Below are 115,343 nucleotides of genomic sequence, written 5' to 3'. Positions count from 1 at the left end.
AAATCTTTACGTTCGATCCGAATTCATATTTATCAAGCAAAAATGCAATTAGTATTTTAAATCACAACCATATTCATGATAAATTGGCTAAAATTACATAGAATCTTTGCAAAGCTAAGTTATAAACTAACTTAAATTTTGCTAGTCATTCTGATGACGGGGTGAAAAAGGCTGCTTCTACCAAATTGCGAATAAATCTACCTGAAACGAAGTGTCAGATGTTATTTTTCTCTCGCTGAAGGGAATTATAAGTACAGGTTTATTTAGTTGTTTTTTGGAGTAAATATAAATGTTGAAGAATACTCGGCTAAAGGCTAATTTGACAAAATTGTTCCCATCTCTTGGAGTTGTTTTAGGAACAGCAGTAATTTTGGGTGGAATGGAAACAACCCAGTTTTCGAGCAATTCCGATAGTGTTACCGATTTAATTACATTAAGTTCAAAACCTGTAAATGCAGCTTCGGATGTTGCTGCTATGGAAAAATCGGTGCATCAACAAATTAATAAATACCGTAGTAGCAAAGGTTTGCCACCGCTAAAAGTGAATCCTAGTGTAAGCGCGATCGCAAGACAACACAGCAAAAGTATGGCAGATAAGCAGGTTCCTTTTGGACATAATGGTTCAAATTCTCGCTATCAAAAGATTTCTAAGTTAATTCGCTGGCGTGGTGTAGCAGAAAACGTTGCTTACAATCAGGGTCATCGTAATCCAGGAAAATCTGCTGTTGACGGTTGGATTAAAAGTCCCGGTCATAATCGAAATATGGTAGGTAAATATCAGGTGACTGGTATTGGTGTTGCGAAAAATTCCAAAGGTGAATATTATTTCACGCAGCTTTTTGTTAGTCAGCGGTAATATTTTAGATATTTCGTCTGCGTATAAATTTACCTAGCGAATGTAATTCGCGGCTACACAGGCAAAGTCCACCTCCGTGGACTATTTCTTATAACCCGCGCAGGCGGGTTTTGCTTGTGTAGTTTAATACTCACAATTTTAATATCCGTTCCCGCAATTTTTCCACTACAGCTTTCTCTTCTTCAGATAAACTCTCATCAAATAGAAGCTGATATATCAACGGCAATCCTAAATCTAATTGTTCTAAAAGCTCCCCTTGAGCAAATACATCATCGGGTTTACCTTCAAAAATTAACTGCCCCTTATCCATCACAAATATCCAGTCAGCCCAACGAAAAACTAAATCTAAGTCATGGGTAGACATTAATAATGTTGTACCGTCTTGATGAATTTTATCCAGGGTTTTGATTAGCTGACGGGTATGTTTAATATCTAAATATGCCGTCGGCTCGTCTAATAATAAGAGTTTGGGTCGTAGTACCATCACATCTGCAATGGAAACTCGTTTTTTTTGTCCCAAGCTAAGATGATGTACTGGTCTTTGCGCTAATTCTTCTAAACTAAGTTCTGCTAATATTTCTTCTACTCTTACCTGAATTTCTTTAACAGGTAAATTCAAATTACATAAGCCATAGGAAATATCTTCTTCTATTGTCGAAGCAACTAACTGTTGTTCTGGATCTTGAAATATTAATCCGACTTCCTGACGTAAATTACTTAAATAATTGCGGTCGTAACGTAATGGTTTACCGTGCCAGCGGACAATTCCACTCGACGGCTTATATAAACCGTTTGCTAATAAAAATAATGTGGTTTTTCCACAACCATTCTGACCGATGAGCGCACATTTTTTACCTGATGGAATATTTAAAGTTAAACCGTTGAGTGAAGATTCTCTAGCGCCGGGATAAGTGTAGTGTACCTGTTCAAATTCAAGTAAATATTCCTGCATTCAGCCACCACTCTAAACTAATTAATATTACACAACCGATTACTGCTTCTAGAATGTAGCGTTTTGAAGGACGATAGCGACGAGGAGCATAAACTCGAAATTCTCCGCTCATTCCCCGTGATTCTAATCCTAATGAAAATTGACTGTATTTTTGCAAGGTTCGCTTTAAAAGCTGTCCGACTAATAATGCTAAACTTTTGATGCTGGTACGAAAATCACGGTACCCGAGACGAGATTTTTGAGCGATAGATAAATCAGTGGCTGTATTCCACAATATGAAAATAAACCGATACATTAATAATAATAATTCAATTAACAGCGTGGGAAACTTGAATCGGCGCAGAGTTTGCAATACTTCCGTAAACGGAACAGTTAGCATTAAAAAATATAGACAAGAAACAGAAGCAAAAGCTCTAGTAAAAATTGCCAGAGCTTGATAAAAACCACTACGACTAATATATATATAGTAAAATTCTAAATTTAAACCTTGCCAGGAATCACCTTGCACCTGGGAAATATCTGCAACAGAAACACCATTAATAACTAAAGCCGGTAAACTAGTCAGCCAAAAAAAACTAGCAACTGCCAATATTCTGATATAAATACCGGCTGGAATTTTCGCATAAACAACCGTCCAAATACCCATCCATAATGCAATTAAAATTTGTACTGGTGGATGGGTAGAAAGAGAAATCAGCAAAGTTGTTAAAGCAAAAACTAATTTATGTTCTGGTGGCAACCCTCGCAATCGATTAGTGTAAGCTAAAGTATCGAGTTTTAAGCTCATTCTTCACGTTTTTGCTTTTCACTACGTCCTTTATATAATCCAATTGCGTAACCAATTAATCCCGCACCCAAAGCAGCTTGAGAGGAAAATAATAAACTTTCAATTTCGCCGCTTGGTGGTTCAAATAGAGGTTGAAACCACGGTTCATAATCCGGTTTAACTTCAGTAATTGCTTCTTCAGCTTCCCCATCAGCACCACCATATTCACCACTTACAAATATTAATGGTGCAACTGCTAAAGCAACGACTATGGATATCAACAGCCAATTGTTCCATCCTTTATTAGACTGACTTGATTGTTTCATTTCCTTGAGGCTCCCGCTTAATTAAATTCAATAATTCTAATTCTTGTGGATTGTAAGATTGCAGCCAATTCCACACCAATACTGTCAGCAAACCTTCACTAATCGCCAAAGGAACTTGAGTTAAAGCAAAAATTCCCGCAAACTTGGCAAACGAAGCCATCACACCACCAACAGGTGCGGGGAAAGCCAAAGCCAATTGGATAGAAGTAATTATATATGTCAATAAATTTGCTAAAGCTGCCGCTAAAAATATCGCTAACCTTTGATTACCAGACAACTGCATCGTTAACCGATAAATCCAAAAAGCCGCAAATGGCCCGGCGATCGCCATCGAAAATGCATTAGCGCCCAATGTTGTCAAGCCGCCGTGTGCCAGTAATAAAGCCTGAAATAGCAGTACCAAAGTCCCCAAAACTGACATCGCCAAAGGACCAAATAATACCGCACCCAAACCCGTACCCGTAGGATGGGAACAGCTACCAGTTACCGAAGGAATTTTCAAAGCCGAAAGCACGAAAGCAAAAGCACCAGCTAAACCTAAAAGTAATTTAAGCTGTGGTTTTTCCTTGGTGATGCGAGTTAAGGATATTAAGCCTAAAACAAAAAACGGTAAAGAAACAGCCCACCAAAAAGCAGCCCAGCCAAATGGTAGAAAACCTTCCATTATATGCATTGCGTAAGCCGGTTTCGGTACACCAATTACCAAATATAAGCTTATTAGCGCTATTCCCAGTAAATTCAGCCGTTTGAGATTTTTTCGGATTCCCATAAAAGATTTAGTTGTGCTTTTTACTAGTTGAAAAGTATTAAAAACAATATTCTCTATTCGAGAGTCAATAACAGCAAAATTTGAACCAATAAATCATAATTGTTTACGCCTATTCGATAAAGCATAAACTGTAAAATTAGTTGCTATTGTCTGCTAGAAAGTTCCCTCGGTGAAGTTTAGCATGAAAAATTTTATTCATACTAGCACGGTAATTTAGTTTTCAATATTAACAAAGATACGTTTTATTGTACGGGTATATTTATAAATTTGATTAATCGATAATATTGGTTAAATGCTTAACATTGACATTAACAATAACGCTGACATTGACATTAACATTGTCATTATTGATTAAAAGCAATTCATCTAAATCAGTTATTTCGATATATAATCAGGCACTTTTTTATAGGATTATCATATAGAATAAGTTTTTCCAAATTAGTCAGCTTACAAACTAAACTAGAAATGGATTGTATTAAAAAAAATATATGAAAAGCAGAAAAAATAGTGTATAAATAGCAAATATTTAGTTTGAGATAAATTTCTATTATTTTTGATTAAGCGTAGGCTATAGTGCTAATTTATTTTCAATCTTGAATTAACCAATTGGTTTTGATGGGAGTCAGCCATCAGACGTAAGGGGGAAAGTCCGGTGTAAATCCAGCGCTGTCCCGCAACTGTAATAAGACAGAAGTCTTTAAGTCAGAATGCCCGCCAAATGTGATAAAAAACACAATAATCTGCGAGGTACGGATGAAAATTATTTTTAGTTGCCAATCGGGAATACAGTTCACAGTATTAATGATGACGGTATTGGGGATATTATCTGGGAACGATCGCGCTACAGCACAAGAAATAGAGCAAATATCAGAATTTTCCCAGTATCAAGGTACAGCAAAGGACTTAGAAATAATTCCAGAATTAATACCTGAAAATACTTCCACTACAAGTAATAACACGGAAGAAATTGCTCAAAATAATCCTGTACAAGAAGCAGAGAAAGAAGAACAAGAAGCAGATATTGAGCTTACAGTTATAGGAGAAATATTAGATCAACCAGTATTTGCACCGTTTCGTCGTGAAGGAAAGGTACGCGATGCGACTCGTCCAGTATACGTAATTAACCGCGAGGAAATTGAAGCCCAGGGTGCGCGTACTGTCAAAGAAGCGCTAAGATTTCTCCCCGGTATTTTACCCGACGGTACTGTGGGAACAGAAATTGGTGGTTTAAGCGGTCAGTTTATTCGCGGTTCTAATACTGGACAAGTATTGATATTAATTAATGGCAGACCAGTTAACAACCTTGGTAGTGGTGGTTTCGACCTTTCAGAAATTACTACAGATATAGTCGAAAGAGTTGAAGTTCTTCCTGGTGGAGGCTCTACCCTCTATGGTTCCGATGCGATTGGAGGGACAATCAATATTATTACTCGTCGTCCAACAAAAGATATTACTACCACCGCTCAGCTAAGATTCGGTAGCTACGATTTAAACGAACAAAGCATTCAAAATAGCGGTAAACAGGGTAATGTCTCTTGGTTGCTAGGCTACAATCGCACTCGCGCTAACAATAACTTTGATTATTCCATTCCCGAAGTTGACTTTGATGGAACTAGAGAAAACGCCGATGTACTCTACAATAATCTGAATTTACAGGTGAATACAGAATTAAATAAACGCCAAAATTTGAGTTTCAACGCGATTTATCTTGCAAAAGACCAGGGAGTTCCCGGTGGTGTAGCAATTCCGCAAATTTCTCAAGCTGCTTTCAACTCGCTTACCGATAATAATCGTAAGTACACCGACCAAGTTCTCACGGATTTAACATGGAATGCAAAATTAGGGAAAGCAGATGATTCCTTAGTCACAGCTAAAGTCTATCTAGACTTTCTCAATACCCGCTTCGACAACCGCACGGGAGACATCAGCAATCAACAACAGTTTGATAACAATCAGAAATCCTTGGGTTTTCAGGTACAGCATAATTGGCAAATTGCTAAAAATCATAATATTACTTATGGTTTTGACTATCGTAATGTCAGCGCTGAAAATGTGACTCGTAACCTCGCAGATGAAACAGAAACAGAGAATTACGATGATAGTATCGGACAGGGAGCCGTATTTGCCAAATATCTGGTCGATGTGACTCCTGAAGTGCGATTAAATTTAGGATTGCGTCAAGATTTCAATAGTTTGATAAATGGTTCCGTAACTTCTCCAGCAGTAGGTGCGCGTTGGAATTTTAGTGAAAAGACTACACTTAGAGCTAACTATATCCGTAATTTCCGAGTCCCTACCCTATTTAATTTATTTAGTAATTCTCCTTTTGCCCAAGGTAATCCAGACTTAAAACCAGAAAGAGGTAATAGTTTTGATGTAGGTATCGACCAACAATTAGGTGATATTGGTTTAATACGTTTTACTTTTTTCAATAACACCATTACCGATAATATTGCTTATGATAATGTCAATTTTACCTATGAAAATATTGGTAAAGTTCGCACAACTGGTGTAGAACTTGCCTTAAACTTGCAATTAGCAAAAAATTTCTACTTTTCTGGTAACTATACTGCAAATGACCCTAGAATACTTGAAAGTTCTAATCCTGCCGAAGTTGACCAAGAATTAAGATTTGCAGGTGCTGATAGTATTAACTTAGGATTTAATTATGAAAATCCCCAAGGTTGGTATGCAGGAATTTTGATGCATTCTTTAGGTAGTTATCCCACCAATAACACCAATACAGAATCTTTACCCGGTTACACAACCTTTGATTTTAAATTGCGAGTTCCTGTAAGTACAAATTTAGCCTTTAATGGTAGTGTAGAAAATATTTTTGACCAAAGATTTCAATTATTTCCCGGCTATCCCGATGCAGGTAGAATTGTACAAGTTGGGATGAATTATAAGTTTTAGGGAATTGGGGATTCCTAACTCATTAATATAAAACAAAACCATCCGTTGTTAAAATCCAAAATCACCATGAGTAACTATAATCCTTGGGTAACACCATTAAATAATCAAAGTACGGAAGATTTACTAACAGGAGGAAAAGTTGAATATGAGGATATTGATTGCAGTTGTGATGTTTTATCATCGTTACTTTACACTTTATTTCAACAAAATTGGCAGCAGGTAGAATTAGGGCACGTTGCTCAAGGTGGGGTTTTAGAATTAGGATTTAACAATCCACCTAAGATTTGTATTCTCTATGATGGTTATCTCACAGTAGTAACAGAAGGTTGGCATTTACACCTGTGTATTGATGATAATTTAGGTGGTCCGAATAACCAAACTCCTTTAGAATTAAGACGACAAAGAAGAGTTAGTCGTGCAGCGTTTTATCGACGTTTCAACAAAGATGGAAATCCCAGAAGTTGGGGAATTGAACTTTGGAATGGTGTGGGTGAGAATGTAATGACAATTTTCTTACCCAATCCTTTAGTAGATGGAGAAAATTTATTACCGGAAGGTAAACCAGACTTATCAAAATTAGCTCTTTATCAAGAATTAAGGGAAATTTATGTATTAGGTAAAAAACCAATGCCATTTACTCAAAATCCCTTAAAACGTGCTTATATTTCAGTTTGTACTTCTGGAAGATGTTTACCTTCACGTAATTGGCAACCAACTTTTGAATCCTTAAAAAATGCTGTGGAAAAAGCCGGTTTAGATATAGAAGTAAGAACATCTGGCTGTTTAGAAGTTTGTAAATTGGGACCAGTCGTATTTAATTCTGAGGACAGAACTTGGTACACTCGCGTTAATCCAGAAATTGCTGAGACGATTGTTGAAAAGCATTTAGTCCAAGGAAATAAAGTTACCGAACATCTTTATCCACCAGAATCGGTTTAAAGATACTCAAGGAAACATCCTATAAAATTAAAATTAACTTCTCTCTGCGTACCTTCGCGATAAACTCCGCGTGCCTTTGCGTTAAAAATATATATAATCCTTATCCTTAAACTATAGGATGCTCCTAATATGCAATTTTTCAGATTGAGCAGAATCAAATCAATATTCTTATTTTATCAAGTTGTGTGTGTTGCGGCTTTAGTAATTGCTTGTCAAAGCACTACACCCACTTTGACTACACAAACTCCTAACAAAAATTGCATTCAAAACTATAACCAAAATACAGATTACTTTCGCCAAAAAGCTAATATCAAATATGCCACAGGTTTTGCTGTAGAATATCAAAATAATTATAAAATTGTCACAGTAAAAAGCCCTTGGCAAGATGCAAAAACAAGCTTTAAATATGCTTTAGTTGAATGCGGTACGCCGGCACCACAAGAATTTAAGAACACTCAAGTAATTACAGTACCCATAAATACAGTTACATCTCTTTCGACTACTCATTTACCCCATTTAGCTTTCTTAGAAGTAGTAGATAAACTCGTCGGTGTCAGCGATACTAAAACAGTCAATACACCAGAAGTAATTGAGAAAATAAAAGCAGGGAAAATTGCAGAATTAGGCAATAATGTAAATGTAGAAAGATTGTTAGAACTCAATCCCGATTTAATTACAACTTATGGAACGGGAAACCCACAAACTGATAGTTATCCTAAATTATTAGAAGCAGGATTAAAAGTAGCTATCAATGCTGAATATATGGAAAACACACCATTAGGGCGTGCAGAATGGTTAAAGTTTACCTCTATGTTTTTTAATAAAGAAGATATTGCTGAAAAAGAATTTGGTGAAATAGCTAGGAAATATCAAGAAATTACGGCTAAAGCCAAAGCTATCAAAAAACGTCCCAAAGTATTTACAGGATTTAACTTTAAAGGAACTTGGTATGTACCAGGATGCAAAAGTTATGCAGCGCAATATTTAGCCGATGCTGGTGCAGAATTACTTTGTGCTGAAAATTCTTCTGGTAGTACACCTTCATCTTTTGAAGATGTTTTTGAACGTGCTGCTACAGCAGATTACTGGTTAAATGTTAGTCAAGCTTGGCAGAGTTTAAAAGATGTAATTACAGAAGATAATCGTTATAGTGATTTTCAAGCAGTAAAAAAAGGTAATGTTTTTAATAATAATGCTCGTTTAAATGAAAGTGGAGGTAACGATTATTGGGAGAGTGGAATAAGCAATCCCGATCTGGTTTTAACCGATTTAATTAAAATTTTTCATCCAGAGTTATTACCAAATCATCAGTTATTTTTTTATCAGAAACTGAGTTAATTTTGATTACAAGATTTAAATGCACGCAAACATTTTGTGTTAATATAAAATTTGACTTCGGTTCTAATGGGGAACAGCCATTAGAGGTAACGGGGAAAGTCCGGTGTGAATCCGGCGCTGTCCCGCAACTGTAAACAAGAAAAATCGTAACCTTGTAAGTCAGAATGCCCGCCGAAAAATCAACAAAAACATAGCTAAATCTACGAGGTATAGATGAAGGCACATACAATATTTGTTTGTACAACTTGTGCAAGCAAGTGGGAAAACGGTAAGCGTGTCGGTGAAAGTGGTGGTGAAAAGCTACTTAAACGCTTGAAAAATGATTATCATAATTGGGATTTAAACCAAGAATTTACTATTCAACCAGTCGAATGCATGAGCGCTTGCAATCGCTCTTGTGTAATTTCCTTCGCTTCACCTGGTAAAACTACGTATCTTTTTGGCGATATTTCCTCTGATTTAACTCCCGTAGAAGTTAAAGGTGTATTCGATTGTGCGGGTAAGTATTACGTACATCCAGAAGGTTCCTTACCTTGGGCTGAACGTCCCCAACCGCTGAAGAAAGGTATTTTAGCGAGGATTCCAGCAGTACAGGTTCCTGTAGAAAAGGAAAATCTTGAAATGGAATTGTGCAATTAAGGGTTTCAGAATTTAATTGCAGCAAAATCTTATCGTAATTAACTTGCAGTTGGACACCTGTTTGAACAACTGCTGGAATTAGTTTGCAAATATTTCGATTTCAAAGATTTGGGTTAATTCCTAGAAAAATTAAATCTCAAAGTTTCTTTCCTGCTAGGAGAGAAATTTTCCCAATCAAAACCCCTATTTCATATAGAACTCACCCACACTCATACACAGGGAAAAATGAAAATTAAAACTGCGACTTTAGGTTATCCCCGCATTGGTAAAAACCGGGAAGTCAAGAAAGCATTAGAAGCTTTTTGGAGTGGGAAAATAGCATCAGAATCGCTATTAGAAACAGTCAAAGAAGTCGAGGAAGCTAACTGGAAAACCCAACTAGATACAGGTATTGATAAAATTGCAGTTGGCGATACAACACTTTATGACCACATCCTTGATTGGACATTCCGTTTCGGTTTAATTCCCGAACGATTTCAGCAATTTTCTGGGTTAGAACGTTATTTTGCAATGGCTAGGGGTAAGGAAGAAATACCCGCGCTGGAAATGACAAAATGGTTTGATACCAACTATCACTATTTAGTTCCAGAAATATCTAATGAAGTTTTAACAGCAGATTGGAGTGATTTTATAGAAAGAGTTACTCGCTCTCAGAAAATCTTAGGAAAACGTGCAATTCCTATCGTTTTTGGTCCCTGTACTTTGCTACGTTTGAGTAAGTTAGAGGTGAATATTGGTAAAGCTATTTCTGTGTTAATTCCGCTTTATATTAACCTGCTTACCGAATTAAAATCTCTGGGTATTACCGAAGTACAAATTCACGAACCTGCGCTGGTACTAGGAGATGCAAATAATTGGAAGCAACATTATCAAACTGTATATAATTCCCTGTCTAATGTAGGAATACCGCTTAATTTAGTCACTTACTTTGATGACTTGGGTGAAAACTATAGCTGGGTAATGGATTTACCTGTAAACGCAATTAGTTTAGATTTGACTCGCGGACGTAATTTAGAGTTAATCAAAACCTATGGTTTCCCCAAAGATAAGCGTTTGGGAGTAGGAATAGTAGATGCAAGAAATATTTGGCAAATTCGTCCTGAAGAAGTTATTCCCAAGTTGGAAACTATCAAAGATATAGTCAGTGAATTTGAAATGCAGCCTTCTGCTTCCTTACAGTTCGTACCCTACGACGCAACACGAGAAAAACAACTTCCCGAACCTTTACGCAATGTATTGAGTTTTGCAGAACAAAAGCTACAAGAAGTAGTATTTTTAGCTCAGAAAATTACAGTTTGCGATTCTGAATGTAACCATGAATCTTTAACCAATATCAATCGAAATAACGACCAAGATCAGTCAAAATTTGATGCTAATAAGCTCACAGTTACTCGATACAAAAAAGACCAAAAATCAATTGAAACAGCCTGGGAAGAATTTCGCCGTTTTAGTCCGACAAATCAAAAAGTTCAGCAACAACTCAAATCACTAATAACCAAAGATTTTGAACGCAATTTATCCTATGATTTAAGACGTTCGTTACAAATTTCATTACCTGCTTTTCCCACAACTACTATTGGTTCCTTTCCCCAAACATCAGAAGTACGTAAACTGCGAGTTCGTTACAAACGAGGTGAAATCAGTCAGGAAGATTATCAAACAGCGATTAAGTCTCAAATTCTCGAATGTATCAAAACCCAAGAAGAAGCAGAGCTTGATGTTTTAGTACATGGAGAATTTGAACGCACGGACATGGTGGAATACTTTGGTCAACAGCTACAAGGTTTTGCTTTTACTCAAAATGGCTGGGTACAAAGTTATGGTAGTCGCTGCGTGCGTCCACCAATTATTTATGGGGATGTGATTCGCACCCAAGCAATGACAGTAGATGAATTTATCTATGCTCAATCTTTGACAGCAAAACCAGTCAAGGGAATGCTGACGGGACCAGTAACTATGGTAAATTGGTCATATACTAGAACAGATATTCCTCGTCAAGAACAAGCTTATCAAATTGCCTTAGCATTGCGGGATGAAGTTACAGATTTAGAAGCAGTTGGTGCAAAGATTATTCAAATAGATGAACCTGCATTACGTGAAGGTTTACCATTGAAACAAGAGCAATGGAATCAGTATTTATCTTGGGCTGTTGATTCCTTTAAATTGAGTGCAGGAATTGCTAAACCAGAAACACAAATTCATACCCATATGTGTTATTCCGAGTTCGGCGATATTATCTCCCATATTGAACGTTTAGATGCAGATGTTTTATCGATTGAAAATAGTCGTAGTAACAATGAAACCCTGTATGAATTAACGGATGGAGGCTATTCTAAACAAGTAGGAAATGGTGTTTATGATGTCCATAGCCCAGCCATTCCGACCAGTGAGCAAATGCTATCTCAATTACGCACAGGAATTGCTAATTTACCCGTTCAACAAATTTGGGTAAATCCTGATTGTGGATTAAAAACTCGTCGTTGGGAAGAGGTAATTCCAGCTTTAAAAAATATGGTTTCAGCAGCTAAAAAACTGCGGGAGGAAGCTAATCTTACCAAAGGAGACTAACTTAAATTGTCAAAAGAATTGAATTTAAGCAATTTTTTACTAATTGGTTATACAGCTTGGAAAGGTTTTTCCAAGCTAGGACGTGGGGCAGTTTTTTGTCATATCAAAAAAGTAGATTTACCCCGCGTTCCTTTTTCTACTATCCGTAGTAAATATCACTGTGCAGATGAAATAATCAGTACCCATTTTCTCATCCAAACAGACCTCAAAGCTTATTTACACGAGTGGATGGTAGCACCAGATACTATTTATCATATCTTGCAAACAGTTGATACTTATAAACCTCAACAAGATATGGTTCTCTTAGTTAAAGATGGTTCACAAATCGAAGTCAATCTTTTACAAAAACCTCTAATGACACCCTTAGAATGTTACCAACAGGTACGTCAGCGCTGGGATGAGTTTTCTATTTACATTTCGTAAAAAAAACAAAGTTCCTACATCGTCAAAAAACAAATAATGTGTTACACCTAATTAATTCAAGGAACATGATGAGAATTATTCTCGTCCACTGAATTTAGAATTGATTGATGATGCTAACCTCTGTATTTGTAGGAAAATCAAGTGATAAAGTTACTAACTAATTTACAAAGAAAACCTTTAGCTTTTATTTCTCTAGGTACATTATTAATGACTGGAAAAATAGCCGTAGCTAACGAAACCGCTAAGAAAGTACAACCAGTAGAACGTTCAGATGCTAACGTTACACCAGTTTCCGCAGAAAGCGAAAAGGCTTGTGTGAAACATCCAAAATTCGGGAAATTTTTCTGTGCTAAAGCAGAAGAATTATCTCATTTAAAAAAAGGTAATCCACAAATTGATGCTGCCGATGTAAATAATGAGAATGCGTTACTTGCTGTTACAGATGCAGAAAGTGATGCTGCTGTAGATATGTTTGGTTGTGATTGTGTTGCATCGATAAACTGTCTGCGTAAACTGCGAAATAGTTTACCGTAGGATTTATTTTACCGTCGTAACCTCTAACTAATTTCTGATTAATTATAAATATAGGGTGTAACTACCTCTAAGGTATAGAGTAAGTGGATTTAATTATATTTATTAATACTCTATGCCTTTTATGTAAATTTATTTTTGCTTATTCTCAAACGTAATTATCTTCTTAAAATTATATGAACCGTCGTAACTTTCTTACTTTATTTAGTGTAAGCTTATTTGTAAGTTGTTCGCCTATATTGTTTGCTGCAAGTTACGCAGCCAAACCCAAACTAAAATCAAAATATAGAAAATGGATTTCTGTAGGAACTGTAGAAGAGTTAGATAAAACTGGTCAAATCTTAAAAGAAGAATCGTCTTTGGGTGCAATTTTAGTAATTGGTACATCTAAAAGTAAAAACTTGGTTGCTGTTAATCCAACATGCACTCACCTTGGTTGTACCGTGGATTGGGAAGCAGAAGAAAATATCTTTTTATGTCCCTGTCATGCTTCAGAATTCACCACTGATGGTAAAGTCCAAAATGGACCAGCAGCAAAACCACTTTCAACTTATGAAGCCAGGATACTGTTAAATACAGTAATGGTAAGACCTGTTTGATGGTTCTCATAAATACAATTTGATTCAAATATTGCGAATGAATACGCAACAGCATCTACCAAACTATAATAGGAGTTTAATATTCAGATGACCCCAGACATCAACTCCCAAGATTGGCAACAAAATTTTATTTCCACCAACTTAATTGCTATTGGCTACAATGCTTGGCTTGGCTATTCTAACGGAGAACGTGGTATTGTTATTTGCAGTACGAATTCACCTCATTTAGGTGTTTCTGGGGAAACATTTAAAGCGCATTTTGTTCCCCGTCAAAATCTTGCACCTTTTCTCAATGCTTGGTTAGCAGCACCAGATACTGTACTCTTACAAAGACACTTCATGAACGGTCATATTCTGCAAGCTGTAGATAGCTATAATCCAGAAAAAGATGCTGTGTTTTTGTTGGAGTATAGAAATCAAGTTGCTTTTTGTTATTTAACTAATTTGCCAATTACACCACCGCAATGTTTCCAAACTGTCCGTAAACAATTAGTGGAATTTCAATCCACTTTTAACTCATTTCAAACAGAAAAAATAGGTTATAAATAACAAATATTTAACTTAGGATAGATTGATATTTTCTTACCCTTGAAATAACTGTATGTTTACACGTAGTTACAGAAATAACAAAAAAGATAAAAACAAATTAAAAAATAATAGAAGTTGGCAAGTCATTATTTTTCCTATTTTGATCGGTAGCTTAATATTCGTATTTTTATTAAATTTAGCTTTTGGTTCTGTCAATATTCCGATTCAACAAGTAATTATTATTCTGTTGGGAGGAGAATCAGAAAAAGCTACTTGGACTACTATTATTCTCAAATTTCGCTTACCAAAAGCTTTAACTGCTACTTTAGCTGGTGCTGCTTTGGGTGTAAGTGGTTTAGAAATGCAAACGCTTTTTAAAAACCCCCTTGCGGGACCATTTGTATTAGGAATTAGTTCCGGTGCTTCTTTAGGAGTAGCGTTAGTGGTACTGGCAACAAACACTACTGGTATGGGTGTATGGCTGATAAAATTGGGAATAATTGACGATTTAAGTTTAGTTATAGCAGCTTGTCTGGGTGCAGCATTAGTGTTAGGAATGGTCTTATTAATATCTCATCGCGTACCTGATTCGATGACGCTACTAATTTTGGGATTATTATTTGGTTATGCGACTAGCGCTATTGTGAGTATTTTGCTGCATTTTAGTGAAAATAATCAAATCCAATCATATTTACAGTGGACTTTTGGAAGTTTTGGCGGTGTCACTTGGCGACAAATGGTAATTTTAGCGCCTGTAATAATGTTAGGATTAACTATAGCTTTGCTATTATCAAAAGCTTTGAATGTAATGCTTTTAGGTGAATCTCAAGCTCAAACTTTGGGTTTAGCACTACAACAAACAAGATTCTGGATTATCACCAGCGCTTCAATTTTAGCAGGTGCAATTACTGCTTTTTGCGGTCCGATTGGATTTTTAGGTGTTATAGTTCCTCACCTGTGTCGCAATTTATTTAAAACTGTAAACCATAAAATATTGATTCCCGTTGTAGCCGTGATGGGTGCAATATTGGCTTTGATAGCAGATTTGGTATCCCAGTTACCGGGAAGCGAGGCTGTTTTACCTTTAAATTCCGTTACTGCTTTGATTGGTACTCCAGTTGTGATGTGGGTAATTTTGCATCGTCGTTCCCGTTTTTCTTGAGTATTAAAACATCCTACAAATTATTGAATTCTACTATTTCAGAAATGCAATCAGGAATTTTTTTGATTGGATTATCATATAAACCGATAAAATCCAAATTAGTCAGTTTACAAACAGATTCAGAAATTTCTTGTAATTGGTTATCTTCAAAAAATAAGTCTTCCAAATTAATCAGTTCAAAAAGCTCTTCTGGTAGCTCTTTTAATTTATTATCGCCTAAACTAAGCCATTCTAATTTTCTAAGTTGACATATATCTGCTGGAAGCTCTTGTATTTGATTAAAGTCCAAAGACAAGCACGTCAAATTTTTAAGTTTAAAGATAGCTGAAGGAATAGACGTAAATTCATTTCTATCTAAATGAAGTTGTTTTAAATTAATCAGTTCACCAAAACTTTTAGGAAGAGTTTCGATTTGATTAGAATCCATCTGTAAATCGTCTAAATTTTTCAGTTTGGATATTTCTGGTGAAATAATTTTCAAACGGTTCCATCTCAAATCTAACGAAGTTAAAGATTCTATCTCAAAAACTTCGATTGGTATTTCTGTTAAGCCGTGATTAATTAAGTCAAAACTAGTATCATGTGTTTCTTTTGCTTCTTTTACTCGTTTGTGAAACCAATCCCAGTCTATTTCAGAATAATTACTCATAAATTTCGACTTTATTTATCAATTAAAATTACTCATTTACAAATTAATTAACAGATGATTTGCTTAAATCAGTTACCTTAGAAACACAATCGGGTATTTCTGTGATTGGATTATCAAATAAAGTAAGTTTTTTTAAATTAGTCAGCTTACCAATAGAACTTGAAATTTCTTCTAATTGATTATCTTCCAAAAACAGATATTTTAAATTAGTAAGTTCAAAAAGTTCTTCTGGTAGCTCTGTTAAATTATTTCCTCTCAAATCAAGTGATTCTAAATTTTTGAGTTGAGATATATTTGCTGCAAGCTTATCTATCCGATTAAAGCTTAAAGATAAGCCAGTCAAAGTTGGAATTTCAAAAATAACTGAAGGAATAGATACTAAATCATTTTCTTCCAAATAAAGCTCGTATAGATTTGTCAGTTGAGTTAATTCTTGGGGAAGAGTTGTAATTTCGTTGTTGTCTAAAATCAAATAGCTTAAATTAGTTAATTGAGATATATCTGTTGGGATATTTGTAAAGCGATTGTAGCTTAAATCTAATTCACACAAAGAATCTATCTCAAAAACTTCTGTTGGTATTTCCTTTAAACCATAGTTACTTAAATTAAAACAACCCCAATATTCTTCTTTTGCTTGTTTTATTTGTTTTTGAATCTCATCCCAGTTGATTTTGTTGTAATTACGCATGATTGCTGGATCAAAATATAAAGTGATAGCTCCAAATTGCTGGAGACGTAGCAGTGCTACGTCTCTACAATAATTTCGCGTTTGCGACAAATCCCCGTAGTGAAAGCATCTTGCTCTTTACTACCAATTACCAATCCCCAATGCCCAATCCCCAATTCACTCATCAATCTCAGCCAATTCCATCCACCTTTCCGTAGATTTCTCAATCTCTTCCTTCAATTTCTCAACTTTATCAAAAAGCTCCTGCACTTTAGAATAATCTCCAGCACCTTTGGTTAGAGCCATTTCGGTTTCGGTTTTCTCATCTTCCAACTGAGCAATCTTTCCTTCTAACTGCTCGAATTCCTTCCTTTCCCAATTCGATAAACGACGCTTCTTTTTATTGTCTTCTTTTTTTACTTGAGTTTCTACTTTCTGCGCTGCTACCTTTGGCTTACTTTTCTCTAACTCTGCTTGCAACTGCTTTTCTTTCGCTTCTTCCGCTCTCTTAAAATCAAGATAAACTGAATAATTACCGGGGAATTCCCGAATCTTGGTATCTTCAAAAGCAAAAATTCTATCGATTGTTCTATCTAAAAAGTAGCGGTCGTGAGATACTACTATTACGCAACCTTTGAAGTCTTCTAAATAATCTTCTAATACTGCTAAAGTTTGTACGTCTAAATCGTTTGTTGGTTCGTCCAATATTAAAACATTCGGCGCACTCATCAAAACTCGTAATAAAAATAAACGCCGTTTTTCACCACCGGAAAGTTTATCAATCGGTGCATATTGTTGATTCGGGGGAAACAAAAACCTCTCCAACATTTGAGAGGCACTTATTCTAGTTCCATCGGCAGTTTCAATAAATTCTGCACCTTCTTGCTTGATATAATCAATCACCCGCTGCGAATCGTTGGAAGCACCAATCAATTCTTCCGAATGCTGATCGAAATAACCAATATAAACGGTAGTACCAATATCAACTTCACCAGTATCCGGTTGCTCTCTTCCGGTAATAATATTGATTAAAGTGGATTTCCCAGCACCGTTTTCACCAATAATTCCGACTCTATCTTCCGGACTAAATTCGTAGGTAAAATCTTTAAATAAAGTGCGGTTATCGTAAATTTTCGAGATATTATTAACTTCAATAACTTTCTTACCAATGCGACGACTAGCTGTAGAAATCTCAACTTTCCCTTGAGTTTGTTTAAACTCAGTTGCTCGCATTTCGCTAATTCGATCAATTCTCGCTTTTTGCTTGGTACTTCTTGCTTTTGGCCCTTTTTTTAACCATTCTAATTCTCGCCGCAATACTCCTTTAAATTTCTGCTGACTGCTCGCAGCAGATTCTTCGGCTTCGGCTTTCTTTTGCAAATAATAGGAATAGTTTCCGGAGTAAGTATAAAAATCACCTCGGTCAATTTCGATAATTCTATTTGTAACTTTATCCAAAAAATATCTATCGTGAGTTATTAATAATAAAGCGCCATTTCTACGATTCAAATAACTTTGCAGCCACTCCACAGAATCAGCATCTAAATGGTTTGTCGGCTCATCCATTAATAATAAATCTGGTTCGGATAACAAAGCAGTTGCTAAAGCAATCCGCTTGCGATAACCACCAGATAAAGTACCAATTATGGCATCAAAATCTGTAATTCCTAACTGAGAAAGAATAATTTTAGCGTTGGTTTCAACTTCCCAAGCACCAAGAATATCCATCCGAGAAGTTACTTCACCCAAACGCGATAATAATTGATTATCTTCAGGATTTTTAGCTAATTTATCGGAAATTTCTTCATATTCGCGCACCAAATTCATTTGCTCGCTACTGTCAGCAAATATCTGCTCTAAAACAGTGAGACTTTCATCTAAATCTGGCTGTTGCGGTAAATATATAACCTTTGCGCCGGGATTGACAATAATTTCACCACCATCAATTGGTTCCATCCCAGCAATCATTTTTAATAAAGTAGATTTACCAGAACCGTTAGTACCAATTAGCCCAACTTTTTCATCAGCATCCAAGCTAAAAGAAGCATCTTTAAGAATTTCCTTAATGCCAAAATCTTTTTTGACAGATTGTAATGTAATAACACCCATAGGATTTTAGATTTTAGGTTTTAGTTTTTTTAAATCAGGTGCTTTATATTCCAAGACACCATGTTATAAGATAGCTTAGGTATTAGAGTCAGTACACTTTTTTTCGTAGATAACAAATACTGAAAGCCGTAATGCAACAACAAATAGTGACGCATTACGGCTTCTCAATATTTAAGGCGCAATGAGATTATTGAAACCCGTATGCATTGTAATATTCAATGCCCAATGCCCGATTACCAAGATAATTTAATCAAATAAATCTAAAGGTAAATGTCCGTACATATGGTTCATTCCACCTTCGGAAGAAGACTGACAAGAAACTAAAACCCCACGATGATGCCCCATGTAGCCATCTATGTAGCACAAGCCATTTTTACCATTTAATTTAATGTAAACGGGACCTTCAATTGATGGTAAATTACTCGGAGGCTCGTATCCCAATGCTTTGGAATAGCTTTCCATTGCTTTTATTCCTTCTTCGGTGGTATCGGCAGAAATACCCAGAATTTGATAATCGCAAAGATTCGCAAGCAAAGTCAAAGCCCCACGGACTGAAATTTTATCTGATGGCTTCAGTTGGGCTGCAACATCAACGAAGTCATATTTACTCAATATTTTCTTGGCTTCTTCAACCGTAATTTGGGTTTGGGGTTTGCTTGTCATAGCCTAACTTGAATCAACTAGGGGTTTACTTGGTATGGCGTAGAGCTTCTACTCTACCAAAAATTTACAGTTACGATTGATCTTGTATGTTACTTAAATTAAACAAAAATGGCACGCCACCTTCAGACTCATTCCCCATGACTAAAACTCTTGGCATTTGAGCGCCTCCACTTTTCCAGGCTTCAATAGCTTCTTTTTGTAACACTAACTGTCCACCTTGAGCTTTCAAAGTTTCAGCTAACAGTTTTTGGGCTTCTGCTCTACCTCTAGCGCGGTTAATGTCCGCGAATGCTTCTTGCTCGGCTTCTGCTGCTACATAAACTGCTCTTTGCGAACGCTGCTCGGCAATTTGCTTGTCTTCAACTGCTTTGGCAAATTCGGGGGAGAAGGTTAAGTCAATGACGCTAGTATCTAAAACAATTACTCCATATTTTTCCAAACGTTCACTTAAAGCGTTATCAAAATCATTTTTCAACTCTTCTCTTTTGGTAATAGCTTCTTCTACCGTTCTTCTCGCTGCGGCAACTTTAAAAGATTCCTGAGTTTGCGGTGCAATAATTTTCGAGACGATATTTTGTAAACTTCCCTGCTTTCTTCTAATTTCCACAACTTCTACGGAATCTATCCGAAAGTTGATTGCAAATTTTGCCGTCAATTCTTGCAAATCTTTGGTAGAACTTTGGGCGGGAATTTCGTATTTCTGTACTGTCACATCGTATACATCGACATTAGAAATTAGTGGTGGTTTGAAATGAATACCTTCAAGTAAAGCACCATCTTGAGCTTTTCCTAATATACTCAAAACTCCGGCTTGACCGGGATTAATAATTACAAATGCATTCAGAGCAAAAATAAGCACTAATGACAATACAACCCCTGCGATTGCCGATTGCAATCCACCTAATTGTTGATTCTTCAATTTATTACTCCTTTTTATGTTAGTTATTCAGTTATCAGTTATCAATTACCAATTATCAATCCAGTATAATTATTGCCCAATTTATACTCTTAAAGTAAATGGTGAAAGTAATTATGAATCTATAAAGCGGTGGAGAAATTAAAAACTATTTCAAACTTCCCAGACTACAAATCATTGATAATTGATAATTGTTCATTGATTTCATGTTAAGATAAGTTCCTAGCATTTACCTAAAATTGTGGCTCAAGTACTTAAATCCAATCGGTTGCAAAAACAGCGTAGGGATTCAGCGCATCCGTTGAAACGCTTGCTTGACTACGGACATGATTATCGCCAAAAAATTCGGCTCGCGGTAGTTTGTTCTATTCTCAATAGGCTATTCGACTTGGCACCTCCGGTATTAATTGGCTTCGCCGTTGATGTTGTTGTCAAACAGGAAGATTCTATCATTGCCAGTTGGGGAATCACTGATATTTTTTGGCAATTTTTAATAATTTCTTTGCTAACGGTTGTGATTTGGGTATTGGAGTCGGTTTTTGAGTATGCTTTAGAAACACTATGGCGTAATTTGGCGCAAACTATTCAGCACGATTTGCGCTTGAATGCCTATAAACATTTACAAAATCTAGAATTAGCCTACTTTGAAGAACGCAGTACCGGCGGTTTGATGTCGATCTTGAGCGATGATATCAACCAACTGGAGCGCTTTCTGGATGTGGGAGCTAACGATATATTGCAAACTGCCACAACTATTATAATTCTTGGTGGTGCATTCTTTATTTTAGCTCCTAACGTGGCATGGATGACCATGTTACCGATTCCGTTTATTCTTTGGGGAACGTTTGCTTATCAAGATTTACTCGAACCGCGTTACGCCGACGTTCGCGAAAAGCTAAGTTTTCTTAACTCGCGTTTGTCTAATAATTTAGGCGGTATTACTACTATTAAAAGTTTTACTGCTGAAGAATATGAAAGCAAACGTTTAGAATCGGAAAGTGAAGCTTATCGCCGCAGTAATGGTAAAGCCATTAAACTTTCTGCTGCTTTTGTACCCTTAATTAGAATGTTAATTTTAATTGGGTTTACGGCGCTGTTATTATTTGGCGGAATGTCGGCAGTTAACGGTAATATGTCTGTAGGAACTTACAGCGTATTAGTCTTTTTAACTCAAAGATTACTTTGGCCTTTGACTAGATTAGGACAAACTTTCGATTTATATCAAAGGGCGATGGCTTCCACAAATCGCGTCATGAATTTGCTGGATACTCCTATTACGATTAATCCCGGAAATGTAGACTTACCGATTGAAAAAGTACGCGGCGAAATCAAGTTTAATAACGTTACTTTTGCCTATCACGATAGACAGCCAGTAATCAAAAATCTATCTTTAGAAATACCCGCAGGACAAACTATTGCCATTGTAGGTTCCACGGGTTCGGGTAAAAGCACTTTAGTTAAATTATTGCTGCGATTTTACGAAATCACTTCCGGAACAATTACCGTTGATAACATCGATCTACAAGATATAAACCTGCAAGATTTACGCCGCTGCATCGGTTTGGTAAGCCAAGACGTATTTTTGTTTCACGGTACCGTAGCCGAAAATATCTCTTATGGCAGCTTCAACGCCAACGACAAAGAAATCATCACAGCCGCCAAAGTCGCCGAAGCCCACGAATTTATCAATATGCTACCCCAAGGCTACGAAACAATAGTCGGCGAGCGCGGACAAAAATTATCCGGTGGGCAAAGACAAAGGATAGCCATTGCCAGAGCAATATTAAAAAATCCGCCCATCCTCATATTAGACGAAGCCACCTCAGCCGTAGATAACGAAACAGAAGCGGCGATCGCCCGCTCTTTAGAACGAATTACCGTAGATAGAACAACCATTGCGATCGCTCACCGTCTTTCTACAATTCGCAATTCCGACCGCATATATGTAGTAGAATACGGCGAAATCGTAGAATCCGGTACTCATGAAGAATTACTCGAACACAACGGAATTTACGCAAGTTTGTGGCGAGTACAATCCGGGTTGAAGTCAGTAATCAGTTAGCAGTTAACAGTGAGCAGTTTGTAGGTTGGGTTAGACACCAAAAGCAAATTAGATTTGTAACGAAATTTTATATATTCGTGTCGTAACCCAACATTGCTACTAACTGATAATGGTTCCTTCCGGACATTATATAACTTGATAGAAACACTATTAGTAGTTATAACAGTGTTATTAGCTAACATTAATTCTACTGATGAAGAATAATTCTCATCCAAAACCTTTTGGAATCATACTAGCATTTTCACTTACTTTTGGTAGTACTGTTTTTGCTGGCTTTATCGCTTCTATATTAATTTCTAAATCTTATTGGGGATATTATTTCAATCCTCCTGAATTGCCGCAAAAAGTTGAAGAATTTGAGAAAATTCGTTCAATTACTCCCGTTTCTAGCATAAAAAGAAATGATGGGAGCAGAATTTTTAAAATAGATACCTCAAGCTCATGCATAAAAGATATACAGTCAGGAATTGAAAATGTTGAGAGCAGCTGCGGTACGGGAAAATGCAACACAGAAAATTGCGTTCGCGAAGCGCTGTTGCAAGCAGATAGCACTCGTATTCTTCTAACTCTGTCTGAAAAAGGAAAGTTACAAAAAAAGACTTCTTATATTTCTCTAGATAAACTAAATTCTTTATATAATGATTTAGAAAAAACCGAACTTTTATACGAAGGAAAGCCGGGATATAACGGTGAATTTACATCGGATTCAGCCAGCGGAGATTTAGTATCTAAAGGTGATGGAAAGCGACTTGAAGGAATAGTAGTTGAAGCAGAAGATAAAAATCAGCAACCATATTTATTTATAGCAGCTAACGGCGGACAAGTTAGTAACGACCATTATCCATATTACGAATTTTTGTTTGAGATTCCCAAAAACAAATCAACTCCCAAATTAATCGCGAATAATCGCTTCTTTTATGAAATTGCCGGAGTTGAAGGAATTTTGGAATGGCATTTTATTTGGATGTTTTTTATTGTCACTGGTTTTATTTTAAGTATTCCAATCACATTTTTACTGATTCGGATGAAAGCGCATCTCAAACCGAAACAACTGCTGTTACCAGCAAGCAGCGAGCAGTTGCCAGTTAACAGCGAGCAGTCATCAGTTATCAGTGAGCAGTGAGCAGTTATCAGTGAGCAGTTGGAATCAATTGGTTTTGAACTGACTTGTTCGCTATTTTCGATAAGCCTTATAAACCGCCTTGGAATAAATTCCCAGGCTTATATATAAAGTCTGATTGCGGCAGACTGGGTAAAATTTTTAGCTTGTATATGAATGCAGGCATTGATTCCGAGGCGGGAATATGGGCTTAACGATAATGATGCATCTCGGTGAACTTTAACGTACTTTATATATCACCTTTGAAATTGATTGATGCGGCGAGTGCAAGGGCAAAACACAAGCAAGATGAGAATTAAGATTTAACTATTTACTGGTAACTGGTAACTGGTAACTGCTAACTGCTCACTGCTCACTGTTAACTGTTAACTGCTAACTGTGAGATGATTATACAAAGATGAAGTTGTTCACGAAGTGAGTCGTTAGACTAAAACTCCGTGGATTTATCCCGGAGATGTTCACGGAGTGAGTCGTTAGACTAAAACGAGTGGAAAGGTTTTAACCTTTCATGATACAATAACACTAACAGGAACGGTAATTAACCTGTATAAAAACCCAAATGCCTAGCGGCAATCTGTACCTTGACAATTGAAGATTGGTGGGTTCTATTCCATAGTTCTAGTTTTTTACCAGGAATAGGTAAAATCTTCATGGAAACTAGACGACACAGAATTTTTAACAAAACAAATTTTGGAACAATCCAACGCCACTTGGACACCGGCTGTGCCCGGTGTCGAGTGGCTCAACTACCGAGGGGCACTCGGAAAGTTAAAGCTTGAGGAGAGAACCACCTCTGGTTTAGATACTGCAAGGGATCTAAACTAAGTGGACTCGTTGAACCAAGAATCTCCGTGGATTTATCCCGGAGAGTGTCAAAAGACTGCGTATTCTACAGATATAATCATGTTTGGTACCACTCAACCCGATACACCCCAACCGAAATGGCTGCATCAGCTGGACAAATTTGTGAAAGCGCATCATCTTGAATTAGCGGCGCTAAGTTGGGCACTTTGGCAGCAAAATGGTGATAGTCAGGGTACTATCGGTATTGATTTGCAACCAAAACCGCATTTTGTATATTGCCCTGAAGAGGCAATTGAAAAGTTTAACGATAATGTTGATAATAAGCTTCAGGAAATTTTGGGTTTAGTTAAGAATCATAAACCTGAAGTGGAAGTTTTGATGATAGGTATTGGTAAAGAGCAAATTAAGTTAGTTTATTTTGAACCAGAAACTCCGCCACCCGTTTGTTTTGAACAAGTTGATCGAGATGTGGATGAATTAATGGATCTTTTGGAAGAGCGAATGGGTGAAGAAATAGTTATTGATTGATAGTTGATAAATTTAAACGCTTTAAACGCCCTCACTCTCGAAGGGTAGACGTAGATGTTGATAAATTTTTAAGCTGCCAATCGTCGATTCAATCGTTGCAGCTTGATTCACATAGCGAGCATTGTTGAGATTATTATGATGTCAAAAATCCGGTTTCTTTTCGCTAAAACATGATTTTTTAGTTGTGCAACTAGCAAGAAACCGGGTTTATTATGATTTATCGAGAATTTTGCAATATTTCAGTTAAGAGCAATCTCGCTCTCGTTTTCTTTAATATTCTTCTCCAACCGAAAAGAATTAAAAAATTGATTAGCGTCTCCAGCTTTATAATTAGAGATATCTAAAATATACAATCTTTGTCCTACTAAAAATAACCGACTTTTAGCAACTGCTTTTTGATCGTCGTTTTTATATTCTACTTCTATGCCGGGATATTTACCCAAGGTAATATCTTGCTGGTTAATAAATTTGACATCAGCACCTAAGAATTCATTCAAAAACTTCTGATAAACTTCACCGACTGTTAAGTTACTTAAGTCATTATGATAATCAACGTAACCAACTATATACGAGCTTTTTTTAGTATCTGTATGATAAATATTTATAGAGTAATCTTCACTTTTAGAATTTAAGTTAGTTATAGATTTGCTGGGTACAAAAATTGAAAAATTCCCTTCATCTGAATAAAACTGTTTCCATCCAGAAGTCGCGACTACAGAATTATCAACATTTGCTTGAGTAAACAGCGAGACAAATTCTGCTGGTGTTGTAAATAATTGCGGGAGAGAAAATGCATTTGCTGCATTAACCTTTGGAGCATATGCCATTACTCCTAATCCAAGCATTACAACATTTAGTGATAACTTATTCATTTTTCCGTCTCCTGTGATACTGGGGAAATGCTTGGGTACAAATCCTAATACAGCTAAAATCAATCCAAATCACTATGATTATTTAAACTGGCAGAATAATTTATTTTTACAGATAGGCATAATGTCGAATGTTTATGAAAAATTTCCGGTAAATTACCGATTAAGGTTTACCGATTGTCAATTTAACATCACAAATACGGTTTTAGTTAAAAGAAAACTAAATTGGAGAATAAAATTATACAAATGTTTATATACTACTAATAGTGTTTTTTCGTTTTAGAAAGATTATAATCCAACCAAAGCTGAAATAACAATATCAAACATATTATAAAAAATAAAAAATAAATTAGAAAATCTCCAGAAGTCAATTGGTAGTTAGTATTAGTAGTATCTTGGCTACATTTATTCGATGTCGATATATGGCGATTGCTTCCAGCCATATTTATATTTTGCTCTGTAACCTAGTACAAGTCGGCGTAAATAAGGCAACCATTAAAAATGGCTGAAAAGCTTAGAAAATCAAACTTCTTACTTCTTACTTCTTACTTCTTACTTCCGCGAAGCGGTACTAGTTAGATACATAGTCAGGTATGCTACTCGCATTTACTTCTGGACTATATACCACTGCTGCTAATGAAAGGATTGCAGATGTCAATATAACAGACTTCATATGATTTACTCCTAAAATAATTAAGGGATAATAAAACTTATAAATTTATGATTTTATACACTTATCAAGATATAAATTTGTAAAAATATAAGAATTATTTCGATTGTTTGAATACAACAATCATCCCTATTTATTTATCGGATACAAGAGCAAATTTTACGAAATATGTACGAAAGACTAATCAATAAAACCTTCTTCTCTTGCTCGAATATGAGTTATAACTCGAAGGTTCTTTCCTTGATTTTTTAGTTCATCAATATTTATATCTAAGACTTCTTGTAATTTATACCAATAGTGACGTACCATTCGCTCGGAAACACAAATATGTGCAGCAATTGCTTTATCTTGCAAACCTTCTTCAAATGCTAAATTAAGCAACCTTAACCACTCTGGTTTCAATTCTATTCCAGAATTAATTGCTTTGATATCTTTAGTATGAGTCAATCCCTGCAAAGCCCAATTAACTCTATTTAATGTTTCCTGAGTAGAAAGACATTTATCCGCAACTACAAAACCCGATGGATGTTTGTCAATTTCCGACTTGATTCGCACTAAAGTATTAATATAAGTACTTTGTACTAGTATATTAATTTGAGGATAATTAGTTAATAATTTTTTCAGAAGCTGCATTCCATTATTAATCTGGATTGCTCCCCCAATATTTTGTGCAACACAAATATCGGTAATAACTAACTCTGGCTTAATTTTTGCAATTAGATATAAAGCTTTTTCTACAGTTGTAGCAGCATAGATTTTAGCATCAGGATAACAATAACGTAATATCTTTACTGTTCCACTCAAAAATATTTCATAGCTATCAACTAATAGAATTTTAGGCGATACTTTTTGTTGTAAATGTTGAATCATAACTAACTTTCCCGCCATAATATAGTTTGTCTGCTGAAGTTTTGTACTAGATAGGCATTTGAATACTTATCTAGATTTAATTAGTAGTAACAATTGAGAAAAACCCTGAGTCTAGAATTCCGCAACGTCGCTGAAGCACTCTTTTTTTTAGATTTTAAGGTACTTCATTAATCAACTGAACTCCTAAACTCCAACATATGTTGCCTAAATTATCCCCCGATACTATGTTACTTTTCTCATTCCTCGTTTAAGCTCTGCTTATTTTACAATATTACTCCGTATTTTTGCTGTATATAGCTATATATGAAACATTTTACATCAAAATTCAGTAAAGCTCCGAAAAACTCCTTAACCATAAATACTCAAAAACGCGGGTAAAAGTTTGAACTTTCCCCCGCGTGGTAATTTATGCTTTATTCTTTTTGATCGAACAAGCTAACAAATGCTTAAATACTTAAAAACGATAGCCAAGCCCAACAGCGAAACCTGGATCGACATCATCATCTAAAGGAACGATTAAATCTCCGAAAACTACTACATTTGTAGCAAGTTCTGTTTCTGCGCCACCTCTAAGAAACGCAGTAGAATCACCTTCACCGAAAGCTAAACCACCACCAGCGTAAGCATTTGCCTTTTCACTGATAGGTAAATCGTAGGTAACTGATGGCGCGAATTGAGTAAAAGTCTCACCAGAAAAATCTGCTACATTCACACTACCTCGCACGGAGATAGGTAACTGACGAACATCATATCGTCCGTAAACTTCAAAGTTAGTTTGTCCACTTCCAGTTTGGAAACTACCACCAACGTAACTTCCTTCCAAACCTTTTTTAGTTTGAGCGCTTGCAGACAATGTAGATACGAAAGCCAAACCACAAGCAATTGCCGACACAGCAGAAACTTTTGCAGCAGACTTGAGAAACTGTTTCATATTATTGCCTAAGTATAATTTTTAGCTACAACCAGAATTTATTCGGATTTCAAAAGACAGCTTTTTTACTTTGAGTGTTTAGAATATTAACTCAGTAATTTTTCTGGTGTCGGTATGGAAAATAACTTATAGCCAAATTCCTTATGGCTATATAGCATTCAATTAGTTGTGTACTTAATTGCAGAATAGTCAAGCAATTACGCATCTTTAGTTGAAAGCTATTAATTCAAACAATAGGTTTTTGAGAAGAATTACCATAAGTTAATTCTTATCTAAGTAGTCTGCTCATTTGCATCCTAACCTAAAAAAATATCATGCCAATGTATTACATAGAACCTTCACTGTTTCTTTAAACACCGATTTACAATGTATTATATAGAACCTTCACTATTTCTTTAAACTCCGAATTACTCCGATTTACGTGTAAACTCTAAATAAAAAGGTAGAATATATTAAGCCAAAACAATTTTTTGCAAAATGTTCCCAACCGATTTTTTGACTGAAATGGCGCATAATCAAGAACTTTCTCGCGATCAAGAGGAAGTTTTTTTACTGCGAATGGGGAAAGGTAAGAGCTACGAAGAAATAGCCTCGGAATTGGGTACTTCTGCTGATGCTTGCCTCAAAAGGATGGGCCAAGTTTATAAGAAGTTCAATGTTAGCGGTAGTAGCAGAGGTAAAGAAAATCGACTCAGGATTTACTTAAGCAACGAATGGGAACAACGCAAAGTCAAGCTGTCACCGGAAAACAACTCCGAACAGTTGTCAGTAAATAATCAGCAAATAGAAATTACTGATTCTACTTCAGTAGAGAGCCGAAAACGTTCAATCGTGCAAAACTTACCCGCACGGGAATATAGTACTTTTATTGGACGCGATCGCGAAGTAGCCCGATTGATGGAACTCTTGGATTACAGGCATTCCGCTCATTTAATTAGCGTTGACGGAATTGGTGGGGTAGGTAAAACTACAATAGTAGTTGAAGTTGCCTACCGCTGTTTTATTTCTAATTCGCCTGCTTTTGAAGCCATAATCTTTACATCTGCCAAGCAAAATCATCTTACCTCGATTGGACTTTTACCGAGATTGATTTATCAGCGTACTTTACGCGATATATGCCGAGAAATCGCTCGGATTTTTGAGTTTTCCGAAATAAATAATTTACCTTTGCAAGAGCAAATTGCAGTTATTCGTCATAAACTTTCACAAATTAAAACTTTATTGATTGTTGATAACTTAGAAACCATTGAAGACAAACAAGAAGTTCTTTCCTTTCTTTACGACTTGCCACCAACGGTTAAAGTAATTCTTACTACCCGCGAACAAACATTATTCGTACCGATACGTCTTAATAGTTTGCCCAAAGAACATAGTTTACGGCTGATTCAACACGAAGCCAAAGAGAAAAACGTTAATTTAACCAATGCAGAATCGCAGCAAATTTACGAAGCAGTAAGCGGAGTACCGGCAGCAATGATTTATGCTATCGGACAGATGGCTGCTGGTTATTTACTCGAAGACGTACTGATATTAATTAAAAATCCTCAAGGTGATATTGCTCGTTTTTGCTTTACTACTTCAATAAATCCTTTGAGAGACTCGCCACCTTATTATTTATTAATAGCTCTAACTCTTTTCATCGGTTCAGTTACTAGGGAAACCATTACCAGCGTAGCTTTCGATAAACCAGATCCAATTGTCATATCTCAAGGATTAGTAAAGTTGCAACAACTTTCCTTGATTTATCGACAACAGGAACGTTATTGTTTAGCAGCCTTGACTCGCGAATATGCTTGGGCAGAATTATATACAAATCCACAATTCGCGCAGGAATTACGCCAGCGTTGGGTAAATTGGTATCTTAAATTTTCCGAATCATTTGAAGATAAAGATTGGAACGAATGGCATTTAAGCTATGAAAATTTAGAAGTTGAATGGGAAAATCTGCAAGCAGTATTAGAATGGTGTATTTCTGAAAATAGATATTCTGACGTAAAAACTTTGTGGTCGCGGATAAAAGGTTACGTTCATATCCGTGGATATTGGGATGAGCGTTTAGAATGGAATGCCTGGTTGATTGAAGCTGCAAAGCGAGCAGGGGATTGGGTTACAGCATTAGATTCGATGTGCGATCGCGCTTGGATTTTGGTCAGAATGCGGCAGGTAAAACAGTTGCAAGAAGCACAAATATTATTGCAAGAAGCATGGGAATTACGGCAGCATCACACTTTAAATTTTCAGTTAGAGTTGGCTGCAAACATGGTAATTTTGCACGTTCATCTTTCACAGTTGCAGCAAGCACAAGAATGGTTGACGCTAAAACAACAGCTTTTGGAACAAGCTAACCTCGATTCATCTGAATATCAGGAACAGCAAGTTCAGAATTTATATTATCAAGGACAGATATTTTATCGGGAAGGGGATTTAAGCCAAGCACAATTAACTTTTGAGCAAGCTTTAATCGAAGCACAAAAAATAGAATGGCAAAAAGCAACCGCAGCAATTAATAATTGGTTGGCAGATATTGCGCTGTTAAACGGTGATTTTCCCACTTGCCGAAAACTATTAGAATTTAGCTTGCCAATGGCACAAAGGCACAAAGATAAACGGGTAATTGCTTTTCATAAAGCAACATTCGCTAAACTTGAAAAAGCTTGTGGAAATGGTTTTCTTGCCCACCGTTTAGCAAAAGAAGCAGCGGAAAGCTTCGATAGTTTAAAAATGAGTGCAGAAGCCCAAGAAATGTATGATTTACTGGCGAATTAAAACAATTATCAGTTATCAGTTATCATTGGTTCATTGATAATTGATAATTGTCTATAAGCATTAGGAACAATCGGTAAATCGGCACAAGCAGCAGTCTGAATAGATGTATATTCCAAAACTCCGGCTCCGAATATATTTTCAAACAAAGCTGTGGTTTTGTTAGAAGCTTCTCCGTAAAATTGACGCATTTCTTCAGTTTCATTGACAGCGGAAAGATGATTTAAAGTGTAACCAAATAAGTAATTAGTGTCATGAATATATTGATGTAAATTTACCTGAATATGAGCGTGCCAAACTGCATCAATTTCTGAGGTAGGAACCAATGGCGTAGCAGGATAAACCGATTTGAGATATAAGAATAATTTGTAGCGATTAATTGCCACTTGCGTTTTTTCAAGAGTCCATCCTTTAGAAGACATAAGTTTATATGCAACCGTTTCTAGACTTAATTTATTCAACTTATCCCAAAATGCGACAATCTTCATTTTCCTAATTATTTATAAACTATATATGGCAGAAGGATTTATTTTCAAAAGTCATCCTCTTTTTATATATCAAGATATTCCAAGTGTTTTTACGAAAAATATAGTAGTTATTTTTACTTTTGTTGGAAAAAAATTAAATTCGGTTTTTAATATCATTTCAAAATAAATTGATTTCAGTAATTTGCATCAAAGCATAGTTAAAAATCTGAATACTTTTTGTACAAAAATTAAATCTTGTTAAAAAAAAGGGTAAATCTGTGGTTAGGGCTAAAAATTAGTCTTTTAGTAAACGGGATTTTTTCATAAAGCGGGCAGTGGCAGACTGATTAAGTAGTATACGGAATGCTTAAAAATCTGTTTTATCGCATCCCGAGAGCGTTAAAGCAATGAATATGTCATTTTTAACCACAATTTGCAGAAACTGTTGAAACAGTTGCAACCGCTGCAATTGTGCGTCAAAACGTTGATAGTGGAACCGCAAAAGCTGCGAAAAAATTTGTTAATTTCCTAACTCAACCAGAACAACAAAAAGTCTTTGTAAAATACGGTTTTCGACCTACAAATAATAATATTAACTTAAAATCTGTTCCTAACAGCCCTTGGAGTCAAAACATTCCCGGCTCACAAATTAATCCATCAGCGAAAACATTACCTGCACCAAATCAGAAAAGTATTGGAGAAATTCAAAGATTGTGGCAAAGAGTTAATTAAAATTAGTTAGAAACCTCACCCCCTTCCCCTCTACTTCCACCAGGAGAGGGGTGAAACGAGAGCGGTTTCTAACGCACTATTATCATACTGAACTTACTCCCTTCCCCTCTCCTTGATAAGGAGAGGGGTGCCCGTTAGGGCGGGGTGAGGTTCAAGAAGTAATATAAGTAGTCGTGCAAAATTAATTTTACATTCTGAAAACTTCAAGGAAGTGCGATTGCTTCGTTCCTCGCAATGACAATACACAATTAATTTTGCGTAGGTACTTATTACGCCTCTACATATGAGGGAACTCTCGATCGCAACAATTTCACAAAGGTATCGCTGACTGTATGGTCGTTGGTATCGGCAGCATATTGAATTAAACTTTCTCTTAATTGGAATGCTGCATCTGATTTGAGTAAGTTTGCTAATAAAAAATAAACTCCGCGAAAACGCGGGTCGCCGATGTGTTTTTCTAACCTTCCTTGGATTTCGTCGCTATCGCCAATAAAGTTTTGTACGAGGAAGAAATCCATAATTTTATCGTGACGAAAATACCATTCCTTCATTGATTCGCCGTTTTTACTTTTCCACTGACGGCTGATAACCATCTTATATTTTTCGTCTTCTAAACTAAGTAATTCTTGGTGATATTCTTCCGCATCCAAGGTTGTACCGTCATTGAGTCGCATATCGTATACCGATGACGAGAATTTTTTCAACGGAAATGAATGTCCCCATTCTTGTTTATATTCAGCAGCCATCAAATTATATTGCTGTTCCTGCAAGCGGAATAAATCTGGTTGTTTAGCTTGCGATAGCATTTGAGCTATCAAAGTTAAATCCATTGGGTTGGAAACTACCCGTTTTGTAGCAGTTAATTCTTCCGGTGTTTTGTGTTTATTATCAAAAGCTTGTTTGAGATATTTTTGACAAGCTTGTTCGTATTGTGCACCTTTTAGCGGAACATCTTCACCGTTTTGTAGTTGACGAGAAATTAAAAATTCTTCAACTTGTTGTTGCTCTAATGGTTTTAAATAAATTATCTTCGCTGTAGTCGGGGGTTCCCATTCCAATGGTTGAGTAGTCATAACGATGTTACCCCGGAAATAACTTTCCACAAACTGTTTAATTTGCGATCGCGTATCTGCTGTGATTTCATTTAATCCGTCGATACAAATATCAATCGCACCGCAATAAATCAAATTTTTCAGAAATCGCTCATCTTGTGCTTGTCCGTGTAATTTTGCTTGAATGGCTGCAATTACACCATTTTCGCATTTACTAGCGGGTAAATATACTACCGTTGTTTGAGAGGTTTTTGCTAGATGTCGGAGAAACATGGATTTTCCTAAGCCGGAATCCCCGATTAACACAGTTTGTCCTTTGATATTTGGTAATGCTGCGGTGATTGTTAGGGTTTGTTTGGAATTGGGATTATTGACAACCCTTGATGATGAAAAGTAGGATTTTTCCTCAAAATTATCTAATTTCGCATCTGCGAGTAAAGAAGGTTGGAATGGTTGAAATAGTTTGCGACGGAGGAAGGGAACCCAGGTGAGGAGAAAGCCGACGTAACCCATCCCGAAAATTTTTCTTACCCAAGGATTCCAGAAGAATATGGCTTGGATTTGGGGAGATTTGGGGTAAGCGAAGATGAGTAAAAGCCAAAAAGCAGCGTGAATTAAAATGATATTTCTGAAATTGAAAAACCACCTCCAACCTTTGAGTTGAATGATTACCGACTCAATGGAATCGGCTTCGTTGTATCCAGCTTGTTTGAGATTATTGTAATGGGTTTGCAGTAAAACGATGTCTTGGGGTTGCCAATCAACGAGTTTGGTAACTTGAACGATTCTATAAGCTAAGTCTTTGCGTAATCTTAAGTCTTGGCTTGGTTGCCAGATTTTAGCAAAGAGTTGTAAGGTTTTTTTGGCTTCCTTGTAGGTGAGTTTGGTGGGGATTTTTTTGTTTTCGTAATGTCCTAACCATTTTAGTAGAATTTTGACTTCTTCAGTTCCACCAGCGAGGAAATAGGTTTGGAAGCGCCATTTATTTAAAATTTGTTCTCCTGGGTAGTAGAAGTTGTTTAACACCAACAGAACTTGATTTAAATTTAGCCGATCAATTTTTGCTAATGTGCTAACTACACTACGGCGAATAGTTGAGTCAACCTTTTCATCTTTGACGATAGCGAGAATATCTTGAACGTAGGGCTTAGCAGTATCCCCTAAATTCCCTAATGCATAGGCTGCACTACTGCGAACATCTGAATTAATGTTTTCATCTTTGAGGAAAGCAACAATATCTGTAACATAGGTTTTGGCAGAATCCCCTAAATTCCCTAATGCATAGGCTGCGCTATCGCGAACATATGAGTTAACCTTTTCATCTTTGACGATAGCAGCAATATCTTTAACGTAGGGTTTAGCAGCATCCCCTAAATTCCCTAATGCATAGGCTGCACCACCGCGAAGATTTGAGTCAACTTTTTCATCTTTGACCATAGCAGCAATATCTTGGACATAAGGTTTAGCAGCATCCCCTAAATTTCTTAATGCATAAGCTGCACCACTGCGTTCATCTGGGTGAACTTTGTCATCTTTAAAGAAGGCGAGAATATCTTGAACGTAGGGCTTACCAGCATCCCCTAAATTCCCTAACACTACTGCTGCATTCTCGCGAAGTCTTGAATTATTTTTTTCATTCTTAAGTAAAGCTGCAATATCTTTAACATGAGGTTGTACTAGATGACCTAAATTTCCTAAAGCTTCTACTGCACTACGGTATTCAAATAGATCAACCTTTTCATCTTTGAAGAAAGCGAGAATATCTTCAGCGTAGGGCTTAGCAGCATCCCCTAAATTTCCTAATGCTTCTACTGCACTACTGCGAACATTTGAGTCAACTTTTTCATCTTTGACGATAGCAGCAATATCTTCAACGTAGGGTTTAGCAGCATCCCCTAAATTTCCTAATGCTTCTACTGCACTACTGCGAAAATATGGATGAATGTTTTCATTTTTGATAATAGCAAGAATATCTTGAATGTAAGGTTTAGCAGCATCCCCTAAATTCCCTAATACTCTTACTGCATTAGCGCGAACAGTTAAATGAACCTTTTCATCTCTGACGATAGCAGCAATATTTTCAACGTAGGCTTTAGGAGCATCCCCTAAATTTACTAATGCTTTAACTGCATTTGATTTAATGTTTTCATTGTTCAATAGATTAATGGCTTTATTAGCTATCCTCTCAGCTTGTCGCTGATTTATATTTTTGAGTTTGTATTCTTCTTCTCCTAACTTTCCAAAAGCAAATTTTATAACTTCTGGATAAGCATCGTCTAAGGCAGCGACAATTCCGTTAATATGCCAGTCTTTTGGCTCCGGCTTGGGTTTTTCCTTAGCATTTACCCAAGGTAAAGACAGTTGAAGAACAAATAAAAATGTAAAAGTAAAAACTAGAAAAAACGAAAGCTTTCTTCTAACGCTACTAGATTTAAACATTGTTGGGAATAGAGGAAACTTGAGATTGAAAATATTGCGGACAATCATCTCTTTAATACAAGGAAGTTAGATAATTTCAGGTTGGATTTGCTAGTAAAAGGCTATACATTTATATAAAAATATGAATTTTGTATAGTGCAACACTTTACACAAGCTTGCCCGTGATTTACTTCAGTATTAATTCCGTTAATTCCAGAAAGTAAGGCACAATACGGAAAATACTAATTAATTATGGTGCGTTAATTTATATGTGAACCTGGAAATTTATTCCTAAGCGTTATTACGGGCAATACTAATAATGGTGCGTCACGGCAATATTTAATTCTCAACCTCTCCCCCAAAGTTATTTAAGCCGTGACAGCACCCTACAAAAGATTTTTATAATACATCAAAAACCTCACCCTGTCCTAACGGACATCCCTCTCCTTAGTAAGGAGAGGGTGCATAGGGTGAGGTCACATTTAAACCACCACGGGAGTTTTAGCAATTTTTTTAACAGGCTTTGCAACCATCTTCATTCCTGCTGGTGTCGCCACAGTTAAACCGCGACGCGCTGGCTTTACCGCACGTTTATCAATTCTTGATACTTCATATCGCGATAAAATTGTTGCTAATACCAGCTTCATTTCATACATTGCAAACGCTAAACCAATACAGCGACGATTTCCACCACCAAAAGGGAAAAACTCGTAAGGGCTAAACTGTCTTTCTAAAAATCTTTCTGGTTTAAACTGCTTTGATTGCGGATAAACTTCTTCTCGGTGGTGCGCTAAATAAATACTGGGAATTATCCAAGTACCTTTCGGTAAGTTATAGCCACCAATTTCAATCGGATTTACTGCAATTCGAGGAAAAGCACTGGGAACAATCGGATAGATACGCAAAGTTTCTTGACAAACTGCTGTTAAATAAGGCAGCTTAGCAACTAAACCGGGTTCTGGATTATCGCCTAAATCATTTAATTCATTAAGTAATTTTTCGCGTACTTCCGGTAAAGAATCGACCCAGTAAAAAGCCCATGTCAAAGCAGAAGCAGTTGTTTCATGTCCCGCAAATAACAACGTCATTAATTCATCGCGCAATTCTTCATTAGACATTTCTCCACCATCTTCATAGCGTGCAGACATCATTAAACTCAAGATATCTTGACGATTTTGGTTTGATTCAGCGCGACGTTGCTCAATCAAATCGTAAATCAAATCATCAATCTGCTTCCGTAAGTGTAAAACTTTACCCCAGGGACTCCAACTACCCCAATCCTTTTGTAAAAACCTAAAAAACAAACTCGCAGACAATAAAGGGGAACTTACAAAATCGAGTAGCGAAGAAATTTTGAAACGAAGCTCATCCAAACGCTTTCCTTCATCCAAACCAAAAACCGCGCTTAAAATTACGCTCAAAGTAACTTCCTGCATCGACTCGCGGATATTGAAAGGCTTACCCGTCTGCCATTCATCACTTACCTGCTGGGCAATTTCACAAATAGTCATACCATAAGCCCGCATTCTATCGCCATGAAAAGGAGGAGCCAACAACTTACGCTGACGCGAATGGCGATCGCCATCTAGTAAAATCAAAGAATTATCCCCAACCAGAAACTTGATAATCCGGTTTCCCCTACCAGCTTCGAGTGAGTTAGCATCGGCAGTAAAAATCTGTTCCATCGCTTCGGGATGGCTAAAGTAAACCGTATTAGTACCATCTTTCTGAGAAAGACTAAAGCTCACGCCATAAGTTTGAGCAAAATCCTCCAGATACTTCAAAGGTTGAAATATAAACTTGATCCGTCGTAGAAGTATGGGCATTTCCGGGCTTGGAGGCAGATTGTAACTCGATGTCATGATTATTTGGGATTTTCAGATACATCCTTATATTGTGGCGAAAAAATTCGCAATCAATTATCAATTAGTAGCGATAATTGCCCGCGATAACGCCCGCAGCCTGGGGCTACAGAAACAAAGCCCACCTGCGTGGGCTAATAACATACATATAACTTATTTGGAAAAAGTCAAAAAAAAGCCCCCCTTGAAAAGGGAGGTTGGGGGGATCTTAACCGTTGAAATACTTAATGTATCGTTCCGGTTGCTTAATTTACAGCGCATTACATACTTGTCAACAAAAGTCAATACTATTTTCAGCAATCATACTATTTAAAAAAGATATAAAATAATCATCACTTTTGCGTAAAATCTCTTAGGAATAGAGCGATAAATCGCGGGCTGTAGAATCTTTATACCTATCAAAACAAAGCTTAAGAGCGGGAAATTATATTCTCCGTCGGGCTAGGTTAAAACCTAACTACTTGATTCTACATTCCCGATAACATATTGGGAACTTGATATTAAATAACTTGTTCACATAGTTCTATAAGTTAAAAGTTTATACGGCAAGCAAATAACTGCATCCTATTTTTAAGTCATTAATATTACCGAGCTAAGATAAAAGTTTCACAAAAGAATCTCGTTTTACGATCAAAATTAAATATTTATTCGTATCCTCAAGCACTAGTAAAAGCTTTAAAAAAACACTATTAGATTCACTGATGTCCGATTGAAAAAAAAATGTAAAAACATATCAAAATTATTTGCAAAAAGCAAGCATAAAACACTGATTTATATACGGATCGGGCAACTTTGTAAACTGTACTAAGGGCTGCCATATGGGTTTTTCTTGAATGTACGGTAGTCGTATATTCCCCAGCTACGAAGTATAAAAGATGAAAAATTGGGAGTTAGTTATTCAGAGTTATCTACCGATGGAAGTTCATTAAATATGAGTGAAATATGGCTACTAAAATCAACAAGCTCGATGATAGTAATCTTCAAAGCCAGAATTCCTTCTCGTCGGGATCAAAAAACGCTCTACCTCAGTCTCCTACGAACAATTTAGATGTTTCGGCGGCTACCTATTTAGGTGGGAAAGAAGATGATTCTACCAATGCGGTAGATATTTCCCTTGATGGTAAATTCGTCATCGTAGGAGGTTCTTTAAAAAATGCCAACCTTGGAGGAAAAGAAACTGAACTCCTCGGTGGTGGTGACGGAACGATTGTCCGTTATAATTCTCAAACCAATCAAGTTATTGCTACCACTCGTTTACCAAGAAAAGTACTGGATTTAGAAGTCTCGAAAAATGGGGACATCGCTGTCGCTTACGAAGGTGGAATCGCCGTATTAAATGCCGATGCGACAGAAGTTAAATGGAGTAAATCTCTAAGTGACGTTGCTCGTATTGCTATTTCCGATAGTGGCAAAGTCGGAGTTGTACGCGATCGCAAAGGTGATGATAGAGCTTATCTGTTTGATAGTAACGGAGAAGAACTTCAAAAGTGGAGTACAAACAGCAGCAGGCGTAATTTTCTCGATATAGCAGTTACCGACCAAAATGGAGGAATGGTTATTGCGACGGGATTCGAGCAAAAAACCGGGATTTTGCAGGTTGCCTTTACTGAAGCATTGTCCTATAAAGGAGAAAGTCTCTGGAAAAACTATGACTTCGATGATAAAGACATCTACAAAGAAAACTTGATGGCCGATACGCGGGGGCAGCGTGTAGCGATCGGACGCGACGGACAGCTATATTCTTCGTACTTCGTCAATGGTGGTACTGGCTTCTCTATTTTCTATAGAGATCCTTTCGATTTATCAGAGAAAGTTACCGCCGATAGAAAGATAGAAACAGACCAATATACTAAACCGACTAATGTAGGTTCGGTTAAAATGACTTGGTACGGTCGCTATGACCTCGAAACTGGTGATTTAGTCAAAGGTCAATCTTTATTAAGCCGATTTAACAGTGGTAAAGGTAACTCTGTTGATGTAAGTTCAATTACAGCCACAGAAGACGGTACTGTAATTTTAGGTGGAAGTTCGGCATATAAAATTGCTAATCGAGACGAACAGACTATTGAAGGAAAACCTGTAAGCGAATATACTGGCTTTGAAGGGTATATTGCAGTTATCAGTCCAGACTTAACAAAAAGACTTGCATGGACTCCAATTACAGATAGTGATGGAGCAGTAGCCGCAGTTCGTAATGGTACAACCGCAGTAGTTACAACTACTGATTTAAAAAAAAGCCAAATTACTCACAACGCTATCCAAAATAGTGCGGGTGGTAAAAAAGACGGTTATCTAATTGTGATTGGTGGTTCGGATGCACCTCCTGGAACAGCACCAGCAACACCACCAGACAATCCTCCTACAGAAGAACCTCCTGTAAACACTGGTGGAGGTGATACTCCTACAGAAGAACCTCCTGTAAATCCTGGTGGAGGTGATACTCCTACCCAACAAAACGATACTTTAGCGATCGACTCACTTGAATCCTATGGTGGAAGTCAAGACAATCCTAAAAATGGAACTGTTGAGACATCCTCCAACGAAGTCAACTTGAGCGGAAACCGTTGGCAGAGACTTGAAATTAACTCAACCATCACCAAGAATACTGTTCTACGTTTTGAGTTCGCGGGTAACGGTAAAGGTGAAATTCAAGGTATTGGTTTCGATAACGATAATGCGATTAGTCAACAGGATGGTGAACGTTTCTTCCAACTAGATGGTAGCCAAAACTGGGGGAATAAAAATCTCACTAAATTCATTGTTGGTAAATCGGGTGACAAAGATATTTATGAAATCCCAGTTGGTGAATTCTTCATTGGGGCTTTTGACTTCCTAACAATTGGTAACGATGACGATCAATCTAACCCCGACGCTGAAAGTACATTCAGCAATATTAAGATATTTGAAGGTACTTCTGCTCCTGTTGACACACCTAAAGAGGCTCCAAATTCACTTAATATTTCCATTAAGGGAGTCACCCAAAGTGAAGAAGTTCTATCCTACGGTGGTGCAAGTCAAAACCCAAGCATAATTTCAACTGTTAGCAACGATAATGAATTGCAGTTAGAAGGAAACGGTTGGAAACGCTTGGATATTACCGGCTATGAAATCACTGAGGATACATTACTCAAATTTGACTTTGCGGGTAATGGTGAAGCTGAAGTTCAGGGTATTGGCTTCGACAATGATAATGTAATTGGTGGTAACGACGTAAAAAGCTTTTTCCAAGTTGATGGTAGCCAAAGCTGGGGTATCGAAGACTTAGACGATTATATTGTTGGTTCTGACAACGGCTTCACACAATATTCCATTGCTGTAGGGGATTTCTTTACTGGTAAATTTGACTTCTTAACTATCGGTAATGATGATGATATAGCAAATCCAACAGCAGTAGGACAATACCAGAATATTGAACTTGTTGGTTAATTGAGGAAGGGTTTAGATACTAATACCATTTCTTTATAAAGATGCGCTTAATTTAGCCCGTGCAGACGGTGAATCACCCCCGTGCGCGGGTTAAGAGCGTTGAGGGGAGTGTGAACCCGGAGGGGCTTCGTTTTAATAGCCCCAGCCTTCTAGGCTGCGGGTGAGAAGGGCGCAAACTCATACTTTATTTAAAACTTCAGATTCAGCTTTATCTAATTGTTGACAGCTAGATAAAACTAAAGTGATACCAAGTTGCTCCCATCAAACCTGAGAACGCTTTTAAAAGTAATGACTTGTTCATTTATGGCAATACAAAAGGTTCAAGGTTAAAAGTTATTTTTCTAATTCTCTATCCCTTTTGAATAACCTTTCAGATTTTGGATTAGATTTCAAGATACAAAATCCCTGCATCCGTCTTGGAAAGTTTTGGGGGGAGAGAATCTACACCCCAACGCCAGTTCCTCTACTTGGGGAAACCCCAAGATCGGACTGGCTCAACTTTCCGCAAAATCCAAAATCCAAAATCGTTAAGCTTTTCTTGAGTAGTATTCCACTACTAGCAGTTCGTTAACGCTTAGAGCCACCCATTCGCGTTCGCAAAGACCGTTTACTTTACCAACCATTGTGTTTTTATCAAACTCTAAATGGCTGGGAAGGTTTGCTAAACCGGGATATTGCAAATTGGTTTCTACCAATTGGCGAGAAGCTTCTTTATTTTTAACTCCAATGACATCTCCGGGACGACACTGATAGCTAGCGATGTTAACTTCGCGACCGTTTACTTGAACGTGTCCGTGATTAACTAATTGACGTGCTGCGGGAATAGTTGGAGCCATTCCCAAACGGAAAATGGTGTTATCCAAGCGCATTTCAAGAAACTGTAGGAGTATCTGTCCGGTAGAGCCAGTTACTCGTCTTGCTTTACGGATATAACGCACCATTTGCTTTTCAGTTAAACCGTAATTAAACTTGAGCTTTTGCTTTTCCTCCAAACGGACAGCATACTCAGAGCGCTTTTTACGGTTTTGACCGTGCTGTCCGGGGGGATAAGCACGTCTAGCGGTTTTACGGCTTAATCCTGGTAATTCACCCAGGCGGCGTGTAATTCTTAATCTAGGTCCTCTATATCGGGACATTATCGCTCCCTTAATTCAATCATCAATAAATTTTACTCACAGACATAACATTATAGAGGCGATCGGGAAGAATATGGAATGGGGGAGGGGAAGATGGGGAGATGGGGAGAGTGGGAAGAGGGGGGAGAGGGGGAAGAGGGGAGAGAGTTTCTAATCCAAAATCTAAAATCCAATGTCCAATTCCCCATGCCCTATGCCCAGAAAATGAGATAGCATTACACAAAGGTGTTTGGAGAATTTCCATGCTATTTCGAGGTTTCGGCAAGGTTAAAGGTTTCGGTTCTGTAGATTGTGAAACAAAAATGTTTTCTCGGCAGCGCTTCGATTTTAGATTATTAAAATTAACAGCTAAATCAACAGCTAAATTAACGGCACCAGTGTTAGCTATGGCTGGTATTTTAGGCATGGCTTTACCTAGTAATGCCATAAAGAATCCTTTTAGAAGAAATCAAAATGAGTATCGCGTATGTGCTGCGCGTCTTTTAAGTGTAGGTATTCAGGCAGAAGCTGCAAGTAATGCTTGTGCTGCTGCACTTCGACCTGAAGAAGTATCTTCATGTGTAGGTCAAATTCAGCGGAGAACTCAAATCCCCGCCACTGATTCTCTTGCTTTTTGCGGACAAGCACGTCGTCCAAATGATTTAGCTACTTGTGTTGTTGGCATCGGTACCACAAGTCAGGAAACAGTTAATCCAGCTATTTTAAGTTACTGCAATCGCAGCTTATTACCAGTTAAGTTTGGTCAATGTGTTGTAGGTTTGCGTTCTGAAATCGATTTTTCACCCACACAGGCAATGGAAAGTTGTATCAGCGCTAGTGACAGAATCAGTAATGTTGTACCTTTATCAACACCCGGAGTTCCTCCATTACCTCCTTCTGATGGATTTAGCCCTACTTTTGAAACAACTCCGCTTCCTCCGGCTCCATAAGGTGATGGGGTGATGGGGTGATGGGGGGACAAGGAGACAAGGGGACAAGGAGACAAGGGGACAAGGGAAAATCATTTCCTAACTCCTAACTCCTAACTCCTAACTCCTAACTATACTATCTACAATTCCCTATGCCCCATCCCCCATGCCCAATTCCCAAAAAACAGGTCGGGTTTGCACCGCGAGTAAACCCAACCTTGATTGTTTATTTAATATTCAATTGTATTTTTAAACGTATTTTTGCTAGGATTGAAAAATTGGCAGTTAGAGGCAGTCGTTTTCATGACTGCTGATTTATTATTCTTCTTTTTTACCAAAAACCATCTGGAGAGCCATTGGCGCTCCGCCTACTTGATGGTATTTGTCTGCCCAAGCACGGATGACTTGATCGAGTTCTTCTAAAGCTTCATCTATACGTTCGGGTGGAATATCCATTTCTTCCAAAACTCGCATTGTGTTCTGCTGTCTTTCTGACCACTCCCTCATCATGCGGAAAAATCTGGCGGTATCTTCCACCATAATGTAGGTGCGCTCTTCGTCACTTGCTGTCGCATAATATGGACGAGTAAGAGCGTAGAAAGGCATTCCCCAAGGTGAATCAATCCGAGTTACGGTGGTTGAGTAAAGTAAGCGGCGCTTGATATGCTCCGCTAAAGCTTCGCTCAAAGGCATTTGATGTCTTTCGGGTAAGTCTTCTTGAGAACGTTTATGAAGAAATTCAATTAACTCCAAAAATTCAAAAGAGGTAATCAACTGGGCATCGGGCAAATTGGACGGTAGTTTTTGTTCAATCTGTCTTTTTTCCTCAGATGTCAAACTGGTGCCCGGAATGCGCGATCGCCCCGGTTGCCAAGGATATTTTTCCATCCATACATAAGGAAACTGAATCAAATAACGCGGCTCCTGAGAACCAAGCATTTTCAGCAGTCTTCCTTCAGTCAGCGCTTGTCTGACTTCTTCTACAATGGCTTTCACCCGCTTCGGCTCTAAGTGATGCAAGTGACCAGTCATTCGCAGGTTTTGTCCCTGCTCCAAATAGGTCATATAAATCGCACACTTAGCCGCCGTCGCGGCAGCATCTAAAAATGCCCCGTGCCTGTGCCCGCTAGTTCGCATGGCACTGAAAGCCAAATAAAGCATGATCTGATCCATCGCGCTGGGGTCGAGACGTTTGATCAGATCAGTATCGTTATGCATATTACAAACTGTTGAATAGCAGGTTTACAAAATCAAGAATTACAGGAAAGTAAGTAGTATACACCCGAGCGCAGGTTATGTGTTTACTTTAATTTATCTATTATGCAATAACTAAGGGTCTTAGTGGTAAAGATAAACAAAAATTTACCCGTATTTTTACAGAAGAAAGCAAAAACTTACATTGTTATAAAAATTGCCCCCACCTTTTTGCCCGTATTTTCACCAACTTATATTGGCAAGCAATTCAAGTCTGTCACCTCAAAACTGCCAATCTAAAAAGGTTTCGATTGACACGCGATTTCTCCCATCACAACCAGAATTAGCAAGCGTGTCCTTTTTACATCCCCGCAAAGATGTATGTTAACAGCTCTTAACTGCGGATGTGGCTTACTGTATACCAGTAATTAGTTAACAGTTATCAGTTAGGAGTTATGAGTCAGGAGTTAGGAGTTAATAATTTTTATATTGTCTCCCCATCTCCCCATTTCCCCATCAACGAGAAGCCTTCACCCGCTGCTGCTGCAATTTCTCGATGCTGAAGGCTGCGGCTCCGAAGGTAACTAGTAAAACTCCGATAACCTGCGTGAATGGTAAAGATTCTTGAATTATGATTCCGGCGAAAATGACTGTTAAGACTGGCACGGTGGAACTGATGAGTCCGGCTCTTGTAGCTCCGAGTTTACGGATTCCAAAGTTATTTAGCAAGTACCCGCAAAGGGTTAGTACTCCTAAAATGAAAGTGCTTAAAATCAGTTCTAAAAAGTTCACTGAATTTATTTCTAAGCTCCAACCGGTCGGTAAAGGCAGTACTATGGTGATAAAGCATAAGGTGATGAAGCACAAAAATAGCATTGTGGCGAAGTTAATCAAAGTAAAAGAAACCGGATGCAGTCTAGCGGCGCAAATACGGGTCAATATCACGTAAAATGCAAAGCTTATTCCGGCTAAAATTCCTGTGATACTTCCAAATGAAACGTTACCTGTATCGCTTGAGGCTCCACCCAATACTAAAACTATTCCTAAAACAATCATCGCGTAAGCAAAAGCGCGAAATTTAGTGGGAATGTCGCGAAACATAAGCCATGACAATAGTCCGCTCACAATTGGGTACACGAACAAAAGGGCGATCGCCATTCCGGTGACAACTTGGGCGATCGACAAGTAAAGCATTACTTGAGATAAAAATAAAAAGCATCCACTGATAACTGATAGCATCAGTACTCTTCTAGCTGTAACGGTTGTAGGATTAGTACTTCCTTTAACTGAATCGATTAAATTTTGTAAATCATGCCAAACTCTAGGGTGCAGGATGGGTGCTAAAACTAACATCATGGGCACAACAACCAGCATTCTCAGCATTAAAACGAATAGACAATTTCCTAAAGTTGGCGATATTAGTTGATCTTGATCGAATACGCCATTGAATATTGCTTTAATTGCAACGTTGTAAATAGATGTAGCAACTGCCGACAATGCAATCAGTAATAATCCCTTTGGGCGCTGCCTAAACCCTTCTATTTGTCTAGATAGTGGTTGTGATGGTGTGGCGGGTTCTGTGGTGGCTTCTGGCACAGCTTGAGGTGATGTTTCGGGTAGTGAAACATTAGCTCCTCGAACGGTAGAAGTTGCTGTTGTAGTATCCGCAGCAGCAGAAATTATATTTTCCCGCTCATCCAATAAACTTGTGGGGAATTGCTCTTGCTGTGAAGGTTCTTCTTGAATTACGTTTGAATCTTCTACATAATCAACTTCTTCTAACTGTTCGTTTTTAAAGTTAGTTTGAGCATCTTCGGTGGTGGTAGCTTCCAATTCTCGTTTGAGACGATTTACCAATTCTTGTAAAATCGCTTCCCCTTGTTCCTGCTGCAACGATATTCGAGACAATTGCTGGGAAATACTACTTTGATAATTTTCTAAATCTTGTTGCAGCGTGTTAAAAGCATTATTAAAAGCATTACTGACAGATTCGGATTCTTGATTTTGAGTAGTGGTGTATGTTCCGGATTGAAGAGTTGTGTTTCCCGTTGGGCGATCGACCAGTTTTTCCAATGAAGCTTGTAACTGCACCGAAATGTGATTTCCCAAAACTTGGGCTAATTGACGCATTAACACCTGTAACTCGTCAATTTGTCTTCCTCCTTGCAGATGCTCTCTTTCTTCTTGCAGACGTTTGATATCGTCAGCCAAACGGATTTTTTCACCTTGTAGGCGCTTGACATCATCCTGCAAGGATTTGAGCAAATTCCGCTGGATAATTTGTAATTCCTCAGTGACAGCCCGCAAAGCAGATTCGGCTGAACCGTATGGCTCGCCTGCTCTACGTGACTTTTCTGGTCCGTTATCAAATCGTCCCATTCCTTATCCTCTGCCCCTTGTTTGACCAATGTGGCTTGCTATTGACTTACTTGGCGGCCTTGATTGTTACTAGTTACGATCGTATTTTCTCAGTAATCGCTCTATGCGTTTAAATCAACTAATATAAAGTAATATTAAAGCTCTTTAAAAAAATATCATCAATAAATGAATTTCTAAAATTTGTTTTTACTATCGAAGGTATTATTTTTAGCATTTTAAAATATTAAGTAAAGTTGAGAGGTTCTTAGTTTTACCAGAATTAACCAGTAGATAAGTAAAAATACAAATAGTCTTAATGTGTTTTTTGTATCACGCCTTAGCTTGTAAAATTGTTATTTTACGTATAGAGAAGACTTGACAAACACAGAGAAATAAATATTATATGCAATTTACCGGACTCGAGCATGAAATGTTTGGGAACAATAAAGTTACTGTTTTGCCGGAAATAGGTAGACTTAATTTCATACTTTAAACATTACCTTAATACTTAATTAAACGCACTGAAATTCATGATATATCTTACACTCAGAATATCAAAAATCCGCATTAAAATCATAGATTGCTAACAATAGTAATGCTGAAACACCTATCTACTTAGCGTGTTGAAATTATATAAATATATTTAGACAACTACTGAAGGATAAATTAAAGTAATAACGTATTAGTTTTTGTCATCCCGCAATGGGAATAAAGTTATTCGAGATAGATATAGAGTTTTGCAATCCCTGATGGGGGATGGGGGCTAGGCTGTTGACTTTGATAGAATTTCTCGGTTTTTTATTCATACAACTTTTATCTCGGTAACAACCATCATCTTTCTCCCTCACCCCGCCCTGACGGGTACCCCTCTCCTTGTTAAGGAGAGGAGAAGGGGGTGAGGTGATATTTTTGCGATAAACTCAATCGGCAAGCGCTATGTTTTGTCATTCAGTTGGGGAAGAGAGTGGAAATAATGGGGGGTATGGTAATTTTTAACAAGTCGCTCAAACCTCACCCCGCCCTGACGGGCACCCCTCTCCTTGTTAAGGAGAAGGGAAGGGGGTGAGGTGATATTTTGTGATTCAGTTGGGAAAGAGGAGATAAGCTCATTTTTCAACCAATCCCCGAAACCTCACCCCGCCCTGACGGGCACCCCTCTCCTTGTTAAGGAGAAGGGAAGAAATTTGTGATTCAATCCTAAAAGAATCCATCATTTCCTTGGCAACACCAAGAAATTCATCATAATCATCCACATCTGCCGAATAATTGACTATATAAACTTAGTCATTTTGTAAAATCCACCTTTGCAGATGCTTTAATTCATTTTCTTTCTCGCCACTTGTAAATACAATTTCATATCCTGTCTTTAATCCCAAAGTAACTTTATTCTCACTAATAATTTGGGCTGGAGAATATTCTGTATTGATTTCTCGAATAAATTCCTGTTGCGATTCCGCTAATGTCCCAGAATATTCGCGGATACTTATTTTAACTCGTTCTTGAAACTGCTCATTTTGATTTGGTACAATAAATTCCACTATTTCTCCACGAATGGGAGCTAGTTTTCGGAGTTGCCATTTTTGAGGGGATTCTGGATATTTAATTTGTATTGCTAATTCTTGATTTTTGTATTCTGCAAATTCTATCTTTTCGGGAGTATAAAATACCCCTCTCCAAACCTCTCCCCCACGCTTGAGAGAGGCTTAAAAAACCCCCATTCCCTCATAGGGAAGGGGGGTAGGGGGGCTCGCGGTTTGCGTGTAATTTGAAACCATAGAAATGTTTTCCGGAGATGTCTAATCATTAATTGAGAGAATTGAACCTAGCAACTATAATTTTTCATTTTGTAGTGCAAGTATCTTGCTCTTTTGATATCTATAGCGAGCTTTCCGGCTCGCAGTACTTGCGGATTTTCGGATTTCCCATGCAACCTGCTATGGTTAGACTTTTGACATAGTTTAATTTAATGCAGATTCTCCCAACTGAGGGATAAATAAATCAAATTTAACGTTTAAGTTTGAATAAGCAGTCAATCGCTAGCTTCATAACAGAAGATAGTGTTTTTTAATTAATTGGTATTACGATATTGAATTTAGAACAACAAATAATGAGACTTAATTTAACGTTATTTTTGGTAACTGTATCATTTGTAGCTGTAGGGGCGATAATGCTATTTCTCCAACCCTACATTGATTTTCATTAATTGGAACCAGTAAAATGAAGTTAAGTTAAATAAATCGGCACAGATAAAACTAACTATATAACGTGCAGTTAAAAGCTCGAAATTGCTGGGATTGCAACCGAATGCCTCGTCGCAATGACAAAACACAACTATATTTGTTTACGGCTATCTACTTATTAAATGTAAATTGAATTTATGAATTATTTAATTGCTGTATTATCCGATCGTTTTCAAGTTGAAGCCGCTTACACTGCCCTTGAAAAAGAAAATTTTCCCAAAGAACAAATCAGCATTCTCGGACAAGGTTACAAAAGTGCTGATGAATTTGGATTCATTCAACCGAACAAACAAGCTGGAAAACAATCGAAAAAACTTCTGTACTGGGTTATTCCTTTTGGATTTGCGGCTGGCTACGCTTTTAATATACTTTCGGGAATCGAAATTTTTAGTTGGGCTGGTGCGATCGGCAATCATGTTATTGGAGGCATTTTAGGAGCGGCTTCTGGAGGCTTGGGTGCTGTTTTAGTTGGTGGTGCTGTCGGTTGGACTGTTGGTAGCGGTGATGCGCTAGCTTATCGCAATCGTTTAAATGCTGGTAAGTATATCATTGTGTTTAAAGGAACTGAAGCTCAGGTAAGAGAAGCAACAAGAATAATTCGTCAGTACGAGCCGGAGAATATTCAAGGTTATACGGAGCCGGTTAGCGCTTAATAGCTGCAATCTTAAATCATGCAATTGTCGAACAAAACAACCAAAATTTTAATGGCAATTATTGCCACAATCTTAATAGTATCGGCTCTCAAAGCGACTCAATCTATTTCTGTACCTCTGGCGTTTGCATTTTTTATTGTTATTTTAGTGCATCCACTCCAACATTGGCTCCAACGGCGTTTACCTCGTTGGTTAAGTCTAATTTTAGTTTTATTGTTTCTCTTAGCAATACTAGGCTTGGCGGTGGGAATATTATCAATAACTGCCGAGATTATCGAACCGAAAATTCCTGAATATCTCAATCAATTGCAACAAATAGTGGAAACAGCGCAATCGTGGGCAAAGTCTCGTGGTTTGCCAATTCCACAATCTATTTCTGATTCTAATGGTTCATTACCTCAATTGAGGCAGCAAGCAATTGGCGGCATTAAATCGTTTATATCCTTACTTAGTTCGTTTGTTTTGGTAGTATCGATGCTCGTATTGCTGCTTTTAGAAGTCAGTCAATACCGCAAGAAGGTGCAAAGAGCTTTTCCTCGAATCGGCGATCGCCTTATTCATGCTGTGGGAAATACTAGCGAAAAGTTGCGGCGTTATCTTATTGTGATGACTTTGACAAGTTTTTTGACGGGACTTTTAACGGGTATTTGGTGTTTTGTTTTAGGAGTAGATTTAGCCTTGGTTTGGGGATTAATCGGATTTATCCTTAATTTTATTCCTACATTGGGTTCGATTATTGCTGTCATTCCACCCACGGTTATTGCTTTTATATTTCAAGGAGCCGGTAGAGGTATTGCTACTTTAATTGGGTTGGCTGTTATCCAAACTATTATGGGCAACTTTGTAGATCCACGGGTACAAGGAAAAAGTTTACAACTATCACCTTTTGTTGCTTTATTTTCTATTATATTTTGGGGATGGGTTTGGGGAATTCCTGGTGCTATATTAGGTGTGCCGATGACAATATCAATTATCTTACTTTGCGAGGAATTTGAAACTACTCGCCCAATTGCGATTGTTTTAAGTGAGGTAGAAGACTAATAGAAATAACTTTCTAGAGATTTATATGATTAACGATACACCTTTAAATTCCCAACAATTAAATCAAAAAACTACAGAAGAGTTAAAACAAGAGTTATTGCAGCTGACTCAAGACAAAGATAGTCAACCACTCAAGCAAAAAGTAGACTTTTATCAAGAGTGTTTAGCGCCTATTTTTAACGAGTTAAGTCAGCGCAATCCCTATCCCCAAGCAGAAGAGCAAATACCGCTGATTCTTGGTGTATGGAAACCAATTTGGTCTACAATACCTTTTCAAGATACTTTACCAGGACGCTTATCGGAGCAATCTTATCAAATTTTTCACGATCGTGGTTTATATGCCAATATTGCTCGCTATGCACCAGGAAATAAACTTAAGCTTGGCTGGCTACAAAAGTTAGCATCGGTATTTCTAGCTTTGGATTTAATCATAGTGCAGAAGTATCAAGTAGAAAAAGGTGAATGGTTGATTGAAAATATTGGTATCAAACAAGCGTTAAGATGGCAACGATTTCCTTTAACCATAAACAAAGCAGATAGCTGGTTTACCAAAATAGTGCAATCTCGTTTTCAAAAAGCTGTGGAATTGAAAAACTTGGATAGTAGCACTGCTAAGAAATATAAAACGGCTTTGGGTGCTACTCCCCAATTCGAGCATTTATATATAGATAATGATTTTCGCTTGGTAAAAACTAGACGAGAAGCAAAACAAAGAGCTTCTTACACTATTGCGGTAAGAGTTAAATGACATTTAATCAAGTTGAATCAAAAACTGCTGTTTCTAAATGGCTATACAATTACTTTCTAAACCTTTTTATTTATCCTAGTATTTGGGTGGCTGGGGGAATTGCGTCTTTAGGAATTTTTTCGCAGAAAGTGCTGGAATTAGAAAATAATTGGCAACCAATCGCTCTCATTTTTGTAACTGCTTTAATTCCTTATAATTTAGACCGAATTTTCGACTCCTACGTGCAGAAAATTCCCGAAGCTAAAGCGCAGTTATTTTTCCGAAAACCCTATATCTTTGTTTTATTATTATCAGCAATTATTGCTACTGCTTTACTACTTTACGATGCACCTTCAAAAGTTCGTTATGTTAGCTGTGCGGGTATTGTTCCTTTACTCTACGGAACACCTTTATTTCCCTGGAGAAGCAAATCGGAATGGCAATGGTACCGATTGAAAGATATTCCCGGTTCAAAAGCCTGGATTGTTGGTAGCATCTTAACCTATGCTGTGATTGCTTTGCCTTTAGCTTATGCGGGAGCTAAATTTGATCTAGCAGCAATATTAACAACTTTGTTTATGTTTATATTTATTGTTTCTAATTCCCATGTTTTTGATATTCGGGATATAGAATCTGACCAAAAAAAAGGTGTGGTGACATTACCTATTATGGTCGGAATTAAGGGAACAAAAATATTTTTAATAACTATGAATTTATTGATGTTACTGATAATAATTGGTGCATGGATAACAAATACTATAACTTATCATCCTGAAATGATTTTAGCTACGGCAGTTAATATCAGCTATATCTGGGCGGTTAATGCAGAAACACCCCGTTCAATTTACAGTATTTGGATTGAAGGATGTTTATTCGTACCCATTTTAGCAAACCGGGCTATTAAAATCATCTTTTAATTTGTACAGATATCTTGTTCTTCTAAAACAATAGTTGTCTCTGCACCTATTCGCCCAAAATCTGGTTCCAAACCCATACTCATTTCAACAGTATAAATCCAAATACCAGCTTCTCTTTCAAGGTTTTTAACTTCACCCGTACCACCAATAAAGTCAACTTTTTGTTGCTGATGAAATTTGGGTTGTTCGAGACAATTAACACTCATAAATTTATCTACTAATTTGTAATTACTTTTTATTAGACTGCTTATAATCATGTTATTCGCTGATGAAATCTATTAGTTCTATCCAAAGTTATAGTTAATGTTTTTTGAATTTAATTTTTGTTAATAGTTCGTGATAAAATTTGTCCTTTTATGAATAAAGATAAATCTGTATAAAGTTAGATGAAATTAAAGATAATTTTCCCATCTATGGAACACCCGCAAAATTATCCAAGTAATTAATGCTCCTGCTAAACCTAATTGCCATAAACCACAGCCAACAGCAATACCAAGAGCCGCTGACACCCAGATGGTAGCAGCAGAAGTTAAATTTTTAACTTCCGATTGACGTAAAATAGTTCCTCCACCGATAAAACCAACACCGCTAATAATTCCGGAAATAACCCGTCCTAAAATATCTAAATTTTGCTGTGCTGCGCCGATTTCAATCGGGATGAGTACCAGTAAAGCAGAAGCAAAACAAACTAAAATATTAGTTCTAAGCCCTGCTGGCTTTTTTTTAGTTTCTCGTTCTAAGCCGATAATAGTGCCGATAATGAGGGCAATACCCAAACGGAAAGTAAGTCCCTGCCAGCCGATGGGAGCAAAAGTTGATATTTGTGCCAAGGTAAATCCATCCATTAAACATTTTCTTAACATACTTCCCAACCTACATTCATAGATTGTCACGCCACACTATCGCACTTACTATGTCTAAAGATAGATATTTATTTTGACACCTTCAAATTTAAACACATATCTTATTTCAATAATTGCTTTTATCCGTAACTCGTAACCATTAGTATCAATTATTTCAATAAAATTAGATTTAATTTCTAACTGAAGAACGATGTAAATCGAGCCAAAGTAAGTAATATTAGTAAATATTGTGAATGTTAAAGAATGTTGAGTTGAAGTATATTTATCTTCAGAGTTGTACCTATCTGTACTGAAAAATAAAAACGGTGTCATTAAGATTGTAATATCTTATTAGTTAATTTTGCATCTTCTTTCGCCAGCATTCTTCTCATTGGTCATATTATTATGTCGTTTAGTTGTAAATAGAAATGCGATCGCAACGTTTAATCTTACAAAAAGTCTTACCTTTATCGTTAATGATGCTTGTGGTTCCTTTGACATCCTGTCAAGTAGAGAAAGAACAAGCAGCTCGCTTACCTGAAGTCAATATAGAACCCGGAAGATTACCAGAATATGATATTGAAGGACCTGATGTGAAGGTTGGAGTAACCAAGCGCACAGTTACTGTACCCAAAGTAATTGTAGTGCAAGAACAAGAAACCGTTGAAGTTCCTTATATCGATGTCAATCTACCTGGAGCAGAGCGGAAAGAACGTACTATTACCACAGAAATTGAAGCTCCCTCTGCTGGTTACAATTTAGAAATTCAAGATGTATATGCAGTAAATAATGAGCTATGGGTGGTTTCTCAACTTGAAGAAGAAAATCCCAATGCACCAAAGACAACAGTACGAGTGTCCGATCGCATTGTTATCAATGCTCCAGATATACCCGTAAGGCAATATATTATTGGCAACCGTCCTAATGGTAGCTTTAACGAACAGTACACATTTATCAACAATCGCGAAGATATTACCTCTCAACTAGCAAGCGGAAAGCAACTGTATAGTAAATAGTAACAGGCTGCTGGTTAGGATATTATGTGTAGAGACGTTGCAGTACAACGTCTCCGTAATTTTTTATGAAGAAAACAACAACCAAAATCCACCCAGGTAGAAAATTAAAATCAGAAAGCTTTCAAAGCCAATGTTTCCAATACCGCGCTTTTCCCGTCGCAGTAAACCCAACAGTAGAATACCAGTTAACAAAATAGTCAAAGAGATGATGAAAATCTGACGTTGGGAGATGGTGTGGTAAATTGAACCATCACGATAGGCAAAATCTGAAAAAGCTAAAAACAAAACATCAAAAGTATTACCACCAATAATGTCGCTAACTGCCAGCGTCAACGCTCCACTTCGCACCGCTGCAACTGAAGTAATTAGTTCCGGTAACGAAGTTGAAATAGCTGTGAACAGGCTACCCACAATAGTTTGAGACAAACCAGAACGGCTGGCGATCGCCACTCCCGATTCTGCGACAACATAACCCGCAGTTGCTAAGAGTACAGCGAACAGACAAAAACGCATCCACAAAAAACCATTACCAGAATCACTATTAGCCCCCTCTTCTTCTGGTTCATCAAAGCGACTCTCAGCAGTCCGTTTTGCTGCCCACATTGGTGCGGTTTTAGCTTGAGAAACCAAGCGCATTCCAAAAATATAGGCTGCGATAAGCAAGAATGAAGCTGGATGAATTCCCCAAATATCAATGGGAGTGCTACTCATTGCTAAGAAAGGCAGAGATAATAAAGTAATTAGTAAACTCCCCTGCATTAGATTTGCAGGTGAAGCGGCAGCGTGTTCTAAATTAGCCTGACGATAAAATAAATCTGCAATTGATAAAAATACAGTTTGAGCGGCGATTCCTCCCACGGCGTTGCTAACTGCTAATTCGGGATGTCCCCCCCAAGCAGCAGTCACGGAAGCTACAATCCCTGGTAAAGAGGTGCTACCACCTAAGAATATAGCGCCAAAAACTGCTTCACCCCATCCGGTTTTATCGGCTAATCTATCTGCCACCTTTGTCAAACGGGTACCAACAATACCAATGACAAAAGCTGCTACGGCAAATAAACCAATATTGATTGTTAATGATTCAACCATAGTATTTTAGCTATTCGCCATTTCACTAATAATAAAAAACTAGTCTCAGTAGTAAGATTTAGAAATGTTTGATTGAACTTATTAGCTTTTTTGGAGAACAGCATTAAGCGCATTAATTAAAATATAAATAAAGTTAGTTATCAAACCCAGTAGCTGGAAACGAATACACATCTAAGCAAACCAAGTTTCCGGAAGGTTAAAGGATTTTTCAAATGGTTCTAGTCATAATTAAACTGTATTTAGCTTATAGCAAATATCTTCGGATCTTATTAAATAAAATACTTAATGCCTAAGAGGTATTTTCGGATAATTATATTACTACTTAAGAAATAAGTTTGAGATAATTTGTACTTTCTTAAACTGAAGTTAAATCAAAATTAAACCCAAATTAAAGTCATAATAACTATCTGTTGATTTGTCAAAGTTTTAGAATCAAACAATATTTGTTTTATAGGGTGTATTCGCAGTTATCGTAACGCACCCTATAATATCTATCTAATTTTTTTACAAGTAATCAAGTGAAGTTGAAATGATTTCTACTTACGTCTCAAATTCTCTACTCGAACATAATTTAGCTGTCTGATTTTTGTTCGTGATATTCAGAAATCTGTTCGTATATCTCAGATGGAAATTGTAAATCTTTGTATACATTACAGGAATCCGGGTCATCGGGATTGGGACAAATAGGAAAGTCTTGGTGAGACTGCCATTCTAAAACGCGCTCCCTTTGAGGTGGATTATAGTCTTTACCTTGCACCTGTAAATACATAGAGCGGGCATCTTCTTCGCTGAAATCTTTATCTTTTCTTAGATAACTAATTAGATCGGATTCGCTCAAAAAGTGACGCGCTACCATTGCAAATACTAATCTTCCGTAATGACCTATATCTTTACCGTTATCAAGAGCGGAAAGCAGATGTGCCATCATATAGCTTTTTTGTAATTCTTTGACTGACATATATTTGCTCCTTTGATTAATTACAAGGGAATGTTATTTGATTCTTCGAGGTAAGTATTACTCTCTTCCTACGCTTATGATTACTTACAAAAAAACCGCAGAGGCGCAGAGAAGGCAGAGCAAAGAAATAAAGAGAGAGGTAATTTTAAAGCGCGTTGGGAGTAACTTGCTCATCGAATTCAATTTGACTGCTGGCTTTCTTGTTGCCATATTTGCCAGTAAGCTTGAATGCGATTGCTAAAAACTTCTGGTGATTCAACATAAATTCTTTTCCCTAAAGATTTAGCGGCTGATTGTAACTGCTTGCGACGGCGATTTATCAATGAATTAATCACTTCTAATTCTGCTTTGTTTTTCAACATTTCTTGCTGATTATTAACAAACTGATGCAGCACGGCTAAATCGTGGTCATCTCCCAAATATTCAGCTAATTTATGAGTTTGGCTAGCCCATTCTTTAATTAAATCCGACCAAACCGGACGTAAAATTCGCAGGTGATACCAAAGATATTTAACCCGTTTGCGCCAATCATGGAGTTGTTCTACTGTGGGTTGATCTTCTTCTAATATACTTTGACAAGCTTGATAACCGCGTTGATAAACTCGCTGCAAACCATTATTTAATACTGATTCACCATTGCTTGATTCAAGCGACCAATTAGGAATTCGCTCTTGAGCATTTTTTATATCCGCAAGCACTTCTAAAGCTGTATTCTCTGCCTCTAAAACTCGTTTACAAGTGCTTTGATGATGCTCTACCAAAATCTGTTTTAAATCAACGAATCCTTCTGGCTTAATAAAATCTGCAAAATGTTTTTCTAATTGATTAAAAGTTTCCAATAATACTTGAGCATCTCGCACTTCAGACAAACCACGTCCGGCATCTCGAAAGCATTCGTTTTCTCGTTTATAGACTTTTTTTCCTAGTTCATCTCTAACTAATCTTACAACTGCCCGTATTTTTTTGATTCGTTTGCGTACATCGTGAATGGTTTCAGTGCGTTCGTTTATATCCGCCTCAGTCGGTGGTGAATCATTGTTATCGCTTTTAATTTCTTCGGTTAACTGTTCGATTGCTTTATCAGTTTGTTCCCAAGCAATTCGTTTGATTTCTGCACCGATTGATTCTTTGTTCTTAAGTCGATATGCCATGAGTAAAAAATTTGATTGTTGTATTCAAAAAGCAAAGTTTTCTCCAGATAACAGAACTGAAGAAAACCTGTATTGTAATTGTAATTGTAATTGTATAAGCTTTGACTCGAATAATTATAAAGCTTTATTTTCTAATCCGATATCGAAAGTAATTTCATGAACGCCTGGAATTTCTTTAATTTCTTCTACAACATGACGAGCGACTTCTTTATTTTCAACTCTTCCTGAAAGCTTAACTGCACCATTGGTAACGCTGACAATAAGGTTGTCATTGGTATAAGGTTCGATGCTTTCTAAGATAGTTTCATCGCTTACAGGAGGTTGATTCTCAGCATTTCTTGCACTATCACTATACTCAATGCCGCTATAATGACCGCCTCCTGGTGTTAACTTTAGGTCTTCTTCCATCGATTGCTGTGGTTCGTGGATAGCGCTATCTCTAGCTCCTAAAGCTGCTAGGTTGGGTGTTGCCAATGCCGGTAGATTATTAAATGAATAAGTAAATATTACAATACTTAAGAGTGCTATAGTTGACGCGAATGAATACTTGCGCTGAAGTAAGCTGAAACTAACTACAATTGTGACCGTCAGAAATAATATAGTTAATAAATTTAATAAACTCACAGATGAATATCCTCAATATTGCTTCAATTCTGATTAGCCTTTAATACTTAATGGCTTATAGGGTTGAAGTCTTTAGACAACTCAAATATAAAAATAAAACATAGCTAATTCTTCGTTCGATGGATATAAAGGCGCTAGTTTTTTGTATAACTAAAGGCATAAATTAGCTATAAGTGTCAAAATTGCCGAAAAAAGAATAATTTATTGTTAGTTATTAAAAAATAAAGAAATTAAATTATATAAATCTAACTATTGACAGATAACAAATTTGTCCTAATCTCTCAACTGAAGGATGTAGCATTCAATTTATCAAAACTACAATAATAATTAGCACAATTGGGCAGTAATTTAGATTACTTTACATTAGATTACATTACATTTTTTACAGAAATGCTTTTAATGAGAAAGAGTAATGCCCATTTGTCTATCAACAGAGATAAAACAATTGCTTTCAATTAGCAAAAGAGTTTGAAAGAAAGGAGTAAAGAATATGACAATTCAACTACACAATAAAACTCAAAACTTAATTTACAATTCAAAAAACGTTGATTCCCAACTGCAACAAAGCAATCACAAAAGTTTCCCCGGTTCAGGTTTATTGCGATTGCTAGGAGTTGGATTATTTATAGGTATTCTCGGCTTTAGTGGTGTTGCACAAGCAATTGACAGAGGAAGTTCTGGAGCTGCGGTAAGACGAATACAAAACAGGTTAGCTAATCAAAGTTACTACAACGGTCCGGTGACTGGATATTACGGGAGTTTAACCGAACGAGCAGTGAGAAGATTTCAATCTGCACAAAACCTGAAAGTAGACGGAATTGCCGGACCTAGCACTATTAGTGAATTGCAAGAAGATAATAACGTTAGAGTTTATCCGGGTGTATTAGAACGTGGCGATCGCGGTCAGGATGTAATTGACTTACAAGCTCAATTAACAACCGGGGATTATTATGATGGTCCGGTAACAGGATACTATGGTAAAGCTACAGAACAAGCCGTAAGAAGACTTCAAGCAAGCCAAGATTTAAAAGTAGATGGAATTGTTGGACCTAGAACCTGGAGTGTCGTGGTTAGTAGGTCTGTAAACCCAGACCCATTAATTAATTAGCAATAGTTTGGTTTGTAGTAAGGATTCAAGTCCTTGCTACAAATGATTTAAGATAGTTGAATAAAGTGTTTTTGATTAATTTTGATAAATTAAAACTTGCTTTTTACATTTTACCTTTAGGGGCTATTAGTATTTCTAGTTGTACTTCTGGCAAAGAAATTATATATCCATTCACACCGAATGAATCAATAACACCATTAGCTAGTCAAGTTACACAAACGGTTGAAATCCCCAAACCATAAAATGTTAATTACAATAAATATTACAACGACCGCTTCAAATTTTCAGTACTTTATCCTGCGGAATTTCTAGATAAACAAGGTGCGCCTGCAAATAATGACGGTCGCACGTTTATATCTGATAATAGTAGCATCGTCATGAAAGTTTTTGGTCGTTACAATACTTTCAATTTCCTTTATTCTGATAAGAGAGTTATTAAAAAACTTTATCGTCGGGAGTCAAACCAACCTAACAGAGATTTCGTCTACAAACGGTTGGGAAACGATTATTTTGTAGTTTCTTACTCTAATAAATTCACTAACCTGTTTTATTACAAGAAAGTTTTACTTGTCAATAATAGAATTTTAACTCTAATTCTTCGTTACGATAAATCACTTAAACCTGAATTGGATTCGATTGTAGAAAAAATTTCTCGCTCTTTTTGCGGCTATGAACGAACATGATAGCGAGAATTATAGATGTATTTCAACAGTTAATATATAAAGTTTTTGTCGTTATTACCATTTAAAACAGAACAATGAATAAATTTTCTATTTTTAGCAGCTTATTTTTAGTCGCTGCTGGTATTTCTAACTATACTTCTGCTCAAGTCAAAGCGTCACCAATACCAGTAACTACTAAAGTTGCACAAGCGGTTGAAATTCCCAAACCAGTAAATGCTAATTACGAAAGATATTACAACGATCGCTTTAATTTTTCAATACTTTACCCTGACGGACTTTTAAACAAACAAGATGCACCGCAAAATAATGACGGACGCACCTTTGTTTCTCCAGTTCAAAACATTGTGATGAAAGTTTTTGGTCGTTACAATGTCCAAGATGAAAATCTCAAAAATCTTTATCGTCAGCAGTTAAACCAGCCAAATAAGGAAGTTACCTACAAAACGTTAGAAGATGATTTTTTTGTAGTTTCTGGCTACGAAAATAATCAAGTTTTTTATAACAAAGTCATGTTTAAAAATAATAGAATATTGAGCTTGAACATAGACTATAATAAATCACTGCAACCCGAATTTGATGCGATTGTGGCAGAAATTTCTAACTCGTTTCGTGGCTATGAGCGAGTTAAAAATGGTCGCTATGTTGAGTTTGGTGAGTCTCCCTTCAACGGTTTACCTAAATATGTAGATTTACAAAGTATTCAACGGACAGATACTAATACTTATAACTATAAAATTGTCACTGGATTAAACCCTAGCACTAGCATCTCAACTGCTCAAGTAAATTGCAATCAATTAACCAGGATTCGCTTTTTAGAACCGGAGAAAGTAGTGGAAACAAGTCCTACACAAACAGGACCATATTCCTATTATGACGCTAATCAAATTGTTTGCCAGCAACAACAAAATGCTGCTAATCCAGAGCCAAATCCAAATCCAGATAAACAATATCAAATTAAAGTTTTCTTTCCCGTCACTCCCGAAAGTAATGATGATTTTACAGCGGTACAACCAGTCACCAGAACAACCGATAATTTAGGAGTTGCACGCTTTGCTCTCAACCAACTTATCGCAGGTCCAACAAAGCGCGAACAGCAAAAAGGTTTAATTGACGTAATTGATTTAACCGGCGAATCAACCTGCGGACAAGATTTCCGAATTACGATTAATAGAGGAGTTGCGCTATTAAAATTTTGTCGCGATGTTCCCACCGCAGGAGTTGGAGATGATGCTCGGATAGAAACTGCTATAAATAAAACTTTGAAACAATTTCCTACGATTGATCGAGTTGCAATTTTGAATAAAAACGGTAATTGCTTCAAGGATGCAAGTGGTGAAAATTTGTGTTTAAATTAGTACTCGACCAACCCAATATTGTCAGGTGGGGTTCGGGAATAGAGAATAGTAGAAAGAAAATTATCCAGGCTTTATTTTCTTGATGAAGTATTAGATTTTGCTTTTTCAAATGCACATTTGTTTTGATTCTAGCTCCTCTAGTTTTAAATATAATTTAAGAATTTATCCATAGCACCCTTTTTTCTTAGGGTTATAAAATTTGCAAGCGCAAGTGGGAGAAAGTATATGAATTGGTCGATTTTTGTAGGTGTTTTAGTAGGAGCTATTATTGCTCTAGGTTTAGCTTACTTAATTGCTAGTTTCGTCGTAGGGCAAGAAGTTGCTCAAAGAAACTTGCAAGGTATTTTTCCTATTGGCATTCTCGCGGGGGTATCAATACCGTTTCTGTTTTATTTTTTGTCAAATATAGAATATTTATGGTTTACGTTAGCAGTTCTAGCACTTATCTTCGTGCTAGGTAGCATTGTTAACTGGTTTTGGCGCAAACGTCAGACAGGTTTGCTATTGTTAAATGTCGGACAAACTCGTAGTCACTGGTTAACATTGGGGGCTGGGGTAATTTTTACTTCGTTAGCAATGGGACAAACCTACATATTAATTACTCGGACAACTGAGACTTTTGCTGAAGACAATAATTTATTGTTATCTCAGATAGTTTTTAATTGGGCTTTAGCTATCTTTTTTATAGTAAACGGACTCTCTAAGTTAGAGTTACGAGAAAAAGCTATTTGTTTTATGAGCGCAATTATAAAATGGGATGAGATTAAATCTTATAAATGGGAAGGTAAACAAGGGAATATTCTCACAACTTGGCATAAAAAGCAATTTCTGGGATTTCCTAATCATCAAAGTTTTCCTATTCCTGCTCATAAAAAAGCTGCTGTTGAAAGTATTTTAAATGAATTTCTGTCTTAAGGAAGTTGCAGACAGTTAATCTATTCTTATTTTATTATTTTTTAAACTTAGATAAAGTGAGACAGCAAGAAATATTACCCTATCTCGCCCCAGATGGTAAAACTCAGGTAGGAGTAAAATATCGCGATCGCCTACAAGTTTAATATGTTGGAACACCTACTAGTCGAGATGAGAGTTCTGCATCTCCTAAATCTGCGGCTATACTGAGCAAGAAGGCTAGGAACCAGTCTGGAAGAGAAATACATCAAGCTCGTTGGTACATTTTCTGAATTTAGTGTTGCGACCTCGCGCACTTACAGTCCTTTATGCCTAAGAAATCAGGTTTCTGACACGCTCTGCAAGATGATAATTGTACTTTACTTTTATAGTATTGCAACGTGCTATAGATAGACCTTTAACATCGGTTAATATTTTCATACTCTCTCAATTGAGGGATAAATAAATAAATTTTAAAGTTTAACTTTAAACAAGCAGTTAACAACTGCTTTTATAAAAATGGATAGTGTTCTTCTGATTAAGTATTAGCTTTAAATCAAAAATCGAAGATAGGAGAGATAAAAAATGTCAATTCCCATTCCAAAAACTCCTGCTGGCTACAGCTGGGGTAATGCTGATGCTCCAATTCAAGTAGAAATGTTTATGGATTTAGAATGTCCTTTTTCTAAAGATGCGTGGTTAAAGGTACTGAAAGTAGCAAATACTTATGGCAAAGAGCAGTTCAGACTGACTATTGAGCCAATGAGTTTAAGCAATCACCGTCAAAGTTGGGATGTAACAAAAGCAGCATTAGTAGTAGCAGGAGAGGACACCAATCAATTTATAAATTTTGCCAGTTACTTATTTAACCATCAACACGAATATAGTAATGGCACTTTTAAAGATAAAACTCTTTCTGATTTGCATAATCTTTTAGCTGAATATGCTGCTGATTGTGCTAACTGGCAGGATAAAGCAGATTTTTTACAAAGGTTGGAAAGCGAAGAAATATATGAGAAAGCCCGAATACCAGCACGTCTAGCAATCATGCGCGGTGTGTGGTCAACTCCTACATTTTTTATCAATGGTTTTCCTACTGAAGAATTGTCTTCTAAATCAATTATGGAAGATTGGCAAGCTGTAATTAATCCACTTTTAAATTAGTTTTATAGAGGCTATTCGATATAATCCGTGCATTAACTATTCTTGTCAAACAAATAAAGAGAAAAAACATCATGAAACTTAGTTTTCTTTTTTGGGTAACTTTATCGTTTGTAATTGTAGGAGCAGCAGTACTGTTTATCCAACCTTATATTGACTTTCATTAATTTGAAATTTATTGACGAAATGTTGTAATTTATTTAGTGTAAATTTGAATTATGAATTATTTAGTTGCAGTATTATCCAATCGTTTTCAAGTAGAAGCTGCCTATACTGCTCTTGAAAAAGAAAACTTACCAAAAGAACAAATAAGTATTCTTGGACAAGGTTATCAAAGCGCAGATGACTTTGGATTGATTCAACCAAATAAACAAGCTGCTAAGCAATCAAAACGATTTTTTTATTGGGTTATTGCCTTTGGTTTTGTAGCTGGCTACGCCTTTAATTTACTTACGGGAATTGAAATCTTTAGTTGGGCTGGTAGTATCGGCAATCACATCATTGGAGGTATTTTAGGAGCCGTTTCTGGAGCCTTGGGCGCAATCTTACTTGGAGGTGCTGTCGGTTGGACTGTAGATAGCGGTGATGCGCTGCCTTACCGCAACCGTCTGAATGCTGGTAAGTATTTGATTGCGTTTAAGGGAAATGATGCTCAGATAAGAGAAGCTACACGAGTGTTACGTCAATTTGAGCCAGAGAATATTCAAAGCTATAAAGAGCCAGTTAGTGTGTAAGTATAGCCATTTAAATCAAAATTCAGCAAAAACGAATAATTTATGCCCCCCCACACAACAAATTTAATGGAGATTATGTGATGACTAAAGTAGCAATTAACGGCTTAGGTAGAATTGGCAGAGCCGTGTTAAAAACTATTCTCGATACTCCTGAATTGGAATTAGTTGCAGTTAATTTAGAAACACATCTCAAAGCTGGTGCGAAAAAAGTCATTCTCTCTGCACCAGCAAAAAGCGAAGGAATCGAATTTGTTGTCCCTGGTGTAAGCGATAAGTCAAATCATCAAAATAATCCTCTTATTTCCTGCGCCAGTTGCACCACTAACTGTATTGCTCCAGTTGTAGAAATTATTAATCGTAGAATTGGCGTGAAAAAAGCAATTATGACCACCATTCATGCTTATACCGCCACTCAAGGATTAATTGACAAACCCAGCAAAAAATTTAGAAGAGGGCGATCTGCTGCTGTTAACTTAGTTCCTACTAGTACTGGAGCAGCGATCGCAACTACTAAAGTATTACCCCAATTAGCAAACAAGTTTGATGGGGTAGCTGTGAGAACACCAGTTCCCATTGGTTCGATTAGTGATATTGTCTTAGTGGTTAATAAAGAAACTAATGTCGAAGAAATTAACCAAATATTTCGTGAAGAAGCTAATACTGAACGATATCGAGAAATATTGGGATGTTCTGAAGACCAAATTGTCTCCTCAGATATTATCGGTGATTCTCATGCATCTTTGGTCGATTTAACTATGACTCAAGTAGTTGATGGAGATTTGATTAAGGTGATGAGTTGGTATGACAACGAGTGGGGTTATGCAAATCAGATGATTAGAGAAGTAGTGCAACAACTTCCATTGTGGAAGCAATCAATGCAAACTGCTGGCTAACTTTAACTAAAAATAGGGACGATTTTAATTGACATCTATTTTTCCATTGTGAATATCTTGTTCTTCTAAAAGAATAGTCGTCTCTGCACCTATTCTCCCAAAATCTGGTTCCAAACCCATGCTCATTTCCACAGTATAAATCCAGCTACCAGCTTCTCTTTGCAGATTTTTTATTTTCCCCGTACCACCAAGAAAGCTAACTTTTTCTTGCAGATAAAATTTGGGTTTCTCAAGACAATTAATACTCATAAAAATCCTTGTTAATAATTAATACTGTTTTGGCTTTGGGTTCAAAAACAACCAGCTAATAAACTAATAAAGTAAATGTATATTTTCTAATACCATTTCTTTATAAAGATGCGCCGAATTCAGCCCACGCAGGTGGGCTTTGTTTGGGTAGCCCCACTCTTCCAGAGTGAGGGCGATTAAGCGCAGCCTCATACAGAATTGGTATAAGGTAAAGAATTATTTGTGTTTTTCCGCGAAACAGCCAACACATTTGTCCACTTTTTTTTCTCTTCTAATTTCAATTGCCTATGATTATATTATTCAGTCATGATTTTTATTGTTTCTACCCTAAGTTGTATTTTAACTATTGATAAATTTATATTTTTTCAAATAGTTGAGTTATTTATTTTGATTTTTTCTCTAAAAATAAATATTTATCAAATTTATCAAAAAATCAGCAATATTTTAATAATCGAATTAGTTATTAAATTATGCTTGCACAATTGCATTTTATTTAAAAATAAATAAAAATATTGCTATTATTTGAGCTATAGAAAAATGATTTACTACTTTAGTTAGATGAAAATAAACATAAAAATGTCATAATTGTTTACTGAATGAATCATAAAATTCACAAGTATGAGTTATAACAAGATAAACCTACTTCTAAAAAACATAAAAAACATAATTAATAAGCTGGTATCTGCTTTATTAATACTAAGTATGATTACTGTCTTATTTGCTTTTAGTTCGCAAACTGCTACAGCTGAGCAACTTCAGTCAGAGCAACTCGAATCTATTAAAGAAGTAACTCCAGAAATAATAGAAGACAAGAATTCGATTCCATCTCGATTAGAACTGAATAATTTCGTAACTTCAGTAGTAAAAAAAGTCGAACCTGCTGTTGTGCAAATAAATGTTTCTCGTGATTTGGATGGTGTATTTTTGCCTTCTTTGTTTAGAAGAGCGCCAATAAATTCCCAGGTACCGATGTTGCGCGGTGTTGGTTCTGGCTTTGTCATTAATAGTAAGGGTTTGATTTTAACTAATGCTCATGTAGTTAATTTAGCTGATAAAGTAACTGTTACTTTTCAAGATGGTCGCCTCCTCGATGGCGAGGTATTGGGTAAAGATCCCGTTACCGACATTGCTGTAATCAAAGTGCAATCAGAAGAAAATTTGCCTGCTGTAACTGTTGGCGATTCAGATTTAGTCGAACAAGGACAATGGGCAATTGCGATTGGTAATCCTCTTGGCTTACAAGAAACTGTTACCGTTGGTGTCATCAGTGCTACACATCGTTTCAGTGGCGATATCGGTATTCCTGATAAAAGAATAGGCTTTTTACAAACCGATACGGCAATTAATCCAGGTAACTCTGGCGGTCCTTTACTAAATGCCTTGGGAGAAGTTATCGCCGTTAATAGTGCAATTATCGGTGGGACTCAAGGACTGGGTTTTGCAATTCCCATCAATACCGCACAAAAAATAGCCCAGCAGTTAATAGCCAACGGAAAAGTAGAACATCCCTATATCGGTATCGAGATGGTTTCCTTAACTCCACAAATCAAACAAAGGTTCAACCAAATCTCCAATCGCAAGTTAAACATTAACAGCAATAGCGGTATTCTAATTACGAGTATTGCCCGTAATTCTCCCGCACTCGCTGCTAGACTACAGGTGGGTGATGTCATCAAAGCCGTTAACGGTCAGTCTGTTAGCCGATCTGAGACGCTGCAAAAATTACTTGATGAGAATGGAATCAATCATCAATTGAAATTAGAAGTAGAACGTCAGAATGCCGCTATGGAAGTAAAGGTTAAACCTGAATCTTTACCTGCTCAAGCTTAATCATTGAAGACTGTACCTCAGATATTAGATACTATCTTTACGTACCTAGCGAAATTTGAGAGTGGAAATAAATAGTTTTGAAGATCTAAGGGAAGATGAACCAAACAGCGAAAAGGAGCAAGGAGTAGAAATTGCTCCTGAAACACAAACCCAGTTTTGAGTTCGAGTTTGCTCGAATATTTATCCAAAAGATTGACCAATTTACCTTTATTGAAGAGATAGGAAAACAAATATGAAACTGCAAGGAAAAGTAGCATTAATTACAGGTGGAGGTTCAGGAATCGGCGAAGCCTCTGCCAAGTTAATGGCACATGAGGGTGCAAAAGTTGCAGTAATAGGGCGAACCAAAGAAAAGCTTGATAACACGGTTGCTGATATCTGTCAACAAGGAGACGAAGGATTGTCCATAAGTGCTGATATTTCACAACCCGAAGAGATGCAGCAGGTGATGCAGAAGATTATTGACCAGTGGGGTAGGCTTGACGTTGTGTTTGCCCATGCTGGAATTAATGGAGTCTGGGCACCCCTAGAGGAGCTAGAGCCAGAGGATTGGCAAAAAACAATAGATATCAATCTGACTGGAACATTTTTAACAGTTAAATACGCCATCCCCTATTTAAAGAAGCAAGGCGGGTCGATTATCATTACCTCATCCGTAAATGGGACTCGTATGTTTAGCAATACTGGGGCAACAGCTTATATGTGTTCCAAAGCAGCGCAGATTGCTTTTATGAAAGCAATTGCCCTAGAACTCGGTCCTTGTGGAATTAGAGTCAATGCTATTTGCCCAGGGAAAGTCTCTACCGATATCAATCAAACTACCGAAGCTCGCGACATAGAAAACTTAGGTAAGCAGGTGGAGTTTCCCGAAGGGAAGATTCCTCTCACTGATGGTAAAGCAGGAACACCAGAAGAGGTTGCACAGTTAGTCCTGTTCTTAGCATCTGATGCGTCTCGCTTTATTAGTGGTACTGAAATTTGGATTGATGGCGCAGAATCCCTTATTAAAGCTTAGGTTTTAATGATTACAAAGCTTGATTTTCTAAACCAATATCGAAAGTAATTTCATGAAGCTTACTTTGGTTATTCTACTTTAGTGGAAGCTGTTGAATCGGAATACAAATTAAGAGAAGTTTTTGGGGATTTTCTTATCTGAGAGTGCGAGTATTGCTTTTATTTATACTAAGTAAGTCGGCAACAATAAATCTAACTATGTAACAGTTGGGTAAATTGGCTTTAAAGCCTTACCCCTACTGCCTACTCCCTACTCCCTTACCATAATTACAATTTTCAACGCTGACCTACTTATTTCATCAAATAGGCAATACAAATCATACAGATAAGAGACGTTGTAATGCAACGTCTCTACAAGATTTATATCTAAATCAAACTTTGGTTTCTTGGCGAAAATTATTGCTTAGCTGTTCGGTAAAATCTGTTGGTTGAGGAATGTCTTCTCCAAACTCGCGCTGTCGTTGCAATGTGTTAGCAAGGTCGGTAGCTGAGATAATGCCTTGTAAGTTGCCATTGTTAGTGACGAGCAAGCGTTGCGATCGCGCATTCCTCATTTTTTCTACTACTTGTGTCATTTTGTCACCAAGCTCGACGGTAATTCCCATTCCGACAGGAAGCATAATGTTTTTAACGGTGCGTCGATTCCATTCGTCTCGCGGAATCTGCTTCACCTGATTTAGAGTCACCAAGCCGATAGGGCGGTCGTTTTCCATAACTGGAAATGACTGATAGCTGCGGTTGAAAAAGTATCCATCCATCAGTTCTTGCAGAGTCAAACTCGCGGGTACTGTTTCTGGATTGAGTGTTGCTACCTCGCGTACCCGCAATCCTTCTAACATTGAGCGAACGACTAAATCTTGATAGCTGGATTCTGCGGCATTGTTTAAAAACCATCCAATTACAATTAACCAAAGTCCACCGATAAAATCAGGAACGGGGCTAAACAATTGTAAGAATCCCCAAGTAATTAGTCCAAATCCTAATAAACGACCACCAATAGAGGCTATGCGAGTGGCTTTTTTGATATTATTGGTAAATTTCCAAAGCGTGGCGCGAAATAAGCGCCCTCCATCAAGGGGGAACCCAGGGAGCAGATTAAAAACGGCTAAGACAATATTAATCCAAGCCAAATAAGCCGCAATGCCAGTCACCACAACGCTCCAGCCCGCACCTTGACCAACATACGAAATCAACCCAAACAAACCAGCAAGTCCCAGACTTGTTAACGGTCCGACACCTGCAATTTGAAACTCATCGCCAGGGGTTTCAGCATCCATTCGAGTCCGCGATACACCCCCAAAGGCAAACAGCGTAATCCCTTCAACCGGAATTCCCTTTGTCTTTGCAACTAATGAGTGAGACAACTCATGTAATACTAATGAAACGAAGAATAGTATAGTTCCAGTTATACCCATGACCAGATAGGTACTTCCAGAAAGACCGGGATAATTAAGCGGAAATAGATTTACTGTCAACGTCCATAGAATTAAAAAGAAGATTAACAGCCAAGATAAATCAACGCGAATCTCGAACCCAAAAAGGGAACCTAATCGAAAACCTTGCATAAAATTTAGACCTTTTGTAATTTTCGTTCTTAAGTTAAGTAACTTCTTTTAATTGATTTACTATCGTTCTTCAGAAGGTTCTCCTTCATAAGCTTGAGTCCCTGATTGAGGATAATCATCATCACTGGGACTAAAATTTCTGACTATTCCTTCCTAGAATCGTTGAAATCTTTGTTGTAGTTGTTGAAAAATATTCATTGATTCTCCTTTCTATCTAATTTATCTAACTCTTCATCAAATTAATTAGTATTCTTAGCGAAATTGCCTAATTTATCTGAATAAGCTAGGGCAGTTTCAATCTAATCACATTTAATCTGAATACAACCGTGGTTGTTCGGCAACTTTCAACTTTAATAACTAATCAAGCTCTCAATTGCAATTACCAAACTACTAATCACTCATAACCTATCTATTTTGAAAAACAGTTACATCTATCGATGAATAGATTCTTTGTAGAGAAAAACTATTGAAGCAGCTATGTCTTAGGTTAGATGTTCGCTGCGGGGCTGCTATAACTTAGCTTTCAAGGTTGTATGCTTAAACTTGCATTCTTACAACGTGCTGTAGTTAGACCTTTAATATAGGTTAATATTTTCGTGTTCTCTAACTGACGGATGAATAAATAAATTTTCACGTTTAAGTTTAAGGTATTGCCACTTTAATCGGGTTGGCTGTTATCCAAACTATTATGGGCAACTTCGTAGATCCACGGGTACAAGGAAAAAGTTTGCAATTATCGCCTTTTATTGCTTTAGTTTCTATCGTATTTTGGGGATGGGTTTGGGGAATTCCTGGTGCGATATTAGGTGTCCCGATGACAATATCAATTATCTTATTTTGCCAGGAATTTGAAGCAACTCGCGGAGTTGCTATAGTTTTATGTGAGATAAAAAATTAAATCAAATACACAAGTCTTTTTGTCCAATTATTAAAAACTCCACCGCTCTGAGCTTTTCTGTTGGCAATTGGATGGGGATTTAAACTCCAACAAGACGGCTTACACGCCAATTGCGTGGGGTATTTAACCCGCTCGTAGCAAAAGCTAAAAGCTGGATGATGATACTGCATCTTTAAAATATAAAATAATAGTTTTTTCTCTTGAAGATTTCTTTTCCTAGCTCATCTCTAAATTATTTTTACTTCTTTCTATAGACAAATATAATTTCATAATCTACCTAGCGATAAAGGTTTTATTAAGACAGCATCACATAACATCGGTAAGAGAAAGGTTGGGAGATTAAATTCAGCTTAGATTAATTGTACGTAATAAATAAGGAGAACTAACATGACTATTACCCCAGATAAAATTCCTGCTCAGTCTCAAGATAGGCAGCCTGCATTAGAATCTGAAATGAACCCCAAACCGCAGTACGATCGCGAAAGCTATAGAGGTAGCGATAAATTAAAGGGTAAAGTCGCTTTAATTACTGGTGGTGACAGCGGTATCGGTCGTTCTGTAGCGGTGCTATACGCTAAAGAAGGTGCAGATGTGGCGATTGTTTATCTTAACGAAGACCAAGATGCCCAAAAAACTAAAGAGTTAGTGGAAGCAGAAGGACGAAAGTGTTTGTTATTGCCCGGAGATATTAGCAACGAAAAGTTTTGCTCTGAGGTAGTACAAAAAACAGTAGAACAGTTGGGCAAACTGGATATTCTGGTTAATAACGCTGCTGAGCAGTACATGGAAAACCCCGAAACTTTAGAAGATATCGATTCGGCACGTTTGGGCAGTATTTTTAGTACCAACATCTTCTCGATGTTTTATTTGTGCAAAGCTGCAATTCCCCACCTCAAAGAAGGTAGCTCGATTATTAATACTACTTCGATAAATGCTTACAAAGGTAATGCTCCTTTACTCAGTTACTCTACAACTAAGGGTGCAATACTTGCCTTTACTCGTTCCTTGTCTCAATCGTTATTGAAAAAAGGCATCCGCGTTAATGGAGTAGCTCCCGGCCCGATTTGGACTCCTTTTATCCCCGATGCTTTCCCCGCCGAACAAGTCGAAGGCTTTGGCAAACAAGTTCCGATGCAGCGCCCAGGGCAACCAGTTGAAGTTGCTACCAGTTTTGTTTTCCTAGCATCAGATGACTCCTCTTACTTTGCCGGACAGGTATTACATCCCAATGGTGGTGTAGTAGTCGGAGCATAGTATTCCAACATTAATTTTGCTAGGTTGGTAGTAGCGCTTCAGCGCCTCATAATCCGGAATTCGGAGGCGCTGAAGCGCTACTACGAACCCGTCAAAAAATGGTTAAAACTGCTTGTTGTGCAATCTGCAAACCTTCTTGAACTGGTATTACATAAGCGTGCAACCCAGAATCATCACTAGTAATTTTTCCTTCACAATCGATGGTTTGTTGATTTCGTTCCGAATCAAGCATCAATCCACACCACTTAAGCTGAGAACAAATGCGATCGCGCACGAAAAGTGTGTTTTCCCCAATTCCACCACCAAATACAATTGCTTTAGCTCCACCCAATACGGCTAAATAAGCTCCAATATATTTAAGAATGCGGTAACAAAAAACCTCCATTGCCAGACGTACTCGCTTATCGGTGTCGAAATGCTTCATCAACACCCGCGTATCGTGAGAGATTCCAGAAACACCTAAAAGCCCCGATTTATTGTTAAGTAATTCTTCTATTTCACCTACTTCAACACCTTCTTTTGTGGCAAGATAATTGATCAGTGCGGGATCGATATCGCCAGAACGTTTCCCCATCATCAACCCTTCCAACGGTGTAAAACCCATTGATGTGTCGATTGATTTTCCGGCTTTAATTGCTGTTGCCGAACATCCACTTTCTAAATGTAGGGTAATAATATCAACTTTTTCTTTGGGAGTATTAGTTATCTGCGCGTATCTGGTTGCCATGTATTGATGTGAGATGCCATGAAAGCCGTAGCGCCGTATTTGATAGCGTTCGGACAGTTCAAACGGAATTCCGTAAAGATGGGCAAAGTCCGGAATATCCCGGTGAAATACGGTATCAAACACGGCCACCATCGGTACTTTGTTACCAAGTAGTTTATGGGTGGCTCGAATTACATCTACGGCGTTTGCATTATGTAGCGGTGCAAGTTCTTCAAGGGCTTCGATCTCTGCAATTACTTCATCATTGATTAATATCGGAGCAGTGAAGCGGTTGGCTCCATGCACTATTCGATGTCCGACTACATCAAATTTATTAAATTTATTACTTATTTCTTGTTTGTTAAGCCATTTTAATGCTTGTTGGGTTGCCGTACTATAATCATTGGCGGTTATTTGCTGCTTATGAATTACTTTTTTGTCTTGCAACTGTGATAAAACGGCATCCCCTCCGATATGTTCGATTGAACAGCTGATTACTTGGTGTAACTGTTGCAAGTCAGGCTTTTCAGAATCAGCCCGGATTAATTCAAATTTGAGAGAAGCGCTACCCGCATTAAATACTAAGACATTCATTTTAAGATTTTCTAAATCATTTTTGATATTTTTCGCTTTTTTAAAGTTACTACTTTTTTATTCAAAACAGGAATTTTTTCAATAACCAAACGGAAGTTCTATATTTCTGATATCTTGCACCATTCTCATTTAGCCCAAATTCCCACCTTAAAATCAATTTTAAGGCTGATATACCGGCGTAGGTTAAAACACACTAAAAGCTTTGTCAGTCGTCTTTAAACGACTTCGTTTGTGAGCCTTGGAATTTTATTCCAAGGTGGTATTGAAAATGGTGTAAGATGTGAAATATTTCAGATATTAAGTTAGCAGTTGTTAGAAGTTAATAATTTTTAATTTTTAACCTTTAACCTTTGACCTTTTTTAAAACAACTTTTATCTCTTCTAATAATTTCCCAAGAGTATAAGGCTTGGATAAAAATGCTTCTACGTTAATATCATTTGCTGCTAAAAGCTGACGATTGGATTCAATACCGCTCATCGCAATAATTTTGACATCAGGATTCATTCTTTGCAGCACTTTAATAACTTCCAAACCATTTATAGACGGCATATGTATATCTATTAATACTAAATTAATTTCATCTTTGTATTTAACGTAAAGTGAAAAAGCCTCATAACCATCATTAGCAGTAAGTATTCTGTAATTATGTGTAAGCAGAGAATTTTCGGTCATTTCTCGAATATATTTTTCGTCATCTACAACCAGAATTAATTCCCCCTTACCTTCACTCATCCCAGAGTCAGAAGTTTGTTTTACTTCTTGGTTGGGGCTGGCAGGTAAATATACTTCAAACTGACTACCTTTACCTACTTGACTAGAAACCTCGACAAAACCACCGTGGCTTTTGACGATGCCAATTGTCGTAGAAAGTCCCAATCCCGTGCCTTTTCCTACTTCCTTGGTGGTGAAAAACGGTTCAAAAATTTGGTTTAATATTTCTTGCGGCATACCACATCCAGTATCGGTAATCCTTATTGCTACATAATCACCTACTTTTGCCTCGGAATTCATGCTGCTATAGGTTTCATCTATGACTCTATTTTCGGCTGTAATACTTAGAGTACCTCCTTCGGGCATGGCATCGCGAGCGTTAATACATAAATTCATCAATATTTGATGTATTTGGGTTGGTTGTGCTTTAACCGTCCAAAGTCGCGTTGGTATATTAGTACTAAATTCAATTAATTTGGGAAATGTGCTTTTGACAATTAGCTGAATTTCCTTTATCAGGTGTCGTAATTGTATGGGAATGCGATCGCCTTTTGCTCCCCTGGCAAAAGATGTAATTTGCTTCACAAGTTCGGCTCCGCGCTTGGAGTTATCTTCAAGCATTTTGAGAATAAGCCGATTTTTTTCATCAAGATGGGGAAGTTTGCGTGGCAGTAGTTGAGAGCCTGTGAGAATCGGAGTTAGGATATTATTCAAATCGTGAGCAATACCGGAGGCTAGGATACCGAGGCTTTCCAGCCGTTGCGCTCGATAATATTGTGCTTCAAGTAGTTTTTTCTCGGTAATGTCAGTATTAACTATTAAAATTGATTTTGGGTTATCTTGTTCGTCACGCATCAAAATCCAACGACTAAAAACAACTATCTCTTTACCGCTTTTTGTGACTTGCTGCAATTCACCTTGCCAATAATTACCATCCAAGACATTAGCAAAGGCTAATTCCAATTGAGGCGAATCGTTTTTATTTAAATCTTGAAAATTCTGGTTAATAACTTCTTTTTCAAGCCATTCATACAAACTTTCTGCTCCTTGATTCCAAAACAATATCTGGTTTTCCAAATTACAAACCATAATTGCATCTGTTGTAATATCAAGTAAAGCGGCTTGCTGTTTAATTTTCTCTTCTGACTGCTTGCGTTCGGTAATATCGCGAATCATTAACCGCTTTCCTACCAGATTACCGTTCTTATCGTGGATGCTGGTCATGGTAATTGTAGCGTTTATTGGCGTGGCTTTTCTGGGTTTTATATAACATTCCCAATCTTCCACCCGCTCCAATAAGTTCACTTGAGTACGAAAGCTTTTACGATCGGGCTTAGCAATAAAAACAAATATGGGTTTACCTATAAGATATTTTCGGGATACACTAAACAAGTTGCTAGCCTTGAGGTTTGCTTCTTGAATTTTTCCATTGGCATCAGTTACCAAATATGCATCCGGAGCGAATTCAAATAAATTCTCATAACGCTGTTGCTGTAACTTCGCATTTTCATTAGCAACAAATAATTCTTCGTTTTGCTGACGCAATTCCTCTTCAAAAACATTTTGTTCTTCAAGACTTGTGCTTAATTCTTGGTTGACTTTAAGAAGTTCTGCGGTTCCTTGTGCAACTTGTTTTTCTAATTCAATCGAAACTTGACGGTATGCTTGCTGGCTTTGTTGACGTTGATTAATTTCACTTCTTAATTGATGAGTTACCTGGATTAACCGAGATGTTTTTTCTTCTAATTTTTGTTCCGCCTCAGTACTGTAAATGTCTTTTTTTTTTACATTACTACTGGCTTGCAAGCAACTAGTTTGAGTTACAATTCCGACTAATTCCTCCGCATCCCCAATTACTACCAATTGCTGTAAATTTCTGCGCTGCATTTCCCCAAAAGCATTAAGAAGCGAGTCGGCTGCACGAACGGAAAATAACTCCTTATTCATCACCGTTTTCGCCTGAATATTGGCTAAATCGAGTTTCAAGGCTTGAAGTAGCTCTACATCTCGCTTTACAATTATTCCAACGGGAAAAACTTTTTTCCCTGTTCCCACTACTTCTTTTTGTGCAATTACAACACTAGCAATGTTCTCCAAAGCCATAATCTGAGCAATACTGAGTAATTCGGCATTAGGGGATACATAATTTACCTCAGTTTGCATCGCTTCAGAGACGGTTTTCATTCTTAATAAATCGTGATATTGCGAACTTTGAAGAATACTTACAGGTATCATTAGTTTTATTTATTAAAGATAAATATTTAATACATCACCCTTTCACCGTTAATTAAATAATTTTCTCCTGGTTAATTGTTGTTTATAGTTAGGGATTATAAATCTTTATTAAGTTGAGCGAAAAATAATATACAAATGTTTAATTTTTAAGTTCATCAATATAGCAGCACTTTAGATGATTAAGATATGATTAAGCTATTGTTGGCAAAGTGTTGATGTATTTAGTTTCTGTTACAACCGCTACTTTTACAACAAAAAACCCAACAGGAAAAGTTCCATGTTGAGCATTGGACAATTAATTAGTTATTTTTGAAAATCGCTTTAACTTTCAATCGTAAGAAGTCCCACACCTACCCGTCAGGGAGGTGTCGGGATGAATTACGAACCGGGTTTAGATTGCCCTTCGATGTATTTCCGCAAAGTTGAAACAGTCACACCGCCGCACGAGGCAACGAAGTACGAACCGCTCCAAAATACTTCTTTCCAGTAAATTTCGGCTAAGTATTCTGAGAACTCTTGACGCAATTTCCTAGAAGACACTGACTTCAAATTATTGACTAATTTGCTCAGTTCAACATCGGGATGATATTGAAAAAGGCAATGTATATGGTCTTCTTCCCCATTGAAGTCTACAAGCTTGCAATCCCACTTTTCTAATAGTTCTTCAATAATAACGTGAAGCCTGTCTAACATCTCCCCCGTAAAGGCTTTGCGTCTATATTTTGTAACCAATACTAGATGCACTTTCAAGTCGCTGACTGAACGACCTTTAGAAACAAAATCAGTTTTCATAATAATTCCGGAATATTCATAAATATTAGTGTATACTTAAATAGTAACACTGATTGATAAACAAGGTGGTGATCTTCCAAGTGCGGACAAGCTATCAATACCGATTGAAACCGAATAAAGAACAGCGAGAAATTATTGATGGGACGCTTGAGAAATTGCGCTATCAATATAACTATCAGCTTGCTCAACGTTTTGATTGGTACGAACAGAATCGTTGTTCTATTGATAGATGCCCGCTTGTTTGTCATCTTCCTGAGTTGTCCGATAAACCTAGTCGTTTTAGTCAGCAAGCCTCGTTAAAACAGCTTAAAAGAGATCGCCCTTGGTACAAAGAAATACACAGTCAAGTATTACAAGAAGTACCTAAAAAGGTTGAAATTGCATTTGATAGATGGCTGAAAGGTGATAGTAATGGCAAAAAATCCGGCAGACCTAGATTCCAGGGTGCGGGAAGGTATAGGACGTTCACTTATCCACAATTTAAGCAACATCATCTTGTTGGAGATAAAATTACGTTGTCGAAGATTGGCGATGTAAAGGTAATCGTTCATCGTCCTATACCTGACGGTTTCGTTATAAAAACTGTATCCGTTACAAAAAAAGCGAACGGTTATTATGTAACTTTAAGCCTTGATAACAAGGAAGTTCCAACTATTAAACTTGATTTTAATGCTGACAATATTGTCGGTATTGATGTTGGACTTATAGATTTTTATGTTGCTTCTGACAATAGTCGAATTGCTGCACCAAAATATTTACGTAAAGCTGAAAGAAAATTAAAGTCAGCACAACGTAAAGTATCGCGCCGTAAAAAGGGTTCTAATCGTCGTAAAAAGGCAATCAATAAATTAGGTATTAGGCATAAAAAAGTAGCTGATACCCGTAAAGACTTCCACTTCAAAACAGCAAAGAACTTATTATCTAAATATGATGTAGTTGTTGTTGAGAAGTTGAACGTAAAAGGACTTGCTAGAACACGATTAGCTTTTGCGATTCATGATGTTGGCTGGAGTCAGTTTATTAATATCCTCGAATTCAAAGCCGTTAGCGGAGCGAGGCGTTAGCCTTAAATGCTGGACTTCGAGTAATAGCTATAAACCCAAACGGCACAAGCCAAGAATGTTCTAGTTGTGGTCATAAAGTCAAAAAGCCGTTGTCGCAAAGAATGCATAATTGTCCGGTATGCCATACCAGTTTATGCAGGGATCTAAATGCGGCTATAAATATCAGGAATCGTGGGACGCACGACCTGTCTAAACAAGCTCAGTTAATGTCGTCAAAGACGAGTCATTGAGAAGCCTACACCCGGCTCTGTACTCAGATGGGTGTGGGTACGTCACCGGTGTGCTATTGATTCCGGTAAAACAGCCGGTTGATCGTCTATTGACAATAGGAATTTGATCAAGTTAGTTTGCTCGCTTGTGCTGTAACCTGCTTTTTGATCGACCCAATATTTATGTCCGCTACCGTCTACGTTTGACCGTTGCAAATCTGGATTGGCTCGATTTGCTGCAACTACAGCTTTCCGCAGATTCCGGTCAAGTAGTACCCTTAAACTAGCTTCTGGATTGGGTGTAATTCCCCGCATCATTCCAGACATTCCCAACTCATCCCCTACAGCAATAGTAAAACGTCCGCTTTCATCTTGTTTGATAGACTCAGCACTCGCAGCGACACCACCATCATGAAGATAAGGAGCGCTTAGATATAGTCCGATTAAATTCTGAACTTTGTAACCGCCATCCGGGTCGCTCAGGGCATAGGAAAGCTCAATATCTTCCTGTGGGGTGATGTCAGTTGGTACTGATAATACAGGTGGGTTAGGAGGTAAGGGTACGGGTAAATTAGGAGGATAAGTATCTGGTGGTACAAACTCCTGGGCAAATTTACGTGAAGCTGGCGCTCGTTGCGGTTGAGTGGCAATTTGTTTGACTGGAATTACTTCATGGTTAGTAAAGTAACGCCCGCTATGACATTGGGCACAATTAGCCTTTTGGAAAATAGCAGCACCTCGTTTCAAGGTATCGATATCGGCAGCTTCATGGGGAGGTGGCGCTAAAGTGTTTTGAAATGCAGACATTCCATTCAACTGTGCTGCAACGGGTAAACCTGGAGTATTTGCCATTAACCCGTCTTGCATAAACAGTGTACCTTTGGGATATTCTGGCATCTTAATCACACTATTTATACCGGGTTCCCCTGGGGTGGGATCTACTCGATCAAAAAATTCTGACGGCTTTACATTCTCTGGTAGTCGAAATTTTCGATTAGATGCATTTTGCAGTATTGTGCCTAAATAAACTTCTTTCTCGATTCCTAAGACCGATTCACTTGCATCTGCTGTGGTGGTTGGGTCTGCATTTAACCCAAATACAGCATTATTCAATGTAGTTAATCCGTGGAACCAACCGATGGAAGCAACACCACTCCAAGCATAAGGAAAAGTTTCATGAGTGTAAGAAGTAGGAATTTGGGCTGAGTTATTCTTCAAATCTCCATTAGAAACAAAGTTGCCGGGTGGCCATGAAAGAATTGCAGCATCAACTTCATCTTCCATAATTTTTTGGTCGGGAAGTTTTGCTATTTCCCCTTTTTTATTAATAAAAGTATGCTCGCCAGGTGGAATTTCGGTTGGATTCACATCTGTCTGACGAAAGAGTGCAGCAGAATTACTAGCCATTGCAATTAACGGACCTAAATTAATGTTTGTGTTAATTGCACCTTCTAAAACACGTCCGGTTTCTTCACTCACTGTTGCATGACACAAAGCACAGGTAACTCCCACCCGAACTTTACCTTTATCGAGGTGAGTCATTAATCCCAAGGGAAATAGAGAACCACCAGGTACATCTAAACCAGTATTCACAACTGTACCGGCTTTGAAAGTACGTTTACCAACGGTAATATCTTCGTCTATTGCGACTTGTAAATTAGTAGTTGGTTTTCCTTTCAAACCTAAGACTGCTTTAGTAATACTACCTAAATTAATTGGACCATCGAGAATACCGATCGCATCTGTAAATAAGTACTCATTACCAAAGGTTTCTCGATAGAAAGCATCTCGACCTAAATCAATCAATTCTTCCGTAACTTGAACCGCTCCATTATCCGGAGAAAGCTTGGACTGTCCGGTTTCGGTTTGCAAGAGTTTTTCCGCTTCTGATTTAGAAACGGCATAACCCAACAGATCGTAATCACCAATTCCACGTGGTGGAGATTGTGTTAAAGGTGTGTAAGTATTATTAATATTCGGTGGTCTTCCTGGCAAGGTTAATTCTAATTGAAAACCTAAAAAGCCAACAAACACCAGCAAAGAGCTTAAAATAACTATGGCACGTAATCGCATGGTTTCCTCGGTATTATTTGTTTGTACTGAAGTAATCCCAGTTGATAATTCCTCCAAAAGTCTCTACTCGAAGATCATCTATTTTTTCACGCTTAAAACTTACTTGATGTTGATACTAATTAATTTCTAAACGTTTCTTTTATACCTAATTGCAGAGATTTTATTAATTCATCTTGCTAGCGCTGGTAGTACCTTTTCGCCAAATACTTCAATAAATAACTCTTGTTCTCGGCTGACATTATGCAGAATAATTTCCTCAAACCCCAAATCAATATATTCCTGTAGCCAGTTGACAAATTGCTGAGTGTCTGATGAAATGCGAACAAAATCGTATAATTCCTGTGGTTGAACAAAAGCTCCGGCAGCATCAAACTGCTGAGGAGTTCGCAATTCTGACATTAAAATGTTCTGAAAAATATTATTGCGCCATTGCTGATGAGCTTTTTGTAAAGCGCTTTCTCGATCGCGATCGTAACAAAGCTGCACTTTTAAAATCATCGGTTTGCCTTCTCCACCACCGCTCCGAAAGGCATCAACTACTTCTTTTAATTTAGGAAGTGGGTGAGAAATCGTAATCAATCCATCTGCCCAACTACCAAGCCATCTTGCAGTTTCAGCGGTGATAGCGGCTCCAAAAATTAAAGGAAGCGTTTGGGGGCGAGTATAAAGTTTTGCTTCTTCCACGCAAACTAAACCGTGATGAGTTACTGTTTCTCCCGCCCACAGAGCGCGGATAACATCCACACACTCTTTCAGACGGGCGTTACGTTGAGATTTGCACGGCCAGTGTTCCCCGGTAATCGCTTCGTTCAGAGCTTGACCGCTACCTACAGTTAACCAAAAGCGATTGGGAAACATCTCTGCTAAAGTTGCCGCAGCTTGAGCGATAATTGCTGGATGATATCTTTGACCGGGAGCGCAAACCACGCGATAGGAAAGATTTGGAGTAGCTTGCATCGCTGCACCCAACCACGACCAGGCAAAACCACTTTGTCCTTGTTGTTCGCTCCAAGGATGGAAATGGTCGGAAGACAAAGCCAGGGTAAAACCAGCTTGTTCTGCCATTTGCACCCACTCAAGTAGTTCACTGGGCTTAAATTGTTCGTGGGAAACGTGATATCCAATATTAGCCATGATTTGAAAAACTCTAAACGTAGAGGAAGCAACGAAAAGTTTGCACGGGGGTTTCCAGGCTACGAACTGGCTGATAATGTGAGCGGAACGCTTTCTCGCTGAGTAATTTGGTTAGATAGAGGAAACAAGTAGGGAATTATTATCCCTATTTATTAAGTTTTAAACTGCTGCTCTTTGTGGCACTAGCTCCACTTTCATCCAGCCCGGTTGCCTTTTGTCAAACGCTTTATATGCATCAATTACAGACATTAGCGGTCCGATTTTAGTTAAGACTTGTTCGGGGTCTACGGTTCCATTGCGAACCATATCTACCAAGGTGGGAATATACTTGCGGTGATTGCAGTTACCCATATTGATAGTCAAGTTTTTATTCATTGCCATGCCGATAGGGAAGAACTTGTGGCTTGGTGGATAAACGCCAATAATTGAGAGTGTACCGGCTTTAGCTAATGCTTGAACTCCCCATTCTAAAGCTTGAGAAGGAGCATTCCCCGGATGCCAATTCCCGTCTTGAGGATTAGTTTCGGGGGCAATTTGCTTTAACTGCTGCTGAAACTGTTGCGCCTGTTGCTGTGCTTTTTTGGCAGCAGGTCCGCTATCGGGAGCATTAGCATCAACACCAACAGCATCAATAACTCTATCTACACCAATTCCCCTAGTAAGTTGGCGAATCATCTCAATCGGATCTTCGGCATTATAATCGATGACTTCTGCACCTAATCCGCGAGCCATTTCCAAACGTGAAGGAATTGTATCTACTGCAATTACACGCCCCGCACCGAATAATTGAGCGCTGGCGATCGCAAACATTCCCACAGGACCGCAGCCAAATACAGCAACTGTATCTCCCGGTTGGATTTCGGCAATGTCAGCGCCAAAATAGCCAGTGGGGAAAATGTCAGAAATCAAAATAGCTTGGTCGTCCGTAACCTCATGCGGTAACTTTACCAGCCCCACATTCGCGTAAGGAATCCTGGCATATTCCGCTTGTAATCCATTAAACGGACCCGTGCTTTCAGGACCACCAAAAAAAGCTGTTCCGGCATCGCTTCCATTAGGGTTAGCGTTATCGCACTGAGCATGATAGCCGCTACGACAGTAAGAACAGGAACCGCAAGCGATAGTAGAAGGAATAACAACGCGATCGCCTATTTTGAGATTCCGCACATTAGCACCAATCTCTTCCACAATCCCAATCCCTTCATGTCCGAGAATCGTTCCGGGTTTCATTCCGGTGAACGTTCCCCGAATCATATGCAAATCGGTACCGCAAATTGCGCTGGAAGTGATACGGATAATTGCATCCGTTGGATCTTGTATTTTCGGCTCTGGAACATCATCGAGTCTGATATCTCCAATTCCGTGAAAAACAACTGCTTTCATGGTTAATTCTCCTAATTTAGGCGTTTATATTCAATTTATTGTCTCTATAGAAATTGATAAAGTCTCGCTGTCCTCAATACTTCATCAACTCGAAGTAAACCTCGGTCTTAAGGATGCGAAACTTTTATCAGCGATTCATCCCACAATCGGCTTTTAAGTTAGCTGAGCTAACTGTTATTGAACTGCTCCGGTTTTTTCCTCGCTGGGAACAATAAAGCCAAAGTAAGCACCTGCAACTGCTATCAGCGCATGGAGCCAGACATCATTTCCGAAAATAGGAATTATGCCGAATAATATATTAGCAAACGGAATTAAGCCCATAATCGCAAGTACACCATAAATTACAGCTAAACTGCGAGAATACAGACGCGACAACACAAAATTGCCATTAATACCAACTCCCCAAGCACCGAAGACCAGGTGTACGATATTATGCAAAATATTGATGGGAAACAAGCCCATTAGGTAGCCGTATCCCGTATCAATAATTAACTCTGGCGATATCGTTGCAGGTTTGGTCACGAAAAAAGGGATAAATCCCAAGATTCCAATACTTAAAAAAACGATACCCATAATTAAAGCAAAGTTACGAGTTTTCATAATTTGACTCCTTGATTTTTGATTTTAAAGTGCGTATCAGCAATTAACTGCATTAATTCCAAGACTATTCACTTTAAATCGATTTTTACTTCACCTAAAGGAAGAAACTATCTTGTATACCCTTAGACATATTCAGAACCAATAAAAATCTTGAAATTACCTATAGATAGATTTTTTAATGATTTTTTATTTATATAAATTTTAAAATAAATAAATAAATAAATAAATAAATAAAATAAATACGATTCGCAACACCTGCTATATTTTTTTAGGTAATTTAACTCATATTAAAAGTATTAAATATATAACGTACTATTAATTATTGCCCTTCTTCTTGACTGTCCTGCGGAGTTTGATTTTGCTGTTTGTTTTTGCTCAACTTGCTATACAAAAGACTCAAAGGAACAGCCGTAACACCATGAACTAAGACCGAACCAGCAACACAAAGACTAACAACATACCAGATTTCATCAATACCTGTTTTATGAACGGCAAAATTAGCGTAGTAAATCGCTGCAACACCAATAGGACCAAACCAGCCCATAAATAAAGCATCTTTTAAGCCATTAGTCTGAGGTATAAAGCGATTTAATAACAATAAAGCAGGTAGGCGACGAAAAGCTAAAATCGCAAGTACCAAGAACAAACCATTCCATCCCAAAGCCAACCATTCGCTCCAAGGAATCACCAAACCAAACAAGGTAAAACTAAAAACAGTGATGATTAAATCTAAGGCTTCAGTCACATTTTCTTCGTCAATGCGATCGCCTTCGTTTACTACTAGGTCATAACCAACTCCGGCCATAAACACTGCTAAAATACCATCGCTGCCAATTAGCTTAACCCCGCCGAGTACAATAAAAGCAAGAGCTATGACATAAGCAAAAAATGACTGTCTATCAATTAATTTTTTTCGTTGCGCCAAATTAAGAAGTTTTCCAGCAAGATAGCCAGACAGTAAACCAAAAACAATTGCCGCTCCCACATCCCATAACCAGATAACAGAAAACCAATGAGTTACGCCCTAGTATAGAATTTCATAGACAAGAATATACATTTATCTACAAAAGCCGACAAGAAGAAGATGGCTAATAATGACTATCGATTAAAAAGTCATTTTAGTTCGAGAATAGAAAATTAACATAAAGATAATTTAAAAATCCATGTGATTGTGCCATAATTTTAATGGCTGATTTAGTTACTAATAGCCTTTTTTAATTTCGAATGGTGAAGCGTGAGTAATTGTGTTGTTAACTTCGATTAAAACAAAGCTAAAACTGACATCAGAGCAAAAAATACTGATGTCAAAACACGCAGGCATTTCTCGGTTTACATACAACTGGGGACTAGCAACATGGGAAGCTTTGTATAAGGAAGGTCTCAAACCAAACCATTTAGTATTGAAAAAGTTTTTTAACAATAATGTAAAACCAGTTTTAAGCTGGATAAAAGAAAAAGGCATATGTCAAAAAGTTACAGAATTTGCATTTGATAATTTAGGTAAAGCATTCAAAAACTTTTTCGCCAAACGTGGAGATTATCCCAGATTTAAGAAAAAAAGTTTTAACGATAGTTTTTCAATCAACGCAGGAAGTAAACCGATTCCAATTGGTGGAACTAGAATTAAGTTACCGACAATTGGTTGGGTGTCAATCCATGAAGCTTTACCGCATACTACAACTAAAAAGATAACTATATCTAGAAAGGCAGGGGAATGGTATATTTCCTGTTCTTATGAAATAGAAGCACAACCGACTGATAAAAAACATCCATACGTTGGTGTGGATTTAGGCATTAACGTCTTAGCAACTCTTTCCTATGGAATTGTTTTTCTCAACCCAAAAGCTTTAAAGAAAGCTAAAAAAAAATTATCTAAATTACAACGTCAATTAACTCTGAAGGTAAAAGGTAGCAATGGTTATAAAAAACAAAAGCTAAGAATATCTAAACTACATCGACGTGTTACTAATATTCGTCTAGATGCAACCCATAAAGCTACAACTTTTATCTGCAAAAACCACGCGGTAGTAGCTTTGGAGGATTTAAATATTAGTGGAATGTTGAAAAATCATAAGCTAGCTGGTGCAATTAGCGATGCTAATTTCTATGAATTCAAGAGACAGATTGAATACAAAACACTTAGATATGGTGGAACAGTTGTTCTTGTAGACAGGTTTTATCCATCTACTAAAAAATGTTCAAATTGTGGAGAAATTAAAGAAATTAGTTTGTCCGAGCGTCTGTATGTCTGTGAAAAATGTCATCATACCCAAGACAGAGATATCAATGCCGCTAAAAATTTAGAAAATTATGCACGGTTGGCTGAACCGTGTCTGGACGTTGAGGGATAACCGCTCCCATGCTCCCGTTGAAACGTCAAGTAATCTCTAGATTTGTCTAGATTTTATATAGCAGTTATGGCTTCTTGCGGAGATTGCATTAATAGTAAAAGCGGCAAAAATACAAATGGGTAAGCTAAGCCATCATTTATTCCAGATTCGGCAGATAGCAGATTGCGAACGCGAGACGGTAGTTTGTCTTCAGCAAAATTACCCGTGACGATAGTAGCAGCTAACACTGGGTCAGTGGGTGTAATTACTGCACCAATTAGAATGGCTACCCAAAAATCAATATTCAAAATCCAATAGATGAGTGCGCTACTAACAAACCACATCGCTAACATCAAAGGTCCAAGCATAATTGCCAGACTTCTTAAGCGACGAAACGGATAAGCAGAACGCAACCGTAGAGCCGTTGAAATCAGTTGAATGGAAATCGTAAGACGTGCTATTTCTTCAACAATAATGTCCTGGGTTCCCCAACTTTCTACATCAAAAATGTTGAGAACAAAGGGTCCAAAAATCACACCTAGTAAGACCGATAAAATTGGTGCCGAAAGATAAAGACGCTCTTTGATAAAGCGAGACACTAAACCATAACTATAAATCAAACCACCTAATGCGAGTAAGGCGATATTAAAGTGTGTTGGGTCTAGATTGGAAAAAGTACCAGGCATTTGATGGTAAAGATAAACTCTAAGTTCTGAATATCTAGAGACTTATGCTATTTTGCTATTTAATCCAGCTATTGTAACGCTATCTCAAGTTTCGCTTCGTATCAATCAATTTATTATTAATCATCCCTTTGATGTACAACCCGATAATTTTATTTTCAACCTACAGATAGAGTTATCTTCTCTTTTAAAAAACAAATATAAAGTGAGAGATTATTAATATTTTATCTTTAGGAGTATTATTCATATACGCCATAATTCTTATTTACTGTAGTACTTACGCTGCATAAACCCGGTTTCGATGCAAAATCTTTGTTTTAGCACCAGATATTTATGGATATTACGGGAATAAGCTTCAAATGCGTAAGTTGTAATAGATATATATAATTCGTTAAACGCAATAAACAAATACGAATAAATCACATTAGGAACAATTTCATTATGCAATTAAAGCCAATTGATCAACAGGTAGTTTGTATTGTCGGAGCTTCTAGCGGTATCGGCAGACAAGCAGCTCTTGATTTTGCTTCCCGAGGAGCGAAGGTAGTAGTTTCAGCGCGGAATGAACTAGGACTGAAATCTTTGGTAAACGAAATCGAATCGAATGGGGGTGAAGCCAAAGCAATTACTGCCGATGTAGCAAATTTTGAGCAGGTAAAGGCGATCGCCGATTTTACCGTTGAGCAATTCGGACGAATTGATACTTGGGTTCATGCGGCTGCAACTGGTGTGTTGGCAACCTTTGAAGAAATTACTATAGAAGAATTTCGGCGGGTGATGGACGTTACTTTTATGGGACAGGTTTATGCCGTAAAAGCAGCATTACCCTATCTCAAACAGCAAGGAGGAGCTTTGATTCATATTTCCTCAATGGAAGGCAAACGTGCTTTACCACTGCAAAGCCCTTACTCTGCCGCCAAACACGCTCTGCAAGGTTTTCTAGAATCTCTGCGAGTGGAGTTGCAACACGAGGGTATCCCTATTAGCGTTACCAGCATCTTACCAGCAGTAATCAACACTCCTTTTTACAATCACGTTCTTACCAAGTTAGGAGTAAAACCTACTGGAATACCGCCCTATTACTCTCCCCAGTTGGTAGCTGATGCCATTCTTTACGTGGCAGAAAATCCAACTCGTGAATATATTGTGGGAGATGTGGGACGAATTTTAGATGTATTAGAGCGGCTTTCACCGGAATTGGTAGATACAATATTGGCGACGATTGGTTTTTCCGGACAAAAAACGAATCAGCCGAAATCCGCAGACGCGCCGAACAATCTATATGCGCCGATGGAAGGTTACACCCAGGTTAAGGGAGACTTTAACGAGCTAGAGATACCCAGTATTTCCGATTGGCTGGAAATGAATCCGGCGCTAAAGTGGGGAGCATTAGCTGCTGTAGGAGCAATCGCTGCAATAGCTTTCAAAGGTAACAATCAGAGGCAATTATGAGTCGAGAAGAATTAGTTTTACCAAGTAGTGGAAGCAGCCCACAAGCAACCTTTAACAGTGGTTCGCTTTTCTTTATCGGCAACGCCACCGTACTGCTGCACTACGCCGGATTTACAATTTTGACCGACCCGAACTTTTTGCATCAGGGACAACACGTACATTTAGGTTATGGAATAAGTTCCGCACGCCGAACTAATCCGGCAATGGAAATTGAGGAATTGCCTGCCTTAGATATGGTTGTGCTGTCTCATATGCATGAAGACCATTTTGACCGGATAGCAGAGGCAAAACTAGATAAAAATGTACCTATTATCACTACGCATCAAGCTGCCGATAATCTCAAAAGTAAAGGATTTACCGCCACTCAAGGTTTAAATAGTTGGGAAACATTAACTGTTATTAAAGATGATGCCAAAGTACGGATTACAGCGATGCCGGGAAGGCATGGTCCGGGAATACTCAGCGCATTGCTACCGTCGGTAAACGGAAATATGTTAGAGTTTCACTCAACAGTAGATAAGCCAGTGTTTCGCCTCTATATTAGCGGGGATACGTTAATGTATGAAGACATCAAAGAAATACCTCAAAAATATCCCGATATTGACTTAGGTTTACTTCACTTGGGAGGAACAAAAATCTTCGGAATTCTCTTAACTATGGATGCGAAACAGGGAGTGCAGGCAATTGAGATGATTGCACCACATTTAAGTATCCCGATTCACTACAACGATTACACCGTGATGAAGTCATCTCTTGAAGAGTTTATGCAAGCCGTTACAGAAGCCGGATTGGATCAACGGGTAAAGTATCTTAAACACGGCGATACTTATACATTTGATGTGCTTCAGAAATAGTATTCATGGAAAAAAACAATCTCTTAATTCTAACTCCCAAAAGCAAGACATTTCGCCTACATCCGAAGCATCTGAAAAACCCATATTCGTTATCCAAAAGCACGATGCCAGAAACCTGCACTACGATTTTCGTCTAGAAGTTGCAGGGGTTCTCAAATCTTGGGTAGTGCCCAAAGGACCTTCGATTAATCCTCAAGAGAAACGATTAGCGATCGCCACTGAAGATCATTTTCTTGATTACGCTAATTTTGAAGGTGTGATCTCAGAAGGATACGGAGCAGGCACTGTGTTAGTCTGGGATACCGGGTTTTATCGCAATCTTCAAGAACAAGACGGCAAAGAAGTTCCAATGGAAGAAGCTATACGCTAAACACGCTCGCAAAGCTGAAAAACGCTTTACAAGCGTGGATGTATAGCCAGGTTAAGCGAAAGCTACGTTGATTAGGTCATGACACTTTTAGGTGCTTTCCAGCTTAAAACTCTGTCGCCAACTGTTAAACAAGTGATTTAGCTGTCGTAAGAGTGCAGTTGGCTTAAAAAGCCTTTTCAACATTGCCGAGGAAAACTTTACCCGTGAAAACGGAGGACTCCGCATGTCTAACTTTGTATTTGTTGTTGATTCAAACAAAAAACCTTTAAATGCACTGCATCCAGGACAAGCCAGACGATTATTAAAGCAAGGTAAAGCTAGCGTTTTTAGACGTTATCCTTTTACTATTATTCTACCGCAGGATAGCGTTGAGCCATCCGCCGATTACCAACTTAAGATTGATCCAGGTAGTAAAACAACTGGAATAGCGTTAGTAAAAGAAGATAAAGTTGTTTGGGGGGCACAATTAACCCATCGCGGTCAATCTATCAAAGCCGATCTAGAATCTAGAAGCGCTGTTAGGCGTAACCGCAGAAACCGCAAAACACGTTATCGTAAAGCACGATTCCAAAACAGAAGACGTAAAGAAGGCTGGCTTCCGCCTAGCTTGCAAAGCAGGGTTGAGAACATCATGACTTTAGTTAATAGGATAATGCGTTATGCACCTGTAACAGGTTTGTCTCAAGAGCTAGTAAGGTTTGACACGCAGGCTTTACAAAACCCAGAAGTTACAGGAAAAGAATATCAGCAAGGGGAACTTTTTGGTTATGAGGTAAGAGAATATTTACTTGAAAAATGGCAAAGAAAATGCGCTTATTGTGGTGCTACCGATACAAGATTAGAAGTAGAACATATACGCCCAAAATCAAAAGGCGGCAGTAACCGAGTATCTAATCTTGCTATAGCTTGTCATGATTGTAACCAACAAAAAGGTAGCACTGATATTGAAGAATTCTTAAAAGGTAAACCGACTATTTTATCTAAGATATTAAAGCAAGCAAAGAAACCTCTTGAAGATGCTGCTGCTGTTAATAGTACTCGCAACGAGTTATTAAAAAGACTCAAACAAACCGGGCTGCCTGTAGAAACAGGTACTGGAGGATTAACGAAGTACAACAGAAGTAGATTGAATCTACCTAAAACTCACTGGCTTGACGCAGCCTGCGTTGGCGTTATTGACGATCTACAAATATTAACTACTAAACCTTTACTTATTGCCGCTAAAGGATGGGGCAGCCGCAAAATGTGTATAACAGACCGCTATGGTTTCCCTAGTAAGCACAGGTCAAATAGCAAAACGCACTATGGCTTCCAAACAGGTGACATAGTAAAAGCTACTTTACCAAAAGGGAAGTTTGCTGGGGTTTATGTTGGTAGACTTACTACTAGAAAAACTGGGGTTTTTGATATGCGTTTAGGTGACAACACTAAAATTAGTCCTGTAAGGCATAAATACTGCGTGGCTATTCATCGCAACGATGGTTATAGTTACAGCTTTTAACAGCAATGCTTCAGATATTTACAGGATTTTGCTGATTAGAGGCGTACCGATCGCCAAAGGTCATATTAAAATTTGGCTTTCAGGTAAAAAATTAAAAGGCGGTTATGCTCTGACTCGCATTAAGCAGGGGAAAAACCAAAGCTGGTTATTAATCAAAATGGATGACGAGCTAGCAGATGCTCGTCGCAATCGTGTAAGCACCGAACCAGAATCTGTACTCAGCGGAAAAACCCTCTCGGAGATTAAAGCGCAAGGTTAAGCGAAGGAAACAATAATTTTTAAGATTTTTGGTTAAATTTGTTCAATATTATTATAGGCAACTTTGCGATCGCGATCGCCTAATTTCAAACGAGCTTTCCGATCTCCTATATCGAAAGTTAGATTTAGTGAATCTAACTTTAGACCGATATTCGCGAAATCTGAAGTCCATTAAGCTAAAAAAGTTCTTAGCTAGAATATAGTCATAAATTTATTAATTTTGGAGATTAACAATGAATTCGTCTCAAAACAAATCTTCTAAGGTAGCTAAAAAAAATAGTTTAGAGCAACATTCCTCTAGTTATTCGGACAACCACGCAGCAAATCGCGTTCCTATTATTAAAAGCTCGGGAGATTGGGAGCAACCAGATTTTGAGGAAATTGATGCTTGTATGGAGGTAACTGCGTATATTTACCATTGGCAATAAAAGAAAAAATCACAAGTGCCTTCAAACTTGATATAGCACTTTTACTTGATGCACGTTAGTGGAGCGTGGCTGGAGGGCATAAAAACTCAGTATACCCGCCAAGCTTTTTCTGTTTTCTACTCCCTACTCCCTACCCCCCTACCCCCCTCCCTACCTCAGTCAGCAACTCAGGTCTCAAGACACTGAGCTTCAGGCATAGTTCTGAAACTCTTAGCTGACCAGATTAAGGATTAAATTCCTACGTTTAGAGCAAGTGCTAAAAATCATACCTTGAGATGCGTAGCCAGTTTCAAGCACTATAACTGGAAAATTAAACAGGTGTAACGCCAGTTTTGCCAGTGTTTTCCTTTTGAAGCCGACTCTAAACATTATCGAGGCTAACATTACTTAATTGCGGACTAACCATCCAAAAAAAAAGAAAAATGCCAACGGTGGTTAAAACCACTCGCGGCGTTTTTCCACGAGCGCTTTAAAAAGCGTGAGTTTCCAAACTACCGGGATTTTCTTATGAACAATTTCATTAATCAAACCTAATTTTTATATATGCTTGTACGTATTCTTGGGGCTTCTGCTGGTGGGGGATTGCCCCAATGGAACTGTGCCTGTTCTAAATGTCAAGCTGCACGATCTGGTGTTATTCCTAGCCTTACTCAGTCATCGATTGCCGTTAAAGCTGGAGGAAAGTGGTTTTTAGTCAATGCTTCTCCTGATGTGCGCCAGCAGCTTGAAAGATTAAGAAATGGCTGCGAAGATAATATTCGTTCTAATCCGATTGCAGGGGTAATACTAACCGATGCTGAAATTGACCATACTAACGGATTAATGATTTTACGAGAATCAAAACAGCCGTTAGAACTTTATGGTACTGCAACGGTAAAGCAGGCTCTTTCTGAAGGCTTCCCGGTGTTGCGTACACTCACAAATTACTGTGGTGTTAATTGGACTGTACTCGAAACTGACGCTAGCCTGACCTTAATAAATGAGCAATCAAGTCAACTAAAGGTTGAGGTATTTCCCCTATCCAAGAAACCACCTAAGTATATGGCACAAAGTAATGATGATATCTGGGCTATAGGACTTACGTTTCGAGATGTTGCAACTGGTGGTGTTTTTACCTATGCTCCGGTATTATCAGAACTAACGGATAGTCTCAGAGAACGTTTTGAAGCCAGCGATTGTATCTTAGTAGATGGTACATTCTGGTACAATGACGAGTTGCAGCGGCTGGGCATTTCTAAGCGCACGGCTCAAGCAATGGGACATATGCCACTGGGGGGTAGTGATGGAAGTTTACAACAGCTTAAAACGTTGAAGCGTCCTCGTAAAATTTTGATTCACATTAACAATACAAACCCAATTCATCAACCAGACTCAGAAGAACGGATGAGCGTCGAAGCAGCCGGTTTAGAAGTAGGTTATGACGGGCTGACCATCGAATTATAAGCAAGGAACATTCAATGCAGCAAGTGCAAACGCAGACACAATCTGAGCAAAATCCGCTCTCAAAATTACTAACACCACAAGAACTAGAGGCAGCACTAAGAAGCCAACATCGCCGCTATCATCATCTCCATCCTTTCCATCAGCGCATGAATGCTGGCGAACTAACTCCAGAAGAGGTACGGCGTTGGGTGGCGAATCGCTTTTATTACCAAAAAAGTATTCCCCTTAAAGACGCAGCCATCTTATCAAACTGTCCGGAAGTGGAAGTGCGGCGAGAGTGGATTGGGCGAATTATCGACCATGACGGTCAAACCCCTGGTTCGGGGGGCATTGAGGCTTGGTTAAGGCTGGGGGAAGCTGTAGGATTATCCCGTTCCCAACTGAAGAGCGAAGATTACGTGCTGCCAGGTGTCCGCTATGCAGTAGATGCTTACGTTAACTTTTGCCGCACGCGAGCTTGGATTGAATCGGTTGCTGCTTCGCTGACAGAATTGTTTGGTCCTGATGCAATTCGCGATCGCCTTTTAGCATTAGAGCAGCATTACCCTTGGATCGATCCTGCCGGATTTGAGTATTTTCGAGTACGTTTACAGCAAGCTCCCAGAGATGCTAGTTATGCTTTAAATTTAGTTTTAGACCGCTGTCAGACCGTTGAAACGCAGCAGCGAGCCGTTGAGGCTTTAGTTTTCAAATGCGATTTATTATGGAGTCAGTTAGAGGCAATTGAAGGCGGTGATACGCGAGCGGGGAGTAAATAATGAGTAGCATCGGGGCTTATAACCGTCCGCGAATGGCGCGAGGGGTACGACTATTTTGGGACGAGGTAAGGCAGCAGCATTTACTGTTGTTTCCCGAAGGGCTTCTAGTATTAAATGCGACTGCTTTTGCAGTACTCGAACTGTGTGACGGACGGCGAACGGTAAGCGAAATGGTGACAATTTTGGCAGCCCAACATTCTAGTGCCAAAGTAGAGAAGGATGTGTATTATCTGTTGTCCCGAATTGCAGAGCGAGGTCTACTAGAGCATAGTAATGAATAACATACCTCCTAGACCTTTAAGTTTAGTGGCAGAACTTTCCTACCGTTGTCCGCTTCGCTGTCCTTACTGTTCCAACCCCTTGGATTGGGCTGATAAATCCAGTCAGGAACTTAGTACCGAAGATTGGCTGCGAGTGATTCGGCAATCAAGGCAGTTGGGGGTGGTGCAGCTGGGATTGTCTGGCGGCGAACCGTTGTTGCGACCGGATTTGGAAGTTTTGATTGAAGAAGCTGCTAGTTTGGGGCTTTACACTACTTTGGTCACGGCAGCAACGTTACTTACTTCCAAACGAGCAGAAAAACTGCGTCAGGTGGGATTAGACCATATACAAATTAGTATTCAAGATAGTCGTGCCGCCGAATCAGATAGCATTGCTGGAATCAAGTGTTTTGAGCAAAAACTGGCGGCAGCGCGTCTGGTAAAAAATTTGGGATTTCCTTTAACGCTCAATTTTGTTCTCCACCGTCACAACTTAAATCGAATTGAGGAGATGCTGCAACTAGCCGAAAATTTAGCAGCAGACAGGGTAGAATTGGCTAACACCCAATACTATGGCTGGGCATTACAAAATCGGGCGGCACTTCTACCCACCCTCTCTCAGTTGCAGCAAGCCGAACCAGCAGTAAAAGCAGCTCGGGAACGAGGTAAAATTCCGATGGGTATTATTTATGTTATTCCTGATTATTATGCCGAATATCCTAAACCCTGTATGGGAGGGTGGGGACAGCGCACAATCGTAATAACTCCTCAAGGTGAAGCATTGCCCTGCCAAGTAGCAAGCGTTATCCCCGATTTAGAGTTTAACAACGTCATAAACCATTCTCTCGAATGGATTTGGTATGAGTCGCCAGCCTTCAACCGCTTTCGGGGCACTGACTGGCTGCCCGAACTGTGTCAGAGTTGCGATCGCGTTGAGATTGATTGGGGAGGCTGTCGCTGTCAGGCTTTCCTTCTCACTCAAGATGCTGCCGCTACCGACCCCGTTTGTCACCTGTCTCCCCACCACGAGCAGGTTGTCGCGTCTCTAAATGCCGTAGGGAAAGAGCCATTGCCGTTTATTTATCGTTCAATTTACAACTAGAAAAAAACTAGAGAAATATGAAACGCGCCTTTATATTTAGCTTAATTTTAGGATGCCTGTCGTTGCCAGTTGTAACTGCGTCTGCACAGAAGCAACCGGGGGAGCCAAAGCCAACCGATGTAGAAATCAACGCCCACGTCTACGAGCCAGTTCAGCTAAAGGTAAGTGATGATTTAATTAAGCAACTTAAGCTTCCCGATGGCTTTAAAATTCAGAAGTTTGCTGAGGGATTGGGTAAGCCTCGGATAATGACGGTTGCTCCCGATGGCACCGTTTACGTGACTCGTCGCGATCCTGGCGACGTAATCATGCTCCGCGACACAAACGGTGATGGTACCGCTGATATCAAACAGATTGTAGCTAAAAAACCAAAGCTTCATGGCATTGCCTTGCGCGGTAACACCATGTATCTGACAACTATCCGCGAAATTTACACCGCCGACCGCTTGCCCGATGGTAGATTAGGCAGACTACGGCAAATTATCTCCGATCTGCCCGACGCTGGACAACACCCCAACCGCACCATCGCCTTCGGACCCGATGGTATGCTTTATATTACCGTTGGCAGTACGTGCAACGCCTGCACCGAAAACGACACCAACGCAACTATTCTACGTGCAAGTCCTGACGGCAGGAATCGCCAGATTTTTGCAAGTGGGCTACGCAACACCATCGGCTTTGGTTGGCATCCAGTAACGCGACAAATGTACGGTATGGATCACGGCATTGATTGGCTGGGTGACAACGAGCAGAAAGAGGAATTGAATCGCATCGAGGCGGGTAAACGCTACGGGTGGCCCTATATTTATGCTGATGGTAAATACAACCCTCAAGACGAGCCGCCCAATGGCATCACTATGGCTCAGTGGGCAAAAATGAGCCAGGAACCCGTAGCACTGTATACCGCTCACAGTGCGCCAATGCAGATGGCTTTTTACACCGCCAACCAGTTTCCTGCTGAATACAAAAATGATGCATTCGTAGCCATGCGCGGTTCTTGGAATCGTAAACCCCCAAGCGGACACGAAATTGTGCGTATCCGCTTTGACAAAAGTGGCAATCCCACCGCAATCGAGCCTTTCCTAACCGGCTTTCTCGTAAAAATGAACAAAGAAGACTACGGACGTTTCGCTCGTCCTGTAGGGGTAAGTGTCGCCAAAGATGGCTCGCTGCTAATCGGCGATAATATGAATGGCGTTATTTACCGGATTTCCTATGCTAAATAGGTTAAAAAGTTTGAATGAATAGCTTCTGTAGAGACGTTGGACTGCAACGTCTCCCCATATTTTGATGAGTATTCAGAATCAGCGAAAAACTACAAACCCGCGTTAGTACGAACACTTCCTGTTGTGGGTGAATTATAAATTTCCCAATCTCGGACACCTTGATTGCTTAAAATCGATTGAGCCGCATTAATTTCTGTTGAGGTTCCTTCAACCAGCACTACGTAATATCCTTCGGAAAGTCTGTCGTTATAATAGTTTGCCCGTTCTTCAGGTACTCCCCAACCAATTAAAGCACCAAGTAAACCACCGCTAGCCGCACCAATACCACCACCGATCAAAGTATTTGCAAGTATTACACCTATTTCCGCAACGGGGCCAACACCAGGAATTGCTAAGACACCCAAACTAGGAATCAAACCAATTATTCCGCCGGTAACTCCTCCAGCTGTTGCTCCAGCTTTAGCTCCCCCGGCTGCTTGTTCGCCTTTTGATTTTTCGTAATCCGTACCGCTTACCTGGCTGTCACCTTCAGCGTTTTTGACAACTACAGAAATTTTGTCCATATTGAAGCCAGAATCTCTCAATTCGTGGAGCGCTCTCTCTGCTTCTGGACGAGAAGCAAAAGTACCAACTGCACGTTGCATACCACCTGTATACATAATTATCTCCTTTTAAATTAGAAATTAATTTTTTGTCTGAATCAACCTTGATTCAGACTTGGATTTTTTTCAATTAACCTTTTGGTAGACTTTTTGAATAAATTTTTCGTACCATTTCCCTGTCTACAGATAGATAGTAAGAATTATTCTGACTGGTTTCTAGAAGCTGGATAATCCTCAAAAAGTAGTTCTACGAATGAGTTCCCAACTTCTAAGCTGGGAACAAGACGATGAGAGCGAACGAAGAAACTATCTCCGTGCAGTAGCTATTGCTGGTTCGTAATCAATAGCTTCGCTGCGCTTGCGAGCTACATAACCCAAAAGGACACCATAGATAACTTTAGAAGTAATATCGGCAACTGTGTAAATAATCTGCCTAGTAACAACACCCCAACCATCAAACCAAAACGCCGGAATAACGTAAGCTATCGGATAAAGCGACCAAGTTATAAACAAATACGTGCGAATAAACCGCATCATTCCTGGAAGATTGTCGGGGCTTTTTGGTAGATTGTCAGCTTCTTTAGAAATTAATCTCCAAACTACAAACAAAACATAGATATAAAATACGGTACTAATCGCACCCCAAATCCAGAAGGGAATTGGATCTGTTACTTCATAAAATTGTCCGATATATCCCGTCCAAATCATCAAAAGTCCGCCAATCGCGAATTTTGTTGCGTAAGATATACCGCTTTTGCGCGTTAAGCCCAATACAACTACCAGTTGTATCAGCAGCACTGGTACGTCAATAGACCAGTTTATATAGCGGAAACCGTTGGAGAAAGCATCATTAACAGGTCGCCACAAGCCATCGGTAAAGGTAAATGCCTCTTGCCAATCTTGTGCCAGTCGCCAAAGTTCCAGAAAAGCTGATACCATAACAACCGCAGATAATGCAGAAGAAAGTCGATAGCGAGGAGCAATATTGCCCATCGTTGTTAGAAAATAAACTAACCCTGCTGCTTGTGCTGCATACCCCAGCGTTAAAAAGCCCTGAACAATCGAGTGTTGCATGGGCGTGTAGGTTAATAAGTTTTCAAAATTTAAGCCTGTAGATATATTGTCAATATTAAGCGCTCCCACATCTGGAGTTTGAGACATAGCTGGGGATAAATTGCCCAGTATTGCGACAAATAATGTAACTAAGAAAAATGGAATGAGATTTTTGATCAACCGCACGAATAAATTATCCTCCTAATGATTAATACTTGAGTATAAGGGGCAATTTGTGGTTACTGAAATTAAATTCAGTTTGGAAAAAAATCCAAAAAGGAGATAAATAATGATTGTTAAGTTTGCTTCAGAAGTAAGTTCTAACAGTTGAAAATAAATAGAGAGACATTTTCATAAAAAACTAATTCGAACTTAGTTTTTCAGAACCAGCTTTGAGTTTAACTTTATCTCCTTTTTGGCGCATAATCACCACAATTAACAGCCTCTTCACTTAAAACCACCGCAGGTTGTACGGCACAAGGAAGCTGTTGATTATTGTCAAAAAACTGACATTTACGACAAGGAATGGAAGAAAAATGTTTGAGATCAATAAGTTTGGTATATAAATTTTTCTGATGCTTAATTTGTTTAAAAAAGATAAACGCCAAAGTTACGACGAAAGCCACGGGAATAAAGGCTAATCCAACTTGGATAGTTGTGACTTCACTCGAAGGAGGAATACTAGGCGATATTTCGCGGGAGCTTGGTTGAGCTATGATTTCTGTTTCAGGTGCCATTGTGATTTGAATCGATAGAAAACGGTGAATGTAGTTTATGAAATGTTAATTCATTTATCTCTCGATAAATTTAATGTTTTAATGATTTTTGGAGGATGGACATCATACTAGCTGTTTAATTCAATAAATATCTAAATGCTTCTCAAAAAATCTTTATTAAAACCGAATTTTTTATTCTAAAGTTCGCATAGTTAAAAATAAAACTACAATCTATTTACAGCAAATTACAACAAAATATCATGTAGATATAAGTTAGTTAATGAAAAACTTTACTTAATTAAAGTAATATCTCTAAAAGTAGGAATGATACACCTATCTGTGGTTAGGGATTAAAAGTTGATGCGATATATGTCTTCAGATAGTTATTTTATCGTATGTATGTAGATATGCAACTTTCTTGAAGTAAATAGCTGTAGTAATCTTATGTAAATTAGATGAGTTATAAGATTTTATAATGATAAGAAATCCGGTTTTTGCAAAATACCGGGTTTCTTAAATTATTTATTCTGTCGTATTAAGCAGATGTTCTCAAAACGCCAGTTAGTTGAAGTAAGAGTTCTCCAAGTAAAAAAAGGCCCAATTGTCATTGCGAATTGAGCGTTCACCGCTAGGTGCGGCTCAGCGAAATGAAGCAACCGCAAGATATTGGGATTGCTACCCTTCGGGAACACCTTCGGTGAACGCTTCCCTCGCAATGACGGATTTTGGATCATTTATTTTGTGGAGTTCTCTAAGTAAACTACGGCGAATCCGACAAAGAAAACTCCCGCTAAAACAGTTACCTAAAAGGTAAATTTAGATGGTTGCAGTTCTTTTGGTAACATTATCTGATTGAGGTACAGCGTTAATCCTATAACTATGGGGATATGTACCTTATCCTTTAAACAAAACTTGCTCAAATTCCCTAAACTCTAAACAATTTTCTTCACAATCAACCTCTTTACCATCCACCACAACTTGCTGTAATTCAAACCCGTGGAGGTGAAGCTGTATTTTTTCATATGCAAAAGGATAATTCCCTTGTTGCTGACGTGTTAATTTCAAGTTTTTTTCATCCCACTGGAGATAGAATTTGTCTAAACGCCAGTCTCCGTAACCATCCCCCGCATCGCTATAAATTTCACTTTCGCTAGTTGTTTCTTGTGGTGGATAAAGATGGAGAATTAACTTATTTTCGGCTTCTAGAGGCAAAATACTACCCGCTTTTACCAACAAAGGTATTGTTTCTAAAGGTGCATCAATTTTAACTTCTTGTCCTCCTGCTAATGAGGTATCATTCCAAAAGTCATACCATCTTCCTTTGGGTAGAATTACAGTGCGATCGCGTTTTCCTTCTCGAACAATTGGACATACTAGCAGTGCTTCACCCAATAAAAAAGCATCTTCTATATTCCAAAGCCTGCTATCTTCCGAATCTGTCCAAAATAAAGGACGAATTGGAGGATGTCCGGTTTGAGTAGCCTGCCAAGCTAAGGTGTAAAAATACGGTATTAGTTGATAGCGCAGTCTCAGGTATTTACTAACAATATTTAGGGTTGCTTCGCCAAATCCCCAAGGAGTACGCGGCTTGACATTATTAGCAGAATGAGTACGGAAAAACGGTACAAAACAAGCCATTTGGAACCAGCGCAGGTAAAGTTCCGCACTGGGATTACCCTTGAATCCACCGATATCGGGTCCGCTGTAAGGTATTCCCGACAGTCCCAAATTAAGTAAAGTAGGAATGGTTTGTTGCAATCCAGCCCAAGAGGTTTCCACATCTCCCGTCCACGTCCAGGCATAACGTTGCAATCCCGCCCATCCCGATCGCGAAACAATAAATGGACGTTTTTCAGGTTGATATTCGCATAGTGCTTCATAACCTGCTTGTGCTTGAAGTAACCCGTAAACGTTATGAGCTTCTCGGTGGTCGCCACCTCTACCTTCCATTGAATGTTGTGTGGAATAAGCAGGTAAAGTAGAGTCACCCCAAAGGGTAAATACTCCCGGTTCGTTCATATCGTGCCAGAAACCGGCAATACCTAAATCGAGCAGATATTCATACTGACGACTCCACCAATGGCGGGCTTGAGGATCTGTAAAATCGGGAAAAGCACACATCCCTCCCCATACTGGTGCTAAAATTGGTTGACCGTTAGGTTGCTTGCAAAATACACCTTGGGCGCGTCCTTCTTCAAATAATTTGTTGTTGTTTTCGCTTTTCACTCCTGGATTAATAATCGTAATTAATCGAATATCTTTTGCCGCCATTTCTTGGGTAAATTCACGCAATTTTGGGAAACGGTCGGGGTCAATAGTAAAGGCACGAAAATCATCCATGCAGTCAATATCAAGATGCATGGCACTTACAGGCAAATTATGCTGCTCAAACCCTTTTGCTACTTGTCGTAATACTTCTTCTTTCTCATACCCCCAGCGAGACTGGTGATAACCAAAAGCCCATCGTGGTGGTAGGGGGGGACATCCGGTTAATTGGGTGTAGCGTTGCATCATTTGAGGAAGCGAACCCGTTGTAAAGTAATATCGCAGTGCGCCGTCTTCAAAGTCTGCAACGGCAAAATCTTTGAAACTAAAATTAGCCCGAAAAGTGTTTTCGTAAAAAATCAGATAGCTACCCTCTTCGTGCAGCCCTAAGTATAGAGGAATACAAAGATACAGCGGATCGGTACCGGAAGTGTATATACCACCTGCATCAAAGTTCCACATTCGATAGGTTCTGGGTTTGTCAGTTGTATGTGGTAAGGTGCGAAGATTTAAGGGAGCGGCTCTTTCTCCTAAACCGTAAATGCATTCCTCGGCACGCAGTTTTGCTTGATGTACCCAACCATGATTTGTCAGGTTAGCTTTAACTTTGCGTTGGGGTGGTAATTCTTCCCGTAGCGTTAGCCCCTTCGCATCTTGAAATTTAAGGCTACCATCTGAAGCAATAATTATTTGTAAAGCATTAGTAGAAATCAACCAATTGTCATCTGTTGATTGAAAATCAACTTCAACTTTTTGCCAATTACGATTGGAGATTGCATAATCAACCGGAAGTAACCCTGGTTTCCAATTAATTCTAACTAAATCGTCACTTAAAAAACAAATTTCTAATTCAACTTCTTCTGGGAAATAAAATCGTCCCCCATTTGCTGTTTGTTCGGCACGAATAATATTAGCTGGCGGTTTGGTAGCTTTTAAAAATTTGACATTATCAAATTGACGTTCTAACTTATCCCTTTTGATAGGATAAAACAGCGAACCAAGAAACCGTTTTAATTTAATTAAACGTAGGTTTAGAGATGCTTGTTTAAGGATATTCATAAGCTTTACTAATACTAATTACCACATTTCCCAATCTAAACTTGAAACCCTCGAAGGATAAACAGTATCGGCAATCAACACGGGCTTTTCTTTGTACTTTAATTCCATTTCTTTCTTTAACCCTGCATCCCAAGTTAACTTATAATCTCTTTCAAACTCCGCCATTCTAAATGGGCGCATAATTCCCGTTACAGCTACTGTTTGATTGTCGTTTACAGCCATTGCTGGAGTAGGATTAAAAACTAATAAATCTTCTTCACCAAGTAAATCGTCTTCATCCAAGGTGAACATCTTAGAATTTTTAATATTTTCTATTTCTCCTGTCAATGCTAATCTTCTGTTGTAATATTTACTTGGGTTTGCAGCAATATCATTTACTTCTGGTGCTAAAGCGATATGTTGAGCAACAATAGTAGTTGCTTCTTTGTAGTCTTCGTAAACTTTATCTTGCAATCTTAAAGAAAATTCTTTTTCTAGTTTAGGTATATCTAACTTACGAACCGTACCCGTTACTTGAACTTCTGTGTCTTTATTCGTTGGAAGGTCAAATACTTTACCCGATGCATTCACAATAATAACTGGTTTGCTTTTAATAAAAAACTTTCTCTTTCTGACAGCAAAGGAAGTAGGGCCAAGTTTTTCAATAGATTTGCTTCTAATGGTGACAAATTTGCCAACCAAATCATCTTTTTCTCTGGAAATTTCAGATATTGACATCATTCCTGGAGTTGCAGCAGGTTCCCGCGTGAAAATAAAATAAAGCCCAAATAAAAATCCAAAAAAAGCAATAGTGAAAATTATTTTTGGACTCCAATTGAACCGATTTTGCGTTTGATTAGCCATTATTCTCTCTTATAATAGTTGGTAGATAAATTAAACAGTTAAAAGGCTGAGATTACTTCGATCTCAGCCTTTGTTTAAAAAACAAATTAATATTAGTCGGAAATTGCAGAAGGATATACACTATCAGCTACAAATACAGGTTTAGTTTTGTACTCAGCTTCTATTTTCTGTTTAAGCTGTAAATCCCAACCCAAATCGTAATCACGTTCAAATTCTGCTAGCACAAAGGGACGAAGTACTCCAGTAATCGCAACGACTTCATCATCTTTGACAGCTACTTTTGGTTTAGGATTAAGAACTAATAAATCTGTAGCCCCAAATAACTTTTCTTCATCTAGCGTGAAGGTGTTGGCATCTTGAATATCTTCCACTTCACCCGTTACTGCAAGTCGCTTGTTGTAGAATTGTGCAGGATTCTGAGTAATTTCACCTGGATCGGGTGCTAATGCCATAGACTGACCAATAATTGCAGGTTTGTTTTCATAATCTACATAATACTGTCTGTCTAATGTCAAATTATATTCGCGTTCTACATCTGCAATTACGAAATTACGAACTACACCCGTGACCTGGATTTCTGTATCGTCATCTTCTGGCAAAACAAAAGGTTCCCCGGAAGCGTTAATAACCAAAATAGGTTCACTACCAAAGAATTTTTCATCCTCAACCGTAAAGGAAGTGGGACCAACTTTACTTTTAGGTTCGCTTCTTACGGTTACAGTTTTACCATCTAATGCGGCGGTATTATCAGCAACTTCTTCTGTAGTAACGTTTCCTGCACCAGGAACATTTGCTTGATCGTTACTGCAAGCGGGAAGTACCAAAGCCATTATACTTAAAGCTATTGCACCCTGAAATCTAAAAAATTTATTCATAAATCCACCCTTCTTTTTACTGAAATAAAAGTTATCTTTTTCGTTACGAACTCGATCCATTTTTGTCCTCACTTTAAAAATTGACTGCACCCTTCTTGATAACTAGTTCAGAAAAACTTGTCCATCTTCCTGAATTCTTAAAACACCTTGGTTATCATCAAATTTGGTTTCTTCATCCAAAGTAACTGTTAACATACCGTCTTCTTCGGTAGACATCGGCATTACTCGTAACAGTCCTTTATCTTCTCTTACCATAGTAATGGTTACAGGTATAGGAATATCTTGCAAAGTGACTTCTTCTCCACCTTCTAAATATCGAACTTGAGTATGCGTAACAGCTTGATAGGAAATGCGAGCATTAGTATCGTTTTTCAACATCACGCTGACTTTACCCATCATTGGCTTGATAGTCGCAATAGCGTTAGCGCGGTTCTCCGGAAGCGGAGGCTGTACTGGCTTTACGCTTGTAACTGGAGCTACTACATTAATAGATTGGTCAACAGCTTGTCCGGTTTTATTCCAACGTTCAGTAGCAGCATTAGGAGGACAACCTGCTGCTACTAATATCTTATTATTGTAAGGTTCTTCGTAGTAAATTTTAGGACAAGGATTGCGTTTGGGATTTGGACGTTTAGGAACTGCAAATGCAGCTAAGGGAAGGAACGGAATTAAAACTGCAAAGCCGCTCAAAAGTCTTTTTAAGGTTGTAATATTTTTTATTTGCTTTAACATAGACACCTCTTTAATTCTCAAATAAATTAATTAATATGGCAGACGCACTCATATTTTGGTTATTTTTTAGTTAGGATTTATTTATCAATAGACAAAAGAATATTTAATAAAATCAAGAAAATTCTTAACTTAATTTAGCCATTTATTAATATATACCAATATAAACTTTTACTTTAATAAAATCTTCTAGCTGAGGCATTACTTATTATTATTATTAGAATCTATCTTTAGAAAGAATACTAAATATCTAGAGAGATAGGTTAATAAATTTTATTAGTTTTTTTAATCGCTTTTTTTGATAAATTATCTGTCATCCAAAATAAAACTAGATAAAAAAGAATATAAGTAAAATTTTTAATTAGAAAGCTAAAAGTAAAGCACTATAAATCATTGCACCTAATCCAAAAGCCCAAAAACGGCTTTCTCGTTTTTCGGGAAGTTCTTCTTTTAATACGTTAAGAACTATTCCACCTGCTAAAAAAGCAAAAATAACAGCGATAGCTGTTTCTCCGACTTGAGTACCGCTACCTATTACCCATCCGACAATAACTGCTGCTGCTAGTATCCAGCGTCCGATATAGTCATAAATATGCTTATGATTTTCTCTTAAACCAAAGTCGTTGACAATAAAATGCAGTGCCATTGCTAAACTATATAGCAATAAATTTTCCACGTCTGGCTCTTCTCGATGCATCAGCAAGTAGCCAATCAAAGCATTGTAAACTGCAAAAGATGCAATGTGTACCCAAAATACTCCTTGGGCTGTAATGTCTCCTTTTCCCGCCTTCTCCTGACTTTCGCGAGATTCACTAGCCATTTTTTCTAAACCGTAAAATATGGTTAATCCTAATAATGCTAATAGGTAGACATGATGTTCTAAATAAGAAATTAATCCTTCTTGCGCTTCTTCTAAAACCGCTTGATGTTCGCTCAATTCTGGTAAGATATGTACAAAAACATAAGCAACCGAGACTCCACCCGCACCGCTTAACCAGCGACTGCGAGGAACGTTAATAAAACGCAGTTTACCACTAAATAAATGGGTTAGCGCTAACGCCACGGCAATAGCTGCGGTTGAAATAAAATTGAAGGATGTAGATGAGAATGATGCAAACATCAATGAATTATCAAGTTTGATAAAGATTATATAAGTTTCAATTAATCGGCGATTTATCTGATTTTAGTTTAAATTTATTGTAATTTTGATATTTGAGAACGTATCGCTATATACATATAGTTTTATAAGTACGAATCCTGCTAAAGATGAGCGAAGTTGATAAGGGTATTTTAGTAATAAAAGTAGATAGAAGTCTAATTGTATATTACAAGCGAAACCTGTGTAGAGACGGCTTATACACTGCAATGTCTCAAAATAGAAATTAATATTTGGATTCAGCAACGCCAAAATATTTTATCTTGCTTTATTTTTCGTAAGGATAAACGGTTTGTAGTCTCTATTGAATTCAACCAAAAACCCCTATATTTTAAGTTTTAATCTTTTGGTAAAAGGTAGTTTTTTTTACTATCTATTTTTTAATTTAATTTATTAACTTTCAGTATAATTTATAACCAAAAAATAATTATTTTCAGATCGGATTGATAACCGCGATACTGAGTCAGAATAATTGCCTAGATAAATTAAAACTTTTTAAAGTCTTCATTTATAATTTTGAATTACTTTATATAAAAAAAATATCAAAAATCCCTTAATTAGCTAGTCTTGACGGTAAAGAAAGGATATGCAAAGATTCTTTAAATAATAAAACACTTACAACAAATACGGGTATATAAAGAAACCATTAAACTTAGGTTCGCGTCTCAAGAGACTATCAACTATGTAATCGCCCATGAGTCGAAAAACTATTATTGGCATTGCTTTTACCACTATTGTGTTAGCTAGCGGCATGACCACAAAGCCCGTACCCGGTCATACGTCTACGAGCGAGCCGACTGTAAAGGAGCCGTTGTTAATTCCGTCACGTCCAGTTAAGCTATCTAGTACTGTAAAAACTACCGATCTAGAGAAGTCCATATTTGACAAAATAAATCAATATCGAGCTAACAAAAAATTGCCAAAGTTGAAGCTAGATAGCAAAATTTCCCAGCAAGCGAGGATTCACAGCCAGAATATGGCTAAACACCAAGTGCCGTTTAGTCATAATGGGTTTGCGAAAAGAGTTGATGGTACTTTTATTCGCTATAACAGTGCATCTGAAAACGTTGCTTTCAACTTTGGCTATGAAGATCCGGTTGCCGAAGCTGTAAAAGGTTGGATTGAAAGTCCCGGACATTTGAAGAATATTAAGGGAAAGTATAATTTAACTGGGGTTGGTGTTGCCGTAAATAGCGAGGACGAATATTTTCTGACACAAATTTTTATTCTTGATTGATCGGTTTGATTTATTATTTTTTTTAGCAATAAAGTAGTGTTTGACGGAATTTTCGCATACCACAAACACTACATTGATTTTTAAGGATTCATGGAATTACAAGATTTTCAGGTTTGCGATCGCGATTTTGATGATTCGACTCTCTCGGAATATCTCAACTGTGAAGCGATTGCTGTAGATACCGAAACTATGGGATTATTACCTTTACGCGACCGTTTATGCTTGGTGCAGATAGCGGATGATAAAGGTAAGGTGACGGTTGTACGGATTCATAGGGGACAAACTGAAGCCCCCAATATGAAAAAACTTTTTGAAGCAGATAATGTTGTCAAAATATTTCACTTTGCTCGTTTTGACTTAGCAACGTTACGTCATTATCTGGGAATCATGGTAAATCCGGTTTTCTGTACCAAGATTGCCAGTAAATTAGTTCGTACCTACACTCCCAGGCATGGGCTTAAAGAGTTGGTGATGCAGTTGGAAGAAGTAGAGCTTGATAAAAGCGCTCAATCTTCCGACTGGGGTAACGCTGAAAATTTATCCGACGCTCAACTAAGTTATGCTGCTAACGATGTGCGTTATTTGGTAAATATTCGGCGAAAATTGATAGAGATGCTCGAACGTGAGGAGAGATTGGAATTAGCCCAAGATTGTTTTAAATGCTTACCGACAATAGTGCAGTTGGATTTGTTGCAGTTTCAAGGTTTGTTTGAGCATTAAGGTTTGTAGTAAGGACTTAAGTCCTTACTACGAACTATTAAATCGAAAATCCAAGCGGAGACTTACTTGTCCATATTTGCTGCTTGGTCTTTCATTCTATCGACGACGTTGTAGTCATCTTTACCAGCAGGAGTTCTTGATTCTACAATACCTTCAGTAGGACCGCCGATTGCTTTCCATGCAGCAAGTCCACCTTTTAGCTCGGATACATTTTCAAAACCTTTACTTCTCAAGGCTTGTGCAGCTTGGGTTGTATCATTATCGCTAGCGCCGTAAACGTAGATATCGCGGCTTTTAGCTAAACTTTCCGCTGCTGCATCACCTAAACCATCCATCGACATTGATACAGCGCCCATGATGTGACCATCATTGTAGGTTGGGCGATCGCGCACGTCGAGAATGGTAAATGCAGGCTCACCCCACTCCAAACGAGACTTTAGGGTGTGAGCGTCGGACTTCTTCTCAGTTACAGGAGGTTGATCTGGAATGATATTTTCAAGTGGATTAGCCATGTGTTCTTCTCTCTTTTAAATTTACGGAGGGCAGTAAAAGCGTTAAAGGTAAATAACAGATAAACGGCAAGACGAGGACGATGTAACTGCTTGCGAAACTATTGAATCGTTAAGAAGATAGCTCACTTCACAACTAAAAATATTTACGTGTATTATTTAAGCGTGATTTGCTATAAATTTACCCGTATCAACAGTAGCTCTGATACCGCTAGCCCTTGACACTTTTACAAGTATTTTATTCACTGATTAAAATTTAGCGCTTAATACTATAAATATTGCTCCTTCTATAGAAGTAATATTTAATTATTTCCTAAAATATTTCTCTGACGATAGGATGAGAAAGAAAATATTTATTAAGACTCTTTGATTTATCGACGATATTGGTCATAATAATTATGAAATTATTTCTAAAAATTAGAAACCCGGTTTTTCAGAAAAACCGGGATTTTAGAATTGGTTCAAAAATCCAATGCGGGTTTTAACTTAATTAAGCTAGAACAAAATCTACATCACTAGTACCAGCAGTTGTAGACTGCCCGGATTGCAACTTATCACCATTTACTTCAACAGCAAAAGGTGTTGGATCTAAACTAAGATTGTAATCAGTTTTGTCATTCGTATATCCAACACTCGCAACCATCTTACGGCCACCGTCGGTATACTTGAAGGCCATCATCTGATTTTTCTGTTGCTTGTTGTCGTAAGCCCAAATCACCATATACTGTTCGCCTTGATATTCAAAAATCTTCGGCGGGCGATTGGGAACGTAACGCCCAGCGTCACCAAAGCTTGAATCTAAAAAGCCTTGAACAGAACTTTCCTCAACAGAAGCAAAAGCAACCTCATCTTCTGCGGGAGCTTCAGCATCAGGTTCGCTTTCTGGTGGTGCTTCTTCTTTTCCACGATTCTTGAAGTAGTCTACAGCTTTCTTGGTTCCAATTGCACCAGCCGCAGCAACACCCGCACCGATCAACAAATTACGAAGAGTATTCTTAGCCATGATTTATTTCAAAGAATAAACATCGAGGTATCATCCTATCACTAAGAGAGACTTATTCGAGATTGTTCATTTTTTTTATATAATTTGAGAATAATACGGGTAAAACTTTGATTAAGGTAAGATTATTTTTACCAATTACCAAGTAAAACACTTACACAAATTAAACCATTTCAGATTTCTCGTTTACCTATCATCTTTTACACTTAATCATGAACATCTATCAACATAAATTAATTATTTCCTTGGCAGGCGTTGTTATCTTGGTTACAACAGGCTGTAATACAACCGAAACAAATACTGACGGAGGAACAACCGAGACTCAGAGCAAAATTGCAGTTGCCAATCTTCAGCCAACAGAAGGAAACAAAGTTAGCGGTAAAGTTACTTTTACACCAGAAGAATCTGGAGTAGAAGTAGTTGCCGATATTACAGGTTTAACACCGGGTAAACACGGGTTTCACGTCCACGAGAAAGGAGATTGCAGCGCCCCCGATGCCTCATCAGCAGGCGGTCATTACGCACCTAACGGTAGTCCCCACGGTGCCCCCGAAGCACCCGCGAACCAGCGCCACGTCGGCGACTTCGGCAACATCACCGCCGATGCTTCCGGCAATGCAAAATACAGCCGTGTTGACAATGTAGCCACTCTTGATGGCGCTAATTCCGTTGTAGGTAAAGCCGTTATCGTTCATGCAGGAGAAGACGATTTGAAATCCCAACCCAGTGGGGATGCTGGTAATCGCGTTGCTTGCGGCGTGATTGAGATGTCGTAGAAAATGAAGCTATACAGATAACTGATGTAGAGACGTTGCATTGCAACGTCTCCCAGCATTTATGGTTGTATCGATAATCCCGTGAAATAATTTGAAACAAAATATTCCAGACAATCCGCATATAAAAAATTTTGGATTTTATCGATAATTTGCTCAAACGAAATATTCCAGACAACCCACATCTAAGAGAGACGTAGCACTGCTACGTCTCTACATTTATTAGGGGTTCCTTTTGTAAAACAAATGTACTATTATATTTTGTAAGATTAAATTGTGAATGGCTAGCGGACATAATTGCACTCTGCGTGTTTAGTCTATCGCCATTTATGGGAAATCTAGTAGCAGTAGTTAAAATATTTACGTATAAATGTCATGGCAGAGAATCAACAGCCAGGAAAATATGATGCTGTCTTGGGGGGACAATCTCCACCTCCGATTCATGGCGCGGTGTTGGGTGGAATTGAGGGGGTAAAGCGGAGATTGTCGAATCCGGTAGTTGACGTGAAGTTGGCAGCGCTTACCGATGCTCTTAACTATCAAGAAGCTGGTTTGGAGTTGGTAATTCAAGCATTGCGGTGGAAACCGAAAAAAATACAGCGTCATGCTTATAAGTTATTGCGACGAAGAGAAGAAACGCAAGTTAAACAAGCTTTAGAACACTATCAGCCTTGGGATTTATTCGAGCGATTGCAGGGGTATCTTGGTTATAAAGGGCAGCACGCGGGAAGATTTGCGAATCGTTTGTCTGTAGATTACAATCCCGAAGTTGGAATTGAAGACCCTGCGAATACAGCTTATGCTTTACGATGGGATTACGATGGCGATCGCCCTTCCATAGCAGAACAAATTACAAGCATTTCGCAAGATTCCCAAGCCGGTAAATTAGAAGCTTTGATTATTGGTTTATGGAGTGATGATACGGGAATTGATACTAACACAATTGTCAATGGGCTTGTTGATGCGAAAGATAAATTAACCAACTTAAAAGCCATCTTTATCGGTGACATTCATTACCACGAAAGCGAAATATCTTGGATTGCACAAAGTGATATAAGTCCGATTTTAAGAGCTTATCCTCAATTAGAAGTATTGCAAATACGTGGTGGAGAGCGGTTACAATTTAATGCACCAGTGCGACACAATAATTTACAGGCATTAATTATAGAAACTGGGGGATTGAGTAGAGATACAGTTGCTCAAATTTGTAACATGAATCTTCCAGCATTAGAGCATTTAGAATTATGGTTTGATGCCGATGAATACGGTGGAAATTGTTCGATAATAAATTTAAAGCCGATTTTAGTAGATTTAGTATTTCCTGATTTGAATTATTTGGGATTGCGTAACAGTCAATTTACGGATGATATTGCGGAAGCTGTAGTTAATTCGGATTTGATTGAAACTATTAGCGTACTCGATTTATCGTTGGGGAATTTGAGCGATAAAGGTGCGGAACTTTTACTTAATTGTTTAGCGGTAAATGAGCTTGATATTCTTAATGTTTCTGAAGCTCGTTTATCAGATGAAATGATTGGTAAATTGTCTAAACTTGATTGTCAATTGTTAGCAGAAAACCAGGATACAGATGATTATTACGATGATGAACGTCGTTATTGTGCTGTGACTGAATGAAAAACGTTTTGGGATGTTGGTTTATAAGCCCAAACCACCTTGGGTTGCAAACCCAAGGCTAATAGCGAAAGTCCTATAAATAGGACTGAAAAATTAAAATATAGCAGTCCATTTTAATGGACTTCTGCTATTAGCTTGCGGTTTGAAACCGCAAGTGGGTGTGAATCCAGACGCAGAATTTTTGTTAAATAAAATATCAAAAATGAATAACAATCAAAATCAACCAAGAAGGTTCGATGTAGTTTTAGGTGGTAAAAATCCGGCTCCGGTAACGGGTGCTGTGTTGGGGGGAATTGAAGGGGTAAAGCGACGGTTTACATACCCTGAATCTTTGTGGAAATGGTTTTGGTAAAAAGATGATTGAGCAACTATCACAATTAAATTGTCAAGTTATTGCACATCCTGGTTATAGATATTATTCAGTTTGGGAATAAATCATAACAGCCGGGGAATAGAATTCCCCGTCTAATAGCAAAAGTCCATTTTAATGGACTGATTAATTTTAATTTAATAGTCCTATTTATAGGACTTCTGCTATTAGCTTGCGGTTTGCAACCGTAAGCGGGTGTGAATCCAAACGCAAAATATAAGTTTTAAAAACATCAGTTAATAAAAACAGATTTCCGGGAATCCTAATATAATCACACAAACAAAATCATCATGTCAAAACAACCAAGAGAATTCGACGCAGTTTTAGATGGAAACAACCCGGCTCCGATAACTGGTGCTGTGTTGGGAGGAATTGAAGGAGTTAAGCGACGGTTGGAAAGTGAAATTGTAGATGTACGAGTTAAAGCGCTTTCCGATGGTTTGATTTATGGGGAAGCGGGTTTAGATTTAGTTATTGAAGCGTTGGAAGATGATTCATTACAGGTAAAAAGTTTTGCTACGAAGTTGTTGAAGGAATTGGGAGGTGAAAAGGGAAAACAAGCGCTGTTGGAATTCGATCCTTATTTGTATTTTACGAAGTTGGAAGATTGGGAGGTTGAAGAGTTTAATCCTGAAGTTGGAATTATAAATCCAGAGAATAAAGCTTATGTTGTGAATTTGGAGAAACTACAGCTTTTAATACAAGATGATAGAGTCAATGAAGTTGAAGCTTTAATTTGTCATTTACAAGACTATGATGTTTATTACGAAGTCAGTCAAGAGTATGATGATTTAGCTGAACTACTTTATAATCATCGTGAAGATTTAGAAAATTTAAAAGCTTTATTTGTAGGTGATGAAGAAATAGATAAATTTAGAAAATCTTATCTCGGTATTGGTGATATAAGTTTTTTGTTAACAAGCTTTCCAAGTTTAGAAGTTTTGTTGGTTAATTGCAGATTATCAAGAAGAGATTGTTTATCCAGGAATGAATATAAGTGCATCGCGTTACTCAGCACTTCACGAATAAACCATCAAAAAACCCATGAAAAACCTCACCATCATAGCCAACCCGGAAAAGCGTCGCGTCGGATTGCTCCAACAAGCACTCGCAAACCTCAACCTACCACCCGCAACCGTCATCTCCTACGCAGAATTAATTACAGGTAAACAAAACCTTGCGCTGCGGTTTCTGCAATTTGTTTACCACCGTCACCCATAATCAAGATTTTGTAACTCAATACGTCAAAACTCTGCAAAAACAAGCGAAGCACGTAAAAGCAGCTTTGGGTAAAAGTTCATTTGCACGGTTGGCTATTGGTGGAGGTACGCCGACTCAGTTACCAATTCATCATTTGGAAACTGTTTTGAATGTTGCAGAAGATACGATGGGCGCGGATTTACAGCAGATTCCTATATCCGTGGAAATGTCACCGGAAACCGCGACGAAAGATAAATTGGAACTGTTGCGATCGCGAGGTGTTACCCGTGCCAGTATCGGGGTGCAAAGCTTCGTTGAATCCGAGGTTGCAGCAGTTAACCGTCGTCAAACCACCGCCGAAGTAGAAGCCGCACTAACAAGAATGCGAGCCGCCGGTTTTCCCACCATCAACATAGACTTAATATACGGATTACCCGGACAAACAGTAGAAACCTGGTTGCGATCGATACGCGCTGCCTTGCGGTTTCAACCAGAAGAAATATTTCTGTATCCCCTGTACGTGCGTCCACTTACCGGCTTGGGAACATCCGATAAAGAATGGGACGACATCCGCTTGAATTGTTACCGTCAAGGAAGGGATTTTCTCATGTCACAAGGATACACCCAAACCTCCATGCGAATGTTCCAAAAAGTTTCTCCCCCCTCTCCCCCCTCTCCCCTCTCTACCCCCTCCCCAATCTACTGCTGCCAAGCCGATGGAATGGTTGGTTTGGGTTGTGGAGCGCGTTCCTACACCGATGAATTGCATTATTCCAACGAATACGCGGTAGGAGGAAAGGGAATCCGCGAGATTTTGCAAGGGTATATAAAAACACCGGAAGAATCATTTGATTTTGTCAATTACGGCTTTGAATTAGATAGCGAAGAGAAGCGCAGAAGGTACATTTTATTGTCGTTACTTTCTCATGAAGGATTGAATTTTAGTAATTATCAAACGCGATTTCATACAAAAGTATTTGGTGATTTCCCGGAGTTGTCGGAGTTATTTGATTTGGATTTAGCGATTGAGGATAAAGGAATATTGCGATTGACTCAAAATGGTGTGGAATATTCCGATGCAATTGGGGAATGGTTGTTTTCTGGGAAAGTAAGGGATTTGATGCAGAGATATGAGTTGAAATAAAACCTAACCCCCCAGCCCCCTTCCCTGCTAGGGAATGGGGAGAAAACAACTCAAATCAACCCCTAGTTCCCTTCTTGGCAAGGGAATGGGGAGAAGAATTCTTGGGGAACCTAACCCCCCAGCCCCCTTCCCTGCTAGGGAATGGGGAGAAGAATTCTTGTCCTCTCTCCTCGTAGGAGAGAGTTAGAGAGAGGTTTTTAAGTCGTTATAGCAATTCGTCAGTTAGATACTCTTGATATTTCTTATAACTGGGTAAATTATGAAATGAGACAGAAAATGAATCAATTAGATATCAACTTTATTTGTGAAAGCGATAAACCAGCAGATTACAGATTTTGGCCTGCTAATGAATAACAGTTATTTATCATATATAACGATTTCAAACCTTAAATAAAAAACTAAAAAATGCACTTAACAATCCTCTATCGCGGTTCCCTAATCAGCTGTAACTACGGTTGCGAATATTGTCCTTTCGCGAAACGTTACTCTTCAGCAGCAGAATTAAATTTAGACAAACAACAATTACAACGCTTTGTTAATTGGATTTCCCAATATCACCAGCATCAATTTTCGATTTTATTTACTCCTTGGGGTGAAGCTCTCATCCACAAGCACTATCAACAAGCTTTAGTTAAGTTAACCCAAATGTCTCACGTTAAGAAAGCCGCAATTCAAACCAATCTTTCCTGTAATTTGGATTGGGTGGAAGATTGCAACAAGGAAAGTTTAGCGTTATGGGCAACTTTTCATCCCGAATGGGTATCTCGTCAAAGTTATCTTTCCCAATGTCTCGAATTGGATAACCGTGGAGTTCGTTTTAGTGCGGGTGTTGTCGGTTTTCCGCAGTACAAAAACGAAATTGCTGCTTTACGTCAGGAATTACCCTCACACGTTTATCTGTGGATAAATGCCGTAAAAAAAGAACTTTCTAAATTATTACCAGAAGATAGAAACTTTTTCTCCTCCATCGATCCACTTTATCACCTCAACACCCATCATTATCCCAGCTTCGGGCGTTCCTGTCGCGCCGGTAAATCGATGATTTCCGTTGACGGTGAAGGTACGATGCGAAGATGTCATTTTCTCAAACAGCTTATTGGTAATATTTATGACCAAAATTGGCAAGAAGTTTTACAAGAGCGCGACTGTAGCAACGAAACCTGTCACTGTCATATCGGTTACGTGCATCTCGATTATTTGGAATTAGATCGAGTCTTTGGCTCCGGGATATTGGAGAGGATTCCGAACCTCACCCCGTCCTAAAGGACACCCCTCTCCTTGTCAAGGGAGAGGGGAAAGAGAATAAGACTTAAAGCCTTTCTCCTTAATAAGGAGAGAGGTACTCTACGAGAAAACGCTCCGCGTTCATGGAGAGAGGTCAAAACTATTGTTATAACTGTAAATATCTACCCAGAGGATAAAATGATGGCTGAGTATAGAAGAGTAGAGTACCGCATTGGTAAAGACGGTAAAATTACTGAAAATGTCATCGGCGCTTCTGGTGCTGGTTGTACCGAAACCACTTCCGGAATTGAAGACGCTTTAGGAGAAGTGGAAACTCAAGAATTGCTTCCCGAATATTACGAAGGTGAAGAAAATATTACTTCTACTGAAAATCAATCTTTGAAAAACAAGAATGGTTGAGGTTAAAGCTAGAAATCCATTATTAATTGTTCATTGTTAATTGATAATTGTCTACCCCCTCTCCCCCTCTCCCCACTCTTCCCCCTCTAATCCACCATGACAATCATCTACACATTACTAATATTCATCTTCATCCTAATTACAGCCGTTGCAATTCTCCGGTTTCTACTTGCACGTATTTACGCTACAGGAAATCGCAATGACGAATTACTGTATCCGCTCAGTAAATCGGGGTAAGACGAAAAATAAGAATTAACAAAGGTACAA

General features: G+C 38.1%; 101 protein-coding genes, 1 pseudogene and 2 riboswitches. Of the genes and pseudogenes, 56 read left to right on the top strand and 46 right to left on the bottom strand.

Features of this window, described 5'->3' with window-relative positions; all coding sequences use genetic code 11:
* Positions 1-289: 289 nt before the first annotated feature.
* Positions 290-856, top strand: a complete 567-nt coding sequence (locus tag ACM03V_RS13905) for a CAP domain-containing protein (protein ID WP_414621381.1) — start codon at positions 290-292, stop codon at positions 854-856.
* 130 nt (positions 857-986) lie between these two features.
* Here the strand turns inward: ACM03V_RS13905 and ACM03V_RS13900 are convergent, their stop codons facing one another.
* From ACM03V_RS13900 to ACM03V_RS13885, 4 genes are read right to left on the bottom strand one after another with little or no spacing between them, the layout of a single operon-like run.
* Positions 987-1,808, bottom strand: coding sequence for an energy-coupling factor ABC transporter ATP-binding protein (locus tag ACM03V_RS13900; protein ID WP_414621380.1), 822 nt, complete (start codon positions 1,806-1,808; stop codon positions 987-989).
* Positions 1,789-2,595 carry a cobalt ECF transporter T component CbiQ gene (gene cbiQ, locus ACM03V_RS13895; RefSeq protein ID WP_414621379.1) on the bottom strand — a complete coding sequence of 269 codons (807 nt, stop codon included), beginning with the start codon at positions 2,593-2,595 and terminating at the stop codon, positions 1,789-1,791. The genes ACM03V_RS13900 and cbiQ overlap by 20 nt, the downstream gene beginning before the upstream one ends.
* The gene (locus tag ACM03V_RS13890) at positions 2,592-2,900 is read right to left on the bottom strand and encodes an energy-coupling factor ABC transporter substrate-binding protein (RefSeq protein ID WP_414621378.1); all 309 of its coding nucleotides are present in this window, start codon (positions 2,898-2,900) and stop codon (positions 2,592-2,594) included. Before ACM03V_RS13890 ends, cbiQ begins: the two co-directional genes overlap by 4 nt.
* Complete coding sequence (locus ACM03V_RS13885) at positions 2,878-3,669, bottom strand: energy-coupling factor ABC transporter permease (protein ID WP_414621377.1); 792 nt, start codon at positions 3,667-3,669, stop codon at positions 2,878-2,880. Before ACM03V_RS13885 ends, ACM03V_RS13890 begins: the two co-directional genes overlap by 23 nt.
* 590 nt (positions 3,670-4,259) lie before the next feature.
* Positions 4,260-4,403, top strand: a riboswitch (cobalamin riboswitch).
* A gap of 19 nt (positions 4,404-4,422) precedes the next feature.
* Between ACM03V_RS13885 and ACM03V_RS13880 the strand changes: the two genes are divergently transcribed.
* The 10 genes from ACM03V_RS13880 (at position 4,423) to ACM03V_RS13835 (ending at position 15,312) form a co-directional block, all read left to right on the top strand.
* Positions 4,423-6,585 (top strand): TonB-dependent receptor plug domain-containing protein, encoded by a 2,163-nt coding sequence (locus ACM03V_RS13880; RefSeq protein ID WP_414621376.1) that lies wholly within the window; start codon positions 4,423-4,425, stop codon positions 6,583-6,585.
* A 66-nt stretch (positions 6,586-6,651) separates the two neighbouring features.
* Positions 6,652-7,524 carry a (2Fe-2S) ferredoxin domain-containing protein gene (locus ACM03V_RS13875; protein WP_414621375.1) on the top strand — a complete coding sequence of 291 codons (873 nt, stop codon included), beginning with the start codon at positions 6,652-6,654 and terminating at the stop codon, positions 7,522-7,524.
* A gap of 129 nt (positions 7,525-7,653) precedes the next feature.
* The gene (locus ACM03V_RS13870; protein WP_414621374.1) at positions 7,654-8,862 is read left to right on the top strand and encodes an ABC transporter substrate-binding protein; all 1,209 of its coding nucleotides are present in this window, start codon (positions 7,654-7,656) and stop codon (positions 8,860-8,862) included.
* A gap of 41 nt (positions 8,863-8,903) precedes the next feature.
* A riboswitch (cobalamin riboswitch) is annotated at positions 8,904-9,053 on the top strand.
* 22 nt (positions 9,054-9,075) lie between these two features.
* Positions 9,076-9,501: a DUF1636 domain-containing protein gene (locus ACM03V_RS13865; protein ID WP_414621373.1), complete on the top strand. Its 426-nt coding sequence runs from the start codon at positions 9,076-9,078 to the stop codon at positions 9,499-9,501.
* 225 nt (positions 9,502-9,726) lie between these two features.
* Positions 9,727-12,069, top strand: coding sequence for a 5-methyltetrahydropteroyltriglutamate--homocysteine S-methyltransferase (gene metE, locus ACM03V_RS13860; protein ID WP_414621372.1), 2,343 nt, complete (start codon positions 9,727-9,729; stop codon positions 12,067-12,069).
* A 6-nt stretch (positions 12,070-12,075) separates the two neighbouring features.
* Positions 12,076-12,492, top strand: coding sequence for a hypothetical protein (locus ACM03V_RS13855; RefSeq protein ID WP_414621371.1), 417 nt, complete (start codon positions 12,076-12,078; stop codon positions 12,490-12,492).
* A gap of 141 nt (positions 12,493-12,633) precedes the next feature.
* On the top strand, positions 12,634-13,026 hold the full coding sequence (locus tag ACM03V_RS13850; RefSeq protein ID WP_414621370.1) for a hypothetical protein: 393 nt from the start codon (positions 12,634-12,636) through the stop codon (positions 13,024-13,026).
* Positions 13,027-13,199: 173 nt separating this feature from the next.
* On the top strand, positions 13,200-13,622 hold the full coding sequence (locus ACM03V_RS13845; RefSeq protein WP_414621369.1) for a ubiquinol-cytochrome c reductase iron-sulfur subunit: 423 nt from the start codon (positions 13,200-13,202) through the stop codon (positions 13,620-13,622).
* A gap of 87 nt (positions 13,623-13,709) precedes the next feature.
* Positions 13,710-14,171, top strand: coding sequence for a hypothetical protein (locus tag ACM03V_RS13840; protein WP_414621368.1), 462 nt, complete (start codon positions 13,710-13,712; stop codon positions 14,169-14,171).
* A 52-nt stretch (positions 14,172-14,223) separates the two neighbouring features.
* Entirely contained in the window at positions 14,224-15,312 is a 1,089-nt protein-coding gene (locus tag ACM03V_RS13835) for an iron chelate uptake ABC transporter family permease subunit (RefSeq protein ID WP_414621367.1), read from the top strand.
* A gap of 13 nt (positions 15,313-15,325) precedes the next feature.
* On the opposite strand, the gene ACM03V_RS13830 is transcribed toward ACM03V_RS13835, so the two are convergent.
* From ACM03V_RS13830 to ACM03V_RS13810, 5 genes are all read right to left on the bottom strand, one after another.
* Positions 15,326-15,961 carry a leucine-rich repeat domain-containing protein gene (locus ACM03V_RS13830; RefSeq protein ID WP_414621366.1) on the bottom strand — a complete coding sequence of 212 codons (636 nt, stop codon included), beginning with the start codon at positions 15,959-15,961 and terminating at the stop codon, positions 15,326-15,328.
* A gap of 43 nt (positions 15,962-16,004) precedes the next feature.
* Complete coding sequence (locus ACM03V_RS13825; RefSeq protein WP_414621365.1) at positions 16,005-16,649, bottom strand: leucine-rich repeat domain-containing protein; 645 nt, start codon at positions 16,647-16,649, stop codon at positions 16,005-16,007.
* A 156-nt stretch (positions 16,650-16,805) separates the two neighbouring features.
* On the bottom strand, positions 16,806-18,737 hold the full coding sequence (locus tag ACM03V_RS13820) for an ABC-F family ATP-binding cassette domain-containing protein (protein ID WP_414621364.1): 1,932 nt from the start codon (positions 18,735-18,737) through the stop codon (positions 16,806-16,808).
* Positions 18,738-18,983: 246 nt separating this feature from the next.
* The gene (locus ACM03V_RS13815; protein WP_414621363.1) at positions 18,984-19,400 is read right to left on the bottom strand and encodes a DUF1824 family protein; all 417 of its coding nucleotides are present in this window, start codon (positions 19,398-19,400) and stop codon (positions 18,984-18,986) included.
* 70 nt (positions 19,401-19,470) lie between these two features.
* Entirely contained in the window at positions 19,471-20,319 is an 849-nt protein-coding gene (locus tag ACM03V_RS13810) for a prohibitin family protein (protein WP_414621362.1), read from the bottom strand.
* Between the two features lie 238 nt (positions 20,320-20,557).
* On the opposite strand from ACM03V_RS13810, the gene ACM03V_RS13805 reads away from it, so the two are divergent.
* From ACM03V_RS13805 to ACM03V_RS13795, 3 genes are all read left to right on the top strand, one after another.
* The gene (locus tag ACM03V_RS13805) at positions 20,558-22,378 is read left to right on the top strand and encodes an ABC transporter ATP-binding protein (RefSeq protein WP_414621361.1); all 1,821 of its coding nucleotides are present in this window, start codon (positions 20,558-20,560) and stop codon (positions 22,376-22,378) included.
* Between the two features lie 193 nt (positions 22,379-22,571).
* Positions 22,572-23,501 (top strand): hypothetical protein, encoded by a 930-nt coding sequence (locus tag ACM03V_RS13800; RefSeq protein ID WP_414621360.1) that lies wholly within the window; start codon positions 22,572-22,574, stop codon positions 23,499-23,501.
* Positions 23,502-24,398: 897 nt separating this feature from the next.
* The gene (locus tag ACM03V_RS13795) at positions 24,399-24,830 is read left to right on the top strand and encodes a hypothetical protein (protein ID WP_414621412.1); all 432 of its coding nucleotides are present in this window, start codon (positions 24,399-24,401) and stop codon (positions 24,828-24,830) included.
* Positions 24,831-25,069: 239 nt separating this feature from the next.
* Here the strand turns inward: ACM03V_RS13795 and ACM03V_RS13790 are convergent, their stop codons facing one another.
* The 3 genes from ACM03V_RS13790 to ACM03V_RS13780 form a co-directional block, all read right to left on the bottom strand.
* Entirely contained in the window at positions 25,070-25,702 is a 633-nt protein-coding gene (locus tag ACM03V_RS13790) for a hypothetical protein (RefSeq protein WP_414621359.1), read from the bottom strand.
* 847 nt (positions 25,703-26,549) lie between these two features.
* Entirely contained in the window at positions 26,550-27,239 is a 690-nt protein-coding gene (locus ACM03V_RS13785; RefSeq protein WP_414621358.1) for a DNA-binding response regulator, read from the bottom strand.
* A 454-nt stretch (positions 27,240-27,693) separates the two neighbouring features.
* A complete protein-coding gene (locus ACM03V_RS13780) occupies positions 27,694-28,170 on the bottom strand; it encodes a hypothetical protein (RefSeq protein ID WP_414621357.1) in 477 nt (158 codons plus the stop codon).
* Positions 28,171-28,647: 477 nt separating this feature from the next.
* Between ACM03V_RS13780 and ACM03V_RS13775 the strand changes: the two genes are divergently transcribed.
* Positions 28,648-30,936: an NB-ARC domain-containing protein gene (locus tag ACM03V_RS13775; protein ID WP_414621356.1), complete on the top strand. Its 2,289-nt coding sequence runs from the start codon at positions 28,648-28,650 to the stop codon at positions 30,934-30,936.
* 8 nt (positions 30,937-30,944) lie between these two features.
* Here ACM03V_RS13775 and ACM03V_RS13770 read toward each other — a convergent pair whose 3' ends face one another.
* Positions 30,945-31,421 carry a glycine-rich domain-containing protein gene (locus tag ACM03V_RS13770; RefSeq protein WP_414621355.1) on the bottom strand — a complete coding sequence of 159 codons (477 nt, stop codon included), beginning with the start codon at positions 31,419-31,421 and terminating at the stop codon, positions 30,945-30,947.
* A 450-nt stretch (positions 31,422-31,871) separates the two neighbouring features.
* On the opposite strand from ACM03V_RS13770, the gene ACM03V_RS13765 reads away from it, so the two are divergent.
* Positions 31,872-32,132, top strand: coding sequence for a substrate-binding domain-containing protein (locus ACM03V_RS13765; protein ID WP_414621354.1), 261 nt, complete (start codon positions 31,872-31,874; stop codon positions 32,130-32,132).
* A gap of 269 nt (positions 32,133-32,401) precedes the next feature.
* On the opposite strand, the gene ACM03V_RS13760 is transcribed toward ACM03V_RS13765, so the two are convergent.
* Positions 32,402-35,623, bottom strand: a complete 3,222-nt coding sequence (locus tag ACM03V_RS13760) for a HEAT repeat domain-containing protein (protein WP_414621353.1) — start codon at positions 35,621-35,623, stop codon at positions 32,402-32,404.
* A 461-nt stretch (positions 35,624-36,084) separates the two neighbouring features.
* Positions 36,085-37,464 carry a cytochrome P450 gene (locus ACM03V_RS13755; RefSeq protein WP_414621352.1) on the bottom strand — a complete coding sequence of 460 codons (1,380 nt, stop codon included), beginning with the start codon at positions 37,462-37,464 and terminating at the stop codon, positions 36,085-36,087.
* 942 nt (positions 37,465-38,406) lie between these two features.
* Between ACM03V_RS13755 and ACM03V_RS13750 the strand changes: the two genes are divergently transcribed.
* Positions 38,407-40,890 carry a hypothetical protein gene (locus tag ACM03V_RS13750; protein WP_414621351.1) on the top strand — a complete coding sequence of 828 codons (2,484 nt, stop codon included), beginning with the start codon at positions 38,407-38,409 and terminating at the stop codon, positions 40,888-40,890.
* A gap of 527 nt (positions 40,891-41,417) precedes the next feature.
* Here ACM03V_RS13750 and rpsD read toward each other — a convergent pair.
* Positions 41,418-42,026 (bottom strand): 30S ribosomal protein S4, encoded by a 609-nt coding sequence (gene rpsD / locus ACM03V_RS13745; RefSeq protein ID WP_414621350.1) that lies wholly within the window; start codon positions 42,024-42,026, stop codon positions 41,418-41,420.
* 242 nt (positions 42,027-42,268) lie between these two features.
* Here rpsD and ACM03V_RS13740 point away from each other — a divergent pair, with 242 nt between their 5' ends.
* Complete coding sequence (locus ACM03V_RS13740; RefSeq protein ID WP_414621349.1) at positions 42,269-42,955, top strand: hypothetical protein; 687 nt, start codon at positions 42,269-42,271, stop codon at positions 42,953-42,955.
* A gap of 297 nt (positions 42,956-43,252) precedes the next feature.
* On the opposite strand, the gene hetR is transcribed toward ACM03V_RS13740, so the two are convergent.
* The 3 genes from hetR to ACM03V_RS13725 form a co-directional block, all read right to left on the bottom strand.
* Complete coding sequence (hetR, locus tag ACM03V_RS13735) at positions 43,253-44,152, bottom strand: heterocyst differentiation master regulator HetR (RefSeq protein ID WP_414621348.1); 900 nt, start codon at positions 44,150-44,152, stop codon at positions 43,253-43,255.
* Between the two features lie 492 nt (positions 44,153-44,644).
* Positions 44,645-46,507: an EamA family transporter gene (locus ACM03V_RS13730; RefSeq protein WP_414621347.1), complete on the bottom strand. Its 1,863-nt coding sequence runs from the start codon at positions 46,505-46,507 to the stop codon at positions 44,645-44,647.
* Between the two features lie 1,259 nt (positions 46,508-47,766).
* Positions 47,767-48,024 (bottom strand): hypothetical protein, encoded by a 258-nt coding sequence (locus tag ACM03V_RS13725; RefSeq protein ID WP_414621346.1) that lies wholly within the window; start codon positions 48,022-48,024, stop codon positions 47,767-47,769.
* An 839-nt stretch (positions 48,025-48,863) separates the two neighbouring features.
* On the opposite strand from ACM03V_RS13725, the gene ACM03V_RS13720 reads away from it, so the two are divergent.
* Genes ACM03V_RS13720 through ACM03V_RS13705 form a run of 4 tightly spaced genes read left to right on the top strand, consistent with a single transcriptional unit; the run spans position 48,864 to position 52,064 of the window.
* Positions 48,864-49,379: a hypothetical protein gene (locus ACM03V_RS13720; protein WP_414621345.1), complete on the top strand. Its 516-nt coding sequence runs from the start codon at positions 48,864-48,866 to the stop codon at positions 49,377-49,379.
* Between the two features lie 18 nt (positions 49,380-49,397).
* Positions 49,398-50,420 (top strand): AI-2E family transporter, encoded by a 1,023-nt coding sequence (locus ACM03V_RS13715; RefSeq protein ID WP_414621344.1) that lies wholly within the window; start codon positions 49,398-49,400, stop codon positions 50,418-50,420.
* Between the two features lie 25 nt (positions 50,421-50,445).
* The gene (locus ACM03V_RS13710) at positions 50,446-51,168 is read left to right on the top strand and encodes a hypothetical protein (protein WP_414621343.1); all 723 of its coding nucleotides are present in this window, start codon (positions 50,446-50,448) and stop codon (positions 51,166-51,168) included.
* Positions 51,165-52,064, top strand: a complete 900-nt coding sequence (locus ACM03V_RS13705) for a UbiA family prenyltransferase (RefSeq protein WP_414621342.1) — start codon at positions 51,165-51,167, stop codon at positions 52,062-52,064. Before ACM03V_RS13710 ends, ACM03V_RS13705 begins: the two co-directional genes overlap by 4 nt.
* Here the strand turns inward: ACM03V_RS13705 and ACM03V_RS13700 are convergent.
* Complete coding sequence (locus tag ACM03V_RS13700) at positions 52,061-52,270, bottom strand: hypothetical protein (RefSeq protein ID WP_414621341.1); 210 nt, start codon at positions 52,268-52,270, stop codon at positions 52,061-52,063. The genes ACM03V_RS13705 and ACM03V_RS13700 overlap by 4 nt on opposite strands.
* 186 nt (positions 52,271-52,456) lie before the next feature.
* Positions 52,457-52,927 (bottom strand): MgtC/SapB family protein, encoded by a 471-nt coding sequence (locus tag ACM03V_RS13695; protein ID WP_414621340.1) that lies wholly within the window; start codon positions 52,925-52,927, stop codon positions 52,457-52,459.
* Between the two features lie 407 nt (positions 52,928-53,334).
* On the opposite strand from ACM03V_RS13695, the gene ACM03V_RS13690 reads away from it, so the two are divergent.
* Positions 53,335-53,922, top strand: coding sequence for a hypothetical protein (locus ACM03V_RS13690; RefSeq protein ID WP_414621339.1), 588 nt, complete (start codon positions 53,335-53,337; stop codon positions 53,920-53,922).
* A 63-nt stretch (positions 53,923-53,985) separates the two neighbouring features.
* Here the strand turns inward: ACM03V_RS13690 and ACM03V_RS13685 are convergent, their stop codons facing one another.
* From ACM03V_RS13685 to ACM03V_RS13670, 4 genes are all read right to left on the bottom strand, one after another.
* On the bottom strand, positions 53,986-55,011 hold the full coding sequence (locus tag ACM03V_RS13685; protein ID WP_414621338.1) for a sodium:calcium antiporter: 1,026 nt from the start codon (positions 55,009-55,011) through the stop codon (positions 53,986-53,988).
* 571 nt (positions 55,012-55,582) lie between these two features.
* On the bottom strand, positions 55,583-55,969 hold the full coding sequence (locus ACM03V_RS13680) for a hypothetical protein (RefSeq protein WP_414621337.1): 387 nt from the start codon (positions 55,967-55,969) through the stop codon (positions 55,583-55,585).
* A 179-nt stretch (positions 55,970-56,148) separates the two neighbouring features.
* Positions 56,149-57,120 (bottom strand): CHAD domain-containing protein, encoded by a 972-nt coding sequence (locus ACM03V_RS13675; RefSeq protein ID WP_414621336.1) that lies wholly within the window; start codon positions 57,118-57,120, stop codon positions 56,149-56,151.
* A gap of 114 nt (positions 57,121-57,234) precedes the next feature.
* Entirely contained in the window at positions 57,235-57,744 is a 510-nt protein-coding gene (locus ACM03V_RS13670) for a BON domain-containing protein (protein ID WP_414621335.1), read from the bottom strand.
* A 490-nt stretch (positions 57,745-58,234) separates the two neighbouring features.
* Here ACM03V_RS13670 and ACM03V_RS13665 point away from each other — a divergent pair, with 490 nt between their 5' ends.
* From ACM03V_RS13665 to ACM03V_RS13640, 6 genes are all read left to right on the top strand, one after another.
* Positions 58,235-58,852, top strand: a complete 618-nt coding sequence (locus ACM03V_RS13665; protein WP_414621334.1) for a peptidoglycan-binding domain-containing protein — start codon at positions 58,235-58,237, stop codon at positions 58,850-58,852.
* Positions 58,853-59,609: 757 nt separating this feature from the next.
* Positions 59,610-60,890 (top strand): hypothetical protein, encoded by a 1,281-nt coding sequence (locus tag ACM03V_RS13660; RefSeq protein ID WP_414621333.1) that lies wholly within the window; start codon positions 59,610-59,612, stop codon positions 60,888-60,890.
* Positions 60,891-61,115: 225 nt separating this feature from the next.
* The gene (locus tag ACM03V_RS13655; RefSeq protein WP_414621332.1) at positions 61,116-61,805 is read left to right on the top strand and encodes a DUF5673 domain-containing protein; all 690 of its coding nucleotides are present in this window, start codon (positions 61,116-61,118) and stop codon (positions 61,803-61,805) included.
* A gap of 561 nt (positions 61,806-62,366) precedes the next feature.
* A complete protein-coding gene (locus ACM03V_RS13650) occupies positions 62,367-62,945 on the top strand; it encodes a DsbA family protein (protein WP_414621331.1) in 579 nt (192 codons plus the stop codon).
* Between the two features lie 215 nt (positions 62,946-63,160).
* Positions 63,161-63,676 (top strand): hypothetical protein, encoded by a 516-nt coding sequence (locus ACM03V_RS13645; protein ID WP_414621330.1) that lies wholly within the window; start codon positions 63,161-63,163, stop codon positions 63,674-63,676.
* 80 nt (positions 63,677-63,756) lie between these two features.
* A complete protein-coding gene (locus tag ACM03V_RS13640; protein WP_414621329.1) occupies positions 63,757-64,569 on the top strand; it encodes a type I glyceraldehyde-3-phosphate dehydrogenase in 813 nt (270 codons plus the stop codon).
* A 24-nt stretch (positions 64,570-64,593) separates the two neighbouring features.
* On the opposite strand, the gene ACM03V_RS13635 is transcribed toward ACM03V_RS13640, so the two are convergent.
* Positions 64,594-64,818, bottom strand: coding sequence for a hypothetical protein (locus tag ACM03V_RS13635; RefSeq protein WP_414621328.1), 225 nt, complete (start codon positions 64,816-64,818; stop codon positions 64,594-64,596).
* 702 nt (positions 64,819-65,520) lie between these two features.
* Here ACM03V_RS13635 and ACM03V_RS13630 point away from each other — a divergent pair.
* Together ACM03V_RS13630 and ACM03V_RS13625 are read left to right on the top strand one after the other, a co-directional pair.
* The gene (locus tag ACM03V_RS13630; RefSeq protein ID WP_414621327.1) at positions 65,521-66,648 is read left to right on the top strand and encodes a trypsin-like peptidase domain-containing protein; all 1,128 of its coding nucleotides are present in this window, start codon (positions 65,521-65,523) and stop codon (positions 66,646-66,648) included.
* A 232-nt stretch (positions 66,649-66,880) separates the two neighbouring features.
* On the top strand, positions 66,881-67,663 hold the full coding sequence (locus ACM03V_RS13625) for an SDR family oxidoreductase (protein ID WP_414621326.1): 783 nt from the start codon (positions 66,881-66,883) through the stop codon (positions 67,661-67,663).
* Between the two features lie 370 nt (positions 67,664-68,033).
* Here the strand turns inward: ACM03V_RS13625 and ACM03V_RS13620 are convergent, their stop codons facing one another.
* Positions 68,034-69,227, bottom strand: coding sequence for a site-2 protease family protein (locus tag ACM03V_RS13620; RefSeq protein ID WP_414621325.1), 1,194 nt, complete (start codon positions 69,225-69,227; stop codon positions 68,034-68,036).
* Positions 69,228-69,876: 649 nt separating this feature from the next.
* Here ACM03V_RS13620 and ACM03V_RS13615 point away from each other — a divergent pair.
* On the top strand, positions 69,877-70,125 hold the full coding sequence (locus ACM03V_RS13615; RefSeq protein ID WP_414621411.1) for an AI-2E family transporter: 249 nt from the start codon (positions 69,877-69,879) through the stop codon (positions 70,123-70,125).
* A gap of 387 nt (positions 70,126-70,512) precedes the next feature.
* Complete coding sequence (locus ACM03V_RS13610) at positions 70,513-71,379, top strand: SDR family oxidoreductase (RefSeq protein WP_414621324.1); 867 nt, start codon at positions 70,513-70,515, stop codon at positions 71,377-71,379.
* 91 nt (positions 71,380-71,470) lie between these two features.
* Here the strand turns inward: ACM03V_RS13610 and ACM03V_RS13605 are convergent, their stop codons facing one another.
* From ACM03V_RS13605 to tnpA, 3 genes are all read right to left on the bottom strand, one after another.
* Positions 71,471-72,679 (bottom strand): acetate/propionate family kinase, encoded by a 1,209-nt coding sequence (locus ACM03V_RS13605; RefSeq protein WP_414621323.1) that lies wholly within the window; start codon positions 72,677-72,679, stop codon positions 71,471-71,473.
* A 343-nt stretch (positions 72,680-73,022) separates the two neighbouring features.
* A complete protein-coding gene (locus tag ACM03V_RS13600; protein WP_414621322.1) occupies positions 73,023-75,626 on the bottom strand; it encodes a PAS domain S-box protein in 2,604 nt (867 codons plus the stop codon).
* A gap of 378 nt (positions 75,627-76,004) precedes the next feature.
* Entirely contained in the window at positions 76,005-76,418 is a 414-nt protein-coding gene (tnpA, locus tag ACM03V_RS13595) for an IS200/IS605 family transposase (protein WP_414621321.1), read from the bottom strand.
* An 80-nt stretch (positions 76,419-76,498) separates the two neighbouring features.
* On the opposite strand from tnpA, the pseudogene ACM03V_RS13590 reads away from it, so the two are divergent.
* Positions 76,499-77,712, top strand: a pseudogene (locus ACM03V_RS13590) (RNA-guided endonuclease InsQ/TnpB family protein).
* A 42-nt stretch (positions 77,713-77,754) separates the two neighbouring features.
* Here ACM03V_RS13590 and ACM03V_RS13585 read toward each other — a convergent pair.
* The 3 genes from ACM03V_RS13585 to ACM03V_RS13575 form a co-directional block, all read right to left on the bottom strand.
* The gene (locus tag ACM03V_RS13585; RefSeq protein WP_414621320.1) at positions 77,755-79,821 is read right to left on the bottom strand and encodes a hypothetical protein; all 2,067 of its coding nucleotides are present in this window, start codon (positions 79,819-79,821) and stop codon (positions 77,755-77,757) included.
* A gap of 111 nt (positions 79,822-79,932) precedes the next feature.
* Positions 79,933-80,898 (bottom strand): TIGR03885 family FMN-dependent LLM class oxidoreductase, encoded by a 966-nt coding sequence (locus ACM03V_RS13580; RefSeq protein WP_414621319.1) that lies wholly within the window; start codon positions 80,896-80,898, stop codon positions 79,933-79,935.
* Positions 80,899-81,057: 159 nt separating this feature from the next.
* Entirely contained in the window at positions 81,058-82,281 is a 1,224-nt protein-coding gene (locus tag ACM03V_RS13575; RefSeq protein ID WP_414621318.1) for a zinc-dependent alcohol dehydrogenase, read from the bottom strand.
* On the opposite strand from ACM03V_RS13575, the gene ACM03V_RS13570 reads away from it, so the two are divergent.
* Complete coding sequence (locus tag ACM03V_RS13570) at positions 82,280-82,438, top strand: hypothetical protein (RefSeq protein WP_414621317.1); 159 nt, start codon at positions 82,280-82,282, stop codon at positions 82,436-82,438. The genes ACM03V_RS13575 and ACM03V_RS13570 overlap by 2 nt on opposite strands.
* A gap of 17 nt (positions 82,439-82,455) precedes the next feature.
* Here ACM03V_RS13570 and ACM03V_RS13565 read toward each other — a convergent pair whose 3' ends face one another.
* The gene (locus tag ACM03V_RS13565; protein WP_414621316.1) at positions 82,456-82,881 is read right to left on the bottom strand and encodes a DUF4383 domain-containing protein; all 426 of its coding nucleotides are present in this window, start codon (positions 82,879-82,881) and stop codon (positions 82,456-82,458) included.
* A gap of 319 nt (positions 82,882-83,200) precedes the next feature.
* Positions 83,201-83,866 (bottom strand): cation:proton antiporter, encoded by a 666-nt coding sequence (locus ACM03V_RS13560; RefSeq protein WP_414621315.1) that lies wholly within the window; start codon positions 83,864-83,866, stop codon positions 83,201-83,203.
* A 259-nt stretch (positions 83,867-84,125) separates the two neighbouring features.
* Between ACM03V_RS13560 and ACM03V_RS13555 the strand changes: the two genes are divergently transcribed.
* Positions 84,126-85,232: an RNA-guided endonuclease InsQ/TnpB family protein gene (locus tag ACM03V_RS13555; protein WP_414621314.1), complete on the top strand. Its 1,107-nt coding sequence runs from the start codon at positions 84,126-84,128 to the stop codon at positions 85,230-85,232.
* A gap of 53 nt (positions 85,233-85,285) precedes the next feature.
* Here ACM03V_RS13555 and ACM03V_RS13550 read toward each other — a convergent pair whose 3' ends face one another.
* Entirely contained in the window at positions 85,286-85,897 is a 612-nt protein-coding gene (locus ACM03V_RS13550; protein WP_414621313.1) for a cation:proton antiporter, read from the bottom strand.
* 438 nt (positions 85,898-86,335) lie between these two features.
* Here ACM03V_RS13550 and ACM03V_RS13545 point away from each other — a divergent pair, with 438 nt between their 5' ends.
* The 11 genes from ACM03V_RS13545 (at position 86,336) to ACM03V_RS13495 (ending at position 95,546) form a co-directional block, all read left to right on the top strand.
* Entirely contained in the window at positions 86,336-87,346 is a 1,011-nt protein-coding gene (locus tag ACM03V_RS13545) for an SDR family oxidoreductase (protein ID WP_414621312.1), read from the top strand.
* On the top strand, positions 87,343-88,200 hold the full coding sequence (locus ACM03V_RS13540) for an MBL fold metallo-hydrolase (RefSeq protein ID WP_414621311.1): 858 nt from the start codon (positions 87,343-87,345) through the stop codon (positions 88,198-88,200). The genes ACM03V_RS13545 and ACM03V_RS13540 overlap by 4 nt, the downstream gene beginning before the upstream one ends.
* Positions 88,184-88,570, top strand: a complete 387-nt coding sequence (locus tag ACM03V_RS13535; protein ID WP_414621310.1) for a DNA polymerase ligase N-terminal domain-containing protein — start codon at positions 88,184-88,186, stop codon at positions 88,568-88,570. Before ACM03V_RS13540 ends, ACM03V_RS13535 begins: the two co-directional genes overlap by 17 nt.
* 223 nt (positions 88,571-88,793) lie before the next feature.
* Positions 88,794-90,071, top strand: a complete 1,278-nt coding sequence (gene iscB / locus ACM03V_RS13530; RefSeq protein ID WP_414621309.1) for an RNA-guided endonuclease IscB — start codon at positions 88,794-88,796, stop codon at positions 90,069-90,071.
* Positions 90,049-90,330 (top strand): hypothetical protein, encoded by a 282-nt coding sequence (locus tag ACM03V_RS13525; protein WP_414621308.1) that lies wholly within the window; start codon positions 90,049-90,051, stop codon positions 90,328-90,330. The genes iscB and ACM03V_RS13525 overlap by 23 nt, the downstream gene beginning before the upstream one ends.
* A gap of 232 nt (positions 90,331-90,562) precedes the next feature.
* Positions 90,563-90,757 carry a pyrroloquinoline quinone precursor peptide PqqA gene (gene pqqA, locus ACM03V_RS13520; protein WP_414621307.1) on the top strand — a complete coding sequence of 65 codons (195 nt, stop codon included), beginning with the start codon at positions 90,563-90,565 and terminating at the stop codon, positions 90,755-90,757.
* A 543-nt stretch (positions 90,758-91,300) separates the two neighbouring features.
* Positions 91,301-92,200, top strand: coding sequence for a pyrroloquinoline quinone biosynthesis protein PqqB (pqqB, locus tag ACM03V_RS13515; protein ID WP_414621306.1), 900 nt, complete (start codon positions 91,301-91,303; stop codon positions 92,198-92,200).
* Between the two features lie 14 nt (positions 92,201-92,214).
* Positions 92,215-92,958 carry a pyrroloquinoline-quinone synthase PqqC gene (pqqC, locus tag ACM03V_RS13510; protein WP_414621305.1) on the top strand — a complete coding sequence of 248 codons (744 nt, stop codon included), beginning with the start codon at positions 92,215-92,217 and terminating at the stop codon, positions 92,956-92,958.
* Complete coding sequence (gene pqqD, locus ACM03V_RS13505; RefSeq protein ID WP_414621304.1) at positions 92,958-93,239, top strand: pyrroloquinoline quinone biosynthesis peptide chaperone PqqD; 282 nt, start codon at positions 92,958-92,960, stop codon at positions 93,237-93,239. Before pqqC ends, pqqD begins: the two co-directional genes overlap by 1 nt.
* Positions 93,232-94,320: a pyrroloquinoline quinone biosynthesis protein PqqE gene (pqqE, locus tag ACM03V_RS13500; RefSeq protein WP_414621303.1), complete on the top strand. Its 1,089-nt coding sequence runs from the start codon at positions 93,232-93,234 to the stop codon at positions 94,318-94,320. The genes pqqD and pqqE overlap by 8 nt, the downstream gene beginning before the upstream one ends.
* Before the next feature lie 17 nt (positions 94,321-94,337).
* Positions 94,338-95,546: a PQQ-dependent sugar dehydrogenase gene (locus tag ACM03V_RS13495; RefSeq protein WP_414621302.1), complete on the top strand. Its 1,209-nt coding sequence runs from the start codon at positions 94,338-94,340 to the stop codon at positions 95,544-95,546.
* A gap of 89 nt (positions 95,547-95,635) precedes the next feature.
* Here ACM03V_RS13495 and ACM03V_RS13490 read toward each other — a convergent pair whose 3' ends face one another.
* From ACM03V_RS13490 to ACM03V_RS13455, 8 genes are all read right to left on the bottom strand, one after another.
* Positions 95,636-96,205 (bottom strand): general stress protein, encoded by a 570-nt coding sequence (locus ACM03V_RS13490; protein WP_414621301.1) that lies wholly within the window; start codon positions 96,203-96,205, stop codon positions 95,636-95,638.
* Positions 96,206-96,454: 249 nt separating this feature from the next.
* Positions 96,455-97,309: a bacteriorhodopsin gene (locus tag ACM03V_RS13485; RefSeq protein ID WP_414621300.1), complete on the bottom strand. Its 855-nt coding sequence runs from the start codon at positions 97,307-97,309 to the stop codon at positions 96,455-96,457.
* Between the two features lie 296 nt (positions 97,310-97,605).
* Positions 97,606-97,938, bottom strand: a complete 333-nt coding sequence (locus ACM03V_RS13480) for a hypothetical protein (protein ID WP_414621299.1) — start codon at positions 97,936-97,938, stop codon at positions 97,606-97,608.
* 873 nt (positions 97,939-98,811) lie between these two features.
* Positions 98,812-101,241, bottom strand: a complete 2,430-nt coding sequence (locus tag ACM03V_RS13475; protein WP_414621298.1) for a TIM-barrel domain-containing protein — start codon at positions 101,239-101,241, stop codon at positions 98,812-98,814.
* An 18-nt stretch (positions 101,242-101,259) separates the two neighbouring features.
* The gene (locus ACM03V_RS13470) at positions 101,260-102,084 is read right to left on the bottom strand and encodes a hypothetical protein (protein ID WP_414621297.1); all 825 of its coding nucleotides are present in this window, start codon (positions 102,082-102,084) and stop codon (positions 101,260-101,262) included.
* A 92-nt stretch (positions 102,085-102,176) separates the two neighbouring features.
* The gene (locus tag ACM03V_RS13465) at positions 102,177-103,019 is read right to left on the bottom strand and encodes a hypothetical protein (RefSeq protein ID WP_414621296.1); all 843 of its coding nucleotides are present in this window, start codon (positions 103,017-103,019) and stop codon (positions 102,177-102,179) included.
* A gap of 42 nt (positions 103,020-103,061) precedes the next feature.
* On the bottom strand, positions 103,062-103,691 hold the full coding sequence (locus ACM03V_RS13460; protein WP_414621295.1) for a hypothetical protein: 630 nt from the start codon (positions 103,689-103,691) through the stop codon (positions 103,062-103,064).
* 358 nt (positions 103,692-104,049) lie between these two features.
* Positions 104,050-104,808, bottom strand: a complete 759-nt coding sequence (locus ACM03V_RS13455) for a hypothetical protein (protein WP_414621294.1) — start codon at positions 104,806-104,808, stop codon at positions 104,050-104,052.
* A 730-nt stretch (positions 104,809-105,538) separates the two neighbouring features.
* Here ACM03V_RS13455 and ACM03V_RS13450 point away from each other — a divergent pair.
* Positions 105,539-106,081, top strand: a complete 543-nt coding sequence (locus ACM03V_RS13450) for a CAP domain-containing protein (protein WP_414621293.1) — start codon at positions 105,539-105,541, stop codon at positions 106,079-106,081.
* A gap of 90 nt (positions 106,082-106,171) precedes the next feature.
* On the top strand, positions 106,172-106,801 hold the full coding sequence (locus ACM03V_RS13445) for a ribonuclease H-like domain-containing protein (protein ID WP_414621292.1): 630 nt from the start codon (positions 106,172-106,174) through the stop codon (positions 106,799-106,801).
* 62 nt (positions 106,802-106,863) lie between these two features.
* On the opposite strand, the gene ACM03V_RS13440 is transcribed toward ACM03V_RS13445, so the two are convergent.
* Together ACM03V_RS13440 and ACM03V_RS13435 are read right to left on the bottom strand one after the other, a co-directional pair.
* Complete coding sequence (locus ACM03V_RS13440) at positions 106,864-107,313, bottom strand: rhodanese-like domain-containing protein (protein ID WP_414621291.1); 450 nt, start codon at positions 107,311-107,313, stop codon at positions 106,864-106,866.
* A 487-nt stretch (positions 107,314-107,800) separates the two neighbouring features.
* Positions 107,801-108,313, bottom strand: a complete 513-nt coding sequence (locus ACM03V_RS13435; RefSeq protein WP_414621290.1) for a hypothetical protein — start codon at positions 108,311-108,313, stop codon at positions 107,801-107,803.
* A gap of 209 nt (positions 108,314-108,522) precedes the next feature.
* On the opposite strand from ACM03V_RS13435, the gene ACM03V_RS13430 reads away from it, so the two are divergent.
* From ACM03V_RS13430 to ACM03V_RS13400, 7 genes are all read left to right on the top strand, one after another.
* Entirely contained in the window at positions 108,523-109,086 is a 564-nt protein-coding gene (locus ACM03V_RS13430) for a superoxide dismutase family protein (RefSeq protein ID WP_414621289.1), read from the top strand.
* Positions 109,087-109,458: 372 nt separating this feature from the next.
* Positions 109,459-110,718 (top strand): STM4015 family protein, encoded by a 1,260-nt coding sequence (locus ACM03V_RS13425; protein ID WP_414621288.1) that lies wholly within the window; start codon positions 109,459-109,461, stop codon positions 110,716-110,718.
* Between the two features lie 202 nt (positions 110,719-110,920).
* Positions 110,921-111,070, top strand: coding sequence for a hypothetical protein (locus ACM03V_RS13420; RefSeq protein WP_414621287.1), 150 nt, complete (start codon positions 110,921-110,923; stop codon positions 111,068-111,070).
* A 308-nt stretch (positions 111,071-111,378) separates the two neighbouring features.
* A complete protein-coding gene (locus tag ACM03V_RS13415; RefSeq protein WP_414621286.1) occupies positions 111,379-112,257 on the top strand; it encodes a hypothetical protein in 879 nt (292 codons plus the stop codon).
* Between the two features lie 29 nt (positions 112,258-112,286).
* Positions 112,287-113,432: an STM4012 family radical SAM protein gene (locus tag ACM03V_RS13410; RefSeq protein WP_414621285.1), complete on the top strand. Its 1,146-nt coding sequence runs from the start codon at positions 112,287-112,289 to the stop codon at positions 113,430-113,432.
* 405 nt (positions 113,433-113,837) lie between these two features.
* On the top strand, positions 113,838-114,695 hold the full coding sequence (locus ACM03V_RS13405) for an STM4011 family radical SAM protein (RefSeq protein WP_414621284.1): 858 nt from the start codon (positions 113,838-113,840) through the stop codon (positions 114,693-114,695).
* 159 nt (positions 114,696-114,854) lie between these two features.
* The gene (locus tag ACM03V_RS13400; protein ID WP_414621283.1) at positions 114,855-115,076 is read left to right on the top strand and encodes a DUF2997 domain-containing protein; all 222 of its coding nucleotides are present in this window, start codon (positions 114,855-114,857) and stop codon (positions 115,074-115,076) included.
* Positions 115,077-115,343 lie beyond the last annotated feature (267 nt).

Origin of the sequence: Calothrix sp. CCY 0018 (assembly GCF_963920925.1) — a bacterium.
Lineage (GTDB): Bacteria > Cyanobacteriota > Cyanobacteriia > Cyanobacteriales > Nostocaceae > Rivularia.
Note: the sequence above shows the minus strand (reverse complement) of the source record. Positions and strands in the feature narration are given on the sequence as shown.

What these genes read in the sequence shown, in the direction of transcription:
- ACM03V_RS13905 (WP_414621381.1), top strand. Translation starts at nt 290, where the DNA reads ATGTTGAAGAATACTCGGCTAAAGGCTAATTTGACAAAATTGTTCCCA.
- ACM03V_RS13900 (WP_414621380.1), bottom strand. Translation starts at nt 1,808, where the DNA reads ATGCAGGAATATTTACTTGAATTTGAACAGGTACACTACACTTATCCC.
- cbiQ (WP_414621379.1), bottom strand. Translation starts at nt 2,595, where the DNA reads ATGAGCTTAAAACTCGATACTTTAGCTTACACTAATCGATTGCGAGGG.
- ACM03V_RS13890 (WP_414621378.1), bottom strand. Translation starts at nt 2,900, where the DNA reads ATGAAACAATCAAGTCAGTCTAATAAAGGATGGAACAATTGGCTGTTG.
- ACM03V_RS13885 (WP_414621377.1), bottom strand. Translation starts at nt 3,669, where the DNA reads ATGGGAATCCGAAAAAATCTCAAACGGCTGAATTTACTGGGAATAGCG.
- ACM03V_RS13880 (WP_414621376.1), top strand. Translation starts at nt 4,423, where the DNA reads ATGAAAATTATTTTTAGTTGCCAATCGGGAATACAGTTCACAGTATTA.
- ACM03V_RS13875 (WP_414621375.1), top strand. Translation starts at nt 6,652, where the DNA reads ATGAGTAACTATAATCCTTGGGTAACACCATTAAATAATCAAAGTACG.
- ACM03V_RS13870 (WP_414621374.1), top strand. Translation starts at nt 7,654, where the DNA reads ATGCAATTTTTCAGATTGAGCAGAATCAAATCAATATTCTTATTTTAT.
- ACM03V_RS13865 (WP_414621373.1), top strand. Translation starts at nt 9,076, where the DNA reads ATGAAGGCACATACAATATTTGTTTGTACAACTTGTGCAAGCAAGTGG.
- metE (WP_414621372.1), top strand. Translation starts at nt 9,727, where the DNA reads ATGAAAATTAAAACTGCGACTTTAGGTTATCCCCGCATTGGTAAAAAC.
- ACM03V_RS13845 (WP_414621369.1), top strand. Translation starts at nt 13,200, where the DNA reads ATGAACCGTCGTAACTTTCTTACTTTATTTAGTGTAAGCTTATTTGTA.
- ACM03V_RS13840 (WP_414621368.1), top strand. Translation starts at nt 13,710, where the DNA reads ATGACCCCAGACATCAACTCCCAAGATTGGCAACAAAATTTTATTTCC.
- ACM03V_RS13835 (WP_414621367.1), top strand. Translation starts at nt 14,224, where the DNA reads ATGTTTACACGTAGTTACAGAAATAACAAAAAAGATAAAAACAAATTA.
- ACM03V_RS13830 (WP_414621366.1), bottom strand. Translation starts at nt 15,961, where the DNA reads ATGAGTAATTATTCTGAAATAGACTGGGATTGGTTTCACAAACGAGTA.
- ACM03V_RS13825 (WP_414621365.1), bottom strand. Translation starts at nt 16,649, where the DNA reads ATGCGTAATTACAACAAAATCAACTGGGATGAGATTCAAAAACAAATA.
- ACM03V_RS13820 (WP_414621364.1), bottom strand. Translation starts at nt 18,737, where the DNA reads ATGGGTGTTATTACATTACAATCTGTCAAAAAAGATTTTGGCATTAAG.
- ACM03V_RS13815 (WP_414621363.1), bottom strand. Translation starts at nt 19,400, where the DNA reads ATGACAAGCAAACCCCAAACCCAAATTACGGTTGAAGAAGCCAAGAAA.
- ACM03V_RS13800 (WP_414621360.1), top strand. Translation starts at nt 22,572, where the DNA reads ATGAAGAATAATTCTCATCCAAAACCTTTTGGAATCATACTAGCATTT.
- ACM03V_RS13790 (WP_414621359.1), bottom strand. Translation starts at nt 25,702, where the DNA reads ATGAATAAGTTATCACTAAATGTTGTAATGCTTGGATTAGGAGTAATG.
- ACM03V_RS13785 (WP_414621358.1), bottom strand. Translation starts at nt 27,239, where the DNA reads ATGATTCAACATTTACAACAAAAAGTATCGCCTAAAATTCTATTAGTT.
- ACM03V_RS13780 (WP_414621357.1), bottom strand. Translation starts at nt 28,170, where the DNA reads ATGAAACAGTTTCTCAAGTCTGCTGCAAAAGTTTCTGCTGTGTCGGCA.
- ACM03V_RS13775 (WP_414621356.1), top strand. Translation starts at nt 28,648, where the DNA reads ATGTTCCCAACCGATTTTTTGACTGAAATGGCGCATAATCAAGAACTT.
- ACM03V_RS13770 (WP_414621355.1), bottom strand. Translation starts at nt 31,421, where the DNA reads ATGAAGATTGTCGCATTTTGGGATAAGTTGAATAAATTAAGTCTAGAA.
- ACM03V_RS13760 (WP_414621353.1), bottom strand. Translation starts at nt 35,623, where the DNA reads ATGTTTAAATCTAGTAGCGTTAGAAGAAAGCTTTCGTTTTTTCTAGTT.
- ACM03V_RS13755 (WP_414621352.1), bottom strand. Translation starts at nt 37,464, where the DNA reads ATGACATCGAGTTACAATCTGCCTCCAAGCCCGGAAATGCCCATACTT.
- ACM03V_RS13750 (WP_414621351.1), top strand. Translation starts at nt 38,407, where the DNA reads ATGGCTACTAAAATCAACAAGCTCGATGATAGTAATCTTCAAAGCCAG.
- rpsD (WP_414621350.1), bottom strand. Translation starts at nt 42,026, where the DNA reads ATGTCCCGATATAGAGGACCTAGATTAAGAATTACACGCCGCCTGGGT.
- ACM03V_RS13740 (WP_414621349.1), top strand. Translation starts at nt 42,269, where the DNA reads ATGCTATTTCGAGGTTTCGGCAAGGTTAAAGGTTTCGGTTCTGTAGAT.
- hetR (WP_414621348.1), bottom strand. Translation starts at nt 44,152, where the DNA reads ATGCATAACGATACTGATCTGATCAAACGTCTCGACCCCAGCGCGATG.
- ACM03V_RS13730 (WP_414621347.1), bottom strand. Translation starts at nt 46,507, where the DNA reads ATGGGACGATTTGATAACGGACCAGAAAAGTCACGTAGAGCAGGCGAG.
- ACM03V_RS13720 (WP_414621345.1), top strand. Translation starts at nt 48,864, where the DNA reads ATGAATTATTTAATTGCTGTATTATCCGATCGTTTTCAAGTTGAAGCC.
- ACM03V_RS13715 (WP_414621344.1), top strand. Translation starts at nt 49,398, where the DNA reads ATGCAATTGTCGAACAAAACAACCAAAATTTTAATGGCAATTATTGCC.
- ACM03V_RS13710 (WP_414621343.1), top strand. Translation starts at nt 50,446, where the DNA reads ATGATTAACGATACACCTTTAAATTCCCAACAATTAAATCAAAAAACT.
- ACM03V_RS13705 (WP_414621342.1), top strand. Translation starts at nt 51,165, where the DNA reads ATGACATTTAATCAAGTTGAATCAAAAACTGCTGTTTCTAAATGGCTA.
- ACM03V_RS13700 (WP_414621341.1), bottom strand. Translation starts at nt 52,270, where the DNA reads ATGAGTGTTAATTGTCTCGAACAACCCAAATTTCATCAGCAACAAAAA.
- ACM03V_RS13695 (WP_414621340.1), bottom strand. Translation starts at nt 52,927, where the DNA reads ATGTTAAGAAAATGTTTAATGGATGGATTTACCTTGGCACAAATATCA.
- ACM03V_RS13690 (WP_414621339.1), top strand. Translation starts at nt 53,335, where the DNA reads ATGCGATCGCAACGTTTAATCTTACAAAAAGTCTTACCTTTATCGTTA.
- ACM03V_RS13685 (WP_414621338.1), bottom strand. Translation starts at nt 55,011, where the DNA reads ATGGTTGAATCATTAACAATCAATATTGGTTTATTTGCCGTAGCAGCT.
- ACM03V_RS13680 (WP_414621337.1), bottom strand. Translation starts at nt 55,969, where the DNA reads ATGTCAGTCAAAGAATTACAAAAAAGCTATATGATGGCACATCTGCTT.
- ACM03V_RS13675 (WP_414621336.1), bottom strand. Translation starts at nt 57,120, where the DNA reads ATGGCATATCGACTTAAGAACAAAGAATCAATCGGTGCAGAAATCAAA.
- ACM03V_RS13665 (WP_414621334.1), top strand. Translation starts at nt 58,235, where the DNA reads ATGACAATTCAACTACACAATAAAACTCAAAACTTAATTTACAATTCA.
- ACM03V_RS13660 (WP_414621333.1), top strand. Translation starts at nt 59,610, where the DNA reads ATGAATAAATTTTCTATTTTTAGCAGCTTATTTTTAGTCGCTGCTGGT.
- ACM03V_RS13655 (WP_414621332.1), top strand. Translation starts at nt 61,116, where the DNA reads ATGAATTGGTCGATTTTTGTAGGTGTTTTAGTAGGAGCTATTATTGCT.
- ACM03V_RS13650 (WP_414621331.1), top strand. Translation starts at nt 62,367, where the DNA reads ATGTCAATTCCCATTCCAAAAACTCCTGCTGGCTACAGCTGGGGTAAT.
- ACM03V_RS13645 (WP_414621330.1), top strand. Translation starts at nt 63,161, where the DNA reads ATGAATTATTTAGTTGCAGTATTATCCAATCGTTTTCAAGTAGAAGCT.
- ACM03V_RS13640 (WP_414621329.1), top strand. Translation starts at nt 63,757, where the DNA reads ATGACTAAAGTAGCAATTAACGGCTTAGGTAGAATTGGCAGAGCCGTG.
- ACM03V_RS13635 (WP_414621328.1), bottom strand. Translation starts at nt 64,818, where the DNA reads ATGAGTATTAATTGTCTTGAGAAACCCAAATTTTATCTGCAAGAAAAA.
- ACM03V_RS13630 (WP_414621327.1), top strand. Translation starts at nt 65,521, where the DNA reads ATGATTACTGTCTTATTTGCTTTTAGTTCGCAAACTGCTACAGCTGAG.
- ACM03V_RS13625 (WP_414621326.1), top strand. Translation starts at nt 66,881, where the DNA reads ATGAAACTGCAAGGAAAAGTAGCATTAATTACAGGTGGAGGTTCAGGA.
- ACM03V_RS13620 (WP_414621325.1), bottom strand. Translation starts at nt 69,227, where the DNA reads ATGCAAGGTTTTCGATTAGGTTCCCTTTTTGGGTTCGAGATTCGCGTT.
- ACM03V_RS13610 (WP_414621324.1), top strand. Translation starts at nt 70,513, where the DNA reads ATGACTATTACCCCAGATAAAATTCCTGCTCAGTCTCAAGATAGGCAG.
- ACM03V_RS13605 (WP_414621323.1), bottom strand. Translation starts at nt 72,679, where the DNA reads ATGAATGTCTTAGTATTTAATGCGGGTAGCGCTTCTCTCAAATTTGAA.
- ACM03V_RS13600 (WP_414621322.1), bottom strand. Translation starts at nt 75,626, where the DNA reads ATGATACCTGTAAGTATTCTTCAAAGTTCGCAATATCACGATTTATTA.
- tnpA (WP_414621321.1), bottom strand. Translation starts at nt 76,418, where the DNA reads ATGAAAACTGATTTTGTTTCTAAAGGTCGTTCAGTCAGCGACTTGAAA.
- ACM03V_RS13580 (WP_414621319.1), bottom strand. Translation starts at nt 80,898, where the DNA reads ATGGCTAATATTGGATATCACGTTTCCCACGAACAATTTAAGCCCAGT.
- ACM03V_RS13570 (WP_414621317.1), top strand. Translation starts at nt 82,280, where the DNA reads ATGGTTAATTCTCCTAATTTAGGCGTTTATATTCAATTTATTGTCTCT.
- ACM03V_RS13575 (WP_414621318.1), bottom strand. Translation starts at nt 82,281, where the DNA reads ATGAAAGCAGTTGTTTTTCACGGAATTGGAGATATCAGACTCGATGAT.
- ACM03V_RS13565 (WP_414621316.1), bottom strand. Translation starts at nt 82,881, where the DNA reads ATGAAAACTCGTAACTTTGCTTTAATTATGGGTATCGTTTTTTTAAGT.
- ACM03V_RS13550 (WP_414621313.1), bottom strand. Translation starts at nt 85,897, where the DNA reads ATGCCTGGTACTTTTTCCAATCTAGACCCAACACACTTTAATATCGCC.
- ACM03V_RS13545 (WP_414621312.1), top strand. Translation starts at nt 86,336, where the DNA reads ATGCAATTAAAGCCAATTGATCAACAGGTAGTTTGTATTGTCGGAGCT.
- ACM03V_RS13540 (WP_414621311.1), top strand. Translation starts at nt 87,343, where the DNA reads ATGAGTCGAGAAGAATTAGTTTTACCAAGTAGTGGAAGCAGCCCACAA.
- ACM03V_RS13535 (WP_414621310.1), top strand. Translation starts at nt 88,184, where the DNA reads ATGTGCTTCAGAAATAGTATTCATGGAAAAAAACAATCTCTTAATTCT.
- iscB (WP_414621309.1), top strand. Translation starts at nt 88,794, where the DNA reads ATGTCTAACTTTGTATTTGTTGTTGATTCAAACAAAAAACCTTTAAAT.
- ACM03V_RS13525 (WP_414621308.1), top strand. Translation starts at nt 90,049, where the DNA reads ATGGTTATAGTTACAGCTTTTAACAGCAATGCTTCAGATATTTACAGG.
- pqqA (WP_414621307.1), top strand. Translation starts at nt 90,563, where the DNA reads ATGAATTCGTCTCAAAACAAATCTTCTAAGGTAGCTAAAAAAAATAGT.
- pqqB (WP_414621306.1), top strand. Translation starts at nt 91,301, where the DNA reads ATGCTTGTACGTATTCTTGGGGCTTCTGCTGGTGGGGGATTGCCCCAA.
- pqqC (WP_414621305.1), top strand. Translation starts at nt 92,215, where the DNA reads ATGCAGCAAGTGCAAACGCAGACACAATCTGAGCAAAATCCGCTCTCA.
- pqqD (WP_414621304.1), top strand. Translation starts at nt 92,958, where the DNA reads ATGAGTAGCATCGGGGCTTATAACCGTCCGCGAATGGCGCGAGGGGTA.
- pqqE (WP_414621303.1), top strand. Translation starts at nt 93,232, where the DNA reads ATGAATAACATACCTCCTAGACCTTTAAGTTTAGTGGCAGAACTTTCC.
- ACM03V_RS13495 (WP_414621302.1), top strand. Translation starts at nt 94,338, where the DNA reads ATGAAACGCGCCTTTATATTTAGCTTAATTTTAGGATGCCTGTCGTTG.
- ACM03V_RS13490 (WP_414621301.1), bottom strand. Translation starts at nt 96,205, where the DNA reads ATGTATACAGGTGGTATGCAACGTGCAGTTGGTACTTTTGCTTCTCGT.
- ACM03V_RS13485 (WP_414621300.1), bottom strand. Translation starts at nt 97,309, where the DNA reads ATGTCTCAAACTCCAGATGTGGGAGCGCTTAATATTGACAATATATCT.
- ACM03V_RS13480 (WP_414621299.1), bottom strand. Translation starts at nt 97,938, where the DNA reads ATGGCACCTGAAACAGAAATCATAGCTCAACCAAGCTCCCGCGAAATA.
- ACM03V_RS13475 (WP_414621298.1), bottom strand. Translation starts at nt 101,241, where the DNA reads ATGAATATCCTTAAACAAGCATCTCTAAACCTACGTTTAATTAAATTA.
- ACM03V_RS13470 (WP_414621297.1), bottom strand. Translation starts at nt 102,084, where the DNA reads ATGGCTAATCAAACGCAAAATCGGTTCAATTGGAGTCCAAAAATAATT.
- ACM03V_RS13465 (WP_414621296.1), bottom strand. Translation starts at nt 103,019, where the DNA reads ATGGATCGAGTTCGTAACGAAAAAGATAACTTTTATTTCAGTAAAAAG.
- ACM03V_RS13460 (WP_414621295.1), bottom strand. Translation starts at nt 103,691, where the DNA reads ATGTTAAAGCAAATAAAAAATATTACAACCTTAAAAAGACTTTTGAGC.
- ACM03V_RS13455 (WP_414621294.1), bottom strand. Translation starts at nt 104,808, where the DNA reads ATGTTTGCATCATTCTCATCTACATCCTTCAATTTTATTTCAACCGCA.
- ACM03V_RS13450 (WP_414621293.1), top strand. Translation starts at nt 105,539, where the DNA reads ATGAGTCGAAAAACTATTATTGGCATTGCTTTTACCACTATTGTGTTA.
- ACM03V_RS13445 (WP_414621292.1), top strand. Translation starts at nt 106,172, where the DNA reads ATGGAATTACAAGATTTTCAGGTTTGCGATCGCGATTTTGATGATTCG.
- ACM03V_RS13440 (WP_414621291.1), bottom strand. Translation starts at nt 107,313, where the DNA reads ATGGCTAATCCACTTGAAAATATCATTCCAGATCAACCTCCTGTAACT.
- ACM03V_RS13435 (WP_414621290.1), bottom strand. Translation starts at nt 108,313, where the DNA reads ATGGCTAAGAATACTCTTCGTAATTTGTTGATCGGTGCGGGTGTTGCT.
- ACM03V_RS13430 (WP_414621289.1), top strand. Translation starts at nt 108,523, where the DNA reads ATGAACATCTATCAACATAAATTAATTATTTCCTTGGCAGGCGTTGTT.
- ACM03V_RS13425 (WP_414621288.1), top strand. Translation starts at nt 109,459, where the DNA reads ATGGCAGAGAATCAACAGCCAGGAAAATATGATGCTGTCTTGGGGGGA.
- ACM03V_RS13420 (WP_414621287.1), top strand. Translation starts at nt 110,921, where the DNA reads ATGAATAACAATCAAAATCAACCAAGAAGGTTCGATGTAGTTTTAGGT.
- ACM03V_RS13415 (WP_414621286.1), top strand. Translation starts at nt 111,379, where the DNA reads ATGTCAAAACAACCAAGAGAATTCGACGCAGTTTTAGATGGAAACAAC.
- ACM03V_RS13405 (WP_414621284.1), top strand. Translation starts at nt 113,838, where the DNA reads ATGCACTTAACAATCCTCTATCGCGGTTCCCTAATCAGCTGTAACTAC.
- ACM03V_RS13400 (WP_414621283.1), top strand. Translation starts at nt 114,855, where the DNA reads ATGATGGCTGAGTATAGAAGAGTAGAGTACCGCATTGGTAAAGACGGT.